Origin of the sequence: Streptomyces sp. NPDC002602, from assembly GCF_042889445.1 — a bacterium.
In the GTDB taxonomy this organism is placed as follows: Bacteria; Actinomycetota; Actinomycetes; order Streptomycetales; family Streptomycetaceae; genus Streptomyces.
This window is the reverse complement of record NZ_JBIAQX010000016.1, coordinates 54943-170285: the sequence shown is the minus strand read 5'-3', so window position 1 is coordinate 170285 and position 115343 is coordinate 54943. Positions and strand designations below refer to the sequence as shown.

The window sequence follows — 115343 nt, the reverse complement described above, 5'->3', positions numbered from 1 at the left end:
TGCTGGCGGGGTACGGGGCGGTCGTCGTCGACGCGGACCGCATCGCCCGCGAGGTCGTCGAGCCCGGGACGCCCGGGCTCGCGGCCGTCGTGGCGGCGTTCGGGGAATCCGTACTGACCCCCGAGGGGACGCTGGACCGGCCGCGACTGGGGTCGCTCGTCTTCAGCGACGCGGAGAAGCTGCGGACGCTGAACGCGATCGTGCACCCGCTCGTCGGGGCACGGTCCGCCGAACTGGAGGGGGCCGCGGGCGCCGACGCGATCGTCGTGCACGACGTACCGCTGCTCACGGAGAACGGCCTGGCTTCCCTCTACGACCTGGTCGTCGTGGTGGACGCGTCGCCCGACACTCAACTGGCCCGGCTCACCGCACGGCGCGGCATGACCGAGGACGAGGCCCGGTCGCGGATGGCGGCGCAGGCCACCCGCGAACAGCGGCTGGCGATCGCCACGCTCGTCATCGACAACGACGGGCCGCTGGAGGCGTTGGAACCGCAGGTGCGCAAGGTGTGGGAAGAACTCACCGCACGGGCCGCCGCCGGGGAGTGAGTGGCGGGCGGTGCGGGAAGGACCCTCCGGCGCGTGTCGGGCGCCCGGGAACAGCGGGCGCGGGCAAGGGCGTTGAACGTGTCCGCAGAGGGAAGGAAAGACATCGTGTCCGACACCACGCCGCCACAGCCGCCGTCCGCCTCGTCCCCCTCGGGCCCTCCCGGCTCGGCGAGCCCGGAGACGCACGTCATCGACTACCGGGCCGCCGAGCAACTGTTGGCCGCCCGCGACCCGCGCGGAGCAGTCCGGCTCCTCGACTCGGTCATAGCCGCCCACCCGGAGAACACGGGCGCCCGGCTGCTGCGGGCGCGGGCCTTCTTCGCGGCGGCGCAATTGCGCGCGGCCACACTCGAATTCGAACTGGTGCTGGAGCGCGAGCCGGACAACGCGTACGCCCACTTCGCGCTCGCCCGGACCCACGAGCGGTCCGGGCGGCGCGAGCAGGCGCGCAAGCACTTCCGGCTGGCCGCGGCCCTCGATCCCCAACCCGAGTACCTGGCCGCGGCCCGCTTCGAGGAGTGAGCGACCCCCGCCGGGGCCGACTCCCACCTGAGCCGACCCCCGCCGGGGCCGACTCTTTCGACCTAGTGCTGTGACCGGGGAGGCTCGTACGGAGGGACGCCCGGGCCCGGCTGGTAGTGGGGGCCCTGGTGGATGTGGTGTACCACCACCGCCAGGTCCACCGCCGCCAGCAGGGCGATCACCCCGCAGGCCGCCGCCCACCCGGGACGACCGACCAGCGAGAACGCGGCCGTCCCGGCGGCGGCCCAGATCAGCCCCCACAGGCTCAGCCAGAACCGCAGCCGCAGCGGGCTGCGGGCGGTCACCGGCTCGTTACCGGAACGCATGGCCATCGCCTCGAATCGTCGCAGGCCTCGCCTCCATGGTCCCACCACCGGCCGGTCAGGGGTTGAGCTTGTTCACCGCCGTGGTGGTCGTCTTCTTGAACGCGGGCACGGGCGCGTCGCCGAGGTCGCCCATCCGGCCCCACTTCACGACGGTCACGGTCACGCCGTCACGGCCGATCCCGTACAGGTGCACGCCGGGCTCGGAGTCCGGGACGGAGGTGTGCACCCCGTAGACGTGCGCGCCCTCCTCGACGGGCAGCTTCCCGTAGTCCTGCCAGGAGGCCGTCCCGCCCGGAGTCGTCCGCAGCCAGTCGGCGGCGCAGGCCGCGACCTTGCGTTCCAGGGCGGTCGCGAGCTTGGTGGCCGCCGCGTTCGAGGCGGTCCGCACGGAGATCTGCGTCGCGCCGGTGTCGTAGTCGGTGCCGAAGTCGCGGTGCCAACTCCCGGCCGCGGGCAGGACCCCCTCCAGGCAGAACGGGGCGAACTCGGGCAGGCCCTTGGTGACCTTGCCGGCGTACCAGGGGGACGAGGGGTGCGGCGGCAGGTCGGCGCCGCCCAGGAAGCCGGGCGTCGTCGCGGCGGCCGCGGTGGCGGTGGCCGAGGTGGCGAGGAGCAGCGCGGCGGCCGCGGTGGCGGTGGTCGCGAAGGCGGTGCTGAAGCGTCGGAGCATGGTGGTCGGATCCCCGTTTCCGGTCGGTGTGGCTGTGTGGTGAAGAGCCTCTACCCGGGGCGGGACGGCACGCGACGGATTGGGGCGGTTTCGGGACGCTGGAACGCCCTTACGGCCTTCCACCTGGGGGAACATGCCAGGGTGGAACGGATTCACGGGACGGGGGGCGTCGTGGGCGAGGCGGAACGGTCGGCGGAGGCGGAGCACTTCGCACGGCTCATGCGGGAACTGAAGGAGCGGGGCGGGCTCAGCTACGGCGTCCTGGCACGCCGGCTGCACACCAGTACCTCGACCCTGCACCGGTACTGCAAGGGGGAGGCCCTCCCCGCCGAGTTCGCGGTGGTGGACCGGTTCGCCCGCGCCTGCCGGGCCGGGCAGGCGGAGGCGCTCGAACTGCACCGGGCGTGGCTGCTGGCCGACGCGCGTCGCCGGGCCCCGGCGCAGGCGGTCACGGTGTCCTCGTCGACGTCGACGCCGACGCCACTGCCCGTGGCCGTCCCCGTGCCGGTGCCTGCGGCGGTCGACGAACGGGAGCCGGAGCCGGTGGGCGGGGCTACGAAGGCGGGGTCGCCCTGGTATCGGAGGCGTGCGGTGGCGGTCGCCGGCGCCGGATTCGCGGTGGGCGCGGTGGCGGTGGCGGTCCTCGCGGCGGCCGGGCCCGAACGGGGCACGGGCACGGCAGGGGCGACGGGGACGGGCGCACCGGCCGCGACCCTGCCGTCGACCCGGCCCTTGTCGTCCTCCTCCTCGAACGCCTCGGGCGGGCCGACCCCGTCGGCGTCCCCCTCCGCCTCGCCCTCGGACCCCGCCGCGGGGTCGCTCCCGTCCTCGGACCCGACCGGCGGCCCGGTCCCGCGGGCCCCCTCCGCGCAGGTACCCCCGGCGGGCGGCAGGGCGCCGGCCGATCCGGCGGCGCCGCTGCGGGCGGCGGTACGGTCCCACGTGTGGGCCGCCGGCTGCGATCACGCCTACCTCTCCCCCCGGGAACCGGCGGCCGTGCCCCCGCCCCCCGTGGAGGCGGACGCCCCCCCCTGGGCCCGGTCCCAGGGGGCGGTGCACGCGGGTGGCCAGATCGTGGAGATCACCCTGCACGGCACGGGGGAGGGGGCCGTGGTCCTCCAGGGCATGGAGGTCCGGGTGGCCGCCCGCCGCACCCCGCCCGCCTGGAACGTCTACCAGATGTCCCAGGGCTGCGGCGGGGGGCTGACCCCGGCCACGTTCGCGGTCAACCTGGACGCCCCGAGGCCGCTGGCCCGGCCCGTCGCCGGCAACGACGCCGGGGAGGCGATCCCCGCGCCGGCGTTCCCCCTGCGGGTCTCGGCCGCGGAACCGGTCGTCCTGCGGGTGGAGACGGCCACCACCGGCTGCGACTGCGACTGGTACCTCGACCTGCGCTGGACCGGACCCTCGGGCTCGGGCACCCTGCGCCTGGACGACGCCGGAAGTCCCTGGCGCACGAGCGCCCACCCGAACCGCCCGGTGTACGGATTCGCCACGGAGCGGTCCCGCTGGTCCCGCTGAGACGGGCACCCGTGCCGGGCCCGCCCCGGCCCGGCCGCCGGCGCCCCGCGCGGGCCGCCGGCCACCGCCCGGCCGGGACCCCGGCGCTGTCAGTGGCCCCACCTAGACTCGACGGCAGACGCGACCGCCGACCAACGGGAAGGGAGGACCCACCGTGACGCCGCCACCGCCGCCATCGGCGGACCCCCTCGTCCCGCTGTTGCGGCACGCCTGCGTGTTCCTCCCCGACGCCGTCCCCCGCCGGGGCCGGCTCGTCTTCTGGGCACCCGACGGCGCGCCCCTCCCCGAGGTCGGGACCCCGCATCAGCTGAGCGTCGTCCGCCCGCACGGCAGCGGGGCGCGCGCCCGGACCGTCCCGGCCGTCGCCCTGCCCGTGATCGACGCGCTGCCCCTGCTGGTCCGGGCGTCCCGCGACCTCGGCGTGGTCTGTACCCCCGCCCCGCGGGCCTGGGCCACCGCCGCCACCCAGGCACTCAGCCTGGTCGCGCGCGGCCGGCTGCTGCCCGGGGTGACCGCCGAAGGCGTCGACGCCTGGCGGGCCGGTCCGCTCGACGCCGAGGACATCGCGTACGTGCGCGCCGTCGCGGCCGCCCTGCCCCACGAGGCGTACGCCGCCCCGCTCGCCGGCCGCCGCCCGGTGACGCTCCCCGAACCGGAGGCCCTGGTCCGGGCGTTCCTGGACGCCGTGGCCGACGGCCTGCCCCGTACCCCGGCCGCCCCGGTGGCCGCCGGGCGGCCGTTCGCCGCGTCGGAGCCCCAGCGGGTCCCCGGGATACGGGAGTGGGCCACCCAGGTCGCGGCCGGCGCCGACACCGGGGTGGGGATCTCGCTGCGGCTCGACCTGTCCTCCTTCCGCCTGTTCGACGAGGCCGAGCCCGAAGACGTGCGTCGCGCCGGGGCCGCCGTGGTCCAGGTCCACAGTCTCGCGGACCCGACGCTCGTCGCCGACGCGGACGCGCTCTGGGCCGGCACGGCCGCCGCCGGGTTCGGTCCGCGGGCGCGGATCGACGCCGTGCTCGCCCTGCGCCGGGCCGCCCGGGTGTGGCCGCCGCTGCTGCGCCTGCTGGACCAGCCGGTGCCCGACGCCCTGGCCCTGTCGGATCCGGATCTGGAGGACCTGCTGGGCGCCGCCGCGACCCGGTTGGCGAGCGCCGGGGTCCTGGTCCACTGGCCGCGCGAGTTGGCCCGTACGTTGTCCGCGTCCGCCGTCGTGCGGTCCACCGCGCCCGGCTCCGCCACCGACGGCACGGCCTTCTTCGACGCGGGGCAGCTCTTCGCCTTCTCGTGGGAACTCGCCCTCGGCGGTGACCGGCTCACCCCCGGGGAGATGGACGCGCTCGCGCAGGCGCACCGGCCCGTGGTGCGGCTGCGCGACCAGTGGGTGCGGGTGGATCCCGAGCTGGTGCGCAAGGCCCGCAAGCGGGAGCTGGGCCTGTTGGACCCGGTGGACGCGCTGGCCGCCGTGCTGACGGGGACGACCGAGGTCGAGGGCGAGTCGGTGGAGGCGGTCCCGGTGGGGGCGCTGGCCGCGCTGCGGGAGCGACTCACGGGCGAGCTCGCTCCGTTGCCGCAGCCCGCCGCGTTGAAGGCCACCCTGCGCGACTACCAGGCGCGCGGTCTGGCCTGGCTGGACCTGATGACCTCGCTCGGACTCGGCGGTTGCCTGGCCGACGACATGGGCCTCGGCAAGACGGTGACGCTGATCGCGCTGCACCTGCACCGGGACCGGGCCGAGCCGACCCTGGTCGTCTGCCCGGCCTCGCTGCTGGGCAACTGGCAGCGCGAGATCGAGCGGTTCGCGCCCGGCACCCCGGTCCGCCGGTTCCACGGCGCCGGCCGCAGCCTCGAAGGGCTGGACGAGACGGGCGGGTTCGTGCTCACCACGTACGGGACGATGCGCGCCGGCGCCGCCCGCCTGGCCGAGCAGCGCTGGGGCATGGTCGTCGCCGACGAGGCCCAGCACGTGAAGAACCCGCATTCGGCCACGGCGAAGGCCCTGCGCACCATCCCCGCGCCGGCCCGGGTGGCGTTGACGGGCACCCCGGTGGAGAACAACCTCTCCGAGTTGTGGGCGCTCCTCGACTGGACCACGCCCGGGCTGCTGGGCCCGCTCACCACCTTCCGGGCCCGCCACGCCCGTCCGGTGGAGCACCAGCAGGAGGAGGACGGCGGCAACGACGAGGCGGTCGCCCGACTCGCCGCGCTGGTACGGCCGTTCCTGCTGCGGCGCAAGAAGTCCGACCCCGGCATCGCCCCCGAACTCCCGCCGAAGACGGAGACCGACCACCCGGTGTCGCTCACCCGGGAACAGGCCTCGCTGTACCAGGCGGCGGTGGACGAGGCGATGGCCGTGATCGAGGCGAGCGAGGGCATCGAACGACGCGGGATGATCATGAAGTTGCTGGCCTCGCTCAAGCAGATCTGCAACCACCCCGCGCAGTACCTCAAGGAGGAACGGCCCCGGATCCCGCACCGCTCGGGCAAGCTCGCGCTGCTGGACGAGCTGCTGGACACGATCCTGGCCGAGGGCGGCTCGGTGCTGATCTTCACGCAGTACGTGACGATGGCCCGCATCATCGAGCGACACCTGGCGAACCGCGGCATCGCGCACCAACTGCTCCACGGAGGCACGCCGGTGGCGCGCCGCGAGGAGCTCGTGGACCGGTTCCAGGCGGGCGAGGTGCCGGTGTTCCTGCTGTCGCTGAAGGCGGCGGGCACCGGCCTGAACCTCACGCGCGCCGGTCACGTCATCCACTTCGACCGCTGGTGGAACCCCGCCGTGGAGGAGCAGGCCACCGACCGCGCGTACCGCATCGGCCAGACCCAGCCCGTGCAGGTGCACCGGATCATCGCGGAGGGCACCGTCGAGGACCGGATCGCCGAGATGCTGGAGGCGAAGCGGGCCCTGGCCGATGCCGTGCTGGGCTCCGGCGAGTCGGCGCTGACCGAGCTGTCCGACCGTGAACTGGCCGACCTGGTGTCCCTGCGGAGGCCCGAATGATCACCGCGCGGGACGATCGCCGGCGCACCTTCGAGACCGTGCCCGCCGGACTGGAGGCGACGACCTGGTGGGGTCGGGCCTGGGTGGTCGCGCTGGAGGAGCGCGCCCCCGACACGGCCCGCCTCGTACGGGGGCGCGCCTATGCCTCCGAGGGCCACGTCGACGCGGTGACGATCACCCCGGGTCGGATCGTGGCGTACGTCCGGGGGAGCAGGCCCCGCCCGTACCGCACCGAACTGACCCTGCCGGCCTTCGCGGACGCCGAGTGGGGCGAGGTCCTGGAGACGGTGGCCGCCGACCCCGCGGCGCTCGCGGCCCTGCTGGAACGAGAGGTCCCGGAATCCCTCGCGGAGACGATCCTGCCGGGACCGGGCGAACTGCTCGCGCGGTGCTCCTGCCCCGACGTGGGGCGTCCGCCGTGCAAGCACGCTGCGGCCCTCTGCTACCGGGCGGCCCGACTGCTGGACGAGGACCCGTTCGTGCTGCTGCTCCTGCGCGGACGCGGGGAGCGGGAACTACTGGAGGAGCTGACCCGGCGCAACGCCGCCCACGCCGCCCGCGAACAGCCCGACACCACACCCGACTTCCCCGGGGTCCCCGCCCACGCGGCGGTGGCCCGCACCACACTGCCCCCGCTGCCGGCGCCGATGCGCGCCCCGGCCACCCCCGGGCTGCCGCCCGCCTACCCGGCCGACCCCGCCGCGCCCGACCCGCTCGCCCTGGACCAGCTCGCGACGGACGCGGGCGCCCGGGCCCTCGCACTGCTCGCGACCGGCGAGGACCCGATCGCCGGCCTCACCCTGTGGCAGGACGCCGTCCGGCTGGCCTCCGCGCACCCGACGGCCGGCCTGACCGGAGTCGCCCGCACCCTCTACCGGGACCTGGCCCGCGCCACCGGCCGGACCACCACCGACCTCGCCCGGGGCGCGGCCGCCTGGCGGCAGGGGGGCCTGCCGGGCCTGTCCGTGCTCGACGAGCCCTGGGACCCGCCGGCCGGCCCCTTCGACCGGGCCCGCCCGGCCCTGCTCGCCGCGGGCCGGGGCCTGTACCGCCCCGACCGCAACCGCCTCACCGCCGGGACCCGTCAGCTCCGGCTCGGCCGTGAGGGCCTCTGGTACCCCTACGAGTCCCGCCTGGACGACGCCGACTGGTGGCCCTCCGGCCGCCCGTCCACGGACCCGGTGACGGCGCTGCAACGCTGAGGGCCCGGAGGCACCGGTGCCGACGGACGGAGCAGGCGCCCTCGGGGGTGGAACCGGTGCCGCCGGGCCCTCGGGCGGAGCAGGCGGCTTCGGGCGCCGTCCGGGGGTGGCCGGCCGACACGGTCCGGCCGCCGCCGTCCGAGCCCGCCGGTGTGGCTCGACGACGTCTTGCCGCGGCGCCGGGGCGTCGGTCCGGGACATCGATCCGAGACGGCGACGGCACATCACGCCATCGGATCGCGAGACGGAGCCGTCCGGCCGGGACGTCGTGTCGCGCGGCGAGGCCGTCAGACCGGGCCGGTCGCGCGGGGTCAGGCCGGGCCCGGTCCGCGCGGCGAGTCAGGCCGGGGCGTCGGTCCGTGGCATCCGGTCGCGGCGCGGCTCGTCCGGGTGGGGCGTCGTGTCGCGCCGCGGTGCCGTCGACCCGGGCGTCGGTCCGGGGCGTCGCATCACGGCGTGGCGCGGTCAGGCCGGGGGGCCGGGTCCGCGCGGGCGGTCGCGGCGCGGCGAGTCAGGCCGGGGAGTCGTGTCGCGCCGCAGGGCCGTCGTCCCGGGGCGTCTGGGCGTCGGACCGGGGCGGCGCATCGCGGCGTGGCGCGGTCAGGCCGGGTCACCGGTTCGTGCCGTCCGGTCGCGCGCGAGGCCGTCGACCCGGGGCGTCGGTCCGTGCCGTCCGGTCGCGGCACCGGGGCGTTGGTCCGGGGTGTCGCATCACGGTGTGGCGCGGTCGGGTCGGGGCGGCGGGACGTGTCGTGAGGCAGTCGAACCGGGCCGGTCCGTGCGGGCGGGTCAGGTCGGGGCGTCGGGCCGTTCGAGGTGCGTCGCCCAGCGGGTGAGCGCGGCGAAGTCGCGGTCGCGGAGCCCGTGGCGCGGATGGACGCGCAACAGCAGGGCCGGGGCGGGGTGATGGGCGGCGACCCAGGCCCGGTCCCGCGGGTTGATCATGTCGTCGACCCAGGCGAACGGGCGGCCCGCGGCCCAGGCGAGGAGCGGTCGGGTCTTCCAGGAAAGGCCGTCGGGATCGTGGGCGAAAAGCTCCGGCCATTCGATCACCGGGAGATCACCGGGCAATCCGATGCGCGGGGCGATCATGGTGTTGGCCTGGTGCATCCAGGTGGTCGCCCAGGCGAGTTCGTAGGGCAGGGCCGACAACCGGGCGCCGTGGGCGGGGTGCAGGCGGACCCGGAGCCCGCGCCGTGCGCTGCGCGAATCGGGGGCGCGGCGGGACATCCAGATCTCGGGACGCATCCGGTGGCTGTCGTACCCGCGCAGCCCGGCGAGCCGTGACCGGAAGGGGTTGAGAGGGCCGTCCACGTCGAGGAGAAGCAGCGGGCTGTTCATCATGAAATAGGCATTACCCCGTACACGATGGGGTGAAATGCCCATCGGCGCTATAACCCGAATGGGGTTACGGCGTTGTTTCCGGTGCGGGTGAGTCGCCCGCGGACTTCTCCGGAAGGCGGGAAACTGATGCGTCACAGTCGTCGCAATGGCTTGATCACGGCGGTGGTTGCGGGAGGTGGACTGGCGGTCGCGGGGGTGAGTGGCCTCGCCTACGCAGATGCGGACGCGGGTGGCAGAGCCGAGGGCTCTCCCGGCCTGCTCGCCGGGAACCTGGTGCAACTGCCGGTGAACACACCGGTGAACGTGTGCGGGAACACCGTGAGCGTGGTCGGGCTCCTCAACCCCGCCGCCGGGAACCGCTGCGCGAACACCTCCCAGGGCGGCGCCCGCTCCGGCCCGGGCGCCTCGGGGCAGGGCCACTCCTCGTCCTCCACGAAGGCCGGCACGGTCAACGGCGGCGGAGCGGTGGCCGACGGACAGACGAAGGGTTCCCCCGGACTGCTGTCCGGCAACGGCATCCAGCTCCCCGTGGACCTCCCGCTGAACGTCAGCGGCAACTCCGTGAACGTGGTCGGAATCGGCAACCCCACCAGCGGCAACACCTCCGTCAACGGCGGCAAGCCCAGCCCCGGCAAGCCGGTCCAGCCGCCCGTCGTCGTCAAGCCCCCGGTCGTCATCCCGCCGGTACCCGTCACGCAGGTGAAGCCGCCGGCGCCGCAGACCCCGCAGACGCCGCCCCGGCACACCGAAGTCCTCGCCCACACCGGGTCCGACGGCCTCGGCTACCTGATCCCCGGCAGTGGCGCGCTGCTGCTCGGCGGAGCGCTGATGTACCGCCGCTTCCGTACCCAGGGCTCCGTCTAGGCCGTCTCTTCCGGATCTTGCCTGACCCGCGCCGCCCGGCACCGCACCTCGCCGCGTTGTCGAGGCACCCGAGGATGTCCAGTCGGGAGCCTCTCCGCCGTGCGATGCACGGCACCGGACGACGCGGGCCTGACCGGCAAGATCCGAAAGAGACGGCCTAGATCGACTCGTCCTGGACCGGCTCCCCGGACGCCGCCCGCCAGCCGTCCAGGATCGCGTCGATCTGCTCCGCCAGCCGGGCCCGGGCGGCGAACCGCGGCACTCCCGCCATGAGCAGGGCGTCGTACTCCGTGTCGAGGTGCCGTACGGCCGCCCGCACCGCCACGGACACCGCCAGTTCGTCCAGGGCCCGGCCGGCGGCGGTTCGACCCACGCGGCCACTGCCGCGCAGCGAGGCGTGCGTCGCGATGGACCGCGCGCGTTCCTCCGGACAACCGGGGAACAGCCGCCGTATCTCGGCGGTGAAGGCCGCGGTGAAGCGGACGTCCTCGGCCGCGCGGCGCAGCCGGTCGCGGTCCCGGCGGCGGGCCCGCACCTCGGCGTCCGCGAGGCAGGCGCGCTCCGCGCGGGCCAGCGCGGCTTCCTCGACCAACAGGCCCTGACGTTCGTGGCGATGGCGACGCTTGTGTCGGCGCACCACGACGGCGGAGAGTGAACTGGCCTCCCGCGCGCGCCGGGTGAGCGCCGCGTCGCCGCGCGGCAGGTAGACCAGATGGCCGAGGTCGACGCAGTCCAGGCAGCGGGGTACTCCCGCCTCGCGGACGAGGAGCCGGAGCGGGCCCTGCCGGCACTCGGCGCAGTGGATCCGCTTGTCCGACTCGAACACGACAAGACTCATGACGGAGTGATACCGCGCTGCGGTCCTCATATCACCTTGTCGGGGTGGGTTGTTGTCCTTTCATCGGTTCTTCCTCGACGTCATGATCTCCTCCTACCGTGAGGCGGCCGGGCCGCGGTGGCCCCGTGGAGGAGGAGCGATGGGCGGACGGCAGGCGACGGCGCGACGGCCGGGAACGAGCGGGGGATCGGACCTCACGGGCCGGGAGATCGTGATCGAGTCGGGGCAGTGCACGGGATGGCACTACCACGACGTGCCGCTGATGGTGGTGGTCACCTCCGGAACGCTGACCCGGATCCTGGACGACGGATCCGTCGCGACGCACCCGGCGGGAGCCACCTTCGTCGAGCCCCCGGGCCATGACCACGTCCACCTCGGCCGCAACCTGGGAAGCGAACCGGTCGTGCTCCACGTGACCTGCGCCCTCGCCGGGGAAGCCTGTTGGTCGGTGCCCACGCCCGCCCCGTCCGGTGCCACGCCGTGCCCGTGCCCGGGGCACGCCCGCTGACTCCGCGACACCGGGCCGGTCGAGCGTGGCGCGCCCCACGGCCGCGGCCCGCTCAGACCAGTCGGCGTATCTCCCCGCGCACCCGGTAGAAGCCGCCGGACGCCGCGTGCAGTCCCTCCACCACGTAGCGGGCGCCGGCCTCCCGGATCCCGCGCGGGAACTGCACGTTCCAGCCGGGCTCGAAGCCGTCGGACACCACCTGCACGCGCGTCCGCCCGCCCTGCTGGACGCACTCCACCACCACACCGCCCGCCGGCGCCGCGGCCACCGAGATCGTCGCCACCGCCGAGGCGGACGCGGCAGGGGTGAACACGGGCAGCGCGGCGGCCGACTTGACGTCCACCGCCGCCGGCACCGAACCCTGCTGCGCGGCCGTGATCGCCTGCTCGCTCGCGTCCACGCAGACCAGCGAACCGTCCGTGGTGACCAGGTACAACCGCCCGTCGAGGTACTGCATGGACAGCGCCGACCCACTGCCCGTGCCCAGCTTCCACAGCCGCCGACCGTCCGCGTCGAAGCAGTACACGGAGGAGGAGAGATCACCCGCGAACACGTGCCGCCCGTCCGGCGAGGTCGCGCACGAGTACACCGCCGCGTCACACCGGTACGAGGCCTCCACCGCGCCCGTCGCCTTCGACAGTCGCTGCACCGTGTTGCGCCCGGTACCCGCGTACACGGCGTCGTCCTCCTGCCAGCCGAACAGCACCGAACCGTCGGTCGCCGTGTGCCACAACTCCCGCCCGCCGTCAGGGGCGTAGGCCGTCACGCCCTTGCTGTGGCCGTGGTACACCGCCCGCTCGTCGGCCCGCACCATCCAGGCGTTGGACCCCGAGGAGCGCCGCGACCACTGGAACTCGTCCTCGTGGTCGATGACGGTCAGGCCGCCGTTGCGGTCGGACACGTTCAGCACGCCCTCGCGGATGTCGAGCCAGAAGATGTCCACGTCCGCGGCGATGTCGTACGCCCCGAACGGCACCTTCGACGACAGGTCGTACACCGTGCCGTCGTCACAGCCCGCGTAGATCCAGAACTCGTCCGCCACCAGGCACTTCACCCCGTCCGGCAGCGAGTACCGGGCCAGCACCTCGCCGCCGTGGCTCAGCGTGTAGACGTCCCCCGCCTGGTTGCCGACCCAGCAGCGGTCCTCGTCCACGTGGATCCCGAACGCCGAGGAGCCCGTGCGGAAACGCCACAGCACCGGAGCCACCGCGCGCGCCGTCGACGGGGCCGAGGTCACCTGCCTACGGGTCACCGACCGCGCGGCGCGGGCACCGCGAACCGCCGGGGCGTAACCCTTGCGGACCTTCTCCCCGACCTTCTTCGCGGCGGCGGCGCGCGCCTTCTCCACCGTCGGGAAGGAGGAGTTCTGCACCTGGCCCTCCGCGCCGATGCGCCCGTACCGGACGGTGACGGCCGTGCCGTCGACCGTCACCTCGTAGAACTTGTGCGCCCCGCCGTCGTCCTGCGACAGCTCCATGTACGTCGTCTCGCCGGCCATGACAGACCCCTCCCCGCGGTCGGGCCGACGACTCCGTTTCGCGCCGGTGATCCCTCGTGGAAAAAGTTAGGACCCGCCACTGACAATGGCCAGGTGCAGTGGGAAGCGATCACATGGCAGCGGATGGCCGAGCGGCTCGCCGGTCGACTGGAGGACCGGTCCGAGGGGCCCGACGGGGGGCCCTGGCAGCGGGTGGGCATCGACGGCGCGCCCGCCGCCGGAACGGACGTGCTCGCGGACCGGCTCGCCGAGGAACTGCGCGGTCGGGGCAGGCCCGTGGTGACGGTCCCGGCCGACGGGTTCCTGCGGCCTGCCTCCCTCCGCTTCGAGTTCGGCCGGCAGGACGTCGACGCGTACCTCGACGGCTGGTACGACACGGCCGCCCTCTGGCGGGAGGTGTTCGGCCCCACCGACCCCGGCGGCACCGGCCGGGTGCTGCCCGATCTCTGGGACCCGGCGACCGACCGGGCCACCCGCAGCCCCTACGTCGAACTCCCGCCGGGCGGCGTGCTGATCGTGCACGGACCGCTGCTGTTCGGCCACTGGTACCCCTTCGACCTCGGGGTGCACATCCGCCTCTCCCCGGGAGCCCTCGCCCGCCGGACCGAGGAGTCCGCGCGCTGGACCCTGCCCGCCTTCGCCCGCTACGAGGCCGAGACCGACCCGGCGGGCCTGGCCGACGCGGTCGTCAGGGCCGACGACCCCCGCCACCCGGCCTGGACGGGACTCGCGGACTGACCCGCCGAGGCATCCACCGCGTCACGGACGTCCGGGATCGGCAACAGCGCGATTCCCGGTCGGTGACGAACGGGAATCGGCCATCGTCGTGGCCGACAGCCGCGGGCTACGTTGTCGCCACGCTTCGACGGCGGCCACCGGGTGGCGCCTTGGCAGAGGGAGACGGCAATGGGTGGACGCGGCGCTGCGGTCGAGGGACCGAGACGGTTGCGGGGGTGGACGCTCACGACGCTCGCCCTGTGCACGGCCCTGACCCTCACCGCCTGCAACGGCGAGGACGGCGGCACGGACGCCGCGGGCACGCCCTCCGGAGCGAGCCCCGCCGGCCCGAGCGCGTCCCCGACCGCGGCCACCACCCCGACCGCGACGCCGACCCCTCCCGCCGGCGCCGGACCGTCGGCGTCCGCCGTGTCCGCGAAGCCGACCGCCCCGACCACCGCCAAGGCGACCCCGGCGGGCACGCCCAAGTCGCCCGCGCCCACCTGCGACCACAAGATGCCGATCTCGCCCGACGAGATCGCCGTCAACCGCTACACGCCCGAGGGCGGCTTCCACAGCCTGATCGTCAAGCACGGCAACTGGGGGTGCGGCGCCCCCGACTCCGACGGCGCCCCCTTCGAGACGGTCGGCAAGGAGACGTTCATCCCGATCCGGGACGACGCGAAGATCACGGCCGTCACCCCGATCGTCGAGAGCACCGAGAACAAGCCGATCACCCTCGACGCCCTCATCGAGTGGCTCGTCGCCCACCCGAACCAGGGCCTGGTGTTCCGCTACCACCTCGGCGACAAGGGCGCCATCGACACCCTGGACCAGGTGTTCACCCCGTGAACCCGCCCCCGGGGCGGCCCTGATCGACCCGCCCAGGGCCCGTCGACACCGGACCGTGCGGGGTGAGGTGACGGCCCTACGGACGTCCGCCCAACCGGGTGACCGCCACCGCGGCCGCCCGGCACCCCGCGCGGGCCGCCTCCACCGGGGTCGCGCCCGCCAGCCGGGCCGCCAGGAAACCCCCGGTGAAGGCGTCCCCCGCGCCCGTGGAATCCACCGCCTCGACGGCTTCGGCGTCGACCTCGGCCGTGATGCGCCCGCCCTCGGCGATCAGCGCCCCGGCCGCGCCCCGAGTGACCACCACCAGCGGCACCCGGCGGCTCAGCGCCACCGCCGCCCGGGCCACCCCGGCCGGCTCCGGCAGCCCCGCCAACAGCCTCGCCTCGTCCTCGTTCGGCAGCAGTATGCAGGCCCCCGCCACCGCCGCCAGGAAGCGCTCCGGGCCCAGCGTGGCCAGGAACCCCGCCGAGGCCGGGTCCACGCTCACCGGCACCCCACGGGTCCGGGCCGCCCTCAACGCCACCCTCGCCAACTCCCTGCTGCTGTCCGCGAAGAACAGGTACCCCGACAGGTGCAGGTGCGCGGCCCCGTCCAGCAGGGCCGGCACCCAGTCCGCCGGGCACAGCCGCAGGGACGCCCCGCTGTCCGTCAGGAAGGTCCGCTCCGCGTCCTTGCCGACCAGCGCCACCACCGTCCCGGTCGGTTCCTCCCTGTCGACGACCAGCTTGGGACGGACCCCCGAGTCGACCAGCGCCCGTTCGTGCCACCGCGCCGCCTCGGCGCCCACCCGCGCCAGGATCCGTACCTCGGGGGCGCCCTCGTGCGCCGCCCAGCAGGCGGCGTTGCCGCCCGCCCCGCCGGGCAGGGTGCGGATCCGGGCGACCGTGTCGGTGGCCGGCGCGAGCGGTTCCGTGTGCACCGCGACCACGTCCGTCACCACGTCCCCGACGACCAACAGCGCGCCCGGCGAGCCCCCCGCCCCGCTCGCGGCCGCTCCCCGCGGGTCCGTCCCCGTCGCGTCCGTTCCCGTCCCCTGTCCCGTCGCGTCCGTCCCCGTCGAGTCCGCGCCGGTCACCCCCCGCCCGGTCATGCGCGGGCCGCCCAGGCCCCCGCGATCCGGGCCCCGAGCCGGACGTTGCCCCGTACCGCCGCCAGGTTCGCCTCCAACGACGCGCCGCCGGTCGCCCGTACCAGGAACCCCAGCAGGAACGGTGTCACCGCCTGCCCGGTGATGCCCCGCTCCCGGCACGCGTCGAGGGCCTCCGCCAGCACCCGGTCGTGCAGCTCCGGATCCAGTTGCTCCGCCTCCGCCACCGGATGGGCCACCAGCAGCGCGGACTCCGGTCCGCCGAGCGCGTCCTGAGCCGCCATCACCGCAGCCACCTCCTCGGGCCGGTGCACGGTCCAGTCCACCGGCTCGCCGGAACTGGACAGGTAGAACCCGGGGAAGCGGTCCGTCCCGTACCCGAGCACCCCGACGCCCAGGGTCTCCAGCCGTTGCAGGGTGGCGGGCACGTCCAGGATCGACTTCACCCCCGCGCAGACCACCGTGATCCGGGTCCGCGCGAGCAGCGACAGGTCCGCCGACTCGTCCTGGGTGTGGGCGAACTCCCGGTGCACCCCGCCCAGCCCGCCCGTGGCGAAGACGCGCAGACCCGCCCGGGCCGCCAGGAAGGCCGTCGCGGAGACCGTCGTCGCCCCGGTCGCACCCGTCGCGAGGGCGGGCGCCAGATCCCGGTGGCCGAGCTTGCGCACGTCCTCGCCGCCCGCGATCCGCTCCAGTTGCCCCTTGTCGAGGCCCGCGTACGCCACTCCGTCCACCACGGCGATCGTCGCCGGAACCGCCCCCTCGGAGCGGACCAGGGCCTCCAGTTCGGTGCCCACCGCCAGATTGCGGGGGCGCGGCAGACCGTGCGCGATGATCGTCGACTCCAGGGCGACGACGGGCCTCCCGGCGGCCAGCGCCTCGCGTACCTCCTCCGACAGGACCGGGACCGAGGTCGGCGCCGGCGCCGGGACAGCGGGTGCGGATGTGGGCGCGGATGCTCTGTGCTGTGGCATGCACCCATCCATGGCACCGGATTCGCGCCCCCAAACGCGCTCCCGTCCCTCCCGCGCCAACCTGTCCGAGTCCCGCGCCCCGCGCGCCGCCCGCCCCACCCTTGAACGCGCCCGCGCGGCACGACGCCCGCGACCCGGACGCGCACCGCGGCGACAGAGGTGCCCACCCGCCGCCCTGGCCGAAACCAGGCGGGCACCGAGCCGGGCGGGGTGGACAGGATGCCTCGTCCGGCGCGTCCGCACTGGACGTTCTGGTCGCCGAGACGCGAGGGACGACCCGATTAGGCTGACGCGCCATGAGCCCCCGTGATCACAGCGCAGCCCCCGCCTCCTTCGCCGTCTCCGTGACGGACTTCCCCGACGCCGAACTGGAGGTGGAGGAGCTCGACCCGGCCCAGATCGTCTCCGGCACGCCCGTCGTCACGGGCAAGGTGCTGTGGGAGGCCGAGGACGGCTCGCAGATCCGGGGGATCTGGCAGATCACCCCCGGCGTGGTCACGGACACCGAGGCCGACGAACTGTTCGTGGTGGTCACCGGCCGCGCCACCATCGAGGTCGAGGGCGGCGACACGCTGGAGGTGGGCCCCGGCTCCGCCTGCGTGCTCAGGGAGGGCGACAAGACCACCTGGACCGTCCACGAGACGCTGCGCAAGGCCTACCACATCAGCTACTAGGCCGTCTCTTTCGGATCTTGCCGGGCGGCGCGGGTCAGGCAAGATCCGGAAGAGACGGCCCAGCCCTGTCGTCCACGAGGCAGCAGGACCCGCGGGCGGCTACGCGCCCGCGTCCGCCTTCGCGCCCGCGTCCGCCTTCGCGCCCGCGTCCGCCTTCGCGCCCGCGTCCGCCTTCGCGGGGGCCGGGTGCCGGCGCGCCGTGAAGAGGGCCAGGGCGGCCATGGGGAGCAGCAGCGAGGCGCCGATCGCGTTGAGCCACCCGTATCCCGCCCGGGCCATGACCAGGCCCGCCGCGGCCCCGCCCAGACCGGCGGCCGCGTTCATCGTGAGGTCGCTCAGGCCCTGGACGGCGGCCCGCGCGGCCTGCGGTACGGAGTCGGTCAGCAGGGCCGACCCCGAGACCATCCCGGCGGACCAGCCGAGACCGAGCAGGAACAGGCCGAGCGCGGACTGCGCGTGGCTCGGGCCGGCGGTACCGGCGAGCAGCGCGGCGACCGACAACAGCCCGGCCGCGAGCCCGATCACGGACAGCCGGCCGATCCGGTCGGCGAGCCATCCCATGACGGGGGAGAAGGCGAACATGCCGGCGATGTGACCGCTGATCACCAACCCGACGAGCTCCAGGTCGGCGCCGTGGTGACCGAGGTCCACCGGGGTCATGACCATGATCGAGACCATGGTGGTGTGCGACACCGCGACGGTCAGCAGGGCGAGCCTGGCGCGCGGCGACTCCCGGACGGCCGTGAAACCGGCGCGCAGCGAGCGCCCGGCCCGGGTCTGCTCCCCGGGCCCGGCCAGCGCCCGGGCCGTCAGCAGCGGATCGGGTCGCAGGAGGACACCGATCAGGGTGCCGGTGAGGACGAAGACGGCGCCGGCCCACACGAAGGGGCCCGCCGTCTCGGGTATGGAGGTGCCGGCGAAGCTGTGGCCGGCCGGTGCGGAGAGGTTCGGGCCGAGCACCGCGCCGATGGTGGACGCCCACACGACGACGGAGATCGCCCGCGCGCGGCGGTCGGGCGCCGCGAGGTCGGCGGCGGCGAACCGGGCCTGGAGGTTGGCGGAGGACGCGGCGCCGAAGGCGGCCATGCCCACCAGCAGGAGCGGGAAGTTCCCGATCGTGGCGGCCAGTACGACCAGCGCCGCGCCGGCGGCTCCGATCGCGTACGCCAGGACCAGACCCGGACGGCGCCCGCGCGCGGTCATCAGGGCGGCGAGCGGCAGCGAGAGCAGCGCGGTGCCGATCACGGAGGCGGTGGACGCGAAGCCCGACATGGCCTCGGTGCCGCTGACGTCGGTGGCGAGGACCGGGGCCAGGGCGATGCTGATGGGCACGCCCAGCCCGCCCAGCATCTGAGCGGCGATCAGCACGGCGGAGGTGCGCCGCTGCAACCGGGGGAGATCCGTCGCCGCGACCGGGGGCGCGGTGCGTTCGGTACCGGGGGAGGCCGTCACCGCCCACACCCCCTCGACGGCCGCGGCGGGCGTGCGGAGGGCGGGGAGCCGGGTGCGGCGGCGGGAGTGTTCACCGCGGCAGTGTGCCACCCCGTACCGCGAGGTGGAACCGGGTATCCGGGCCCCGGAGGAAGCGCGGTCGCGCGCCCCGCGTACACCCGCGCACGCAGGACGTCGCGCCGGGTCACGCCGGGTCGAGCCGGGCCCGGGCGTCGGAACAGCGGCGGACACCCGCCGTCGGAACAGCGGCGGACACTCGCCGTCGGAACAGCGGCGGACACCCGCCGTCGGAACAGCGGTGGAGGCCCGCCGTCAGAACAGCGGCTGTGGAAGCACGCCCTCCAGGGCGAGCAGCAGGCGCTTGGTCTCCACCCCGCCGCCGAATCCGCCGATCCCGCCGTCGTTCTCCACCACCCGGTGGCAGGCCACCACCAGCGGCAGGGGGTTCGAGCCCATGGCGTTGCCCACGGCCTGGGCCGCGCCCGGCTGTCCCACCCGCGCGGCGAGTTCCCCGTACCCGACGACCGACCCGTAGGGCACCGAGCGGTCCAGCTCCAGGAGCACCTGACGGTTGAAGCCGGAACTCAGTCGCCAGTCCAGCGGCAGCTCGAAGCGCCGCAGCGAACCGGCGAAGTAGGCCTTGAGCTGGCGTACGGGTTCGGCGAGCAGGACCTCCTCGCCCGGCGCCGGCCGCCAGGCGTCGGCGCCGAGCCGGGAGACCAGCGAGCCGATCATCCTCTCGACGCGGTCCGGTCCGGCGTGGAACTCGACGCGGACCAGCCCCTCGGGGGTCGCCGCCAGGAGCAGGGGGCCGATGTCGGCGGTGACGACCGTCCATTCGAGGTGCGGCCCGCGGGGCCGCTCGGAACTGTCCACCCGTCCACGGTACGGCGCCCCGCGGACAACGACGACGGGTTCGCCCCGGCCGGGAGCGGGGCTCAGTACCAGCCCACCGCCCTGCGGACGACGTCGGGCGTGTTGGTGATGATGCCGTCCACGCCCATCTCCTGGACCTTCCGCGCCGTGGCCGCGTCGTCCACGGTCCAGGTGTCCACCTCCATGGTCTTGCCGTGGGGACCGCGCAGGGCGTGCACCGCCGCCACCCAGTCCGCCGAGAGGGTGGTGTGCCAGGGGTTGATCCGGTCGGTGAAGGCGGCGTATCGCGGCAGCTCGGCCACGGTGGGCGTGCCCAGGAAGGCCGTCACGAGGTCGGGCCGCAGATCGTGCACGATCCGGATGGCGTCGGCGCTGAAGCTCTGCACCACCAGCCACCGCTCCACGCGGTTCCTGTCGAGCCAGCCGGTGGCGTCCAGCAGGTTCAGGGTCTCCCGCTCGATCCCGGGGTAGATCTCCGGCCTCTTGATCTCCAGCAGCAGCTTCTGCTGGTTGCGCCGCACCCGGGCGAGGTACTCCCGCAGGGTCGGCACCGCGGCACCCGCGTACTGCTTGTCCTTGCCGAACCAGCTCCCCGCGTCCAGCAGGGCGATCTCGTCCGCGGTGAAGTCCTTGACCAGCCAGGGCTTGCGGTCGGGGAACACCTGCTCGACGTCGGTGGTGCGGGCCAGGTTGTCGTCGTGGATCACGACCAGGACGCCGTCCTTCGTGCGCTGGACGTCGTTCTCGACCCAGTCGATGCCCATCCGCATCGCGAGGTCGATCGAGGCCAGCGTGTTCTCCGGGGCGTACGCCGAAGCCCCCCGGTGGGCGTAGACCACCGGCGGGGAGGACACGACCGACCCGGACCCCGAGGCGGGACCGGACGCGGTGGTCGAGGTGATCGTGCCCAGCACGGTGAGGGTGAGGCCCAGGACTGCGGCGGCCACGGCGGCTGGTCGGACGACGTACATGTGCGTTCTCCTCGGGTCGTGAGCCCTGCTCCCCGCCTCAAACGGGCGCGGAGCGGCAGACGTTGCGGCGATGCACTTCACGGAGTTCGCGATCATCATGCGGTTGAAGATCACGGGGCCGCCACCGAACTACGACAAACGGACCAGAATGGAGCAGACCCGCCGGACCCCCGGAAGCCCGTGCCGGGCGTGAGTGTCAGTGGGGGGTCGTACGGTTGAGGCATGCGGCCCGTATCGAAGATCGAACGCACGGTGGCGCCTTTCGAGGTCGTCAGCCCCTACCAGCCCAGCGGCGACCAGCCGGCGGCCATCGCCGAGCTGGAGAAGCGCGTCCGTGCAGGTGAGAAGGACGTCGTACTGCTGGGTGCGACCGGCACCGGCAAATCGGCGACCACTGCCTGGATGATCGAGAAGCTCCAGCGACCGACGCTGGTGATGGCGCCGAACAAAACGCTCGCCGCCCAGTTGGCGAACGAGTTCCGCGAGCTCCTGCCGAACAACGCCGTCGAGTACTTCGTCTCGTACTACGACTACTACCAGCCCGAGGCCTACGTACCCCAGTCGGACACCTACATCGAGAAGGACTCCTCGATCAACGAGGAGGTGGAGCGGCTGCGCCACTCCGCGACCAACTCCCTGCTGACCCGGCGCGACGTCATCGTCGTCGCCTCCGTGTCCTGCATCTACGGCCTCGGCACCCCGCAGGAGTACGTGGACCGGATGGTCTCGCTGAAGGTCGGCGAGGAGTTCGACCGGGACCAGCTGCTGCGCCGGTTCGTCGACATCCAGTACACGCGCAACGACGTGGCCTTCACCCGAGGCACCTTCCGGGTGCGCGGCGACACCATCGAGATCTTCCCGGTCTACGAGGAACTGGCCGTCCGCATCGAGATGTTCGGCGACGAGATCGAGGCGCTGTCCACCCTGCACCCGTTGACCGGCGAGGTCATCAGCGAGGACCGCGAGCTGTACGTCTTCCCCGCCAGCCACTACGTCGCCGGCCCCGAGCGCATGGAGAAGGCCGTCGCCGGCATCGAGGCCGAGCTGACCGATCGGCTGGCCGAGCTGGAGAAGCAGGGCAAGATGCTCGAAGCCCAGCGGCTGCGCATGCGCACCACCTACGACCTGGAGATGATGCGCCAGATCGGGTCCTGTTCCGGCATCGAGAACTACTCGCTGCACATGGACGACCGCGAGCGCGGCTCCGCCCCGAACACCCTCATCGACTACTTCCCCGAGGACTTCCTGCTCGTCATCGACGAGTCGCACGTCACGGTGCCGCAGATCGGCGCGATGTACGAGGGTGACGCCTCCCGCAAGCGGACCCTGGTCGACCACGGCTTCCGGCTGCCGTCCGCCCTGGACAACCGGCCGCTGAAGTGGGAGGAGTTCCAGGAGCGGATCGGCCAGACCGTCTACCTGTCCGCCACCCCCGGCAAGTACGAGCTCTCCCGCGGCGACGGCTTCGTCGAGCAGATCATCCGCCCCACCGGCCTCATCGACCCCGAGGTCGTCGTCAAGCCCACCGAGGGCCAGATCGACGATCTGGTGCACGAGATCCGGCAGCGGGTCGAGAAGGACGAACGCGTTCTGGTCACGACCCTCACCAAGAAGATGTCCGAGGACCTCACGGACTACTTCCTGGAGCTCGGCATCCAGGTCCGCTACCTGCACAGCGACGTGGACACCCTGCGCCGCATCGAGCTGCTGCGCGAGCTGCGCGCCGGCGAGTACGACGTCCTGGTCGGCATCAACCTGCTGCGCGAGGGCCTCGACCTTCCCGAGGTCTCGCTGGTGGCCATCCTCGACGCGGACAAGGAGGGCTTCCTGCGCTCCGGGACCTCCCTGATCCAGACCATCGGCCGCGCGGCGCGCAACGTCTCCGGCCAGGTCCACATGTACGCGGACAAGATGACGCCGGCCATGGAGAAGGCCATCGACGAGACGAACCGGCGCCGCGAGAAGCAGATCGCCTACAACACGGCGAACGGGATCGACCCGCAGCCGCTCCGCAAGAAGATCAACGACATCGTCGCCACGATCGCCCGTGAGGAGCTGGACACCGAGGAACTGCTCGGGACCGGCTACCGGCAGGCGAAGGAGGGCAAGGGGGCCAAGGCCCCGGTGCCCGCGCTGGGCGGCAAGGCCGCCGGGGGCAAGGCGGTCGGAAAGGGAGCGAAGGGGGCCAAGGCCGCCGGTACCCCCACGGACCGTCCCGCCGCCGAACTGGCCGCGCTGATCGAGCAGATGACCGAACGGATGCGGGGCGCGGCGGCGGAGCTCCAGTTCGAGGTCGCGGCCCGGATCCGCGACGAGGTGGGCGAGCTGAAGAAGGAGCTTCGACAGATGAGGGAAGCGGGCCTCGCCTGACGTGGGGGCTGTCAGTAGGGTTGGGCACCAGCCGCAGGCACACGCTGCGACCCGCCGACAACGGGGCGGGCCATGGAGAGGGGACATCACGTGACGGTCAACATGACCAAGGGTCAGGCCATCAGTCTGCAGAAGGCGGACGGAGGCACGCTGACCGCGGTCCGGATGGGGCTCGGCTGGCAGGCGGCGAAGCGTCGGGGGCTGTTCGGGTCGCGGACCCGGGAGATCGACCTCGACGCGTCGGCGGTGCTGTTCGCCGACAAGCAGCCGGTGGACGTCGTGTTCTTCCGGCACCTGCAGAGCGACGACGGCTCGGTCCGCCACACCGGTGACAACCTCGTCGGCGGCGTCGGCCAGGGCGGGGACGACGAGGCGATCCTCGTCGACCTCCAGCGCGTGCCGGTGCACATCGACCAGATCGTCTTCACGGTGAACTCCTTCACCGGCCAGACGTTCCAGGAGGTGCAGAACGCCTTCTGCCGCATCGTCGACGAGACCAACGGGCAGGAACTGGCCCGCTACACCCTCGACGGCGGCGGCGCGTACACCGCGCAGATCATGGCGAAGGTGTCCCGCGTGGGCGCCGGCTGGCAGATGACGGCCCTCGGAAACCCGGCCAACGGCCGGACCTTCCAGGACCTCATGCCGTCGATCCTGCCGCACCTGTAAGCAGCACCGGACAAGAGCAAAGAGAAGAAGGCACGGGGGAGGGCTGCACGATGACGGCCGAACTGGTCCGGGGGCAGAACCACCCCCTGCCCAAGAGCAGGGTGGAGATCAGGGTCTCGGCGGGCACGCCGGTACTGGCCCTGGTCTCGACCGGTGACGACGAGGGCCGGTTGGCCGGACCCGCGTCGCTGGCCCACCCCGGCGCCCGGGCACTGCCGGGCGTGGAGGTGCCGGACACCGTCGCGGGCGGGCACCGCTTCACCGTCGACCTCGACGCCGTCGGCGAAGCCGTCCACCGGCTCCGGGTGCTGCTCGTGCTGCCGCCCGGCGGCCCGGCGCGCTTCGGCGCGGTGCCGGCCTCGTACGTCGCCGTCGCCGAACCGCAGGGCGCCGAACTCGCCGGGTACACCCTGACGGGCCTGGAGTCCGAGACCGCCGTGGTGGCCCTGGAGCTGTACCGGCGCCAGGGTGCCTGGAAGGTCCGGGCGGTGGGTCAGGGGTACGCCGGCGGGCTGAGCGCCCTGCTGGTCGACGCCGGACTGCCCGCGACGGCCGCCGCCGAGCTGGCCGCCGTCGCCACGGGACTCGTGGCCTCGGGCGACATCACGCTCGCGGTCATGCCCACCGGGCCCGCCCCCACCGTCCCCCGCGGCCTGCGGGCCCCGCTGGACGCGCCGCCCCCGGCCATGACCCCGCAGGTCCCCGAGCCGCCGGACCCGATCCCGGTCCCCGACATGCCCCTCGCGACCGGCGCCGGTCCGGCCGGCGACACCGCGGGCGGCCCGCCGACCATCAGCTACGCCCACCCGCGCCGCCGCCGGACCAGCACCGAGGCGCCCGAACCGGCGCCGAGGCCCGCCGAACCGGACGAGCCGGGCCGATCCCCGCGCCCCGTCGCCGGCGACGCCAGTGGCTGGTCCATGGACGAGCGGCTCTACAACCAGGTCTGGGGCATGTTCGAGGACATGGCCCGCACGGTCGCCGCCTACCGCGGCGCCGTCGAGTTCGCCGACTCCCGCATGGACCGGGAGCTCGACGAGGCGCTCTCCGACCCCCGCCACCGCCTCGGCGGCTCCGGCGACGGCGCCCGCGCCACCGCCCGGGCGCGGCGCGAGGAGCTCGTGGCCCAGGCCCGCGCCGTGCTCGACCGGGACCTGGCCCAGCTGGTCGCCGAGTCCGAAGTGGTCGAACCGGCGCTGCCGGCCGCGTACGCCCGCTGGGACAACCCCGTCTGGCACGCCCCCGGCACCCCCCGGGAGAACCCGCTCGCGCTGCGCCTGGGCGACCTGTCGCTGCCCGAGCGACCCGAGCTGCGCATCCCGATGCTCATGCGGGTGCCGCTGGAGCGCGGCCTGTGGATCGACAACGGCCGCACCGGCTCCGAGTCCGCCATGGCCATGGACACCGACCGACTGCGCCGGGCCGCCATGGACATGGCCGTCGCGCACGCCGTTCGGCTGCTCGCCGTCCATCCCGCCGACAAGTACTCAGTGCACGTCATCGACGCCGCCGGGGCGGGCGCCGCCGCACTGGCCCCGCTCGTCCGCACGGGGGTGCTGGCCGCCCCGCCCGCCTCCGGCGCCACCGGGGTCACCCAGACCCTCGCGCGACTGACCCGGCGGGTGGACCTCGTACAGATGGCGCTGCGGGCCGGCGCCCCCGAAGACCTGCCGCCGGACGTGGACACCGCCGAGCAGCTCCTGATCGTCCACGACTTCCCGCACGGCTTCGACGACCGGTCCGTCACCCAATTGCGCTACCTCGCCGACGAGGGGCCGGCGGTCGGGGTACACCTGCTGATGGTCGCCGACCGTGACGAGGCCTCCGCCTACGGGCCACTGCTCGACCCCCTGTGGCGCTCGCTGATGCGACTGTCGCCGGTCCCCGACAACCACCTGGCCGACCCCTGGGTCCATCACGCCTGGACCTTCACCCCGGACCTGCCCCCGCAGGGCAGCCAGGTCCTCGACCAGGCACTGAACCGCATATCGGAGGTCCGACGCAGCACCCGTCCGTGAGTCGGGCAGGCAGGTCACGGACCGTTTCATGGCGTGTGTGTGACCTGTCACTGACCCTTTCTTGGGACTCCCTTTACCTTTCCCCGGTTCGGCGGGTACTGTGGTGCACGCGGAGGGGAGTATTCCTGCTACCTGCTACGGCGTACCCGTCAATACGGACCGCGATCGGTCCCGGGGCGTCGGCCCGAGGCCTCCAGGCCGCTCGGGTGGAAGAGACCTCCGGCAGCGATGACGCTGACGAAGTGCTGAGCCATCCCGCCGGAGGCGTGTAGACAGTGGACGTTTCATTCAACATCTGGCTGCTGACCATTCTCGGTCTGAGCATCCTGATCGGCGCCGATTTCTTCATCGGCCGCAAGCCCCATGACGTATCCATGAAGGAAGCGGGCATCTGGACGGTCGTCTGGATCGCCCTCGCCGGCCTCTTCGGCCTCGGCCTGCTGTTCTTCGGCAACGGCCAGGCGTCCCAGGAGTTCTTCGCCGGCTTCATCACCGAGAAGTCGCTGAGCGTCGACAACCTCTTCGTCTTCGTCCTGATCATGGCGAAGTTCGCGGTGCCCTCGCAGCTCCAGCAGCGCGTCCTGCTGATCGGCGTACTGATCGCCCTGGTGCTCCGCGCGATCTTCATCGCCGCCGGCGCCGCGATCATCACCAACTTCTCGTGGGTCTTCTACATCTTCGGCGCGTTCCTGATCTACACCGCCTGGAAGCTCATCCAGGAGGCGCGCGGGAACGACGAGGAAGAGGAGTTCGAGGAGAACCGCCTCCTCAAGACCATCGAGAAGAAGTTCGGCGTCGCCGACCGGTACCACGGCACGAAGCTCTTCATCCGGAACAACGGCAAGCGCATCATGACCCCGCTGATGGTCGTCATGCTCGCCATCGGCACCACCGACGTGCTGTTCGCCCTGGACTCGATCCCCGCGATCTTCGGCCTCACCCAGGACCCGTACATCGTCTTCACCGCCAACGCCTTCGCCCTGATGGGTCTGCGTCAGCTCTACTTCCTCATCGGCGGCCTGCTCAAGAAGCTGGTCCACCTCAGCTACGGCCTGTCCGTGATCCTCGGCTTCATCGGCATCAAGCTGGTGCTGCACGCCCTGCACGAGTCCGGACTGCACGTCCCGCAGATCTCCATCCCGGTCTCCCTGGGCGTCATCTGCGGCGTGCTGGTGATCACCACCATCACCAGCCTGATCGCCTCGAAGAAGCAGGTGGCGGCCGAGGCCGCCACCGCCGACTCCAAGTCCATCGACGCCTAGTCGGCCCGATCGGGGTCGGGAGTCCGACGACTCACACGGGGGCGGCCGCTTCGGCCGCCCCCGTTCGCGTGCCCCCGGCCGCCCTCGCGCCCCGCTCGGCGAGCACCGTCGGGTTCGTCTCCGGCAACAGCGCGAAGCAGCCCAGACTGACCAGCGCGATCACGGTCAGGTACACGGCGACCCCCCAGGGCGGGCCCGAACCGTCCGCCAGCGCGGTCGCCACGATCGGGGTCAGCGCCCCGCCCAGCACCCCGCCCAGGTTGTACCCGACGGCCGCCCCCGTGCAGCGGATCCGCGGGGCGTACAGCTCGGGCAGGTACGCGCCCACCACGGCGAACATCGTCACCATGCCCAGCAGCGCCACCACACAGCCCAGGGTCATCAACAGCGGATCCGCCGTGCGCAGCAGAGCCACGAAGGGGAACATCCACACCACGCAGAGGGCGCACCCGGCCAGGCACAGCGGGCGGCGCCCCCAGCGGTCGCCGCACAGCGCCACCAGCGGGGTCGCCAGGCCCTTCAGGGCGACCGCCGCCATCACACAGGCCAGCATGACCGTGCGGTCCACCCGCAGGTGCTCGGTGGCGTACGCCAGGGACCAGGTGGTGACCGCGTAGAAGACGGCGTAACCGATCGCCAGCGCCCCGCCGGTCAGCAGGAGCAGCCGCCAGTGACCCCGCACCACCTCGCCGAGCGGGCTGCGCGCACGACGGCCCGTCTCGGCGAGCGCGCGGAACTGTGGGGTCTCCTCGACCGAGTGCCGCAGCCACAGTCCTGCCAGGGCCGGCGCCGCGGCGGCCCAGAACGGGACCCGCCAGCCCCAGGAGGTGAACTGCGCGTCGGTCAGGGTCGCGGACAGGGTCAGCATCAGCCCGTTGGCCAGCAGGAAGCCCACGGCCGGGCCGGCCTGCGGGAAGCTCGCCCACAGCCCGCGCCGGTGCTCGGGCGCGTGCTCGGCCGTCAGCAGCACGGCGCCGCCCCACTCGCCGCCGAGCCCGAGCCCCTGGAGGAAGCGCAGCAGGAGCAGCAGGAGCGGAGCGGCGATGCCGATGGACGCGTACGAGGGCACGCAGCCGACCAGCACCGTGGCGAGGCCGGTCAGCAGCAGGGAACCCAGCAGGACGGGACGGCGGCCGTACCGGTCGCCGATGTGACCGAAGACGGCCGAGCCGAGGGGGCGGGCCAGGAAGCCGATGCCGAAGGTGCCGAAGGCGGCGAGGGTTCCGGCGAGCGGCGAGAGGGACGGGAAGAACAGCGGGCCGAGCACCAGGGCGGCGGCCGTGCCGTACACGAAGAAGTCGTAGAACTCGATGGCGGTGCCGGCGAGGGAGGCCGAGGCGAGCCGCAGCATCGAGGGAGGTTCCGGGGAGGGGGCGGGGGAGGGGTCTTGTCGCATGGTGCGGGAATTACCCCGCCCCACACCCTCGGGACGTGCGTTCGGCCGTCATCGACCGGAAGGAGTGCACCCCTTCACGGTGTTGACGGGGCTCCGACCGGCCGCCGACCGGAGGACCACCATCGACGGCCGGCCGACATCCGACGCCGGCCGGCCGCCGGTGATCGGCCGTCGGTTGTCGCTACCAGCCGCGCTCGCGCCATTCGGCCAGGTGCGGCCGCTCGGTGCCGATCGTGGTGTCGTCGCCGTGCCCCGGGTAGACCCAGGCCTCGTCCGGCAGCCGCTCGAAGAGCTTGTGCTCGACGTCGTCGATCAGCGACGCGAAGGCCTTCGCGTCGCCCGAGGTGTTGCCGACGCCGCCCGGGAAGAGGCAGTCGCCGGTGAACACGTGGGGGTGCCCGTGCGGGTCGTCGTAGACCAGGGCGATCGAGCCGGGGGTGTGACCGACCAGGTGCCGCGCGGTCAGCTCGACGCGCCCCACCCGGATCGTGTCCCCGTCCCGCACCGGCACGTCCGTGGCGACCGGGATGCCCTCGGCGTCGAAGGCGCCCGCGTACGTGCGCGCGCCGGTGGCCTCGACCACCGCCTGGAGCGCGCCCCAGTGGTCGCCGTGCCGGTGGGTGGTGACCACGGACGCGATCCCGCTGTCACCGATCAGCCGCAGGATCGTCTCCGGCTCGGCGGCCGCGTCGATCAGCAACTGCTCGTCGGTCGCCCGGCAGCGCAGCACGTAGGCGTTGTTGTTCATCGGGCCCACCGCGACCTTGGAAATCATCAGGTCCGAGAGTTCATGCACGTCGGCCGGACCGCCGACCTTCACCGCTCCGCTGTACGTCATGTGTCGATCCTAGAGCGGCGGGAGGGCGGGAAGGGAGCCGCCGTCCACGGTCAGGTGCGCGCCGAGGTCGCCGCGCCCGGCCAGCCAGCCCAGCAGCTCGGCGCCGGTGCCGGACACGGTGACCGGGGCGCCCTCGCCGCCGGCGATGTGCCAGGTGCCGCCGGAGCCGCCGGACCCGAGTACGAGGGTCACCGGCGGGACCTCCCGACGGCCGGACCAGCGGTCGGCCAGGAACTCGATCTCACGGGCGGTGAACTCGTCCGGGAGGTCGCCGAGCCCGTACCCGATGCCGAGGTCGACGTGGTGCAGCTCGACCTCCACGAGACGGCGGAAGGGGATCCGGGCGGCGGAGTCGGTGACGCCGCCCCGCAGCTCCACGGTCCGGGACCAGTCCTGCGGGAGCTCGGTCGCCGCCTGGTACCGGTCCGCGGAATTCCGCAGGTCCTCCAACTGTTCCACCAGGGGTCGGCCCGAGTCGCGCTCGATGTCCGCGTCGCGCGCGACGGCGCTCGCGTACATGGGGCGCCCTTCGACGACGTTCACGAGGGCGTCCGCGTTGCGTGCCAGGTGGGCCAGGACGTGGCCGCGGGTCCACCCGGGGAGGAGTGACTCCTCGGCCAGGGCGGCGTTGTCCAGTTTCGCGGCCGCGGTCAGCAACCGATCGGTGGCCTCACGCAGGGATCGCAGGTCGTGCACATGATCAGTCATGGTTCCGAGCCTAGTGCGGACAAGGCCTCCGCCACACGATCGGGTGAACAGGTCTTGCGCGTGCCGTAAATCGAATGTGCGTGCTATACGCTCGGAAGTCCACTCATCAAGCCCATCGCAGAGGCGCCCCCCATACCCTGGGACGGGGGCCCGTGCCCCCGCTCTCTCAAGAAAGGTGCGGACCGGCGTGACCGACCGTCTCATCGTTCGTGGCGCTCGCGAGCACAACCTGAAGAACGTCTCGCTCGACCTGCCCCGCGACTCCCTCATCGTCTTCACCGGACTCTCCGGGTCGGGCAAGTCCTCCTTGGCCTTCGACACGATCTTCGCCGAGGGTCAGCGCCGCTACGTCGAGTCGCTCTCGTCGTACGCCCGCCAGTTCCTCGGCCAGATGGACAAGCCCGACGTCGACTTCATCGAGGGCCTCTCCCCGGCCGTCTCGATCGACCAGAAGTCCACCTCGCGCAACCCGCGCTCGACCGTGGGCACCATCACCGAGGTCTACGACTACCTCCGCCTGCTCTTCGCGCGCATCGGCAAGCCGCACTGTCCCGAGTGCCGACGACCGATCTCGCGGCAGTCGCCGCAGGCGATCGTCGACAAGGTCCTCGCGCTGCCCGAGGGCAGCCGCTTCCAGGTCCTGTCGCCGCTGGTGCGCGAGCGCAAGGGCGAGTTCGTCGACCTCTTCGCCGACCTCCAGACCAAGGGGTACAGCCGGGCGCGGGTGGACGGGGAGACCATCCAGCTCTCCGAGCCGCCCACGCTCAAGAAGCAGGAGAAGCACACGATCGAGGTGGTCATCGACCGCCTCACCGTCAAGGACGGGGCCAAGCGCCGGCTCACCGACTCCGTGGAGACCGCCCTCGGGCTCTCCGGCGGCATGGTCATCCTCGACTTCGTCGACCTCGCCGAGGACGACCCCGAGCGTGAGCGGATGTACTCCGAGCACCTCTACTGCCCGTACGACGACCTGTCCTTCGAGGAGCTGGAGCCCCGCTCCTTCTCCTTCAACTCGCCCTTCGGCGCCTGCCCCGAGTGCACCGGCATCGGTACGCGCATGGAGGTCGACCCGGACCTGATCATCCCGGACGAGGAGAAGTCCCTGGACGAGGGCGCGGTCTCCCCGTGGTCCCTCGGACACACCAAGGACTACTTCCAGCGCCTGATCGGCGCCCTCGCCGGGGAGCTCGGCTTCCGGACCGACATCCCGTGGGCCGGGCTGCCGCTGCGGGCGCGCAAGGCCCTGCTGTACGGCCACAAGACGCAGATCGAGGTCCGCTACCGCAACCGGTACGGGCGCGAGCGGGCGTACACCACCGCCTTCGAGGGCGCCGTGCCGTTCGTCAAGCGGCGGCACGCGGAGTCGGAGAGCGACGCCAGCCGTGAGCGCTTCGAGGGCTACATGCGCGAAGTGCCCTGCCCGACCTGCGAGGGCACCCGCCTCAAGCCGATCGTGCTCGCGGTCACGGTGATGGACAGCTCCATCGCCGACGTCGCCGCGATGTCGATCAGCGAGTGCGCGGACTTCCTGGGCCGGCTGCGGCTCGACGCCCGCGACAAGAAGATCGCCGAGCGGGTCCTCAAGGAGGTCAACGAGCGGCTGCGGTTCCTCGTCGACGTCGGCCTGGACTACCTCTCGCTGAACCGCGCCGCCGGGACCCTGTCGGGCGGCGAGGCCCAGCGCATCCGGCTCGCCACCCAGATCGGCTCCGGTCTGGTGGGCGTGCTGTACGTCCTCGACGAGCCCTCCATCGGCCTCCACCAGCGGGACAACCACCGGCTGATCGAGACGCTGGTGCGGCTGCGCGACATGGGCAACACCCTGATCGTGGTCGAGCACGACGAGGACACCATCAAGGTGGCCGACTGGGTCGTGGACATCGGCCCGGGCGCCGGCGAGCACGGCGGCAAGGTGGTGCACAGCGGTTCGCTCAAGGACCTGTTGAAGAACACCGAGTCGATCACCGGGCAGTACCTGTCGGGCAAGCGGGCCATCCCGCTGCCGGACGTCCGCCGCCCCGTGAACGGGGAGCGCCGGCTGACCGTCCACGGCGCCAAGGAGAACAACCTCCGGGACATCGACGTGTCCTTCCCGCTGGGCGTGCTCACAGCGGTCACGGGCGTCTCGGGCTCCGGCAAGTCCACGCTGGTCAACGACATCCTCTACACCCACCTGGCCCGCGAGCTGAACGGCGCCCGGTCCGTCCCGGGACGACACACCCGGGTGGACGGGGACGACCTCGTCGACAAGGTCGTGCACGTCGACCAGTCGCCGATCGGTCGGACGCCGAGGTCCAACCCGGCGACCTACACCGGTGTCTTCGACCACGTGCGCCGGCTCTTCGCGGAGACGATGGAGGCGAAGGTGCGCGGCTACCTGCCGGGCCGCTTCTCCTTCAACGTCAAGGGCGGCCGCTGCGAGAACTGCTCCGGCGACGGCACGATCAAGATCGAGATGAACTTCCTGCCGGACGTGTACGTCCCGTGCGAGGTCTGCCACGGCGACCGGTACAACCGGGAGACGCTGGAGGTCCACTACAAGGGCAAGTCCATCGCCGAGGTCCTCGACATGCCGATCGAGGAGGCGCTGCACTTCTTCGAGGCGGTGCCGACGATCGCCCGGCACCTGAAGACCCTGAACGAGGTCGGCCTCGGGTACGTCCGGCTCGGTCAGTCCGCGCCGACGCTGTCGGGCGGCGAGGCGCAGCGCGTGAAGCTGGCGTCCGAGCTGCAGAAGCGCTCGACGGGGCGGACGGTGTACGTCCTGGACGAGCCGACGACCGGCCTGCACTTCGAGGACATCTCGAAGCTGATCAAGGTGCTGTCGGGGCTGGTGGACAAGGGCAACTCGGTGATCGTCATCGAGCACAACCTCGACGTCATCAAGACCGCGGACTGGGTCATCGACATGGGCCCCGAAGGCGGCTACGGCGGCGGCCTGGTCGTCGCCGAGGGCACCCCGGAGCAGGTCGCGTCGGTCGGGGCGAGCCACACCGGCAAGTTCCTGCGCGACATCCTTGGCGCGGACCGGGTCTCCGACGCGGGGTCGGCTCCGGCCCGTTCCGCGGCGAAGAAGCCCGCGGCGAAGAAGACCACCGCCAAGAAGGCGGCGGCCCCGGCCAAGAAGACGGCGGCGGCGGCCAAGAAAGCGGCGGCCCCGGCGAAGAAGACGACGAGGGCCCGCAAGGCGTAGCTCCCGTCGAGGCTCTCGCACCCGGGCCGGCGCCTGCGGGCATTGCACGAACAGGGGCGGAAAGGGGCGCCCGCGTCACGACTTCGTACGCGGGCGCCCCTTCGTCATGCCCGGGCATCGGGCATGACGCGGGCGGGCGGGCGGCGGATGGCGGGCCAGGGCGGGCGATCAGGTGGCGATGCCGATCGCGTGCCCGATCGTCTCCGAATCGTTCAGGGTGCTCAGGAGGGCGTCCGCGACGTCCGCGCGGGCGATGGACTTGCCGTCGGGGACGTTGGCGTCGAGGGCCCTGCGGTACGTGCCCGTGCGGGGCCGGTTCAGCAGGCGCGGCGGGCGGACCACCGTCCACCGGACGTCTCCCGCCCCGATCGCCGCCTCCATCACCGCCAGGTCCGCGTACAGGTCCCGCAGCACCCGCCGCAGGATCGGGTAGACCACCGCCCGGGTCATGAAGCCGTCCCCCGGGTTCGGCGGGCCCAGCGGGGCCGCGCTCACCGCCGACAGGCGTCGCACCCCGGCCCGGTCCATCGCCGGGACGATCGACCGCAGGGCCGGGCCGGCGATCGGGGTCAGCCGGGCCTGCTTGTTGTTCGCCGAGCCGAGTGCGGAGACCACGGCGTCCCGACCCGTGAGGAACGGCAGCAGGGCTTCCTGGTCCGTCAGGTCCCGCACCACGGCCACCTGGAGGCGGTCGTGCGCCGGCATGCCCAGCCGGGCCGGGTCGCGCACGACGGCCGTCACCTCGTGACCCGCGTCGAGCGCCTGTCGGACGACTTCACGGCCGACCCCGCCCGTGGCCCCGAACACCGTGAGTCTCATGGCGAGCTCCTGCCCCGTCGATGGTGCGTGAGATGGTGGGTGAGTATTCACTCACCCCCGTTTCCACTAGAGTGAGTGAATGCTCACCCCCACGTCAAGCCGCCCCACCCCGGAGCGTCTGCTGGACGCCGCCGAGACGCTGATGCGCACCAGCGGGCTGGCCAACGCCACCACCAAGGCCATCGCCCGCGAGGCCGGCTGCTCGGAAGCCGCGCTCTACAAGTACTTCGCGAACAAGGAAGAACTCTTCGTCCGCGTGCTCATGGAGCGCAGGCCCAACGCCGCCGCGCTCATGGCCGCGCTGACCACCGACCCGGGGGAGCAGCCCGTCGAGGACCGACTGGCCGACATCGCCCGACACGCCTCGCTCTTCTACGCCGACGCCATGCCCATGGCGGCCTCGCTCTTCGCGGACCCCGCACTGCTCGTGCGGCACCGCGAAGGCGTACGCGAGATCGGCGCCGGACCGCACGTGATGCTCGACGCCCTCACCGGCCACCTGGAGCGCGAGCGCGACCGAGGGCGGCTGCGACCGGACGCAGACCCCGGAGCCGCCGCCGCCCTGCTGCTCGGCGCCTGCTTCCAGCGGGCCTTCTTCCTGCACTTCTCCGGAGCCGACGTGGTACGGCCGGTCGAGGAGTTCGCCCCGGGCCTGGCCCGCACGGTCTGGGCCGCGCTGCGCTGAGGCGGGCCGTGCCGAGGCGTCCCGTGCTGAGCCGGGGCGGGCCGTGCTGAGCCGGGGCGGGCCGTGGCGAGGCGTTCCGTGCTGCGCTCAAGCCCGCCGTGCCGATGCGCCTCCGCATCGCGCCGATACACGCCGCACCGTGCCGAGGCGCCCCGCGCCGCGCCGAGGACCGCCGTGGCGAGCGTTCCGCGCGGCGCCGAACCCCGCGCCCCGGAACCCCGCGCCCCCGGTCCCCCGACCTCGGGCCCCCCGAACTCGCGCCCCGGAACCCCACTCCCCCGCGCCCCCGCGAACCCGCGCCGCCGGGTCAGAGTTCGGTGGCGTACGGCGGCTCCGCGCCCGCGCGGGTGCAGGTCACCGCCGCCGCGCGGGCGGCGTATGCCAGTACCTCCGGCCAGTCCACCGGCCCGGGCCGCCCGGTCAGTCGGTGCAGCAGCGCCGCGTTGACGGTGTCGCCCGCGCCGATCGTGTCCACGACGGGCACCCGCAGCCCGGGCACCGAGTGCTCCGCCCCCTCGCGCGTCCACACCGTCAGGCCCGCCCCGCCCCGGGTGAGCACCACGGCCGACGGTCCGGCCGCCAGCCAGTCGGCGACGCGGCCGCCCAGCCACGCCGCGTCCTCCTCGGAGAGCTTGAGGATCGACACGTGGGGGAGCCGGCGCAGGAAGCGGTCCCGGTAGGCGTCCGCGTCCGGGATCAGCGCCGGGCGGATGTTGGGGTCCATCAGGGTCGTCAGCCCGCGCCCCGACTCGCGGCGCAACAGGGCGTCGTAGGCGCTCGCGCCGGGCTCCAGCACCAGGGAGCAGGTGCCGAGCGCGAGGGCCCGTGCGCCGGGCGGCAGGGCGGGCGGCAGGGTGAACAGCCGGTCGGCGGTGCCCTCGGTGTGGAAGACGTAGGCCGCGGAGCCGTCCGGGGCCAGCGACGGCACCGCCAGAGTGGTCGGTTCGGGGCCGCGCTGGACCAGCGAGAGGTCCACCCCGGCGGCCCGCAGGCCGTCCAGCAGCGAGACGCCGAAGCCGTCCGTCGACACCCGGGAGCAGAAGGCGACGTCGGCGCCGAGCCGGCCCAGCGCGAGCGCCGTGTTGTACGGCCCGCCACCCGCGCGGGGCAGCAGGGCGCCCGGCGGCTCCGCGACGGGCACCAGGTCGATCAGGGCTTCTCCACCGACGACGATCACGCGGGGGAAGGTATCCCATCGGGCGCGGGTATCGTCGGGTGGGCCGCACCCCCCGTCCAACCCCACGCCGCACCCCCCGTCCAACCCCACGCCGCACGCCCCGTCCAACCCCACGCCGAATCCCGGGAGAGTTCCATGTCCGCGTCGCAGTCCGCCGCCCGTCGTACCGTCCTCAAGGGCGCGGCCGCGCTCGCCGGGGCCGCGGGCGCCGGAGTGACCCTGGCGGCCTGTTCCACCGAGAGCAACAGCGGGGGCGGTTCCCCGGCGGTGCCGACGGAGCCGGTCGAACTGGGCGCGGCGAGCGAGGTCCCGGTCGGCGGCTCGAAGCTGTTCCGCGAGCGCAAGCTCGTCGTCAGCTGCCCGGCGGAGGGCCGGTACAAGGCGTTCAGCGCCCAGTGCACCCATGCCGGATGCGTCCTCGACAAGATCGTCGAGGGTGAGGGCAACTGCCCCTGCCACGGCAGCCGCTTCGACGTGGCCACCGGCAAGGTGCTGCAAGGCCCGGCCTCCGCGCCCCTGCCCGAGGTCCCGGTGAAGGTCGAGAACGGCCGGCTCGTCGCCGGCTGATCCCGCCCCGCGACGCACGGGAGCCACGGGGGCCGCGGGGAGCGGCGTACGGGTCTACTCCCAGTCCCAGGCGATGCCCAGGATCCCGCGCCGCACCCCCTCCTCCAGCAGGTGCACCGCCCGGTGCCGGCCGCTCGGCGTCAGGTCCGTCAGGCCGTCGCGGCGCGCCCCCGGGCCGCTCCGGCTGAACCGCCGGCAGCGCACGGGCAGGGCCGCCTCGTCGAAGCGGACCTGGAGCATGTACTGGCCGCCGGTGTAGCTGAAGCCGCGCACGTACTCGGCGCACCGGCCGCCCGTGCCGTCCTCGAAGCCGTAGCCGAAGACGTACGTGTCGCCCGCGCGGAGCCGTGCGTCGAAGAGCAACTCGGCGACCACCACCTCCGCCTCGCGGTGCCACCGCACGCGCCCCGTCCGGCAGTTCTCCTCCGCCCGCACCCGGACCCGGGCGGGGTCGCAGCCGGGATCGCCGTGGTGGACGGCGAGGTACCGGTCGACCCCGTCGCGGTGGGCACGCACCACGTGCTGTGAGACCCGGCCCACCAGCTCGCCGGCGGCGCCGATCCGTACGCGCTCGTGGTGGCCGACCGTGTGCAGACCGCCGTCCGAGGGCAGCTCCATCGCGGCCAGCAGCTCCTCCACCGCGGCTCCCACACTGACCAGGGAGCGGTACGAGCGACCCGGCGGGCGAATCGATTCCGCGGAGGCGCCCTCCGGTGTGTCCAGCAGACGTGACAGGGTTCCCCCGGGAAGTTCCAGGATCTCCTCCAGCGCCCGCACGGCCCTCAGGGACTCGGCGCGGCGGGGGCGGCGCGCGCCCTGCTGCCAGTAACTGAGGCTCGTCACGCCGAGCTTGATGCCCCGTGCGGCGAGCCGGTGCTGGACCCGGTGCAGGGGAAGGCCGCGGGCCGTCAGCGCGGCCCGCAGCGCGAGGTGGAAGGGGCCCGCGCGCAACAGTCGCGGCAGGTCGTGGGCACTGTCCGCGGTCGTTCGCACGGCGGAAACCTCCTGTGAACGTTCACGCGCCACGGGGCGGGAGACCGCCTCCGGGACGCCCGGGATTCAGGTGGGCCCTGGTGAGCGCGGGTGGACGGAGGGCGGCCGTTCACATTCCGGTTGCCCCGTTCACACGGCGATGTCACCGCGTATTGAAGCGTGTTGACCTGATCGCGACAACACCCCGATGCTCCTCCACAGCGTCCGGACGCGCTCCTCCGATCCCCACTCTCCACCACGGGAGGAACGCGATGCGCAAGCCCAACCGGCGGCTGTCCCCGGCCGCCCTCCTCATCGCCCTGCTCTTCGTCCTGTCCACCGGCACCGCCACCGCCGTCGACGCCGGCACGGACTCCGCTCTCGCCTCCAAGCGCCTGAACATCACCATGCAGGCCCAACAGAAGACCAACTGGTGCTGGGCCGCGGGCGGCAACACGATCGCGACCTGGTTCGGCCGCTCCTACAGCCAGAACCAGTTCTGCAACGCCGCCTTCAACCGCCAACAGGGCACCGAATGCCCCAACAAACAGGCCACCCTGGGCAACGTCCAGACCGGTCTGCGCTGGGCCGGCGTCAACTCCGGCTCCTACGTGACCGGCCCGCTCCAGTACTCCACCGTCCAGACCGAGATCAACGCCGGCCGACCCGTGGAGACCCGCATCCAGTGGTCCAACGGCGGCGGCCACATGCACGTGATCCACGGCTACGACACCGCGAACAACTGGGTCTACTGGGGCGACCCGTGGCCCTCCAACGACCGCTACAACTGGGCCTCCCACGCCTGGTACGTCGACAACGACACCTTCTCCTGGACGCACTCCCTCTACCGGATCGGAGCGTGACGCCGTGACCGCCGTACCCCTGCGCGCCGCCACCGTCGCGGTCCTCGCCGGTGCCTGCCTGCTCCTGTCCCCGCAGGCCCAGGCGTCCCCCGTACCGCAGCCCCCGTCCGCCGGGGCCGAGGTCCGGGCGGCCGCCCGACAGGCGGCCGTCGCCCCCGACACCCTGGCCACCCTCGCCCGGTTCTTCGCCCGGGAGGGCAGGGTCGGCCTCGCGGAGGCCAAGCCCCGCATCGAGGGCGAGACGATCCCCGTCCACCACCTCTCCCCGGACTTCGTCGCCGGCAAGGCGGGGGCACCCGTGGCCCGACTGGAGTTCCTCGCGAGCGAGGCCGTCTCCTCCGACGGACAGCGGGCCGCCCTGTGGACCGCCCGGACACCCGCCGGCTGGCAGGTGGTGAACATCGCCACCGGCGACGACGAGTTCCGCTACGCCGGACTCGGGGCGGCGAAACTGCCCGGCGGCACCGTGTTCCGCGAGCCGCAGATCGACGCGTGGTACGTGGCCCTGGGCGACCGGGTGCTGCCGCTCGACGAGGACGCGACACGCGCCGTGGGGGCCGCCGGGACGAGCCTGGCCGGCTACCGGGCACGCGTCGCCAAGGCCTACGGCGACAAACTCCCCGGCTCGGCCTACGCCCGGGACGGCCGCGCCGGGGGCTACGCCCAACCCGCCGCGGCGACGGCGGCCCGCCCCACCGAGCCCTCCCCGCCCCCGGCCCCGCCGGCGATCGGGGCGGCCGGGGCCGCCGGGGTGCTCGTGCCGGCCGGCGCCGGGATCCTGCTCCTGCGCCGCCGCACGGTCCGCCCGTAGGGGAGGCCCGCGGGTCCCGGCCCTCCCGCCAGGGGGCCGGGCCATGTGGGTCCGGGCGGCGCCCCTCCCCGGGCGCCGCCCGGACACCGTCGCACCGGAGGGCCTCGACCGGGCCGGCGCCCGGCAACGGGGGCCGGTGCCGGGGGCCCGTTGTCGGCCGTCGCCAGTAGGGTGGTTGGCATGGCCGACCCTTCCAGCTACCGCCCCAAGCCGGGGCAGATCCCCGACTCCCCGGGGGTCTACAAGTTCCGCGACGAGCACCACCGGGTGATCTACGTCGGGAAGGCCAAGAGCCTGCGGCAACGCCTGGCCAGCTACTTCCAGGACGTCGCGAACCTGCACCCGCGGACCGCCACGATGGTCACGACCGCCGCCTCCGTCGAGTGGACCGTGGTGTCCACCGAGGTCGAGGCGCTCCAGCTCGAGTACTCCTGGATCAAGGAGTACGACCCCCGGTTCAACGTGAAGTACCGGGACGACAAGAGCTACCCCTCCCTCGCCGTCACCATGAACGAGGAGTACCCCCGGGTCCAGGTCATGCGCGGGCCCAAGAAGAAGGGCGTGCGCTACTTCGGCCCGTACGGGCACGCCTGGGCCATCCGCGAGACCGTCGACCTGATGCTGCGCGTCTTCCCCGTGCGCACCTGCTCCGCCGGGGTGTTCAAGCGATCCGCGCAGATCGGCCGACCCTGCCTGCTCGGCTACATCGGCAAGTGCTCCGCACCCTGCGTGGGCCGGGTCACCCCCGACGAGCACCGCGAACTGGCCGAGGACTTCTGCGACTTCATGGCCGGCCGTACCGGCACCCACCTCACCCGCCTCGAACAGCAGATGCACGAGGCCGCCGAGGACATGGAGTACGAGAAGGCCGCCCGACTGCGCGACGACATGGGGGCCCTGCGCCGCGCCATGGAGAAGAACGCCGTCGTGCTCGCCGACGCCACCGACGCCGACCTCGTCGCAGTCGCGGAGGACGAGCTCGAAGCCGCCGTGCAGATCTTCCACGTACGCGGTGGCCGGGTCCGCGGCCAGCGCGGCTGGGTCACCGACAAGGTCGAGGCCGTCGACACCGCCGGCCTCGTCGAGCACGCCCTCCAGCAGCTCTACGGGGAGGAGAAGGGCGAGGCCGTCCCCAAGGAGGTGCTGGTCCCGGCGCTGCCCGAGGACACCGCGGCGCTGACCGAGTGGCTGGCCGAGCGACGCGGCTCCCAGGTGAGCCTGCGCATCCCGCAGCGCGGGGACAAGAAGGCCCTCATGGAGACCGTCCACCGCAACGCCGTGCAGTCCCTCGCCCTGCACAAGACCAAGCGCGCCGGCGACCTGACCACCCGCTCCCGGGCCCTGGAGGAGATCGCCGAGGCGCTGGACCTGGACGGTGCTCCGCTGCGCATCGAGTGCTTCGACATCTCGCACCTCCAGGGTGACGACGTCGTGGCCTCGATGGTGGTCTTCGAGGACGGGCTCGCGCGCAAGAGCGAGTACCGGCGGTTCCAGATCAAATCGTTCGAGGGACAGGACGACGTCCGTTCCATGCACGAGGTGGTCTCGCGGCGCTTCCGCCGCTACCTCCAGGAGAAGCTGAAGACGGGGGAGTGGTCCCCCGAGGACGCCCAGGACGGCGAGGTCCCCGAGGACGACGGCAGGCCGAAGCGGTTCGCCTACCCGCCGCAGCTCGTGGTGGTCGACGGCGGGCAGCCGCAGGTCGCCGCCGCCAAGCGGGCCCTGGAGGAGCTGGGCGTCGACGACGTGGCCGTGTGCGGCCTGGCCAAGCGGCTGGAGGAGGTGTGGCTGCCCGGCGAGGACGACCCCGTCGTGCTGCCCCGCACCAGCGAGGGCCTGTACCTGCTCCAGCGGGTCCGTGACGAAGCCCACCGGTTCGCCATCCAGTACCAGCGCAGCAAGCGCGGCAAGCGTCTGAAATCGAGCCCGTTGGACGACGTGCCCGGACTCGGCGAGAGCCGCAAACAGGCCCTCGTCAAGCACTTCGGTTCGGTGAAGAAGCTGAGACAGGCGACAATCGACCAGATCTGCGAGGTCCCGGGCATAGGTCGCAAGACGGCCGAGACCGTGGCCGCGGCCCTCGCCCACGCGGTTCCCGCCGGTCCTGCCGTCAACACGGCGACAGGAGAGATCATGGAAGACGAGACCCCCGCGCCCGCGGGAGCATCGTCCGAACGGGGGACCGAGCAATGACCGAGCACGAGACCACGCACGACCGAGACGGAGCACAGGTGAGTACGGGCACGACAGTGGAGCCCGGCGAGGCCGCCGAGGCGGCCATCCCCGAGCTGGTGATCATCTCCGGGATGTCCGGAGCCGGCCGCAGCACCGCGGCGAAGTGCCTGGAGGACCTCGGCTGGTTCGTCGTCGACAACCTCCCCCCGGCGCTCATCCCCACCATGGTGGAGCTCGGCGCCCGCTCCCAGGGCAACGTGGCGCGCATCGCCGTCGTCGTCGACGTCCGCGGCCGGCAGTTCTTCGACGCGCTGCGCGAGTCCCTCGCCGACCTCGAAGGCAAGGGCGTCACCCGGCGCATCGTCTTCCTGGAGTCCTCCGACGACGCGCTGGTCCGCCGCTTCGAGTCGGTCCGCCGCCCCCACCCCCTCCAGGGCGACGGCCGCATCACCGACGGCATCGCCGCCGAGCGCGACCTGCTGCGCGAGCTGCGCGGCGACGCCGACCTGGTCATCGACACCTCCAGCCTGAACGTGCACGAACTGCGCGCCAAGATGGACGCCCAGTTCGCGGGCGACGAGGAGCCCGAGCTGCGGGCCACCGTCATGTCCTTCGGCTACAAGTACGGCCTCCCCGTCGACGCCGACCTCGTCGTCGACTGCCGATTCATCCCCAACCCGCACTGGGTCCCGGAACTGCGCCCCTTCACCGGGCTCAACGAGGAGGTGTCGGGGTACGTCTTCAGCCAGCCCGGCGCCAAGGAGTTCCTCGACCGGTACACCGAGCTGCTCCAGCTCATCGCCACCGGCTACCGCCGCGAGGGCAAGCGCTACGTGACCATCGCGGTCGGCTGCACGGGCGGCAAGCACCGCAGCGTGGCCATGTCCGAGAAGCTCGCCGCCCGCCTCGCCTCCGAGGGAGTCGAGACCGTCGTAGTGCACCGGGACATGGGGCGCGAGTGACCGGACGGAGTCTGAGACTGCGCCGCCTGCGCCGTCTCACCCCCGGGCGGGGCGAGGACGGCGCGGGCCGGCGCCGCGGCGCCACGCCGAAGGTGGTCGCGCTGGGCGGCGGCCAGGGCCTGTCGGCCTCCCTCGCCGCCCTGCGACGGATCACCGGTGACCTCACCGCCGTGGTCACCGTCGCCGACGACGGCGGCTCCAGCGGCCGGCTCCGGGAGGAGCTCGGCGTGCTGCCGCCCGGCGACCTGCGCAAGGCGCTGGCCGCGCTGTGCGGCGACGACGAATGGGGCCAGACCTGGGCCCGCGTCATCCAGCACCGGTTCCAGTCCCGCGGCGACCTGCACGAGCACGCCGTCGGCAACCTGCTGATCGTCGCCCTGTGGGAACAGCTCGGCGACCCCGTCCAGGCACTCGACCTGGTCGGCAAGCTGCTGGGCGCCCAGGGTCGGGTACTGCCGATGTCGGCGGTGCCCCTGGAACTCCAGGCACTGGTCAAGGGGCACGATCCGGCCCGCCCGGACGACGTGGACACCGTCCGCGGGCAGGCCACCGTGGCCCTCACCCCGGGCGAGGTGCTCTCCGTGCAGGTCGTGCCCGGCGACCCGCCGGCCGTGCCGGAGGCCGTCGCGGCCGTGCTCGACGCCGACTGGGTGGTGCTCGGACCGGGGTCGTGGTTCTCCTCCGTGATCCCGCACCTGCTGGTGCCCGAACTGCTCGACGCGCTCATCGAGACGAAGGCCCGGAGGGTCCTCTCGCTGAACCTCGCGCCGCAACCCGGGGAAACAGAGGGCTTCTCTCCGCAGCGTCATTTGGAGGTTTTGGCCCGACACGCCCCTAAACTCGCCCTGGACGTGGTGCTGGCCGACGAGGCCGCCGTGCCCGACCGCGAGTCCCTCTCCGATGCCGCGAAACGGTTCGGTGCCGCGGTCGAGCTGGCGCCGGTTGCCAGGCAGGACGGCTCTCCGAAGCACGACCCGGAGCTGCTGGCCGCCGCGTACGACCGTATTTTTCGGATGCATGGAAGGATCGGCCCATGGCGATGACGCCTGCGGTGAAGGACGAGATCTCTCGCCTGCCCGTCACCCGGACCTGCTGCAGGAAGGCCGAGGTCTCGGCGATCCTCCGGTTCGCCGGTGGCCTGCACCTGGTGAGCGGCCGCATCGTCATCGAGGCGGAGCTGGACACGGGGGTCGCCGCCCGGAGACTGCGCAAGGACATCCTGGAGATCTTCGGCCATTCCTCGGACCTCGTCGTGATGGCTCCCGGCGGACTGCGCCGCGGCAGCCGCTTCGTGGTGCGCGTCGTCGCCGGCGGAGACCAGCTGGCACGCCAGACGGGCCTCGTGGACGGCCGGGGGCGCCCCATCCGGGGCCTCCCGCCCCAGGTGGTCTCCGGGGCCACCTGCGATGCGGAGGCGGCCTGGCGCGGTGCCTTCCTGGCCCACGGCTCCCTCACCGAGCCGGGTCGGTCGTCCTCCCTGGAGGTCACCTGCCCCGGTCCGGAGGCCGCCCTGGCCCTGGTGGGCGCCGCCCGCAGGCTCTCCATCGCCGCCAAGGCGCGCGAGGTCCGCGGTGTCGACCGGGTCGTCGTCCGCGACGGCGACGCGATCGGTGCCCTGCTCACCCGACTGGGCGCGCACGACTCGGTACTGGCCTGGGAGGAGCGGCGGATGCGCCGCGAGGTCCGCGCCACCGCCAACCGCCTGGCCAACTTCGACGACGCCAACCTGCGCCGCTCCGCCCGCGCCGCGGTGGCCGCCGGAGCCCGGGTGCAGCGCGCGCTGGAGATCCTCGGCGAGGAGGTCCCCGAGCACCTCGCGGCCGCCGGCCGGCTGCGCATGGAGCACAAGCAGGCCTCCCTGGAGGAGCTGGGCGCGCTCGCCGACCCGCCGCTGACCAAGGACGCCGTCGCCGGCCGGATCCGTCGCCTGCTGGCGATGGCCGACAAGCGTGCCCAGGACCTGGGCATCCCGGGCACCGAGTCGAACCTCGACCTCAGTGAGGAACTGGCCGACAACATGGCCGGCTGACCCGCGCGACGACGCGAGACCCACCGTGGTCCCCGGGTGCCCGCACGAGTGAATCGTGCGGGCACCTTTCGGTACGCCCCATTGACATGCGCATGGGCGGTCGTGAGCCTGTCGTCCGAACGCTTTCGTGGCAGACGACGCCCAGGGGGGCACATGAGGCACCGCGCGAGATCGATCCTCGCCGCAAGCGCACTCGTCTTCGGAACCACACTGGCCGCACTACCCGTCGCGGCCCAGGCGCAGCCCACCGCGGAGGACGGATCCGCCGCCTCCGACGAGGTGCGGGTCTACGACGCGGACATCACCCGCGAACAGGTACCGCTGGTCCTCGCCGCCGGCCAGGACGCCCACGAGCTGACCGAACGGGCCCCCGAGCACGGGACCGCCAAGGTCGAGCTGTTCCTGACCGCCGGCCAGGCGAAGGAACTCGCGGCGCGCGGCGTGAAGCCGGTCGAGCGCAGGACCGCCGCCGGCGCGACGGCCCGCGCGAAGGCCGCCGGCGACGGGGTGTTCCGCCCGTACAGCGGCAAGGGCGGCCTCCAGGAGGAGATCCTGCGCACCGCGCGGGAGAACCCGGCGCTCACCAAGGTCGTCTCCATCGGCAAGACCGTCCAGGGCAAGGACATCCTCGCCCTCAAGGTCACCAAGAACGCCAAGAAGACCAAGGACGGCGACAAGCCCGCCGTCCTGTACATGTCGAACCAGCACGCCCGCGAGTGGATCACCCCCGAGATGACCCGGCGGCTGATGCACCAGACCCTCGACGGCTACGGCAAGGACGCCCGGATCACCAGGCTGGTCGACTCCACCGAACTGTGGTTCCTGCTGTCCGCCAACCCGGACGGCTACGACCACACGTTCACCGCCGACTCCGCCCGCCTGTGGCGCAAGAACCTGCGCGACAACAACGCCGACGGAAAGATCACGGCCGGCGACGGCGTCGACCTCAACCGCAACTTCGCCTACAAGTGGGGCTACGACAACGAGGGTTCCTCGCCGAGCCAGGCGAGCGAGACCTACCGCGGCCCCAAGGCCGGCTCCGAGCCCGAGACCGCGGCGCTCGACCGGTTCGAGAAGCGCATCGGCTTCCAGTACGCCATCAACTACCACTCCGCGTCCGAACTGATCCTCTACGGGGTCGGCTGGCAGGTGGCCACCCCGACCCCCGACGACGTCGCGTACAAGGCGCTCGCCGGGACCCCCGAGAACCCGGCCGTCCCCGGCTACCACCCGCAGCTCTCCTCCGAGCTGTACACCACGAACGGCGAGGCCGACGGACACGCCGCCAACGCCAACGGCATCATGATGTTCACGCCGGAGATGACCACCTGCCAGACGGCCTCCGCGAGCGACCCGAACGACCCGTGGAAGCCCGAGGACTGCGCCTCCGGATTCAACTTCCCGGACGACGAGAAGCTGATCCAGGCCGAGTTCGCCAAGAACGTCCCCTTCGCGCTCGCCGTCGGCGAGAGCGCCGCGCGCCCCGACCAGCCGGCGTCCTCCGTCGGCCTGAAGGCCGCCGACTTCACCGTGGACCCGTTCACCACCTCCTACGCGGCCCGCGGCGAGGACCAGACGGTCGCCGTCACCGCCCGCAAGGCGCTCAAGGACAAGGAACTCAACTTCCGCGTCAACGGCGGTCGCACCCACGACGAGGACCTCAAGGCCTGGAAGGGCGGCGAGACCTACGGCGGCGAGGACAACAACTGGTTCGACGAGTACCGGGCGAAGGTCGACGGCGCCAGAGCCGGCGACAAGGTCGAGGTCTGGTTCACCGGCCGCGACCGCTCCGGCAAGCGGGTCTCCAGCGAGCACTTCACGTACACCGTGGCCGAGCGGCCCCGGGCGGACGTCCTGGTGATCGCCGAGGAGGGCGCCCCGGCACAGCACGCGCGGACGTACGTCGACGCGCTGCGCGCCAACGGACGCTCCGCCGCCGTCTGGGACGTCGCCGTCCAGGGCGCCCCGCACCCCCTCGGAGTCCTCTCGCACTTCCGCACGGCCGTCCACTACACGGGAGCCAAGAGCCCCGGCGGTGACACCCAACTGGCGATCCGCGACTTCCTCAACGAGGGCGGCAAGCTGATCGAGGCCGGCGAACTGGCCGGCGGCAACGCCCAGGTCGGCCCCGCCGTCACCAACGACTTCAGCCAGTACTGGCTCGGTGCCTACGGCCGGGCCGGCGTGAGCGCCCCCACCGGCTTCACCGGGGCCGGCGGCCTCGCCGGGGCCGCGGGCGGCCTCGGGGACGCGGCGGGCAACCCGCTGAACGCGCCCGGCTCCTACACCGTCACCTCGGACACCCTGCCGGCCGCACAGTTCCCGCGGTTCAAGAGCGTCCAGGCGGGCCAGTACGCCGGGGTCGTCAACCCGTACGCCCCCCACGCCGGCGTCGGCATGGCCTCGGCCCTGCACACGGACGACGACTGGAAGCGGCTGACCCGGACCGTGGACCTCACCAAGGTCTCCGCCGCCGACAAGCCGGCCCTGCGCATGGCACTGAACTGGAACACCGAGGAGGGCTACGACCACGCCGCCCTCGAGGCCCGCACGGCCGGCGGGGACGACTGGACGACCCTGCCCGAGGCGAACGGTCTGACCAGCACCGCGGTCCCGACCGAGTGCGAGGGCGGGTTCCTGCTGAACGGCCACCCGTTCCTGCGCCACTACCTGACGCTCGACGGCGGCGGCTGCGCCCCGCAGGGCACCAGCGGCGCGTGGAACAGCTTCACCGGATCCTCCGGCGGCTGGAAGCAGGTCTCCTTCGACCTGAGCGCGTACGCCGGCAAGACCGTCGAGGTCTCGCTGTCGTACGTCACCGACCCGGGTTCGGGCGGCCGCGGCGTCTTCGCGGACGAGGCACGGTTGAACGTGGCCGGAGCCGACCAGGCCGTCGAGGGCTTCGAGACCTCGCTGGGCGCCTGGAGCGCCGGGCCCGCACCTGCCGGAAGTCCCGACGTTCCGGGCGATTGGTCCCGGTCCGGGGAGCTGTTCAAGTCCTACGCGGCGGTGACTACGCGTGACACCGTACTGGTCGGTTTCGGCCTGGAACACCTGCCGACCGCGAAGGACCGAGCCGTACTCGTCGGTAAGGCGCTCCGTTCACTGAACCACTGAGCCGCACCCCTCCCGTCGCTCACTTTGAGTGACGGGGGCCAAGGTCCCGGAGGTCCCGCGCCGGCGCTTGTGGCGCAGGACCTCCCTGGCGGACAAGGGTGTGTCAGTCCCCGGCCGATGTCACTCCGAAGCTCACGGAGAGGTAGGGTCGTAAGCGGTCGGGGACATCCCATACAGCTCGCCGGCGGACAGGCCGGCGCACCAACGAGGAGATCGGTTCGTGACGATCCGCGTAGGCATCAACGGTTTTGGCCGAATTGGCCGCAACTACTTCCGTGCGCTCCTGGAGCAGGGAGCGGACATCGAGATCGTCGGTGTCAACGACCTGACTGACAATGCCACCCTGGTGCACCTGCTCAAGTACGACACCATCCTGGGCCGCCTCAAGCACGAGGTCTCCCACACCGCCGACACCATCACGGTGGGCGGCAACACCTTCAAGACCTTCGCCGAGCGCGACCCCGCGAACCTCCCCTGGGGCGAGCTGGGTGCCGACATCGTCATCGAGTCGACCGGCATCTTCACGAAGAAGGCCGACGCCGCCAAGCACATCGCGGCCGGCGCGAAGAAGGTCCTCATCTCGGCTCCGGCCAAGGACGAGGACATCACGATCGTGATGGGCGTCAACCAGGACAAGTACGACGCGGCCAACCACCACGTCATCTCCAACGCCTCCTGCACCACCAACTGTGTGGCGCCGATGGCCAAGGTCCTCCTGGAGAACTTCGGCATCGTCAAGGGCATGATGACGACGGTCCACGCGTACACGAACGACCAGCGCATCCTGGACTTCCCGCACTCGGACCTGCGTCGCGCCCGCGCCGCCGCCGAGAACATCATCCCGACCACCACCGGTGCCGCCAAGGCCACCGCGCTGGTCATCCCGGAGCTGGCGGGCAAGCTCGACGGCATCGCGATGCGCGTCCCGGTCCCCACCGGTTCCGTGACCGACCTGGTCATCGAGCTGGAGCGCGAGGTCACCAAGGACGAGGTCAACGCCGCGTTCCAGAAGGCCTCCGAGGGTCAGCTCAAGGGCATCCTGGACTACACCGAGGACGCGATCGTCTCCTCCGACATCGTGAACTGGCCGTACTCCTGCACCTTCGACTCCTCCCTGACCATGGTCCAGGGCAAGCAGGTCAAGGTCATCGGCTGGTACGACAACGAGTGGGGCTACTCCAACCGCCTCGTCGACCTGACCGTGTTCGTCGGCGAGCGGCTCTAAAGGTCACCAAGGTTTCAGGGCAAGGCACCACGATGTAGGCACAGGGCTCGGGCAGCGCGATGAAGCGCTGTGCGGGCCCTGTGGCTTGCCTCGTCCCTCTCGCCCCGCACGGGCACAAGGCCCTGCGTGGGGAAAAGGAGCAGAAAGACACATGAAGACGATCGACGAACTTCTCGCCGAGGGCGTCTCCGGCAAGCGGGTCTTCGTCCGGGCCGACCTCAACGTGCCGCTGGCCGAAGGCAAGATCACCGACGACGGCCGCATCCGCGCCGTCCAGCCGACCATCGCGAAGCTCGCCGAAGCCGGCGCCCGCGTGGTCGTGGCCTCGCACCTGGGCCGCCCCAAGGGCGCCCCGGACCCGGCCTTCTCGCTGGCCCCGGCCGCGGTCCGCCTCGGCGAACTGCTCGGCAAGAACGTCGCGTTCGCCACGGACACCGTCGGCGCCTCCGCCAAGGAGACCGTCGCGGCGCTCGCCGACGGCGAGGTCGCCCTCATCGAGAACCTGCGCTTCAACGCCGGCGAGACCTCGAAGGACGACGCCGAGCGCGGCGCCTTCGCGGACGAGCTCGCCGAGCTCGCCGACGTCTACGTCGGCGACGGCTTCGGCGCCGTGCACCGCAAGCACGCCTCGGTCTTCGACCTCCCCGCGCGCCTGCCGCACGCGGTCGGCTACCTCATCGCCACCGAGATCGACGTCCTGAAGAAGCTGACCGCCGAGGTCAAGCGCCCGTACGTGGTCATCCTCGGCGGCGCCAAGGTCTCCGACAAGCTCGCCGTCATCGACGAGCTGCTCGGCAAGGCCGACCGCCTCCTCATCGGCGGCGGCATGGCCTACACCTTCCTCTACGCCAAGGGCTACGAGGTCGGCATCTCCCTGCTCCAGAAGGACCAGGTGGACGTCGTCAAGGAGTACATGGAGCGCGCCGAGGCCAACGGCGTGGAACTGGTCCTCCCCGTCGACATCCTCGCCTCCACGGACTTCCCCGACCTCAAGGGCAAGACCCCCGCGGAGTTCATCACCGTCGCCGCGGACAAGATCCCCGCCGACAAGGAGGGTCTGGACATCGGTCCCAAGACCCGCGAGCTGTACGCGTCGAAGATCGCCGACGCGGAGACCGTCTTCTGGAACGGTCCCGTGGGCGTCTTCGAGCACCCCGACTACGCCGGCGGCACCCGCGCGATCGCGCAGGCCCTCGTCGACAGCGACGCGTTCACCGTGGTCGGCGGCGGGGACTCCGCCGCCGCCGTGCGCACGCTCGGCTTCGACGAGAACGCTTTCGGCCACATCTCGACCGGTGGCGGCGCCTCCCTCGAATACCTCGAGGGCAAGACGCTCCCCGGCATCGCCGCACTGGAGGTCTGAACCAAAGTGACTTCGCGTACCCCGCTGATGGCGGGCAACTGGAAGATGAACCTCAACCACCTCGAGGCCATCGCGCACGTCCAGAAGCTCGCGTTCGCCCTGGCCGACAAGGACTACGACGCCGTCGAGGTCGCGGTGCTGCCGCCCTTCGTCGACCTGCGTTCGGTCCAGACCCTGGTCGACGGCGACAAGCTGAAGATCAAGTACGGCGCCCAGGACATCTCGGCGCACGACTCCGGTGCCTACACCGGCGAGATCTCCGGCCCCATGCTGTCGAAGCTGAAGTGCGCGTTCGTGGCCGTCGGCCACAGCGAGCGCCGCCAGTACCACGGCGAGAACGACGAGATCTGCAACGCCAAGGTCAAGGCCGCCTTCAAGCACGGGATCACGCCGATCCTCTGCGTCGGCGAGGGCCTCGACGTCCGCAAGGCCGGCGAGCAGGTCCCGCACACGCTGGCCCAGGTCGACGGCGGACTGAAGGACGTACCGGCCGAGCAGGTCGAGTCCATCGTCATCGCGTACGAGCCCGTCTGGGCGATCGGCACCGGTGAGGTCGCCACCCCCGAGGACGCGCAGGAGGTCTGCGGGGCGATCCGCGGCCGCCTCGCCGAGCTGTACTCCCAGGAGCTGGCCGACAAGGTCCGCATCCAGTACGGCGGCTCGGTGAAGTCCGGGAACATCGCCGCGATCATGGCGCAGCCCGACGTCGACGGCGCGCTCATCGGCGGCGCCGCGCTGGACGTGGACGAGTTCGTCAAGATCGTCCGGTTCCGCGACCAGTGACCGGTGTGACCATCGCAGCGAGTATGCGGTAGGGCGGATCCGTCGTACCCTTGCGGGGGCCAGGAGGCTGAACCACCAGCCACTGGCCCCCGCGCACATCCCGGAAAAGCCAGAAAGTAGGAATCAGCCGTGATTATGGGGTTCTCGATCGCCCTGATCGTCTTCAGCGCCCTGCTGATGCTGCTCGTGCTGATGCACAAGGGCAAGGGCGGCGGCCTTTCCGACATGTTCGGCGGCGGCATGCAGTCGTCGGTCGGCGGTTCCTCAGTCGCCGAGCGCAACCTGGACCGGATCACCGTCGTGATCGGTCTGCTCTGGTTCGCCTGCATCGTGGCGCTCGGCCTGATGATGAAGTCGACCAGCTGACCGTTCCGGCCATTCCGGCGGTCCGGCGGGTCCTCCCCGGCCTATCATGGGCCTTTGCGGGGGCGGTCCTTCCAGTTCCTGGACGGTCGCCCGGTCTTCCGTAGACTCGGGCGCCCGCGGCAGCGGACCTCCCCTCGCACTCCGCGGCACCATCACGCAGGGAGTTACGACCGTGGCAAGTGGCAACGCGATCCGTGGCAGTCGGGTCGGAGCGGGGCCGATGGGCGAGGCCGAGCGCGGTGAGTCAGCGCCCCGTCTGCGCATCTCCTTCTGGTGCTCGAACGGGCACGAGACACAGCCCAGCTTCGCCAGCGACGCGCAGGTGCCGGACACCTGGGACTGCCCGCGCTGCGGGTTCCCGGCCGGCCAGGACCGGGACAACCCGCCGGCTCCGCCGCGCACCGAACCGTACAAGACGCACCTGGCGTACGTGCGGGAGCGGCGCACCGACGCCGACGGCGAGGCGATCCTCGCCGAAGCCCTCGCCAAGCTCCGCGGCGAGATCTGACACGTCCGAACCTCGGCCTCCGGCCGGTTCGCACTCAAGAGTGACTTGGGGCCCGGCCCCGCGGAAGACACGAACCCGCGGGCCGGGCCCCTTTGTGTGCGTTGGCCCCCTTCACATCCCTTAGGTTGGGGCGTGGCGGGGCACGACAGGACGGAAGAAGTGGGTTGATGTCCGAGATGAACGCAGACACCCGTACGAGGCTGAACCGGACACCCGAGTGGCTCGCACTCGGCAAGCACCGGGAAGAGCTGGGGCAGACGCATCTGCGGGAACTGTTCGCGGCGGATCCGAGCCGGGGCACCGGCTACACCCTGCGGGTCGGCGACCTGCACATCGACTACTCGAAGCACCTCGTGACGGACGAGACGCTCGCGTTGCTCCGCGAACTGGCGTCGGCGACCGGCGTGGCCGAGCTGCGCGACGCGATGTTCCGCGGCGAGAAGATCAACACGACCGAGGACCGGGCGGTCCTGCACACCGCCCTGCGCGCCCCGAGGGACGCGGTGATCGAGGTGGACGGCGAGAACGTCGTCCCCGACGTGCACGCCGTCCTCGACAAGATGGCCGCCTTCTCCGAGCAGGTCAGGTCGGGGAAGTGGACCGGCTTCACCGGCAAGCGCATCAAGAACGTCGTCAACATCGGCATCGGCGGCTCCGACCTGGGCCCGGCGATGGCGTACGAGGCGCTGCGCGCCTTCGCCGACCGCGGCCTGACGCTGCGTTTCGTCTCCAACGTGGACGGCGCCGACCTGCACGAGGCCGTACGGGACTTCGACCCGGCGGAGACGCTGTTCATCATCGCGTCGAAGACCTTCACCACGATCGAGACCATCACCAACGCCACCTCGGCGCGGGAATGGCTGCTCGCGGGGCTGGGCGGTGACCAGAGCGCCGTGGCACGGCACTTCGTGGCGCTGTCCACCAACGCCGAGAAGGTCACCGGGTTCGGCATCGACCCGGCCAACATGTTCGAGTTCTGGGACTGGGTCGGCGGGCGCTACTCCTTCGACTCCGCGATCGGCCTCTCGCTGATGATCGCGATCGGTCCGGACGCCTTCCGGGAGATGCTGGACGGCTTCGCGGCCATGGACCGGCACTTCCGGACCGCCCCGCCGGAGGAGAACGCGCCGCTGCTGATGGGCCTGTTGGGGGTCTGGTACGGCGGGTTCTTCGACGCCCAGTCGCACGCGGTGCTGCCGTACAGCCACTACCTGTCGCGGTTCACGGCCTACCTCCAGCAGTTGGACATGGAGTCCAACGGCAAGTCGGTGGACCGGGACGGCAACCCGGTGGACTGGCAGACCGGACCGGTGGTGTGGGGCACGCCCGGCACGAACGGGCAGCACGCGTACTACCAGTTGATCCACCAGGGGACGAAGCTGATCCCGGCGGACTTCATCGGGTTCGCCCGACCGGTGGCGGAACTCTCCGCGCCGCTGAAGGCCCAACACGACCTGCTGATGGCGAACTTCTTCGCGCAGACGCAGGCCCTGGCCTTCGGCAAGACCGCCGAGGAGGTGCGGGCGGAGGGCGTCGACGAGGCACTGGTCGCCCACAAGACGTTCGCGGGCAACCACCCCACGACGACGATCCTCGCGACCGAGTTGACGCCCGGGGTGCTGGGGCAGCTGATCGCCCTGTACGAGCACAAGGTGTTCGTACAGGGCGCGGTGTGGAACATCGACTCCTTCGACCAGTGGGGAGTCGAGCTCGGCAAGGTGCTCGCCAAGCGGGTGGAACCGGCGCTGACCGAAGGCGCGGACGTGGAGGGCTTCGACCCCTCGACGCGGGCCCTCGTCGCGACGTACCGCTCGCTGCGCGGCCGGTCCTGACCCGGGGCGGGGGTGGGGGGGGGCGGGCCCCCCCCCCCCCCCCCCCCGGGGGCGGGGGGGGGGGGGGGCCCCGGGGGGGGGGGGCGGGGGGGGGGGGGGGGGGGGGCCCCCCCCCCCCCACCCCCGCCGTTCGGGCGCGTGCGGTCAGGCCGAGGCCGGCGGGTACATGTCCGACGGCAGCTTGGCCGCCGCCGCGCGGTCCAGGAGCCACAGGGTGCGGCTGCGACCGTAGGCCGCCGCCGCCGGGGCCTGGACGTCGCCCGCGCCGCCGAGCGCGAGCGCCACCGCGCCCGCCTTGTCCTCGCCCGCCGCCAGCAGCCAGACCTCGCGGGCCGCCCGGATCGCCGGGAGGGTCAGCGAGACCCGGGTCGGCGGCGGCTTCGGGGCGCCGTGCACACCGACCACGGTGCGCTCGGTCTCGCGGGACGCCGGGTGCTCCGGGAACAGCGAGGCCACGTGGGTGTCGGGGCCGACGCCCAGCATCAGCACGTCGAAGCGGGGGACCGGGCCGTGGTCCTCCGGACCCGCCGCCCGCGCGAGTTCCGCCGCGTACGCCGCCGCTGCGGCGTCGACGTCCGCCCCGTACGGGCCGTCCGAGGCCGGCATGACGTGGACGCGCGCCGGATCGACCGGCACGGCGTCCAGGAGCGCCTCGCGGGCCTGGACGTGATTGCGCTCGGGGTCGTCGGCGGGGACGTACCGCTCGTCGCCCCACCACAGGTCCAGACGCGACCAGTCGATCGCGTCCCGGGCCGGAGCGGCCGCCAGCGCCGCGAGCAGACCGTTGCCGTTGCGGCCGCCGGTCAGCACCACGGAGGCGCTGCCGCGGGCCGCCTGCGCGTCCACGATCTTCGTGATGAGCCGGGCCGCCGCGGCCTGGGCCATCAGCTCCTTGTCCCGGTGGACGACGACCTGGGGAGTCGTCATACCCATGTGCGTGCCGCCTTCTTGCTCGTTGCTGCGGGGAAATGGCTCGGCCGCCGGTCGGACCCCCTCGCGGGCGTCCGACCGGCGGCCGTGGTGCGTCACTTCTTGGCCGGTGCCTTCTTGGCCGGGGCCTTGGCCGCCGGCTTCGCGGGCGCCTCGGCCTTGGCCGCGGGGTCCTCCGCCTCGCCGGCGGAAGCCTCGGACTTGCCGGCCGGGGCCGCCTTCTTCGCGTCCAGCCGGTCCACGCCGAACTTCAGCGAGGCCTCGTACGTGTTGTCCGGGTCCAGCCGGCGCAGTTCCTCCGCCAGCAGCTCGGCCGTGTCACGGCGCTTGAGCGCCACCGCGCGGTCGGGCTGACCCGGCATGCACAGCGTCGCCAGGGCCCCGTCCGCCCGGTCCAGGACGATCACGCCGTCCGTGGTCTCCAGCCGTACGGCCGTGAGGCCGGGGCCGGAGGAGTGGGTGCGCTTGACCGGTACGCCCAGGCGGTCCGCCAGCCACATGGCCAGCAGCTCGCAGCTCGGGTTGTCGTCCTCGCCCTCGACGATGGCCGAGACGACGGAGACGCGACTCTGCTGGTCGAGCGCCGCGGCCAGCATCGAACGCCACGGGGTGATCCGGGTCCAGGACAGGTCCGTGTCACCCGGCGCGTACGCCTTGGCCCGGCTGCCGAGTGCGGCGATCGGGCTCTCAGAGGCGTACGTGTCCGTGATCCGGCGCTGTCCCAGCGAGCCCAGCGGGTCGCCCGCCAGGTTCGCGGGAGCGCCCTCCGGCCACCAGACCACCACGGGGGCGTCGGGCAGCAGGAGCGGGAGAACCACCGACTGGGCGTGGTTGACCAGTTCTCCGTGCATGCGGAGCACGACCGTCTCGCCGGAGCCGGCGTCCGCCCCGACACGGACTTCCGCGTCGAGACGGGCGTCGCGGCGACTGCGCGGCGAGCGGCTGATCCGCTTGACCACGACGATGATCCGCGAGGGGTGCTCGTGGGACGCGTCGTTCGCCGACTTGAGCGCGTCGTACGCGTTCTCCTCGTCGGTCACGATCACCAGCGTGAGGACCATGCCGATGGCCGGCGTGCCGATGTCCCGGCGCGCCTGCACCAACGCGGCGTTGATCTTGCTGGAGGTGGTCTCCGTAAGGTCGATCTTCATGGCCGGCGCCAGCTCCGTCCGTCTCGTGCGAGCATCTCGTCCGCCTCGACCGGTCCCCAGGTGCCCGCCGGGTACTGCGCGGGCTTGCCGTGCTTGTCCCAGTACTGCTCGATCGGGTCGAGGATGTTCCAGGAGAGCTCGACCTCCTGGTGACGCGGGAAGAGGTTCGCGTCACCCAGCAGGACATCCAGGATCAGCCGCTCGTACGCCTCGGGGCTGGACTCCGTGAAGGACTCGCCGTAGGCGAAGTCCATCGTGACGTCCCGGACCTCCATGGAGGTGCCGGGCACCTTGGAGCCGAAGCGGACCGTCACGCCCTCGTCCGGCTGAACCCGGATGACCAGGGCGTTCTGTCCCAGCTCCTCGGTCGCGCCCGACTCGAACGGGAGGTACGGGGCCCGCTTGAAGACCACCGCGATCTCGGTCACCCGACGGCCCAGGCGCTTGCCGGTCCGCAGGTAGAACGGGACGCCCGCCCAGCGACGGTTGTTGATCTCCAGACGGATGGCCGCGTAGGTGTCGGTCTTCGACTTGGGGTCGATGCCGTCCTCTTCGAGGTACCCGACGACCTTCTCGCCGCCCTGCCAGGCCGCCGAGTACTGGCCGCGCACGGTGTGCTTGCCCAGGTCCTCGGGCAGCTCCACGGCGGTCAGCACCTTGAGCTTCTCCGCCACCAGCGCCTTCGGGTGGAAGGAGCCGGGCTCCTCCATCGCGGTGAGCGCGAGCAGTTGGAGCAGGTGGTTCTGGATGACGTCGCGGGCGGCGCCGATGCCGTCGTAGTAACCGGCCCGGCCGCCGATGCCGATGTCCTCCGCCATGGTGATCTGCACGTGGTCGACGTACGACCGGTTCCAGATCGGCTCGAACATGGTGTTGGCGAAGCGGAGCGCCAGGATGTTCTGGACGGTCTCCTTGCCGAGGTAGTGGTCGATCCGGAAGACCTCGTCACGGGGGAAGACCTCGTGGACGACCTTGTTGAGCTCTTCCGCGCTCTTCAGGTCGTGGCCGAAGGGCTTCTCGATGACGGCGCGCCGCCAGGAGCCCTCCTTCTGCGCCAGACCGTGGTCCTTGAGCTGCTGGACCACCTTGGGGAAGAACTTCGGCGGGACCGAGAGGTAGAAGGCGAAGTTTCCGCCGGTGCCCTGGGCCTTGTCGAGTTCCTCGATCGTGGCCTTCAGCGTCTCGAAGGCCGCGTCGTCGTCGAAGTCGCCCTGGACGAAGCGGCAGCCCTGGACGAGCTGCTGCCACACCTCCTCACGGAAGGGGGTGCGCGAGTGCTCCTTGACCGCGTCGTGCACCTCCTGGGCGAAGTCCTCGTCCTGCCACTCGCGTCGGGCGAACCCGATGAGCGAGAAGCCCGGCGGGAGCAGGCCGCGGTTGGCGAGGTCGTAGACGGCAGGCATCAGCTTCTTGCGCGACAGGTCACCCGTAACGCCGAAAATGACCAGGCCGGACGGCCCCGCGATGCGCGGGAGCCGCCGGTCCTGTGCGTCACGAAGCGGGTTCGCTCCGTTCACAGACAAAGTGTTCAGGCCTCCGTGGGGGCAAGGCGCACGAGTTCCGCCTCGGTCGACTTCAGCAGGTCGTTCCAGGACACCGCGAACTTCTCGACGCCCTCGTCTTCCAGCAACTGAACGACATCGTCGTACGAGATGCCCAGCTTCGCGATCGCGTCGAGCTCGGCGCGCGACTGCTCGTAGGTGCCGCGGATGGTGTCGCCGGTGACCTCGCCGTGGTCGGCGGTGGCCTCCATGGTGGCTTCCGGCATGGTGTTCACGGTGCCGGGGGCGACCAGGTCCACCACGTACAGGGTGTCCTTGTAGGCCGGGTCCTTGACGCCGGTCGAGGCCCACAGCGGACGCTGCTTGTTCGCGTGCGCCTTGTCCAGGGCGGCCCAGCGCTCACCGGCGAAGACCTCCTCGAAGGCCTCGTAGGCCAAACGGGCGTTGGCGAGGGCCGCCTTGCCCTTCAGGGCCTTCGCCTCGTCGGTGCCGAGGCCGTCGAGGCGCTTGTCGATCTCGGTGTCCACGCGGGACACGAAGAACGAGGCGACCGAGTGGATCTTGGCAAGGTCCAGGCCCGCGGCCTTGGCCTTCTCCAGACCCGCCAGGTAGGCCTCCATGACCTCGCGGTAGCGCTCCAGCGAGAAGATCAGCGTGACGTTGACGCTGATGCCCCGACCGATGACCTCGGTGATCGCCGGCAGGCCGGCCCTGGTCGCCGGGATCTTGATGAGCGTGTTCGGGCGGTCCACCAGCCAGGCGAGCTGCTTGGCCTCGGCGACGGTCGCCCTGGTGTTGTGGGCGAGACGGGGGTCGACCTCGATCGAGACCCGGCCGTCCTGGCCCTCCGTCGCGTCGAACACGGGGCGCAGGATGTCGGCGGCGTCGCGGACGTCCGCCGTCGTGATCATGCGGATCGCCTCTTCGACGGTGACCTTGCGGGCCGCGAGGTCGGCGAGCTGCTGCTCGTAACCGTCGCCGCTGCTGATCGCCTTCTGGAAGATCGACGGGTTGGTGGTGACACCGACCACGTGCTGCTGGTCGATGAGCTCGGCGAGGTTGCCGGACGTGATGCGCTTGCGGGACAGGTCGTCCAGCCAGATCGCCACGCCCTCGTCGGAGAGGCGCTTGAGTGCGTCTGTCATGGGAATTGCATCTCCTACTGTTCGTGTACCGGTGTCAGCGCGCGGCGGCGGTGAGGGATTCCTTGGCGGCGGCGGTGACGGCCTCGGCCGTCAGACCGAACTCGCGGAACAGCAGGGCGCCGTCGGCGGAGGCGCCGAAGTGCTCCAGCGACACGATCCGGCCGGCGTCGCCGACGTAGCGGTGCCAGGTCAGACCGATGCCGGCCTCGACGGCGACGCGCGCCTTGACGGCGGGCGGCAGGACGCTGTCCTTGTACGCCTGGTCCTGCTCCTCGAACCACTCGACGGACGGCATCGAGACCACGCGCGTCGGGATGCCCTCGGCCTGGAGCGCCTCGCGGGCGCCGACGGCGAGCTGGACCTCGGAGCCGGTGCCGATGAGGATCACCTGCGGCTCGCCGCCCTCGGCTTCGAGGAGGACGTACCCGCCCTTGGCGGCGTTCTCGTTCAGCTCGTAGGTGGGCACGCCCTGGCGGGTCAGCGCCAGACCGTGCGGGGCACCCTTGCCGAACACCTTGGTGTGGCGACGGAGGATCTCGCGCCAGGCGATGACGGTCTCGTTCGCGTCCGCCGGGCGGACCACGTTCAGGCCCGGGATGGCGCGCAGCGAGGCGACGTGCTCGACCGGCTGGTGCGTCGGGCCGTCCTCGCCGAGGCCGATGGAGTCGTGCGTCCACACGTAGGTGACCGGCACGTGCATCAGCGCGGAGAGGCGGACCGCGTTGCGCATGTAGTCGGAGAACGTGAGGAACGTGCCGCCGTAGACGCGGGTGTGGCCGTGCAGCGCGATGCCGTTCATGGCCGCGGCCATGGCGTGCTCGCGAATGCCGAAGTGGATGGTGCGGCCGTACGGCTGGGCGCCCGGGAGCGGGTTGCCCACCGGCAGGAACGAGGAGTTCTTGTCGATGGTGGTGTTGTTGGAGCCGGCCAGGTCGGCCGAGCCGCCCCACAGCTCCGGGATGACCGCGCCGAGGGCCTCCAGGACCTTGCCGGACGCGGCGCGGGTGGCGACGCCCTTGCCGGCCTCGAAGACGGGGAGCTTCTCCTCCCAGCCGGCGGGCAGCTCGTTGGCGTTGATGCGGTCGAACTCGGCCGCGCGCTCCGGGTTGGAGGTGCGCCAGGCGGAGAAGTCCTTCTCCCACGCGGCCTTGACCTCGCGGCCCCGGTCGAGCGCCTCGCGCGTGTGGGCGAGGACCTCGTCGGCGACGTCGAAGCTCTTCTCCGGGTCGAAGCCCAGGACGCGCTTGGTGGCCGCGACCTCGTCGGCGCCCAGCGCCGAGCCGTGGGCGGCCTCGGTGTTCTGGGCGTGCGGGGCGGGCCAGGCGATGATCGAGCGCATGGCGATGAAGGACGGACGCTCCGTCTCGGCCTTGGCGGCCTCCAGTGCGTCGAACAGCGCCTTCGGGTCCAGGTCGCCGCTCTCCTGCGGGGCGACGCGCTGGACGTGCCAGCCGTAGGCCTCGTAGCGCGCGAGGGTGTCCTCGGAGACGGCCGTCTCCGTGTCGCCCTCGATGGAGATGTGGTTGTCGTCCCACAGCAGCACGAGGTTGCCGAGCTTCTGGTGGCCGGCCAGCGAGGACGCCTCGTGCGAGATGCCCTCCTGGAGGCAGCCGTCGCCGGCGATCGCGTAGATCATGTGGTCGAACGGGGAGGTGCCCGGGGCCGCCTCCGGGTCGAACAGACCGCGCTCGTAGCGGGCGGCCATGGCCATGCCCACCGCGTTGGCGACGCCCTGGCCCAGCGGGCCGGTGGTCGTCTCGACGCCCTTGGTGTGTCCGTACTCCGGGTGACCGGGGGTCTTGGAGCCCCAGGTGCGGAACGCCTCCAGGTCGGCCAGCTCCAGGCCGAAACCGGCCAGGTAGAGCTGGGTGTAGAGGGTCAGGGACGAGTGCCCTGCGGAGAGCACGAAGCGGTCACGGCCGACCCACTCGGGGTCGGCGGGGTCGTGCCGCATGACCTTCTGGAAAAGCGTGTACGCGGCGGGGGCCAGGCTCATCGCCGTACCGGGGTGGCCGTTCCCGACCTTCTGTACCGCGTCGGCGGCCAGGATGCGGGCGGTGTCGACGGCCCGCTGGTCCAGTTCGGTCCACTCGAGCTCTGTGGTGGTCGGCTTGGTGCTCACCGTTTGTCAGGGCTCCTCTCCACATGTCGGTTTCCCGGTGACGAACGGTGCACCGGCGCGATTCCGAGCCTACCCCCGCCGGGGCGTGCGGCTATTCGAGTGCCGGTAGTGCGTCGCCTGGTTGGCCACTGGTGTTCACCTGGGCTCCCGCCGATCGGCCCAACACGAGACGACCCCCGCGCGGGGCGACACAAGAGCAACGTCTAGAGTGGCGTGGTACGCGCAAGCCTTTACCGGACTTTCACGCCTGAAGAGTGCGAGTCGGAGCTTGCTGGATTCTCTCTCAGGGGTGTGCGTGACGGCCGTCGAATCCCGTCCAGCGGCGGTGCTCGGGACGAGCCCCGGTCACCGGCCGTTCGGGGCCAGGGCCATGGCATTCGTGGCTTTGACCAAGCCTCGGATCATCGAACTTCTGCTGATCACCACAGTGCCGGTGATGTTCCTCGCCGAAGGGGGCGTTCCCTCCCTCTGGCTGGTTCTCGTGACCTGCTTCGGCGGTTACCTCTCGGCCGGTGGCGCGAACGCGCTGAACATGTACATCGACCGCGACATCGACGCGTTGATGGACCGCACGGCGCAGCGGCCCCTGGTGACCGGCATGGTGAGCCCGCGTGAGTGCCTGGCCTTCGGCCTCGGCCTCGCGGTGGTCTCCACCCTCTTCTTCGGGCTCCTCGTCAACTGGCTGTCCGCGGCCCTGTCGCTCGGCGCGCTCCTCTTCTACGTCGTCGTCTACACGATGCTGTTGAAGCGGCGCACCGCGCAGAACATCGTCTGGGGCGGCATCGCCGGTTGCATGCCGGTGCTCATCGGCTGGTCCGCGGTGAAGAACGAGGTCTCCTGGGCCGCGATCATCCTGTTCCTCGTCATCTTCTTCTGGACGCCGCCGCACTACTGGCCGCTGTCCATGAAGGTGAAGGACGACTACGCGCGGGCCGGCGTGCCGATGCTGCCGGTCGTGGCCGGCAACAAGGCCGTGGCGCGCCAGATCGTCCTCTACAGCTGGGTGATGGTGGCGGTCTCGCTGCTGCTGACCCCGCTCGGCTACACCGGCTGGTTCTACACGGCGGTGGCACTGGTGGCCGGAGGTTGGTGGCTGTGGGAGGCGCACGCGCTGAACGCGCGGGCCAAGTCGGGCGTGACGGGTGCGAAGCTCAAGGAGATGCGACTGTTCCACTGGTCGATCACCTATGTGTCGCTGCTCTTCGTCGCCGTCGCCGTGGATCCCTTCCTCAAGTGATTACTCGTCGGTAGCATCGAGTCATGGCAGACACCGCAGACACCCCGGTCACCCCGGCCACGCCGGACAAGAAGCAGGACCGCACCGCCGCGAAGCTGGCCCGGCAGATCGGCGCGTTCGCCAAGCGGCACGGCGGCGCCGAGGGCCAGCTGGCCCACATCGGACAGGCCGGCACCCGGATCGTGCTCGTGGGCACGGACGGGGGCTGGGGCGACCTGGTGGCCCCGACCTACGGCGTGGCCGAGCTGGCCGCCGAGAAGGCCGGGCTGACCCTGCACGAGGAGTTCGACGGCGAGTTCGCCGCGCGCGTGCGCACCGGGCCCTACGAGTGGACCCGGATGGCCGGCATCCAGATGGGCGGACCCGCCAATCCCGGATTCTGAGGGCTCGGTCAACAGCGCGAGCAACACCTCACACCCCGCTCACCCGTTAGGACGTGTGGAAGCCCCTTCCTCACGTCCGCAACGGGATGACCGGATGATCGAAACGCCGCCCCTGGTGGACCAGTACTGCCAAGGAGTGCTCCGCACGGAGCTGGGCCTCGGCACCTTCGAGGCCCACCTGATCAGCTCTGCCGGCCCGCCCGCCGCCGGCACCACCTTCTTCGACACCCAGACCGGCTTCGCCGTACGCCGCTGGTGTCCGCCGTTGCTGGGGCTGGAGCCCCACTGCACGCCCGCCCACTACCTGGCCCGCCGCCGCGAGCTCGGGGTCGTCGAGGCCGGCAAACGCCTGCTGCGCGGCTCCCGCGTCGCCGCGTACCTGGTCGACACGGGGGTGCCCGGGGACCTCACCGGGCCCAAGGAACTCTCCCTCGCCGGTGACGCCGAGACCTTCGAGATCGTACGGCTGGAGCTGCTGGCCGAACAGGTCGCCGACACCTCCGGGACCGTCACCGCCTTCCTCTCCAACCTCGTCGAGGCGCTCCAGCACGCCGCCACCGGGGCCGCGGCCTTCAGTTGCGGGGCCGCCGCCGGATACCCCGCCGTGCTGGCCTTCGCCCCCGAGCCGCCCGGTCCCGGCGAGGTGCACGGGGCGGCCGGGCGGTGGTTGGCAGGCCGGGCCAAGGGCGAGGCCGTACGGGACCCCGTGCTCCTGCGGCACCTGTTGTGGAGCGCGGTGGCGTCCGGGCTGCCGATCCAACTGCACACGGGCGCGGGGGAGCCCGCGGAGTACCCGGGGCGGGCCGATCCGGCCCTGCTGACGGACTTCGTGCGGGCCACCGCGGGCCTCGGGACCCGGCTGGTCCTGCTCGGCGGCTATCCGTACCACCGCCACTCGGCGCGGTTGGCGTCCGCCTTCCCCCACGTGTACGCCGACCTGGGCGCGGTCCTCTCGCAGACCGGGGCGCGGGCGGCGACCGTATTGGCCGAACTGCTGGAGACCGCGCCCTTCGGGAAGCTGATGTTCTCCAGCGGCGGTCGCAGACTGCCCGAGCTGCACGCCGTCGGCGCCCTGGTCTTCCGGCAGGCGCTGCAGGACGTGCTCGGCGGCTGGGTCGCCGACGGGTCATGGTCCCGGCGGGACGCGGACCGGGTCGCGGCCATGATCGCGGCGGGGAACGCCCGGCGCGTCTACCGGCTGGACGAACGCGCCTGAGCGGCCCGGCCCACGAGGGAACGGGCCGCTCGGGCGGATCGGGCGTCTCAGACGGCGGCGAGCAGCGGGTCGCCCTGGGCCGGGACCCCGGCCTCGTCCGCGGGCCGCTCGCGCAGGCTCAGCGCGACGCGGAGCACCGCGATCCACACCAGGCAGGAGCCCAGCATGTGGGCGGCGACCAGGGCCTCGGGCACCTGGGTGAAGAACTGCACGTAGCCGATGGCGCCCTGGGCGAGCAGCACGATCAGCAGGTCCCGGGCGCGCGCCCGGGTGTCGACCGGGGCGTCGACCACGCGCAGCACCAGCCACATCGCGACGGCGAGCGCGCACACCACCCAGGCGGCGATGGCGTGCACGTGCGCGGTGGCCGCCCAGTCGAACGGCATCCGCTTGATCTCGCTGCTGTCACCCGCGTGCGGACCGGACCCGGTCACCACCGTGCCGGCGGCGATCAGGACCAGGGTGGTGGCGATCAGCGTCCAGGAGAGCCTGCGCACGGGGGCGGGCACCCGGGGCCGGGCCGGGGAGTCGCCCTCGGCCGCGCGCTGCCAGGTGATCGTCGTCACCGTGATCAGCGAGGTGGCGAGCAGGAAGTGCCCGGCCACGCTGTACGGGTTGAGTCCCGTCAGGACGGTGATGCCGCCGAGCACGGCGTTGCCCATCACGATGGCGAACTGGAGCCAGCCCAGCCGGGACAGCGAACGCCGCCACGGCTTGGCCGAACGGGCGGCGACGATGGCCCAGCCGACGGCGGCGCAGAGCACGTACGTCAGCATGCGGTTGCCGAACTCGATCGCCCCGTGGAAGCCCTGTTCCCGGGTGACGATCAGGCTTTCGTCGGTGCACTTGGGCCAGGTGTCGCAGCCGAGACCGGATCCGGTCAGTCGCACCGCGCCGCCGGTGACGACGATGACCACGCTCATGACGAGCGCGGCGAGCGCGGCCCGCCGGACGGTCCGGGGTGACGGGGTCCAGCGGCCGGCGATGAAGGAGAGAGGGGTCAACACGGCCCCTATCGTAGGCCGCGCCTTGTGCAAACTTTCACGAGGGGGTGCCGGCGGCCGAGTCGGGCCCTATGACCAGGCGGAACCGTGCTCCGGCCGGGTCTCCCTCCTCGTGCCACCACAGCCGGATCCGCCACAGGCCGGCGTCGCCCGGATAGTCCGGCGATTCCATGAAGCCGCGCACCAGCTCCGCCGCCACGTCCTCCGCGGTGCGGTTGCGCACCTCCGTCGAGCCGTGCCACGGACGCTCCTGTACGGTCCACAGCCCGTCCGCGCCCCGGACCTCCAACCGCCACACCGCGAGCCAGGGCGTGACCTCCAGCATCGTGCCCACCTGCTCGGCGCCCAGGCCCAGCCGGGCCGCGATCTCGGGCTCCGCGAAGCCCTGGATCCGCGCCGCCACCACCGCCTGGGGCAGCAGCCGTTCGGGCAGCAGGCCGCCCGCGCGCAGGCTCACCAGCGAGTCGAAGGACAGGAAGCGCAGGCGCAGTTCCAACTGCCGGCCGATGTGGTCCAGGGCCTCCTCGGCCTCCTGTGCCTCCTCGGTGCCGGGCGCGGCCAGCAGCAGCCGGCGAAACCCCGCCTCCGCGTCGACGGCCCAGGCCACCGCGTCCTCGGCGAACCCCAGCTCCGCGAGCCGGTCGCCGAGGAACACCTTGGCCTGCGCCAGGCCCCGGCGGTTGACCGGGTCGTGCTGGTCGAGGGAGGCCCACACCTCGACGGCGGCGCGGGTCAGGTCCCGGGCGCGCTCGCCGGCCGCGCGTTCCATCGGGGTCGGGCCGCTCTCGGCCACCGTGCCCAGCGGGTGTCGGGGGAGCCGTGCGTCGTCGCTGAGGGGCCAGGCCAGCCAGACCCCCTGGTTGATCAGCCCCCGGGCGTACCAGCGGGCGTACTCCGGGGCGTGCCCGGCGGCCTGCTGCGCGTGCCGCAGGGCCTCCTCGATCGCCGAGAGTGCCCCGGCCCGGTCCCCGGCGGCGAACCGACGGGCCGCGAGGTCGCCCAGCCGCAGCCCCAGCCGGGCCGCGCACTCGGCGTCCGTCCGGGCGGGCTCGCGGAGCGCGCCGATCAGCTCGGCCAGCAGACGGTCGCTCTCGTCGGCCTCCGCGTGCGCGGCTCCCGAGCGGACCCTCGCCCACTGCTCGTCCAGCCGTAGAACGGCCTCCCGCTGTGTCATGCCCGCCCCCCGGCGTCATCGTCGTGCGTCACTCGTGCGTGGAGGTGGTCACCCTCCTGCCATCCCAACGCGCGAGGGAGGGGAATCACTCCCAGCGGAAGAACCGCGCGGCGGCGCCCAGCCCCAGCACCGCCCAGACGGCCAGGATCGCGGCGTCGCCCCAGGGCATCGAGGCCCCGTGTCGGAGCACCTCGCGCAGCCCGTCGGACAGGGCCGAGATCGGCAGCAGTTCGAGTACGGAGCGCACGGCGTCGGGGAACTTGTCCAGCGGCACGATCACCCCGCCGCCGACCAGCAGCAGCAGGAAGACGAGGTTGGCGGCGGCCAGGGTCATCTCGGCCTTGAGGGTGCCCGCCATCAGCAGGCCCAGCCCCGAGAAGGCGGCGGTGCCGAGCAGGATCAGCGCCGCGACCGACAGCGGGTTCCCGTGCGGGGACCAGCCCAGCGCGAGGGCGATCACCGTCAGCAGGGCGACCTGGAGCACCTCGGTCACCAGGACGGACAGGGTCTTGGCCGCCATCAGGGCGCGGCGCGGCAGCGGGGAGGCCCCGAGCCGCTTGAGGACCCCGTAGCGGCGGTCGAAACCGGTGGCGATGGCCTGGCCGGTGAAGGCGGTGGACATCACCGCGAGGGCGAGGACGCCGGGAGCCAGGAAGTCCACGGCCTTGCCCTCGCCGGTGTCCACGACGTCCACGGCGGAGAAGAGCACGAGCAGCAGCGCCGGAATGATCACGGTGAGCAGGAGTTGTTCCCCGTTGCGCAGCAGCATCCGGGTCTCCAGCGCGGTCTGCGCCCGGATCATGCGGGACAGGGGAGCGGCCCCCGGGTCGGGGGTGAACGTACCGGCGCTCATGCGCGCAGCTCCTTGCCCGTGAGTTCGAGGAAGACGTCTTCCAGCGTGTGCCGCTCGACCGAGAGGCTGTCCGGCATCACCCCGTGCTGCGCGCACCAGGACGCGACGGTGGCCAGTAGTTGCGGGTGCACGTCACCGGTGACCCGGTAGACGCCGGCGCTGAGCTCGGCGGCCTCGGTGCCGTCGGGCAGCGCCTTCAGCAGGGAGGCGAGGTCGAGGGAGGGGCGGCCGGTGAAGCGCAGGGTGTTCTCGGCGCCGCCCCGGCAGAGCTGCTCGGGGCTGCCGTGGGCGATGACCCTGCCCGCGTCGACGATGGCGACCTCGTCGGCGAGCTGCTCGGCCTCGTCCATGTGGTGGGTGGTCAGGACGACGGTGACCCCGTCGGCGCGCAGTTCCCGTACGAGGTCCCAGGTCGCGCGGCGGGCCTGCGGGTCGAGACCGGCCGTGGGCTCGTCGAGGAAGACCAGCTCGGGCCGGCCCACGACGGCCATGGCGAGCGACAGGCGCTGCTGCTGGCCGCCGGAGAGCCGGCGGTAGGTGGTGCGGCCGCACCCGCCGAGCCCGAGGCGTTCCACGAGGGTGTCCACGTCGAGCGGGTTCGCGTACAGCCTGGCCATGTGGCGGAGCATCTCGACGGCGCGGGCGCCGGAGTAGACCCCGCCGGACTGGAGCATGACGCCGATCCGCGGACGCAGGGCCCCGGCCTGGGCGATCGGGTCGAGTCCCAGGACACGGACGGTGCCCGCGTCGGGACGCCGGTAGCCCTCGCAGGTCTCCACGGTGGTGGTCTTGCCCGCGCCGTTGGGACCCAGTACCGCGGTGACCGACGCCGTGCGGACGGTGAGGTCCAGTCCGTCCACGGCCGGCCGGTGGGGGAGGGGGCGGTACCGCTTCACCAGTCCGCGGATCTCCACGGCGGGGTCGTTGCTCATGCGGGTGAGTCTACGGAGGGCCGAGGGGGGTCCTCGGGGCCGGGGGCGGCGGGGGCGCGGGCGCGGGCGTTCATGATTCCTCGGTGCGTGGCGCCGGGGTCGAAATCCCCGTTCCACGGTGACCCGCGCGGTTTTTTCCGTCCCCGGATTCGAACACGGCGTCGCGATCACGGCTCTTTTCGGCCCGGTGGGACTGGATGGCCCAGTCGGTTTCCGTGAACTTTTCCGGATCCCGGCGTTTACCGTCCCGGGGGCCGTCTTGGGCGGGGGATTGCTGGTGGGGGCTGTTTCCGGTGCTCCGGAGGTGCCGCCCCAGAGACTGGAATGCAGGCCTCCGAATAACTCTGCGTCGATAAATAAGGTAACCCTTAGTGATGGAGACCACCCGGGGTGGCCTCGGTCACGGCTTGTCGATGCTCGGTTAATTACGCAACAATGGCGTTGTGAAATACGGCGAACGGATGATCGAGACCCCCCAGGGGGAACTCGTGACCGGGGAGCGGTCCACCCGCAACCGGGTCGCGCGCTCCATCCTGGACCACGGTCCGTCCACCGTCGCCGACCTCGCCAAGCGTCTCGGCCTCACCCAGGCCGCCGTCCGTCGTCACCTCGACGCACTCGTCGCCGACGACGTGATCGCACCCCGCGAGCAGCGTGTGTACGGCGCACGCACGCGGGGTCGGCCGGCCAAGGTGTTCGCGCTCACCGACTGCGGCCGCGACGCGTTCGACCAGTCCTACGACTCGCTCGCCGTCGAGGCCCTGCGCTGGATCGCGCAGTCCGCCGGCGGGGGCGAGCAGGGCGAGGCGGCGGTCGCCGCGTTCGCCCGCGCCAGACTGGCCGCACAGGCGGAGACCTACCGGGAATCCGTCGAGGCGGCCGACCCCGCGCAACGGACCGAGGCCCTGGCCAAGGCGTTGACCGCGGACGGGTACGCTGCCACGGCGAAGAGCGCTCCCGGTCCGCACAGTGGTGAACAGCTCTGCCAGCACCACTGCCCGGTCGCCCACGTGGCCGAGCAGTTCCCGCAGCTCTGCGAGGCGGAGACCGAGGTCTTCTCCCGCCTGCTCGGGACACATGTGCAGCGACTCGCCACGATCGCCCACGGCGACGGGGTGTGCACGACGTTCATTCCGCGCAGCGCGGGCGCCGGCGTCAAGGGCGCCGCACAGACCGACACATCAGTATCTGCAAGTACGGCCGGGAGGAACCCCGCATGACCACGGAGACTGCTCACCCTGAGCTCGATGGCCTGGGCACCTACGAATACGGCTGGGCCGACTCCGACGCGGCGGGCGCCACCGCCAAGCGGGGTTTGTCCGAGGATGTCGTCCGCGACATCTCGGCCAAGAAGTCCGAGCCGGAGTGGATGCTGAACCTCCGGCTCAAGGGCCTGAAGCTGTTCGGCAAGAAGCCCATGCCGAACTGGGGCTCGGACCTCTCCGGCATCGACTTCGACAACATCAAGTACTTCGTGCGTTCGACCGAGAAGCAGGCCGCTTCCTGGGAGGACCTGCCCGAGGACATCAAGAACACGTACGACAAGCTCGGCATCCCCGAGGCGGAGAAGCAGCGCCTCGTCGCCGGTGTCGCGGCCCAGTACGAGTCCGAGGTCGTCTACCACCAGATCCGCGAGGACCTGGAGGAGCAGGGCGTCATCTTCCTCGACACGGACACCGCGCTGAAGGAGCACCCCGAGCTCTTCCAGGAGTACTTCGGCACGGTCATCCCGGTCGGCGACAACAAGTTCGCGTCGCTGAACACCGCCGTGTGGTCGGGCGGCTCGTTCATCTACGTGCCCAAGGGCGTCAAGGTCGACATCCCGCTCCAGGCCTACTTCCGCATCAACACGGAGAACATGGGCCAGTTCGAGCGGACGCTGATCATCGTCGACGAGGACGCCTACGTCCACTACGTCGAGGGCTGCACCGCCCCGATCTACTCCTCGGACTCGCTGCACAGCGCCGTGGTCGAGATCATCGTGAAGAAGGGCGGCCGCTGCCGCTACACGACGATCCAGAACTGGTCGAACAACGTCTACAACCTGGTCACCAAGCGCGCCGTGGCGTACGAGGGCGCGACCATGGAGTGGATCGACGGCAACATCGGTTCCAAGGTCACCATGAAGTACCCGGCGGTCTACCTGATGGGCGAGCACGCCAAGGGCGAGACCCTGTCCATCGCCTTCGCGGGCGAGGGCCAGCACCAGGACGCCGGCTCCAAGATGGTCCACATGGCGCCGAACACCTCCTCGAACATCGTCTCCAAGTCGGTGGCGCGAGGCGGCGGCCGCACCTCGTACCGCGGCCTGGTCGAGATCGGCGAGGGCGCGCACGGCTCCAAGTCCAACGTGCTGTGCGACGCGCTCCTGGTCGACACGATCTCCCGCTCGGACACGTACCCCTACGTGGACGTCCGCGAGGACGACGTCTCCATGGGTCACGAGGCCACCGTCTCCAAGGTCTCCGACGACCAGCTCTTCTACCTGATGAGCCGCGGTCTGACCGAGTTCGAGGCCATGGCCATGATCGTGCGCGGGTTCGTCGAGCCCATCGCCCGTGAGCTGCCCATGGAGTACGCGCTGGAGCTGAACCGGCTGATCGAGCTGCAGATGGAGGGCTCGGTCGGTTAGTCCCGACCCGGCCGGATCCACCCGCAGCACATTCACAGACGTAGGAAGAGAGCAAGACGACAGCCATGGCTGAGGCTCAGAACATTCCGGCGGGCTCGACCACCGCCGGCGCGATCGCGGTGGCCGCAGAGTCCACCGTCGCCACCCGGATGAGCGCGCCCCCGTCCTTCGACGTGGCGGACTTCCCGGTTCCCAACGGCCGCGAGGAGGAGTGGCGGTTCACCCCGCTCGCCCGCCTCAAGGGCCTGCACGACGGCACCGCGGTCGCCGACGGCACCCTGAAGGCCCAGATCGACGCGCCCGAGGTCGTCACGATCGAGTCGGTGGAGCGCGGCGACGCGCGCATCGGCAAGGCCGGCACCCCGGTGGACCGGATCGCCGCGCAGGCGTTCTCGTCCTTCGCCAAGGCCACGGTCGTCACCGTGCCCAAGGAGGCCGTCCTCACCGAGCCCGTGCGCGTCACGCTGCACGGCGAGGGAGGCACCACCTTCGGCCACACGGTCTTCGACGTGAAGGCCTTCGCCGAGGCCGTCGTGGTCATCGACCACACCGGTGACGGCGTGCGCGCCGCCAACGTCGACTTCCTCGTCGGCGACGGCGCGAAGCTCACCGTCGTGTCGGTGCAGGACTGGGACGACACCGCCGTCCACGTCTCCCAGCACAACGCCCTGGTGGGCCGCGACGCGACCTTCAAGTCGATCGTCGTCACCTTCGGCGGCGACCTCGTCCGCCTGCACCCGCGCGTGACCTACGCCGGCCCCGGCGGCGAGGCCGAGCTCTTCGGCCTGTACTTCACGGACGCCGGCCAGCACCAGGAGCACCGCCTCCTGGTCGACCACAGCGCGCCGCACTGCAAGTCGAACGTGGTCTACAAGGGCGCCCTCCAGGGCCAGGACGCCCACGCGGTCTGGATCGGTGACGTGCTCATCGAGAAGACCGCCGAGGGCACCGACACCTACGAGATGAACCGCAACCTCGTCCTCACGGACGGCGCGCGGGTCGACTCGGTGCCGAACCTGGAGATCGAGACCGGCGAGATCGTCGGCGCCGGCCACGCCTCCGCGACCGGCCGCTTCGACGACGAGCAGCTCTTCTACCTCCAGGCCCGCGGCATCCCGGCCGACGAGGCCCGCCGGCTGGTCGTGCGCGGCTTCTTCGCCGAGCTGGTCCAGCAGATCGGTGTCGACGACATCGAGGAGCGCCTGCTCTCCAAGATCGAGACCGAGCTCCAGGGTTCCGTCTGATGAATTACGTCAAGGCCTGTGCGCTGAGCGAGCTGGAGGCGGACACCCCCAAGCGGGTGGAACTCGACGGCACGCCGGTGTCCATCGTCTCCACCGAGGGGGAGGTGTTCGCGATCAACGACATCTGCTCGCACGCGAACGTGTCCCTCTCGGAGGGCGAGGTCGAGGACTGCATGATCGAGTGCTGGCTGCACGGCTCGGCGTTCGACCTGCGGACCGGCAAGCCGTCCGGCCTGCCCGCGACGCGCCCCGTACCCGTATACCCCGTAAAGATCGAAGGGGACGACGTGCTCGTCTCCCTCACCCAGGAGTCCTGAGGTATCCATGGCAACGCTTGAAATCCACGACCTGCACGTCTCCGTCGAGGCCGAGAACGGCGCCCGCGAGATCCTCAAGGGCGTCGACCTCACCGTCAAGCAGGGTGAGACGCACGCCATCATGGGTCCGAACGGCTCCGGCAAGTCCACGCTGGCCTACTCGCTGGCCGGTCACCCGAAGTACACGATCACCGGTGGCACCGTCACCCTCGACGGCGAAGACGTCCTGGAGATGTCCGTCGACGAGCGCGCCCGCGCCGGCCTGTTCCTCGCCATGCAGTACCCGGTCGAGGTCCCCGGCGTCTCGGTCTCCAACTTCCTGCGCACCTCGGCCACCGCCATCCGCGGCGAGGCGCCCAAGCTGCGCACCTGGGTGAAGGAGGTCAAGTCCGCCATGGAGCAGCTCCAGATGGACACGGCCTTCGCCGAGCGCAACGTCAACGAGGGCTTCTCCGGCGGTGAGAAGAAGCGCCACGAGATCCTCCAGTTGGAGCTCCTCAAGCCGAAGATCGCGATCCTCGACGAGACCGACTCCGGCCTGGACGTCGACGCCCTGCGCGTCGTCTCCGAGGGCGTCAACCGGGTCCGCGAGAGCGGCGAGGTCGGCACCCTGCTGATCACGCACTACACGCGCATCCTGCGCTACATCAAGCCCGACTTCGTGCACGTGTTCGCGAACGGCCGGATCGCCGAGTCCGGCGGCGCCGAGCTGGCGGACCAGCTGGAGGCCGAGGGTTACGACAAGTACGTGAAGGGTGGCGCGACCGCGTGACACAGCTGCCTGGCCTCCTCGACATCGAGGCGATCCGCAAGGACTTCCCCCTTCTGGATCGTGTGGTCCACGACGGGAAGAAGATCGTTTACCTGGACAACGCGGCGACCTCGCAGAAGCCGCGCCAGGTGCTCGACGCGTTGAACGAGTACTACGAGCAGCACAACGCCAACGTCCACCGCGGCGTGCACGTGCTCGCCGAGGAGGCCACGGCGCTGTACGAGGGCGCCCGCGACAAGGTCGCCGCCTTCATCAACGCACCGAGCCGCGACGAGGTGATCTTCACCAAGAACGCCTCGGAGTCGCTCAACCTGGTCGCGAACATGCTCGGCTGGGCGGACGAGCCCTACCGGGTCGACCGCGAGACCGAGATCGCCATCACGGAGATGGAGCACCACTCCAACATCGTCCCGTGGCAGTTGCTCTCGCAGCGCACGGGCGCGAAGCTGAAGTGGTTCGGCCTCACCGACGACGGCCGGCTCGACCTGTCCAACATCGAAGAGGTCATCACGGAGAAGACGAAGATCGTCTCCTTCACGCTGGTCTCCAACATCATGGGCACGGTCAACCCGACCGAGGCGATCGTCCGGCGCGCGCAGGAGGTCGGCGCGCTGGTGCTGATCGACGCCTCCCAGGCCGCCCCGCACATGCCGCTGGACGTACAGGCGCTCGGCGCCGACTTCGTGGCCTTCACCGGCCACAAGATGTGCGGCCCGACCGGCATCGGCGTCCTGTGGGGCCGGCAGGAGCTCCTGGAGGACCTCCCGCCGTTCCTCGGTGGCGGCGAGATGATCGAGACCGTGTCGATGCACGCCTCGACCTACGCCCCGGCCCCGCACAAGTTCGAGGCGGGTACGCCCCCGATCGCCCAGGCCGTCGGCCTCGGCGCGGCCGTGGACTACCTCAGCGCGATCGGCATGGACAAGATCGCCGCGCACGAGCACGCGATCACGGAGTACGCGGTCAAGCGCCTCCTGGAGGTGCCCGACCTGCGGATCATCGGCCCCACCACGGCCGAGGACCGCGGCGCCGCCATCTCCTTCACGCTGGGTGACATCCACCCGCACGACGTCGGCCAGGTGCTGGACGAGCAGGGCATCGCGGTCCGCGTGGGACACCACTGCGCGCGCCCCGTATGCCTGCGCTACGGAATTCCCGCGACCACGCGGGCGTCGTTCTACCTGTACTCCTCTCCGGCCGAGGTCGACGCGCTGATCGACGGGCTGGAGCACGTACGGAACTTCTTCGGATAGCGACGAAGGCGGACGAGGACGCAGTGAAGCTGGATTCGATGTACCAGGAACTGATCCTGGACCACTACAAGCACCCGCACGGGCGTGGCCTGCGCGACGGCGACGCCGAGGTGCACCACGTCAACCCCACGTGCGGTGACGAGATCACGCTGCGCGTGAAGTACGACGGCGAGACGCTCACCGACGTCTCGTACGAGGGCCAGGGCTGCTCCATCAGCCAGGCCAGTGCGTCCGTGCTGAACGAGCTGCTGGTCGGCAAGGACCTCGCCGACGCGCGTCGGATCCAGGAGACCTTCCTGGAGCTGATGCAGTCCAAGGGCAAGATCGAGCCCGACGAGGCCATGGAAGAGGTACTGGAGGACGCGGTCGCGTTCGCCGGTGTCGCCAAGTTTCCCGCCCGCGTGAAGTGTGCTCTGCTGAGCTGGATGGCGTGGAAGGACGCGACCGCCCAGGCCCTGGGCGACGCGGAGAGGAAGACGGCATGACCGAGAACGCGACGCCCGAGGCGTCGATCAAGCCGGCCAGCGAGGAAGAGGTCCGCGAGGCCCTCTACGACGTGGTCGACCCCGAGCTGGGCATCGACGTCGTGAACCTGGGCCTGATCTACGGCATCCACGTCGACGACGCGAACATCGCCACCCTCGACATGACGCTCACCTCGGCGGCCTGCCCGCTGACGGACGTCATCGAGGACCAGGCGAAGTCGGCGACGGAAGGCATCGTCAACGAACTTCGCATCAACTGGGTCTGGATGCCCCCGTGGGGCCCGGACAAGATCACGGATGACGGCCGTGAGCAGCTGCGCGCACTCGGTTTCAACGTCTGAGTCGACGTGTGTGAGGAGGGGCCCCCGGCGTGATGCCGGGGGCCCCTCCTGCCGTTCGGGCCCTTGCGGGGCCCGGGCGGAGGGGCGCGGGCCCGGCCGGGCGGGAGGCGGCGCGGGCCGTGACGCGCGTCGCGGCGCGGGTAGTGGAGCGCCTCGTGGTGCGCGACACGATGCGCGTAGTGGTGCGCGACACGAGGCGCGTCGTGGTGCGCGTCGGCCTTCAGTCGTCCGTCCTCGCGCTCTCGCGACGTCCGCTCCTCGGCCTGTTCGCCCGGTCGTCGGGCGGTGTGCACCGGAAGTTGGCCGCGGTGGCCGAATCTTCTCCATGGCCGCCATGCTCACGCCGTGGCGCAGCAGTCGAGAGGACCATCCGTGACCGTTCGCCTATCGCCGGTGCGCCGTGCGGGCGCCGTGGGCGTCGCCGGGGCCGCTGCCCTCCTCGTCGCGGGGCTGGGAACGCCCGCGCACGCCGTCGGGTACGCCGATCCGACGATCTCGCTCTCCGCCACGCGCCTCACCGGGGTCGTGGGCGCCCACGACGGCCCCGCCGTGACGGTGGACGTCGAGCAGTCCGGGGTGCCGGCCGGGTTCCTGAGGCTGCGGGTGCTGTCCTCCAGCAACCCGGCGGTGGCCGCGGTGGGCGACGTACGACAGCAGCGGACCCCCTCGGGCGACCGCAGCCTGACGGTGCGCCCCCGGGGGCAGGGGCACACCGACCTGACGCTCCAGGTCACCGGACGCGGCGGGAAGACCGCGACGGCCACCCTGGCGTACGCCGCCTCGGCGGGCAAGGAAGCCAAGGACCTCGACCGCGCGGAGGGGCAGAAGTCCCGCTCCGCACGGATCGCGCTTGGCCCGACGCGTGGGGGACACCGATGAACGCGTGGGGGACACCGATGAACGGGTGGGGGACGCCGATGAACGCGTGGGGGACAGGGATGAAGCAGACGACGGGGTGGACGACGGGACGGGCTACGGGACGGGCGAGGCGGCGGACGCCTCGGCGGCTGGGCGTGGCCGCCCTCGCCGCACTGACGCTCGCCGGGGTGAACTCGCCCGCCCTGGCGGCCGGTTACGGCACACCGACCATCGCGTTCTCCGCCTCCTACCTGTCGGGGGCCGTCGGCGGGGTCGGGGATCCCGTCGTGGACGTGACCGTGGGACAGAGCGGCGCGGACGCGTCCGCGCTGGTCGTCAGCGCCACGGCCTCCAGCAAGGCCTCGGTCGCCGGCACCGGGGACGTCACCGTCACCGGAGCGGGCGCGGTCCGTCAACTGGCCGTCACCGCACGGGGCCGCGGCTACACCAACCTCACCGTCAAGGTGAGCGGGCTGGGCGGCAAGAGCGCCACCAAGACACTGTCGTACGCGGCGTCGGCCGCCGTGGCGAACCCCGCCGACGCCCGCTACCTCGTCGGCGCCTCGGACTCCTCGGCCGCCGTGGACGTCGGCGGTGGCTACGCCATCGTCGCGGACGACGAGTCGAACGTGCTGCGGCTGTACGACCGTTCCCGGTCCGCCGCGCCGCTGAGAACCTGGGACTTCAGCTCACGGCTCGGGGTGAGCAAGGAGGTGGACATCGAGGGGGCGACCCGGATCGGCGACACCGTCTACTGGACCGGCTCGCTCGGCAACAACAAGGACGGCGAGTACAAGGCGCCCCGCAACACGGTGTTCACCACCACGCTCAGCGGCTCCGGGGCGAGCGCGCAACTCGCGTACGGAGGCTCGTACAAGAAGTTCCGCGACGACCTCGTGGCCTGGGACAAGGGCAACGGCAACCGCTACGGCTTCGCGGCCGGCACGGCCGACGGCGAGGCGCCCAAGCAGATCGACGGGTTCAACGTGGAGGGACTGGAGTTCGCGCCGGGCTCCACCACCACCGCCTACCTCGGCTTCCGGGCCCCGCTCGCCCCGGCCGTGCCGGGCGGCAAGGCGCTGGTGGTGCCGGTCACCAACTTCGACAAGGTGCTGTCCACGGGTGCGAAGGCCGGCTTCGGCGCGGGCATCGAACTCGACCTCGGCGGCCTCGCGATCCGCGACATCCGCAAGAACGCGGCGAACCAGTACCTGATCCTGGCCGGCTCCTGGGCCGCCGACGACAACTCGGACCCGTACGCGCTGTACCAGTGGGACGGGGTCGCGGGCCACGCCCCGGTCAAGCGGGCCGACCTGCCGACCACCGATCCCGGTGGCTGGGAGGCCATCGTGGAGGTGCCCGACCTGTCGGTCGCGGGGGCGCGGGTCCAGCTGATCACCGACAGCGGCTCCGCCGACCTGTACGGGGACGGCGCCGAGGCCAAGGACCTGACGCACGCGGAGTGGAAGAAGGCGCGGGCGGCCTGGTTCACGCTGAACTGATCTCCGTTCGCCCCGCGGGAGCGGTCTCCCGGCGGGGCGTGCGCGGGGAGCGCCCGAGCTTGTGTACGGGTGTACGCAACGATGTGTACTCTTGTACGCATGCCCTACATACTGCTTGCCGCGGCCATCGCCGCCGAGGTCGCCGGCACGACCGCCATGAAGTTCAGCGAGGGCTTCACGAAGTTGTGGCCCTCGATCGGCACGGTCCTGGGCTACCTCATCGCCTTCACCCTGCTCGCGCAGACCCTGAAGACGATGTCGGTGGGAACGGCGTACGCGATCTGGGCGGGCGTCGGCACGGCCGCGGTCGCCGCCATCGGCATGCTGTTCCTCGGGGAGGCCGCGACCGCGGTGAAGATCGCCGGAATCGCGCTGATCATCGGCGGGGTCGTCCTGCTGAACCTCGGCGGGGCGGCCCACTGATGCCGGCCGGAGCGGTGCGCCGCCACGACCCGGAACGACGGCAGCGGATCATCGACGCGGCGATCCGGGTGGTGGGCGCCAAGGGCATCGCGGGCCTGAGTCACCGCACCGTGGCGGCGGAGGCGGACGTCCCCCTGGGATCCACGACCTACCACTTCAAAACCCTGGACGACCTCCTCGTGGCGGCCCTGCGCCAGGCGAACGAGCATTTCGTCCTGGTGCCCGACCCCGCGGAGCCGGACCTCGCCACGGCGCTCGCCCGGCTGCTGGGGGAGCTCCTGGAGGCGGGCCGCGACCGGGGACGGGTGGAGCTGGAGTACGAGCTGTACCTGGCGGCCCTGCGCCGCCCCGCGCTGCGGCCGGTGGCCGCCGAGTGGTGCGCGGCCGTGGCGGCGGCGCTGGGCGGGCGGACGGACCCCGTGACGGCGCGGGCGCTGGTGGCGGTGATGGACGGGATCAGTCTCCAGGTCCTGCTGACGGACGCGGAGTACGACCCGGCGTACGCGCGGGACATCCTGGGGCGGGTCCTGGCCGGGGCGTGAAGGGCCGCCGCCCGGGGAAGGCGGGTCGCCTCCGACGGGGCCCCGGCGGGCCCTGGGGCGGCCGGGGTCTCGCGCGTCGCCCGGGGGCGGTGGTCGCCCCCGCCGGGGTCTCGCGCGTCCTCCGGGGCCGCCGGGGTGTCCGGCGTCGGTCAGGGGGTGGCGCGGACCGCCTCCAGGGCGGTTCGGACGCCGGCCTCGATGTCGGTGATCGGGTAGATCACCTCGCGCACCGTCCGGTCCCGGTCCAGGACGAGGGTCAGCCGCTTGAGTCGGCTCACCCCCGCCGCGCGGAAGGTCGGCAGCCGCAGCGCCGAGGTCAGTGCGAGTTCCGCGTCCGAGAGGAGCGGGAAGCGCAGCCGCTCCGCCTCGGCGAACTCCTTCTGCTCGTCCGGGCGTTGGGTGGAGACGCCCTGCACCGTCGCGCCCGCCGCGGTGAACTCGGCCAACTGGTCCCGGAACGTGCAGGATTCCAGGGTGCACCCCTTCGCCCCGGGGATCCCGGCCCACCCCGGCGGATAGGACTCGGCCCGGGCGTAGGCGCCCGGAAAGCAGTACAGGACCGTGAACGCCGTGTCCGCCACCGGGTCGCGGGGCTCCCCGAACCGGTCCGGCAGCAGCAGCTCCGGCACCCGGGTGCCGAGCAGTGCCTGCACCCGCGCCGCCTCCCGCGAGGATTCCTCGGTCGTCGCCGTCATCTCTCCCTCTCCCAGGATCCAGGCGTCCCCCCAGTCCTGGAGGGCCACCAGCACCGGCAGCAGCCCCCGGCCACGCGGGGTCAGCCGGTACTCGTGCCGCACCGGGCGTTCCTGGTACGGCTCGCGCGTCAACACCCCGGCCTCGACCAGCAGTTTCAGCCGCTCGGTCAGTACCTTGCGGGAGACGCCGAGCTCGCGCTGGAACTCCTCGAACCGGTGCACGCCGCGCGCGGCGTCGCGTACGACGAGCAGCGTCCACCAGTCGCCCACGACGTCGAGGGCCTGGGCGATGGAGCAGTCCGCGTCGCCGAGGTGCGTGCGCTGGGCCATGGGAACTCCTTTGTCCGTTGACCCAAGGCTGCCATGCTGACATAGTCCGTTCGCAAAGGGAACTGACCTGCTCGTGGGGGGCGCCGGCATGTTGCGAGGGTTCAAGGACGTGCCGAGGGTGGTGTGGATCCTGGCGGCCGGGGTGTTCGTCAACGCCGTCGTCGGCTTCACCTTCGTGTTCGTCTTCGTGTACCTGGTCGGACCGCGCGGCCTCGGCGCCGCGCAGGCCGGCCTCGCCGTCGGCGTCGGTGGCGTCGGCCTGGTCGCCGGCAACTTCACCGGAGGCTGGTACGGCGACCGCTTCGGCCACCGCCGGGTACTGCTCACCGCCGCCGCGTTCGGCGGCCTCGCCCTGGCCTGCCTTCCGTTCCTGCCCACCCCGCTGCTGTGCGTCCTCCTGCCGGCCGTCCAGTACGCGTCCGGGGTGATCCGCGCCGCCAACTCCGCGCTCGTCGCCGTCACCGTCCCCGAGGGCGCCCGCCGGCAGGCCTACGCCGTCGTACGGTGCGCCTCCAACGGCGGCTTCACCCTCGGCCCGCCACTCGGGGCGCTGGTCGCGGCCGGCCTCTCGTACGACTGGCTGTTCGTCGCCGACGGCGTGGGCACCCTCGTCCTCGCCGTCTGGACCGCCCGGATCGTCCCGGCCCGCGGCGCCGCCCACACACCCGCCGCGGCCCCGGACGGGGGTCTGGGCCGCGGCGTCACGGCCGAGCTGCGGGCCCGCCCCGCCCTGCTGGTCCTGCTCGCCGCCATCCTCGTCGTGGACGTCGTCTACCGGCAGCAGTACTCCACCCTCCCGATCTTCCTCGCCGACCACGGCTTCGACATCCGCGTCTTCGGGCTGGTCATCGCGCTCAACGGCGGGGTCGTCCTGCTGCTGGAACTCCCCGCCGCCGTCGCCCTGCGCGAACGCCCGCCCCTGGCCGTCGTCGGCACCGGGCTCCTCCTCGTCGGAGCGGCCCACGCGGCACTGATCGCCGGGGCGGGCATCGCGAGCGCCGCCGTCATGATGGTGCTGCTCAGCCTGGGGGAGATCCTGTACAAGACCACCGCCACCGCCTACGTGGCCGACCAGGCCCCGGCGCACGCGATCGGCCGCTTCCAGAGCCTGTACGCGGGAGTCTCGGTCAGCGGCGTGGTCCTCGCCGCCCCGCTCGGCGGAGCCCTGTACGCCGCCGCCCCCGGGCTGCTGTGGCCGCTGTGCGCGGCCCTGGCCGCCGGCGCGGGGGTCGCGGTGCTGTGGACCTCCCGCCGCGCACCCCGGCCCGGGAGGTGGGGAACCGGTACCCCCGGGGCGGTAGGCGGCGAGGGAGCCGGGGTCGCGAGTGCGACAGGCGGTGCGGGAGCCGGGGTCGCGAGTGCGACACGCGGCGAGGGAGCCGAGGCCGCGAGTGCGACACGCGGTGCGGGAGCCGGGGCCGCGAGCGCGACACGCGGTGCGACCGTCACATGAGACCGGTTCGCGACCGCGGCCCGTCGCCGGTTAGGTTTCGGGCATGACTGCTACGCGTACCTCCGGCGCCGTCGCCGCCGGCCTTGCCACCCTCACCGCCGACGGCACCGTCCTCGACACCTGGTTCCCCGCCCCCCGCCTCGTCGCCGAGCCCGGCCCGGCCGGCACCGAGCGCCTCACCGCCGAACAGGCCGTGGAACTCCTCGGGGCCACCGCGCCGAAGGCGATCCGCCGGGACGCGGTCCGCGGGGTCGAGGTCGTAGCCGTCCGCACGGTCATCTCCTCGCTCGACGACAAGCCGCTGGACGCCCACGACGCGTACCTGCGCCTGCACCTGCTCAGCCACCGCCTGGTCAAGCCGCACGGCCAGAACCTCGACGGCGTCTTCGGCCTGCTGACCAACGTCGCCTGGACGTCCCTCGGCCCCGTCCCCGTCGACGAGATCGAGACGGTCCGCCTGAACGCCCGCGCCGAGGGCCTGCACCTCCAGGTCACCTCGATCGACAAGTTCCCGCGCATGACCGACTACGTCGCCCCCAAGGGCGTCCGCATCGCCGACGCGGACCGCGTCCGCCTCGGCGCGCACCTCGCCGAGGGCACCACCGTCATGCACGAGGGCTTCGTCAACTTCAACGCCGGCACCCTGGGCACCTCCATGGTCGAGGGCCGCATCTCGGCCGGCGTCGTGGTCGGCGACGGATCCGACATCGGCGGCGGCGCGTCCACCATGGGCACCCTGTCGGGCGGCGGCAAGCAGATCATCTCCATCGGCGAGCGCACCCTGGTCGGCGCCGAGGCGGGCGTCGGCATCGCCCTCGGCGACGAGTGCATCGTCGAGGCCGGCCTGTACGTCACCGCGGGCACCCGCGTCACCCTCCCGGACGGCCAGATCGTCAAGGCCCTGGAGCTCTCGGGCGCCGACAACATCCTCTTCCGCCGCAACTCGGTCACCGGCGCCGTCGAGGCCCGCCCGAACAACGCGGTCTGGGGCGGCCTGAACGAGATCCTGCACAGCCACAACTGACCCCCGATCGGGGCCGGACCGCCGGCGCCGGACGTCACGACGCCCTCCCACCCCGAACGGGTGGGAGGGCGTCGCGCGTCCCCGAGTGGACGCCGGCCGCGGGCGGCCCTCCCGCCCCGAGCGGGGGAGGGGGCCCGACGGGCCGAACCGGTCAGTGCAGGGGGATCGTGCGGACCAGGCCGGCGAAGGCCTGCTCCTCTTCCTCCGTCAGTTCCACCGACTCCATGGGGTGCCCGGCCGGGCCGCGCTGGGTCGGGATCGTCGACAGGCCCTCGAAGGCGTCCTGCCCGGAGTGGTGGAAACGGCCGTCCCGCAGGATGTGGCCGAGGCCGATCATCCAGACGAGGGCGGCCACGAGCAGGACGGCGATGCCGATTTCCTGGACGAGGGTGATGGAGGGGAACACACGGTCCTCCGGGGGTGCGGGATCGAGCGTGCAAGATCGGGCGTGCAGACACTCAACACCAGAACGGCCGAATTGGACAGGGGTGTGGCGAGTGTCACGCCAGGGCCGAAAGTCCCCACCTTGTCCCGAATGGCGCCCTCGACGGGTGACGGAACGGTCCCCTCGAAGGGTGGCAGGGGGCCCGGGCGGGACGGCGCCCCGACCCCCTGCCGATCCGCCCGTGACTACGGGCGGAAGCGCAGCACCTGCGGGTCGTGGTCGCTGTTCTGGTTCGCGAACTCCGCGTTGATGTGCACGCTGTCGTACGTGAAGGTCTTGATCGCCGGGCTGGTCAGGATCTGGTCCAGAACCTGCGCGTTGCCCTGGTACACGTACGAGTAGCGCTCCGCCTTCGGCAGCGACTTGATCGCCGGGTACAGCGCCCCGCCGTCGGCCAGGGCGTCGGCGGTGGCCGAGAACTCGAAGTCGTTGATGTCGCCGAGGGCGATGACGTTCGCCTTCTTGTCGGCCGCCAGGATCTCCTTGACGAAGCCGTTCACGGCCTGCGCCTGGAGCAGCCGCTTGGCCTCCGAGGAGCGCACCGGCGGCTGGTGGTGCGAGGTGAGACCCTCGTCGCCGCCCTTGGAGCCGAAGTGGTTGGCGATGACGAAGACCGTCTTGCCGCGGAAGACGAACTCGCCGGCCAGCGGCTTGCGGCTGTCGGTCCACGCCGCGTTCGCCGGGTCGATCCGGCCGGGGGAGTGGGTCAGTGCGGCCTTGCCGTCGACCGTGGTGACGCCGGTGGCCGTCGCCGCGTCGCCCGCGGCGCGCTCGGTGAAGGAGACCCGCGCGGGGTTGTAGAGGAACACCTGGCGGATGTTGCCGCCGGGCTCGCCGCCGTCCTTGTTGTTCTCGGGGTTGACGGTCCGCCACTGGTACGCGGGACCGCCGGCCGCCGTGATCGCCGCGGTGAACTTCGTCAGCGTCTGCTCGGCCGCGACGGTGCCGTCGTTCTTGGCGCCGTTGTCGTCCTGGATCTCCTCCAGGGCCACGACGTCGGGGGAGGCGAGGTTCTCGACGACGGCCTTGGCCAGCGCGTCGAACTTCTCCTGCGGGTCGCTCGGGTCGAGGTTCTCGACGTTGTACGTGGCCACCGCGAGCTCGTTGGCCGCCTGCGCCTTGGTCTTCTCGGGGGCGAGGGTGCCCGCCTTGACCGTGCCCAGGGTGCGGGCCACCAGGGTGTAGCCGCCGAACTGGTTGAAGTCCAGCGGGCCCTCGGTGGTGCCGGTCAGCTTGTCGCCGACGTTGGCCACGGGGAAGGGCTGCTGCGCGACGGGCGCGAGCTGCTGGATCTGGAGCCGGCCGGTGTTCTGGGACTCGTACGAGCCGTAGATCGTGCCACCGCGCTTGGCGGTGTTCTCCCAGCCCTTGACCGTGACCCACAGCTCCGAGTACGGGTCGGTGGCGCCGACCACGCGCGAGGTGCCGATCTTGACGTTCATGCCCTCGACGGACTCGTAGAAGTCCAGGGCGAAGCGCGAGGGCTCCAGGGTCAGGCCGTTGACGCTGCCGGCGGCGGCCGGGTCGCCGGCCGGGGCGTACGCGGCGGGCACCGTGTACTCGTTGATCGCGGTCGCGGCCGGCAGCGCGTTGCCCGAGGAGACCACGGTCACGACCGGCTTGGCGATCTGGGTGACGGACTGGTTGCCGGAAGAGACGCCGCCCGGGATGTACTCGCCGACCGTACCGGTCACCTTGACGGCGTCGCCGACGGCGACGGTCGGCACCGAGCTGGTGAAGACGAACACGCCCTCGCTGGTGGCGTCGTTGTCGTCGGCGTCGGGGTCCTGGATCCAGAAGCCGCGCGAGCCGTACGTCCGCACGCCGGTGACGATGCCCTCGACGTCGGCGACCTGCTTGCCGTTGAGCGGGGATATGCGGGTGGTGCCCTGGATGTCGTGGATGCGTATCGGATCGGCGGACACGGCGCCTTCGGCCGCGTCGGCGGAGCCCGCGAGCAGGCCGGTGGCCAGCGCGGTGGCGACGAGGGCCGCGACGGCGGCGGAACGGGGATGCGAGGAGCGCATGGGCGGGAACTCCGGTGTGAGGGTGGGGGGGAACGCCGGGAAGTCCGGGGCTCCTGTACTGCTCAGTACATCTACGCGCGTCAATTTCCTGTGTGGACCGCAAAGTTGTCAAGGTCTCCGAGGAAGACGGCAGCTGACTGTGGGATGAACCAAAGCCGATGGCCCCTCGGGCATGCCCGAATTGCGTCTACGCTGGGTCGTCGCCGTACGACCCAACGGCCCCACCGCGACCGCGAGGAGAACCGCCCCATGTCCGCAGAGCCGCACCCCACACTGCCGCCGGTACGGCTGCACTCCGATGCGGAACTGGCCCGCGACGCCCTGGTCACACCGCTGTTCGCGCACGCCGTGCGCCTCGCCCGCTGGGCCGGCCCCCACACCCGCGTGGAGGTCGGCGGCGAACTCGCCACCGAACAGCTCGCCGAGGCGGCGGCCGTACTGGGGTTCGACCCCGAGGGCGAGGAGGGCCCGGTGCTCGCGAGCCAGGCCTGGCGGGTGGCCGTGGACACCGGACTGGTCGACGTGACCGAGCCGGACGAGGACGCGGGCACGGGCACGGGCACGGGCGCGGGCGCGGCGGACGACGAGGCGGGCGAGGGGGACGCGGACGGCGCGGAGCCGCGGTACGGGACCGCCGCCCCCGGCGAGGACCTGGCGCTGATCGCGGGCGGCGCGCCCGGCGACGTGCTCGATCTGTGGCTGGCGGCCCTGGACGCCGTCCTCGCGGACGCGGCGGTGCCCGACCTCGACGACCTCGTCGACGCGTTGGACGCGGGCGGCGAGATCGACTTCGACCGGCTCGACTGGAACCCGCAGCGCGAGGCGGACTTCCTCGACGGTGTGCTCGCCAACCTCTACCTGCTCACCGTCGCCGAAGGAGGCTCCGGCGACAGCCCGGTGCCCCTGCCGGTGCTCGCCGCCTCGATGGTCGTCCCCGACGACATGGGCGATCCCACCGACGCCGTGCTGGAACAGGTCTCGGACGCGATGATGCGCCTCGACGACCAGTTCCGGCAGTTGGAGCCGATCGGGCTGGTCGAGTTCCGCCCGGTGGACGAGGCGCTCATGGCGGAGGCCGACGACGAGGAACTCCTCGCCGGGCAGGGCGACGGCTCCGAGGAGGACGTGGCGCGGTACGGCATGGTCCGGCTGACGGCGCTCGGCCTGTACGGCGTCCGGGCCCGGATGCTGGAGGCCGGCGTCGACGCCCCGGCCATCGGGGAACTCGCCGACAAGGGCGCCGACGCGCTGCTCGACGCGGTCTCCTACTACCCGGAGGGCGCGGCGCAGGCCGAGATCGAGCAGTGGCTGACCGGACGTGAACCGTCGACCGCGGTGGCCGAGCTGCTGGTCGCGGCCCGCGGTGACGACGAGGGCGCCCCGCTGCGCCGGCTGCGCTGCCAGCAGGCCCTCGCCCCGGCCGGCCCGGACGCCGAGCCGGCGGTCCGGGCGGTCCTGGACGACCCGGAACTCGGCGGTCTCGCCCGGGTCTGGCTCGCCGAGCGCGGGGCGACGGACATTCCGGCGCCGGACGGGGCGATGGTGTTCTGGCTGACGGTCGACACGATCGCCGCGCAGCTCGCCGCCGACGGCGAGACGGACGAACTCCCCCTGCTCATGCGGACCCTGACGGAACACCACGCCGGGTTCTTCGAGCAGGCGTGGCGGGTGGAACACCCCGCCACGGCCTACGTCCTGGAGGCGATGGGGCGGCTGCACCCGGACAAGAAGGCGGCGAAGGAAGCCCGCAAGGCGGCCTTCAAGGCCCGCTCCCGACAGGCCTGACGGACGCGGCGGGGCCGAGCCCCGGGCGCGCGGCGATCGTGCGCCTGAGGGCCCGCCGGGCGGCCCGTCGACGAGGTGCGCGGGTGCGCACGTCGGCGAGGTGCGCGGGTGCGTGGAGGACGGCGCTGTCGGCGGGCACGCCCCGGGGCTCGCGGCCGACGGGCTCGTCCGGGGTGCACAACACGCCGATCATGGGCCGGAGTTCGCCATTCCGGGCGGCCGTGAGGGGACGGTTCGCGTTCGTGGGTAGTTCAGCCGCCGTTCACGTGCGGGCGGGAGCGTGTGCGCCGACGACCGCACGACAGGCGCCCCACCTCCCCACCCCAGGAGATCCGATGCCGCTCACCCGTAGAGACTTCACCGCCCGCACCGTGATCGCCGGTGCCGGAGTCGCCCTCACCGGAACCGTCGGCGCCCTCGCCACCGCCCCCGGAGCACTCGCGGCCGACGACGGCACGCGGCACGACGAGCACGGTCGCCCGCACGGCCCCGGATACGGCCCGCTCGTGCCCGACCCGGCCGGAATCCTGGCCCTCCCCGCCGGATTCAGCTACCGCGTGATCACCCACAGCGGGGTCACCACGCTCGACTCGGGAGAGACCACCCCGTCCAACCACGACGGGACGGCCGCGTTCGCGGGACATCGGGGCGTCACCCTCCTCGTCAACAACCACGAGTTGAAGGGCCCGCGCACGGGCTGGCAGCGCCCCGTCCCGCTCGCGGAAGGCCTCGTCTACGACCCGGCCGCCGCCGGTGGCTGCACGGTCGTCGAGGTCCGGCGCGGCGGCGAGGTCGCCGAATGGGTGGGCATCGCCGGCACCTCGACCAACTGCGCGGGCGGAGCCACCCCTTGGGACACCTGGCTGACCTGCGAGGAGAACTCCGACCTCGCCGGCAAGAACGGCATGACCAAGGACCACGGCTACGTCTTCGAGGTGGACCCGCACGACCGGCGGGCCAACCGAGACCCCAGGCCCGTCAAGGCCTTCGGGCGCTATGACCACGAAGCCGTGGTCATCGACCCGCGCCAGGGCCACGCGTACCTGACGGAGGACGCCTCCGGCCCCAACGGGCTGCTCTACCGCTGGACCCCGCCGCACGGCTTCCGGCACGGGCGGGGCAGGCTCCGTACCCTCGCGCCGGACGCGGGCGTGCTCGCCGCGGCCAAGTGCTTCGACCGCAACGGCCGGTTCGTCGACGACCTCTCGCGCGCCACCGCGATCGGCACCGTGTACGGGGTGGACTGGGTGGAGGTGCCCGACCGCGACGCGCGGACGACGCCGGTGCGCAAGCAGTTCGCGGACACCGCGGTGACCCGGGGGCGCAAACTGGAGGGCATGTGGTGGGCCGACGGGGGCGCGTACTTCGTCTCCTCGTTCGCCCGCGCGGAGAGCCCGGGCGCCCCGCACGACGGCCAGGTGTGGTTCTACGACCCCAAGCGGCGCACGATCAGGCTCACCGTGCTGCTCGGTGTGAACGCCGACCCGTCGAAGGACGGCGTCTACGACGGCCCCGACAACATCACCGTGTCCCCGTACGGAGGCCTGGTCATCGCGGAGGACGGGACGGGGCTCCAACACCTGTTCGGCGCGACGGAATCGGGGCGCACCTACCCGCTGGCCCGCAACGAGCTCAACATCGGGACGGACGAGTCGCCCGAGTACTCGGAGTTCACCGGCGTGTGCTTCTCACCGGACGGGCGCACCCTCTACGCGAACATCCAGGACCCGGGCATCATGCTGGCCGTCACCGGGCCGTGGCGGCGCGCCCGCTGAGGCGGGGCGCGGCCACGGCCGACGGCGCGCTACTGGGTCGCCGCGGTCTCCGAGCGGGAGGCGGCGGCCCATTCCTCCAGGAGGAATTCGTACGCGTCGGAAGGCCACTCACCGCCGACCCCGGTCTCTACGAGGTGCCGGATCGCCTCGTTCGCCTCTGCGGCGGACGGGCGGGCCGGACCCGCGGGCTGGAGTGTCTTGTGCATGGCTCAAGGCTACGGGCGGGCACTGACGGGCATCGCCGATTCGGAGGTGCAATCGCTCACCCGAATCGGCCTTTGGTAGCGCCATGTGCCCGCCCACCTGCTCAGAGTGCCTGCGAGGCGGGTTTGACCATGCCGCGCACTGTGCGGGACTTCACAAAGTCCCCGATGGCCGTCATCTCCCACTCACCACTGAACTGCTTGATCAACTTGGCCATCATCACGCCGGTTTGGGGTTCGGCGCCCGTGAGGTCGAAGCGCACGAGCTCCTCCCCGCTCGCCGCGTCGATCAGACGGCAGTAGGCCTTCGCGACCTCGCTGAACTTCTGGCCGGAGAAGGAATTGACCGTGAAGACCAGCCCCGTCGCCTCGGCGGGCAGTCGGCCGAGGTCCACGACGATCACCTCGTCGTCCCCGGCGCCCTCGCCGGTGAGGTTGTCGCCGGAGTGCTTGACGGCGCCGTTCAGGATGGACAGCTTGCCGAAGTAGCAACTGTCGATGTGGTTGCGCTGGGGGCCGTACGCGATGACCGAGGCGTCGAGGTCGATGTCGCGGCCGCGGAACGCGGGCTCCCAGCCGAGGCCCATCTTGACCTGCGAGAGCAGCGGACGGCCGCCCTTGACCAGGGAGACGGTCTGGTTCTTCTGGAGGTTGACCCGCCCCTTGTCGAGGTTGATCTTCCCGGCGCCGGGGGCGGCCGCGGGGGCAGCGGGCGGGGCGGCGGGGGCGGGCGTGGGCGTGGGGGCGCCCCACGCCTGGGCGGGGGCCGGGGCGGCGGGGGTGGGCGTCGAACCCCCGAGCCAGGGGGAGGGCGGGTACTGGGCGGGCGGTGCGGCGGGCGGTGCGGGCGGCGCGGGGGGTGCCGACGGAGCGGCCGCGGCGGGGGGTGGCTCCTCGTCCACGGAGACCCCGAAGTCGGTGGCGATGCCGGCGAGGCCGTTGGCGTAGCCCTGTCCGACGGCGCGCACCTTCCACACGCCGCCGCGCAGGTAGACCTCGACGACGACGAGCGCGGTCTCGGAACCCAACTGGGGCGGGGTGAAGGTGGCGATCACCGCGCCGCCGACCGCGTCCCGCACCGTGGCCGTGGGCTCGATGCCCTGGAAGGTCTGCCCGGCGGCGTCCGGGCTGGCGGTGACCACGATCCGCTCGATGCCCGGCGGGACGGCGCCGGTGTCCACCGTGATCGAGTCGGGCGTCGACCCGCCCCCGGACCGGTGGCTCACACCGGGGCCGGTCGGCTGGTTGTAGAAGATGAAGTCGGCGTCGGAACGCACCTTGCCGTCGGCGGCGAGGAGGAGTCCCGATACGTCGAGCCGCACCGGAGCAGCCACGTCCACCGTCACCCGGACGGTGTTGAGCGGCAGATTGGAACCAGGGGTCATAGCGGTCATGCCCGGAGAACGACCGGAGGGGCTTTGCCGTTCCCTTACCTTCGCGGGATATTTCCGCGGACGGACGGACGGACGGCCGGGCGGGCGGCCGGGCGGACGGGCCGGGCCGGGGCGGTTGTGCCGGGCCGGGGTCCGGTGGGCTCAGCGCTGGTTGCGGGGGTGGTTCCTGGCGGTGCGCTCGTTGCCGAACTTGTAGGCGCCGGTCCAGCGCGCCATCACCAGTTGGGCGTCGCCCGACTCCACCTCCGCCAGGAACTTCTCGGCGCGGCCGCCCCGCAGGGTGCCCGCGGCCCGGCCCCGGTGCGTGATGACGACGGAGTCGCCCTGTCTCTCGTACGTGAATCCGTGCGGTTTCGGCATGACGCGCAGCCTGCCGGGCCGAGGACCGGGCGGGCAACGGAATATGCGGTCGTCGCGTCGTTGGGTGGCCGGGTGGCCGGGTGCGGAGGCGGTTCGTGGGCTCAGCGCTCCGATGTGCGGACCGGCTCCCCGGTGACCCGGCGGGGCAGGCCCAGCGGGTTGGCCGCGCGCAGTTCCACCGGCAGCAGGGCATCCGGTACCGACTGGTAGGCCACCGGCCGCAGCCAGCGCTCGATGGCGGTGCCGCCGACCGACGTGGAGTGCGAGGTCGCCGCCGGGTACGGGCCGCCGTGGTGCTGGGCCGGCGCCACCGTCACCCCGGTCGGCCAGCCGTTGACGACGATCCGTCCCGCCAGGCCGGTGACCTGCTCGATCAGTTCGCCGGCCGGTCCGGGCGCGCCCGCGGTCTCGGCGTCGGAGAGCTGGAGGGTGGCGCTCAGGTTTCCGCCGAGGAGTCCCAGTACCCCGGCCGCCTCGCGCTGATCGGCGTACCGGACCACGACGGTCACCGGGCCGAAGCACTCCTCCAACAGCACCTCGTGGGCGCCGCCCGCCAGGAGACGCCCGGCGTCGACCGTCAGATAGCCCGCACCGACGGTGTGCTCCCCACCGGAGCCGGGGGTCACGGGTGCGGTGACCCCGGGCAGGGCGGCCCGCTCGCCGACCCCGGCGACGAAGTTCTCCCGCATCCGGTGGTCCAGCAGCACGCCGGGTTCGGTCTCGCCGAGCGCCTTGGTGAGGGCGGCGGCCAGCCGGTCGCCGTCCCCGCCCGAGGGGACCAGTACCAGCCCGGGCTTCACGCAGAACTGGCCGACCCCCAGGGTGACGGAAGCGGCGAGTCCGGCGCCGATCTCCTCGGCGCGCTCGGCGGCCGCCGCCGGGGTGACCACGACGGGGTTGAGGGAGCCGAGTTCGCCGTGGAAGGGGATGGGGACGGGCCGCGCGGCGGCCGCGTCGAACAGGGCCCGGCCGCCCCGGATGGAACCGGTGAATCCGGCCGCGGCCACGAGCGGGTGACGCACCAGTTCCAGGCCGGCCTCGAAGCCGTGCACCACCGCGACGACCTCCGCGGGCAGCCCCGCCGAGACCGCCGCCCGGCGCAGCAGGGAGGCGCACAGCTCGGAGGTGGCCGGATGGTCGGGATGGGCCTTGACCACCACCGGGCAGCCCGCGGCCAGCGCGCTCGCGGTGTCCCCGCCGGGTACGGAGAAGGCGAGGGGGAAGTTGGAGGCGGCGTAGACCGCGACCACGCCCAGCGGCACCTTGTAGCGACGCAGGTCGGGGCGTGGCGGGCTCAGCGCCGGGTCGGCGTGGTCGATGCGCACGTCGAGGTACGCGCCCTCGTCCACGGCGTCGGCGAAGGCGCGCAGTTGGCCGGTGGTGCGGGCGAGTTCGCCGGTGAGGCGGCCCGGGCCCAGCGCGGTCTCGGCGTCGGCCGCCTCGATGACGTGGGCGGCGGACTCGTCGAGCAGATCGGCAGCGGCGCGCAGGAACGCGACCCGCGCGGTGCGGTCCGTCAGGGCGCCGCGGGCGGCGTGGGCCGAGCGGACGGCCTCGTCCACCTCCCCGGGTGTGGCCTCCACCGCAACCTGTTCGCGCTGCTTCCCGGTGCGGGGGTCCACACTCCAGACTGGTGTTGCTGCCATGGCGCACTGCCTCCTGGATCTACCCTGACCCGCGCGGCGGCGTTCAGTACTCTGAACGCCGTTCCGATGGATGAATGATCACATCCATCGTGGACTCTATTTCCGCGTCTTCCGGGTTGACAAGAGACAAGAGGGGCACGAAGCCGAATGACCACAGCTGAGTCCGCCGGGTCGGGGGGTGCGGAGCCGGGGGGTTCGGGCGCTCACGCGGCCGTCAAGTCGGCGGTTCGCACGGTGCTGTTGCTGGAGCACTTCGCGGCGCGGCCGGGGCTGCACAGCCTCGCCGACATCCAGAACGACCTCTCCCTGCCGAAGTCCAGTCTCTACATGCTGCTGCGCACCCTGGTGAACCTGGGCTGGGTGGAGACGGACGCGACCGGGACGCGGTACGGCATAGGTGTACGGGCCCTCCTCGTCGGCAGTTCGTACATCGACGGCGACGAGGTGGTGGCGGCGGCCCGGCCCACCCTGGACCGGCTCTCCGACGACACGACGGAGACCATCCACCTGGCCCGGATGGACGGGACGAGCGTGGTGTACCTCGCCACCCGACAGTCCCGGCACCACCTGCGGCCGTTCACCCGGGTCGGGCGGCGGCTGCCGGTCCACTCCACGGCGCTGGGCAAGGCACTGCTGGCCACGCACACCGACGACGAGGTGCGTCGGCTGCTGCCGCGACGGCTGGAGGCGGTCACCGAGCACACCATCACCGACCGCGACCGGCTCGTGGACGAGCTGGCACTGGTGCGGGAACAGGGCTACGCGGTGGACCGGGAGGAGAGCACGCTGGGGCTGCGCTGCTTCGGTGTGGCGGTGCCGTACCGGACGCCGGCGCGGGACGCGGTGAGCTGCTCGGTGCCGGTGGCCCGGCTGACGGACGGGCACGAGCACCTGATCAAGGCGGCGTTGTTCGAGGCGCGGGACCGGCTGTCGGTGGTGACGCGGCGGATGTGACGCGGGGCGGGTGCGCCGGGGGACGTGACGCGGGGCGGGTGGGCCGGTGGGCCGTTCGGCCGGGGCCGGTCGGCGGAATCGATGCGTCCTCCCCCGCGTGGGGGAGGCGGTTCCCCCATGAGGGGGAGGTGTGGCGGGGCGGCGCACGGGACCGTTGAGGCATGACCGGACCAGCAGTTCATCCGAGACCGACGACCTCCGACCCACGACCGTCGTCACCCGCGCCCGCGCCCGAGCCCGCACCCGCGCTGGGGGCCGGGCGGCGGATCCTGCGCGCCGTGGCGATCGCCGCCACCGTGCCGTATCTGACCCTCAAGGCCGCCTGGCTGGGCGGGAGTCACCTGGGCGTACCCGACGGCAGTGTCCTGCTGGGACCGGGGCTGTTCTTTCCCCTGATGAACGCCCTCTCCCTGGTCATGGACTCGGGGGTGGTGCTGCTCGCCCTGGTCCTCACCCGCCCTCGGGGCCTCCGGGTGCCGGCACGCCTGTTGACCGTCCCGGTCTTCATCGCCACCGGACTGCTCACGCCGATCGTCCTCGGATTCCCCGGCCAACTGCTCATGGCGGCGCTGGGAGCGGGCCCGGACACGGCCGAGCGCGCGGCGCGCGAGCCCTTCCTCGACCCCTGGGTGTTCAACGTCGTCTACCCGGGGTTCATGATCCAGGCCGTGGCCCTGGCCGGGCTGTTCGTGCCCTACGCGCGGCAGCGCTGGGGCCGGCGGTGGCAGGGACGCCTGGGCGAGCGGCTCCCGCCGTCCACGGGGGTGGTGGCGGGAGCCGCGGCGGTCATGGCCCTGGCGGTGGCCGCCGCGTACGTGTACTGGGGTTTGGGCGGCACGGTCGGACAGAACCCGACGCAGATCGCGCGGTACTCCTCGGATTCGGGAGTGGTGTCCGTCGCCCACGCGATATGTGCCCTGGCCGCGGGGGCGGGTTCGGTGTGGCTGGCCCGGGGCGGGCGCAGCCGGGCGCGGGGGCCGTTGGCCGTCGCCTGGATCGGCTCCTCCGCGACGCTGAGTTGGGCGATGTGGCTCGCCCTCGCCCTGCTGGGCGCAGGGTCGGGGCCCGGGGAACGACCCACCGCCGGGACGCTTCTGCTCTACGCTGCCCAAGTGATCATCGGACTGCTCGCCACCACGGTCCTCACGCGGTTCCTCGCCGCCCGACGCACGGCCTGAAGGACCGGCGACGACACGCGGGCGGAAGGACCGGTCGGGTCCGGTGCGACGGCCGGATTCCGTGGGGGACCGGTGCCGACGGGTTCGATGGGTCGGGGTCGGGTCCGGTGGGTCGGTCGGGTTCTGTGGGGTGGTGGGGTCCGGTGCGTCGGTGGGGGCCGTGGGGCCGGTGGTTCGGGGCGCGGGCACGGTTGCGCTGGGTGCACCAGATACTCGGCGGAGCCCTGTTGATGCCGTACTTCCTGCTGACCCAGGTGGTGGTCGGGGTGGTCGCGGGCGGGCGCAACGCCCTCACCTCCCTCCCGCTGGCCCTGGCCGCCTACGGGGCGGCCCTGCCCCTCGCCGCCGCGACCGGGACGTTCGGGTTGGTCCGGCCGATGTCGGTCGCCGCGGTGCGCGCCTTGTGCGGGGTACCGGGGGAGGGGCTGGCGGACGGCCCGGCCCGCTCCTGGTCGGCCCGGGTGCGCGGCTCGGCCTGGTGGACCGCGCACCTGGGGGTGGGTGCGCTGGTCAGCGGGATGTGCCTGGCGTTGCCGCCGCTGGCGGTGTTCCTCATCGTGGCACCGTTCACGGGCTCGGTGCGGCACTCCGACCTCGGGCTGTTCTGGCTCGACGGCGAGGCCCGGGCCTACACGACCCCGCTGCTCGGGGTGGCCCTGCTCGTCGGGGTCGGGTGGTGCGTCGCCGGCGCCGGGGCGCTGTTGGCCCGGCTGGCGCCGGTCCTGCTCGGTCCCACCCCGGCGGACCGGCTGGCGGCGGCCGAGGAGAGGGCCACCGACCTGGCGGTGCGCAACAGGCTCGCCCGCGAGCTGCATGATGCGGTCGGGCACGCGCTGAGCGCCGTCACCCTTCAGGCGAGTGCGGCCCGGCGGGTTCTGGACCGTGACCCCGGGTTCGTGCGCGAGGCGCTGACCGCCATCGAGGAGACCACTCGCCGGACGGTCGGTGAGCTGGACGCGGTGCTCGGTCTGCTGCGCGAGGGGGAGGGGCAGAGCGGCCGGGGTGGCCCGTACGGGCCGGGTACGGAACCGGCTCCCACCCTCGCCGGTGACCTCGACGGGCTGCTGGCCCGCTCCCGAGCCGCCGGTACCCCGATCACCGCCCACCTGGACCCCGGGCGGGCCGGTGACTGGGCCCGGCTTCCGGCGATCACCTCCCGCGAGGCCTACCGGATCGTCCAGGAGGGCCTGAGCAACGCCCTGCGTCACGGGGACGGGACCGTGGGACTGCGCATCGTGCTGCGCGATGGCCATGACGGCCCCGGCAGCGTTGACGGCGACAGCGACAGCGACAGCGACGGCGACAGCGACGGCGACGGCGACGGCGGCCGGGTCGGGAACGGCGACGGCGACCACGACCGCCATCAGGGTCCGCAGCCGCAGCCGCAGCCGCAGCATCCGTACCGGCATCCGCCCGGGCACGGGCAAGGGCAGCGGCATCGGGTTCGGCAGCGTGAACTGGAGATCACCATGACCAATCCACTCGCCTCCCCCGGGGCCGGGGAGCGTGACCGCCGGGTCACCGGAGGCCGGGGCCTGCGCGGGATCGGTGAGCGGGCCGCCCTGCTCGGCGGGGCCGTCGAGGCCGGGCCGCACGACGGCCTGTGGCGGTTGCGGGCCGTCCTGCCGCTGGGCGGGGGCGGGAGATGACCCGGCCCGCACTGCGCGTCGTGATCGCCGACGACGAGCGGATGGTGCGTACGGCCCTCCGGGTCATCCTGGAGGCCGAACCGGACATGGACGTGGTCGGCGAGGCCGGCTCCGGGGCCGAGGTCGTACCGCTGGTCCGTTCGCTGGAGCCCGACGTGGTGCTGATGGACGTCCGGATGCCCGAGATCGACGGCATCCGGGCCACGGAGCGGATCCTCGCCACCATGGACGCCCCGCCCCGGATCGTGGTCGTCACCACCTTCGAGAACGACTCCTACGTGTACGAGGCGCTGCGCGCCGGCGCCGCCGGTTTCCTGCTGAAGCGGGCCGACCCCGACGAGCTGATCGGCGCGGTCCGGCTCGTCGGCCGCGGTGACTCGCTGCTCTTCCCGGCGGCCGTCCGATCCCTGGCCGCCGCGTACTCACCCACCGCGTACGCATCCGCCGCGCGGACCGGAACCCCGCAGTCCGGACCCGGGCACTCCGGCACCCCGCACTCGGCCGCCGGCCCGTTCGGCGTGGCCCCGTGGGTGGCCCGGCTCACCGATCGCGAGGCCGACGTACTGCGCCTGATCGCCACCGGACTCTCCAACCACGAGATCGGCGAGCGGCTCGGCGTCGGCCCGCAGACGATCAAGACGCACGTGACCGCCGTCCTCGCGAAGACCGGGTCCCGGGACCGTACACAGGCGGTCATCGCGGCCTACGAGGGAGGCTTCCTCATGAAGAAACACTGAGAACCCCGCCACAATCGGGCCGGAGTGGAACGCTCGGAGCCGTTGACACGTCCTTCTTGAGGATGAACAAAACGATCAGGCGTGCGTCGGTCTTCTGTCTGCTTCTGGTGTTGGCCCTGCTGGTCCGCGTCACCTGGGTGCAGGCATACCAAGGCCAGGCCCTCGCAGACGACAAGAACAACCGACGGAACCTCATCGGGCAGTACGAGAACCCGCTGGGCAACATCATCGTGGGCGGGGAGTCGATCACCGGCTCCGTGAAGACGGGCGGCAAGGACTTCGGGTACAAGCGCACGTACACCGACGGTCCGCTCTACGCGCCGGTCACCGGGTTCAGCTCCCAGGCGTTCGGCACGTCGATGTTGGAGGGTGTCTACAAGAACATCCTCAACGGCTCCGACAACCGTCTCAAGACGATGATGGACACGCTCACGAACAAGCGGGCCGCCCCGGGCAACGTCCTGACCACCATCGACAAGGGCGTCCAGAAGGCCGCCTACGACGCGCTTCAGGGCAAGCAGGGCTCCGCCGTGGCCATCGACCCGGCGACCGGCGAGATCCTCGCCGTCGTGAACAATCCGTCGTTCGACCCCGGTCGCATCGCCGGAGCCAACGACACGAAGGCCTGGGCGGAACTGTCCGCCGGGAACGGCAAGGCCATGGAGAACGGGGCACTGCGCAAGCCGCAGGCCCCCGGATCCACGTTCAAGCTGGTCACCCTCGCGGCGGCGATCGAGAACGGGCTGGTCACGAGCATCGACCAGAACACCTCCGTCCCGGGGAACTACACGATTCCCGGCACCACGACCAAGCTCAAGAGCGAGGTCCCCGACGAGATGTGCAACAACGTCTCGTCGCGCACCGCCCTGAGGCTGTCCTGCAACAACGTGTTCGCGGAGTTCGCGCACAAGCTGGGCCAGGACAAGATGCTGAAGATGGCCGAGAAGCTCGGCTTCAACGCGCAGATCGACACCCCGGTGCGGACGAACCCGCCGAGCAAGTACCCCTCGAAGAAGATGTCGGCCGACCAGGTCGCGCAGACGGGTATCGGCCAGTTCGACGTGCAGGCCACCCCGCTCCAGATGGCGATGGTGACCGCCGCGATCGAGAACGGCGGCAAGCTCGTCGGCCCGCACATGGTCTCCGAGGTCACGGACGCCAACGGCAACGTGCTGGAGAGCCTGAAGGACCCGAAGACCGACGAGGTCATGAGCGCCAAGACGGCCTCCATGCTCCAGGACGCCATGCGGACGGTCGCCACCGAGGGCGGCGGCAGGCCCGCCCAGGTCGCGGGCGCCGAGGTGGGCGGCAAGACGGGTACCGCGCAGCGCGGCGTGAACAACAGCCAGTCCCCGCTCGCCTGGTTCACCTCGTACGGAAAGGCCGGCGACCGGCAGATCGCCGTGGCGGTCGTCATCGAGAACTCGGACACGGACCGTTCCGAGATCGGCGGCGGCCGGCTGGCCGCGCCGATCGCGCAGAAGATGATGTCGGCGTGGCTGAAGAAGTAGCCGCCTCGAACGCGTAGCCGACGCGCCGGGAACCGACACGGTTCCCGGCGCGTTTCCCTTCCCATGATCCGGACCGCGCTCCCCGCCGATCTCGACGCCATCGCCGCCCTCCACACCCGGGCCCGCTCCACCTACTACCGGGGTCGGGTGCCCGAGGCGGTACACGGTGGGGACGCGGGGTTCGCGCGGACCCGCGAGGGCTGGTCGCGGGCCGTCGCCAGGGCCGGCGCCGAGGGCGGGGTGTTCTGCGCGGAGCAGGGCGGGGTGCTCACGGGGGTCGCCGCGTTCCGCACCGCCGAGGGGCAGGCCACGCTCACCCAACTGCACGTCGACCCCGACCACTGGCGGCAAGGCACCGGGGCGGCCCTGCACGCCGCCTGCCTGGACGTCTGGCGTCGGGCGGGCGTCGATCGGGTACGGCTGGAGGTCTTCGAGCACAACCTGCGCGCCCAGGCCTTCTACGCCTCGCGCGGATGGCGCCCGGATCCCGCCGCCGACCGCTCCGGGTCCCACCTCACGCTCTGGTTGCGGGTCGCGGGCGCCGCGGAGCCCCGGTCGACGGCGGCCGGCGCGCGCCCGCTGTCCGGGGAATGAGACGACCCCCCGGTTGGTTGAACCCGAAACCGCCGTGCCGCGAAGGGCGCGGTCCCCGGCCGCGTCCCCGAACCAGGAGACCGGCCGTGTCCACGAACACGGAGAGAAGAAGGAACATGCGCGTCGAGATCTGGAGCGACATCGCCTGCCCCTGGTGCTACATCGGCAAGGCCCGTTTCACGAAGGGTCTGGCCGAGTTCGCGCACCGCGACGAGGTCGAGGTCGTCTTCCGGTCCTTCGAACTCGACCCCGACGGAGCCAAGGGCGTCGTGTCACCCGTCGTGGAGATGCTGGCCAAGAAGTACGGCCGCACCCTCGACGAGGCGCGCGGCATGGAGGAGCACGTCGCGGCGAGCGCACGCGCGGAGGGGCTCACCTACCGGGTCGAGGGGCGCGACCACGGCAACACCTTCGACATCCACCGCCTGCTGCACCTGGCCGCCGCCCGCGGCCGCCAGGAAGAGCTGCTCGACCTCGCCTACCGCGCCAACTTTGCCGAGGAGCGCAGCGTCTTCGACGCCGAGGTGCTGATCGCGCTGGCCGTCGAGGCCGGACTGGACGAGGCGGAGGCCCGTACGGTCCTCGCCGACTCCTCCGCCTACGCCGAGGCGGTACGGGCCGACGAGCGCGAGGCCGCCGAACTGGGCGCCAACGCCGTGCCGTTCTTCGTCTTCGACCGCCGCTACGGAATCTCCGGCGGCCAGCCGGCCGAGGTGTTCACCCAGGCCCTGGAGCAGGCCTGGGCCGGACGCGAGACCCTCGCACCGGTGGCCGCGGCCTCCGACGCGGAGGTCTGCGAACCCGACGGGGCCTGCGCCGTACCGAAGGCGTGATCAAACCGGCATAAGCGGATCTTCGGGCGGGCGCCCGGAACCCGGTGATGGACCGGTGGTGGACTGTGGGGCGTTCGCGGCCCACAGTGACTCCATGGACCTTCCGCTTCCCGAGGCCGTCCGGGCCGAGTTCGCGCACACCACCACCTACCTGAACACCGCCACCTGTTGTGTCCTCCCGCGTTCCGCGGTCGCGGAGGTACGGGCCCTGGCCGAGGCGGCCGGGGCCGGACTCCCCGGCGGATCCGGCGACTTCGACCGGGTGAACCGGGCGCGGGACTCCTTCGCGCGACTGGTGGGGGTGCCGTCAGGGCGGGTGGCCGTCGGCTCGACCGTTGCCGGCCACGTCGGCCTCGTCTCGGCCTCCCTGCCGGCCGGCGCCGAAGTGCTGTGCCCCGAGGGCGACTTCGCCTCGGTGATCAACCCGTTCGTGGTGCGCGCCGACCTCAAGGTCCGGTTCGCCCCGCTGGAGGCGATGGCCGAGGCCGTGGGCCCGGACACCGCACTGGTCGCGTTGAGCGCCGTGCAGTCCTCCGACGGCCGCACGGCCGACCTCGCGGCGGTGCGCGCCGCCGCGGCCGCGCACCGCGCACGGGTCCTGGTGGACGCCACCCAGGCCGCGGGGTGGATGCCCTTCGACGCGTCGCCGTACGCCTACACGGTCACCGCCGGCTTCAAGTGGCTGCTCGGCTCGCGCGGGGTCTCGTACCTGACCGTCTCGCCGGAGGCCCAGGAGGACCTCACCCCCCTGCACGCGGGCTGGGCCGCCGCCGGGGCGCCGGCGGACGCCACCTACGGGCCGATGTCCCGACCGGCCGACGGGGCACGACGCTTCGACGAGTCCCCGGCCTTCCTCGCCTACCACGCCGCCGCACCCTCACTGGCGCTGCTGGAGCGGATCGGCGTCGCCGCCGTGCACGCCCACGACACCGCGCTGGCCGCCCGCTACCGGGCCGGCCTCGCCCGCATCGGCCACGAGCCCGTCCCCGGTGAGTCGCCCATCGTGTCGGTGCCGGGCCTGGCCGACCGGCAGCCCGCGCTCCAGTCGGCCGGCATCGCCGTGGCGGCCCGCGCCGGTTCCCTGCGGGCCTCGTTCCACCTGTACAACACCGAGGCGGACGTCGACAGGCTGCTGGACGTCCTCGCCGGCTGACCCCCACGCGGCGGCCCCGGGGCCCGGCGATTCCAGCCCCGCCCACACCTGCCCCCGGGGCCCGGCGATTCCAGCCCCGCCGGCGTTTGAGGCGCGGGGTCCGGGGCGGAGCCCCGAAAGCCCGGCGCAGCCGGGGCCGCTCCGCGCAACCGCCCCCCCGCCCCGAACCGGCGCCCCGCGCTCAACCGCCCCGCCCCCCGCCAGACGTCACCAGGCCGCGGACGCCGCCGCCACCGCCTCGGCCGGGTCGGCGGACAGCGCCGCGGCCAGGGCCGTCAACGCGCCCCGCACCACGGCCAGGTCGGCCGCCGCACCGTAGTGGTTGACCCGGAGCATCTCCTCGGCCAGCGCCCCGCCACCCGCCGCGAGCGGGGCCGACGGGTCCACCGACAGCGCCTCGGCCACCACCGCCGACGCCCCGGGGACCCGCAGGGTGGTCGCCACCGGCGCGGCCTGCGCGGCCACCGTGACGTACGGGGCCACACCCAGCGCCGCCGCGCCGGCGCGGGTGGCCCGCGCCGCCGCCGCGTGCCGGGCCTCGACCGCGGCCAGGCCCTCGGTCGAGATCCGCTCCAGGCAGGCCTCCAGCGCGAGCATCTCCAACTGCGCCGGCGCGTGCGGCAGCGCCGTGCGACCGCCGTCGATCCAGCGCTCCTTCCAGTCCAGCAGCGACAGGTACGAACGGCGGGGCGCGGCCGGGTTCTCCGCGAACCGGGCCCACGCCCGCTCCGACACCGACACCATCGAGACGCCCGCCGGACCGCCCATCGCCTTCTGTGCGCCGATCACGCACAGGTCCACGCCCCACGCGTCCGGGAGCAGGGGCTCCGCGCCCACCGAGGCCACCGCGTCCAGCATGAACAGCGCGCCGTGGGCCCGTACGACCTCGCCGATCGCCGCGATCGGGTTGGTGTTCCCGGTGGCCGCCTCGGCGTGCACCAGCGAGACGAAGTCGATCTCCGGGTGTGCCCGGAGCGCCTCGGCGACCTGCTCGGCGGTCACCGCGGTGTCGTACGGCACGGCCAGGTCCACCACGCTCGCCCCGCAGTCGCGCAGCCAGTTGCCGAAGGTGGTGCCGTACGGCCCGGTCACGACGTTCAGCGCCGTCGAACCCGGCCTGGCCCCCGAGCGGATGCAGCCCTCCAACGGCAGCAGCGCCTCGCCCTGGGTGATCACCACGTCCTGTCGGGTGTCGAGGAGTTCCGCGACACCCCGCTCGATCGACGCGAAGCGCGCGGCGGTGAGCGGCGGAAGGTCCAGCAGGGGGTGGTTCACGGCGGTGCTCTCTCCTCGTCCGGGGTTACCGGTCGAGCCTACCGAGCACCCGCGTAGGGTGCCGACATGAGCGATGTGAGCGGTCCCGGCGATGTGCTGCACGTGAGGGGACGGGTCCTGGTGGGGCCCGACGACGTACGCGACGAGCTGTGGGTCGTCGCCGGCCGGATCTCGTACGAGCGCCCGCGCGGCGCCCGCGACGTCACCGAGGTGTCCGGCTGGGCGCTGCCGGGCCTGGTCGACGCGCACTGCCACGTGGGGCTGGACGCGCACGGGCCCGTGGACGCCGCCACGGCCGAGGTGCAGGCACTCACCGACCGGGACGCCGGGACCCTCCTGATCCGTGACGCCGGATCCCCCTCCGATACCCGTTGGATCGACGACCGCGAAGACCTCCCGAAGATCATCCGCGCGGGCCGGCACATCGCCCGCACCCGTCGCTACATCCGCAACTACGCCCACGAGATCGAGCCGGCCGACCTCGTCGAGTACGTGGGCCGCGAGGCGTTGCGCGGCGACGGCTGGGTGAAGCTCGTCGGGGACTGGATCGACCGCGACGCCGGTGACCTGACGGCCTGTTGGCCGCGCGCCGAGGTCGAGGCGGCCATCGCGGAGGCCCATCGCCTCGGGGCCCGCGTCACCGCGCACTGTTTCGCGGAGGACTCGTTGCGCGATCTGGTCGAGGCCGGCATCGACTGCGTCGAGCACGCCACCGGTCTGACCGAGGACACGATCCCGCTGTTCGCGGAACGCGGGGTGGCGATCGTGCCGACCCTCGTGAACATCGCGACGTTCCCGAAACTGGCGGCGGGCGGTGACGCCAAGTTCCCGCGCTGGTCCGCGCACATGCGCCGGCTCCACGAGCGCCGCTACGACACCGTCCGGGCCGCCTACGACGCCGGGGTCCCGGTGTACGTGGGCACCGACGCGGGGGGCTCCCTGCCGCACGGCCTGGTCGCCGCCGAGGTGGCGGAGCTGGTGAAGGCCGGAATCCCGCCACTGGAGGCCCTGTCGGCGACGGCCTGGGCGGCCCGGGAGTGGCTCGGCAGGCCCGGTCTGGTCGAGGGTGCGCCGGCGGACCTCGTGGTCTACGCGTCCGACCCGCGCGCCGACGTGCGGGCGTTGGCGCAGCCGCTGCGGGTCGTGGTCGACGGCAGGGTCCGCGCCTGAGCGCCGTGTTGTGGCGCGGTTGACCGGGCGTGACGTCGCGGGGCCGTTCGTCGTTGTGGATGCCTGATCAGGGCGCTCGGACGCGGTGGGAGGGAACTCCCGTTCCTTCCACAGCGCATGGATTCGAATGCGCGTGTGGAAACCACCCTTTGGGGTGAACTCACCCGAGGTGGCCGCCCGTTCACTCACAGTGCGTAAAGATTCCCAGGGTCGAGGCCGTCGGCGCGCGCAATGTCCCCCATTGGCGCCGCGACGGCACCCATCTCCCCGGGGGTTCCACCATCTTGAACAGCAACACCTTCCGCATGCCCGCGGCCGCCCTGCTCGCGACGGGGGCGGTGGCCCTGCTCACCGCACCGCCCGCCTTCGCCACGGGTGGCGGTGGCGCCGGGAGTGAGGGCAAGGCCGGAGCCGTCGTCCTGCGGGCCGGGCTGGACGTGGGTCTGCTCAACAAGAGCGTGCACGTCCCGCTGAAGACCACGCTCAACGAGGTCAGCGCCCCGGCGGCCGCCGAGAAGACCGTGCTCTCCGTGGCCCTCGACGGGGTCGACAAGGGCAAGCCGGTGAACGTGCTGTGGGCCGAGGCCGCCACGTCCAAGGCGACCGCCGACAAGAAGCGCGCCGAGGCCGAGGTCAACCTCGCCAAGGCCAAGGTCCACGTCCCCGGACTGCCGCTCCTCTCCCTCATCCAGGTCGAGAAGGTCACCTCCAAGGCGGTGTGCGAGGCCGGGAAGAAGCCGGTGGCCCGCGCGAACGTCCTGGGCAACGTCTCCGTCCTCGGCAAGAAGGTCACCCTCACCGCCGGCGGCCCCACCAAGGTGGAGGTGCCCAAGGTCGGGCTGGTGAGCCTGGAGCTGTCCGCCGCGGAGACCACCTCCAGCACGGCCGCCGCCGCCGCGCTCCGGCTGAAGGTGTCGGTGAACCCGCTGGACCTGAACGTCGCGCAGGTCGCGGGCGACATCGTGTTGGCGGAGGCGCACTGCGAGTCCCCGTCGGGTCCGGCGCCGAGCGCCTCCGCCCCCGCCCGGCCCGACGTCAAGCCCCAGGCCGGGGCCGGGACGAACGTCGTCACCGGCTCCAACGTCACCGCCTCCGAGCCCGCGGCCACCCCCGCCGGCGCGAGCAACCTCGCCGAGACCGGGGCGGCTTCGGTGACCCCCTGGGTGGCCGGCGGCGCGCTGCTCCTGCTCGGCGTCGGCGCGGGCGCGCTCGTCGTGACCCGGCGCGGCCGGATGACCCCGTAGCGAAGGGCGCCGGCGGGTGACCGCGGTCGGGTTCAGCGGGTGGCGTGCTCCAGTCCCCGGGCATGCGCGCCGCGCGAGGCCACGGCCGCGGTGATCTGCCGGTCGACGGCGGCGTACCGGCTCCGATCGGCCGCGGACAGGGCGGTGTCGTCGGCGGCGCAGGAGGTGCAGACGACCCGGAACGGCGGGGTCATGTCCGAGTACTGCGTCAGGTACTCGGCCTTCACCGCCTCCCAGCGCCCCGGCCGGCCCTTCGCCGGCGAGAAGGTGAAGCGGGGGATCGAGGACATGTCGCCGCGCGCCTTGTCGGCCTCGTGGAAGCCGGCCACCTGGTCGCCCATGCCGAAGACCACCCAGGTGCCGTTGATCTTCCGCTCGGCCCGTGGTCAGCGGCTCGTCAGGGCCAGCGCGTGATCCAGGGCCTGGAGGAGACGGCCCGTCGTGGCCCGGTCCCGCACCGCCAGCCGCAGCCACGACGGGTCCAGCCCGGGGAACGTGTCACCCCGCCGCACGGCGAAGCCCAGGGCGCGCAGCCGGGTCCGTACCTCCGCCGCCCCGGCCACCTTGATCAGGACGAACGGCCCCTGCGCCACCCCCGCCACCGTGACCTCGTCGAACTCCGCGAGCCCGGCCAGCAGGTGCGCCCGGTCCACCGCGATCCGCCGCGCGGCCGCCTCCGCCTCGGCAAGCGCCGCCGGGGCCACGCAGGCCTCCGCCGCCACCAGCGCCGGAGTGGACACCGGCCACAGCGGTTGCGCCGCCGCGAGCTTCGCGATCACCGAGGGCTCCGCCAGTACGTAGCCGATCCGCAGTCCCGCCAGCCCCCAGGTCTTGGTCAGGCTCCGCAGCACCACCAGTCCCGGCACGTCCATCCGCCCGGCCAGCGCCTCCCGTTCACCCGGGACCGCGTCCATGAACGCCTCGTCGACCACCAGGATCCGGCCCGGCCGGGCCAGCGCCGCCAGGTCCGCCGCCGGGTGCAGGACCGACGTCGGGTTGGTCGGGTTGCCCACGATCACCAGATCGGCGTCCTCGGGCACCTCGGCCGGGTCCAGCCGGAACCCGTCCTCCGCGCTCAGCACCACCCGTTCCACCCGGTGCCCGGCGTCCCGCAGGGCCGCCTCGGGCTCGGTGAACTGCGGATGCACCACGACGGGCCGTTCGGCGCCCAGGGCCCGTGCGATCAGCACGAAGGCCTCCGCCGCACCCGCCGTCAGCAGGACGCGCTCCATCGGCAGCCCGTGCCGGTCCGCTACGGCCGCGCGGGCCGCCCGGCCGTCCGGGTACGCGGCGAGGTCCCCGAGACTGTCGGCGATCCGCTGCCTGAGCCACTGCGGGGGCGTGTCCGTCCGTACGTTCACGGCCAGGTCCACCAGCGCCTCACCCGCGTCCAGCACCTCGGCGTCCCCGTGGTGGCGCAGGTCGTGGGCCTGTGCGGTGGCCACGGCGCAGGTCGCGGCCATCGACCGGCGCTTGGGCACCAGGAGTTCCCCGCCTCCCGCGAGGGCGGCGGCCTCGGCCACCGAGGAGGTCCCGGCCGCGTCGCGGACCGCGTCCGAGGGATGCGGCACCACGATGGCGGCCAGCCGTTCGGCGGAGTAGCCGACGAGCGGTACGCCGAAACGTTCCGCCGCCCCGGCGAGACCCGCCTCCGCCGTCTTCGACTCCACCGTGGCCAGCGCCGTCACCGACCCGGTGGCCAACCCCGCACCCCGCAGCGTCTCCTCGACCAGGGCGCAGACCTCCGCCACGGAGACCCCCGCGCGTCCGCCCACCCCCACCACCAGTGGCGTCACGTACTCACCCACGAGGTCCTCCCTCCGTCGTCACTCTCGACATCACATTCGTCAACACGCTGATGCCCGCCACCCGCGAACGGAAATGCGCGAGCCGCCCCCGCCCGGTATCCAGGGGCGCATGGCGGTGATCGTGGCGTTGGGCGCGTTCCTGATGACGCTGGCGGGCGGATGGACGGCGCAACGCGTGACGGACCGCCGCCACCTCGTGCTGGGCCTGGCCGGCGGGCTGATGCTCGGCGTGGTGGGCCTGGACCTGCTCCCGGAGGCGATGCACGCGGCGGGCCGGGAAGTCTTCGGCGTCCCGCTCGCGCTGCTGCTCTTCGTCACCGGCTTCCTCGTCGCGCACGTGGTGGAACGACTGCTGGCCGTGCGGCAGCACGCGCACGGCGCCGCGGACGGGGACGGCGGCGAGCACGGCGGCCGGGTCCCCGAGGTCGGTCTCACCGCCGCCGCCGCGATGGTCGGCCACAGCCTCGCCGACGGGGTGGCCCTCGGCGCGGCCTTCCAGGTCGGCGGCGGCATGGGGGTCGCCGTGGCGCTGGCCGTCATCACCCACGACTTCGCCGACGGATTCAACACGTACACCCTGACCCGGCTCTACGGGAACGACCGCCGCAAGGCGCTGATGATGCTGTTCGCCGACGCGGTCGCGCCCGTCGTGGGCGCCGCGTCCACTCTGCTGTTCACCCTTCCGGAGGAACCTCTCGGAGCGTACCTGGGCTTCTTCGGCGGTGCCTTGCTGTACCTGGCCGCCGCCGAGATCCTCCCCGAGGCGCACCACAAGCACCCCGCCCTGTCCACGCTGATGTGCACGGTGGGCGGGGTGGCCGGCATCTGGCTCGTGGTCGGCCTCGCGGACTGAGACCACCGGCTCGCGGACCGAGGTCACCGGGCCGGCGCCGAGGCTTCCGCGAAGCGCCGGGCGGACTCGGCGAACCGCCGCGCGACGGCCGGGGCCGCCGCCCAGTGCGTGTGCAGATAGCTGGCGTGCACCCCGCCCCGCACGAAGCCCTCGACGCGACGCTCGGGATGCGTGAACCCCCACGCGGGCGAGGACCCGGCGCCCGGCTCGATCACCGTGCGGTGGAACTCGTGCCCGCGCAGCCTGGTCCCCGCCACGGCGAGGGAACTGTCGGACACCGCCACCGCCTCGCGGTAGCCCAGCGTCAGCCGCTCCGACATCCGGGCGTCCGCGTCGAGGACCCCGCACATCGGCTTGCCGTCCAACGACGCCCCGAGGTACAGCAGCCCGGCGCACTCGGCCGCGACCGGCCCGCCGGCCGCGGCGAACGCGGCGACGGCCCCGCGCAGCGGCTCGTTGGCGGACAGCTCGGGCGCGTACACCTCGGGGAACCCGCCGCCGATCACCAGCCCGGCGGTCCCGTCGGGCAGCCGCTCGTCGCGCAGCGGATCGAAGGTGATGACGTCCGCGCCGGCGGCGGTGAGCAACTCCGCGTGCTCGGCGTACGAGAACGTGAACGCGGCCCCGCCCGCCACGGCGACCAGCGGCCGGCCGCCCCGCCCGGCCTCCGCGAGGCCGTCCGCAAGCGCCGCCGCCGGGCCCGCCGCCGACGCGATCGCCGCGCCGGCGTCCCACGCCTCGCCGTCCAGCGGGGGCGCGGTGCGGGCCAGGGCCATCAGCGCGTCCAGGTCACAGCCCGCCCGGACCTGGTCGGCGAGCGCCCCGACCGAGGACACCGCGTCGGCCCGGCGCTCGGCCACCGGTACCAGCCCCAGGTGCCGCGAGGGCGCCGCGACCTGCGGAGCCCGCCGCAGGACACCGAGAACCGGCATCCCGGCCTCCTCCAGGGCCTCCCGGAGCATGACCTCGTGCCGGTCGGAGCCGACCTTGTTGAGGATCACGCCGCCGAGCCGCACCTGCGGGTCGAACGAGGCGAAGCCGTGCACCAGCGCCGCCACCGACCGCGACTGCGAGGAGGCGTCCACGACCAGCACCACCGGCGCCCGCAGCAGCTTGGCGACCTGCGCCGTCGAGGCCAGCTCGCCGCGGCCCGCCGCCCCGTCGTACAGGCCCATCACGCCCTCGATCAGGGCGAGGTCGCACCCGGCCGCCCCGTGCGCGAACAGCGGCGCGACCAGCTCCGGCCCGCACATGAAGGCGTCCAGGTTCCGCCCCGGCCGGCCGGTGGCCAGCGCGTGGTAACCCGGGTCGATGTAGTCGGGGCCGGCCTTGTGCGGGGACACGGCCAGGCCGCGTTCCGAGAAGGCCGCCATCAGGCCCGTCGCGACGGTGGTCTTGCCGCTGCCGGAGGACGGCGCGGCGATGACCAGGCGCGGTATGGGGAGCGACGTCACCACTCGATGCCCTTCTGGCCCTTCTGGCCGGCGTCCATCGGGTGCTTGACCTTGGTCATCTCGGTGACCAGGTCCGCGAACTCCACCAGCTTCTCCGGCGCGTTGCGACCCGTGATCACCACGTGCTGGGTGCCGGGCCGGTTCCGCAGCACCTCGATCACCTCGTCCACGTCGATCCAGCCCCAGTGCATCGGGTACGCGAACTCGTCGAGCACGTACAGCCGGTGCGTCTCGGCGGCCAGATCCCGCTTGACCTGCTCCCAACCTTCCTTGGCCGCCTGCTCGTTGTCGAGCTGCGCGTCACGCTGGACCCAGGACCAGCCCTCGCCCATCTTGTGCCAGACGACGGAACCGCCCTCGCCCGAGGCGCCGAGCACCTTCAGCGCGTTCTCCTCGCCGACCTTCCACTTCGCCGACTTGACGAACTGGAACACCCCGATCGGCCAACCCTGGTTCCAGGCGCGCAGCGCCAACCCGAAGGCCGCCGTCGACTTGCCCTTGCCGGGGCCGGTGTGGACGAAGACGAGCGGGCGGTTGCGACGCTGGCGCGTCGTGAGTCCGTCGTCCGGAACGACGGACGGCTGTCCCTGCGGCATTACGCGGCCCTCCTGTTGCCGGCGCCCTGGGGCGACCGGGCGGATTCCACCGATGTACGAACGTTCTTCACGAGCCCCGCCAGGCTGTCGGCCCGCAGCCCGTCGAGGCTGACCGCCGGGCCGCCCAGATCGGCGGCCAACACCCCGGCCAGGCCCAGCCGGACCGGCCCGCTCTCACAGTCCACGACGACCGAGGTGACCCCCTCGGCGGCCAGCAGCCGCGCCCCGCGCCCGGCCAACTCACGCGGGTCCCCGCCCAGACCGCCGGCCGACGTGGCCCGCCCGTCGGTGACGACCACCAGCAGCGGCCGCCGCGACGGGTCCCGCAGCCGCTCGATCCGCAGCACCTCGCGCGCCTTCAACAGACCGGAGGCCAGCGGAGTGCGGCCACCGGTCGGCAACTGCTCCAGCCGCGCGGCGGCCGCGTCCACCGAGGACGTCGGCGGCAACGCCAGCTCGGCGCCCGCACCCCGGAAGGTGATCAGACCGACCTTGTCCCGGCGCTGGTAGGCGTCCAGCAGCAGCGACAGCACGGCGCCCTTGACCGCGCTCATGCGCTGCCGGGCCGCCATCGAACCGGACGCGTCCACGACGAAGAGCACCAGGTTGCCCTCGCGGCCCTCCCGGGTGGCCTGCCGCAGGTCGTCCTTGCGCACCACCAGCCCGCGCCCGCTGCGCCCGCGCGCCTTCTGGTGCGGGGCGGCGGCGTGCACGGTCGCGGCCAGGTGCAGCTTCGTGAGCTGCCCCCGGGGGCGCTGGGAGCCGGTGGTGCGGCCGTGCGCCGTCCGGGCACGCGAGCGGCGGCCGGCCGCGCCCTCGCCGAGCCCGGGCACGCTCAACATCTTGGTGCGGAACGGCTCGGAGGCCCGTACGGCGGCCTGCTCCGGGGCGCCGCCCCGCGGATCCGGGGACTGCGGTCCCTCGGCGGACTCAGGCGCGTCGGGGGCCTCCCCGGCGTCCGGGGTCTGCCCGGTGTCGGGGGTCTCCGGCACCTCGGGGGAGTCCGGCGCCTCGGGGCCCTCGCCCTGCGGCGCGCCGCCGCCCCCGTCCGGCCCGCGGTCGTCCGGGCCCTCGTCCCCGGGGCCGCGGTCGTCCGGGCCCTCGGGCTCCGGTTCGGGCTCCGGTTCGTCGTCGGGGAACTCGTCCAGGATCCGGTCCAGCTTGTCCTCGTCGAGACCGGGCGCGTCGAACGGGGCCCGCCGGCGGCGGTGGGGGAGCGCCAGCAGCGCGGCCTGCCGCACGTCCTCCTTGAGCACGTCGGTCCGGCCGGCCCAGGCCGCGAGGGCCGTCGCCGTACGGGCCATCACGATGTCGGCGCGCATGCCGTCCACCTCGAAACCGGCGCAGGTGGCGGCGATCCGCAGCAACGAGGTGTCACCGAGCACGACCCGCGGCAGCAGGGCCCGCGCGGCCACCACCCGGGCACGCACATCGTGCTCGTCACCGGCCCAGCGGCTCGCGAACCCGGCGGGATCGTCCTCGTAGGCCAGCCGGCGGCGCACCACCTCGACGCGCTGCGCCGGCTCGCGCGACGCGGCGACCTCGACGGTCAGCCCGAACCGGTCCAGGAGCTGCGGGCGCAGCTCGCCCTCCTCCGGGTTCATCGTCCCGACGAGCAGGAACCGGGCCGCGTGCCGTACGGAGACACCCTCGCGTTCGACGTACGAGGCGCCCATCGCGGCGGCGTCGAGCAGCACGTCCACCAGGTGGTCGTGCAGCAGGTTCACCTCGTCGACGTACAGGATCCCCCGGTGCGCGTCGGCCAACAGGCCGGGCTCGAAGGCCTTCACGCCCTCGGACAGGGCCCGTTCGATGTCGAGGGAGCCGACCAGGCGGTCCTCGGAGGCGCCGACGGGCAACTCGACCATCCGGGCCGGGCGTTCCCCGCCGGGACCCGGCTCGTGGGGTCCGTCGGGGCAGTCCGGGTCGGGCGCGGCGGGCGCGCACGAGAACCGGCAGCCGGGTACGACGTCCACCCGCGGCAGCAGCGCGGACAGCGCGCGCACGGCGGTGGACTTCGCGGTCCCCTTCTCGCCGCGCACGAGCACGCCGCCGACCGCCGGGCTCACGGCGTTGAGGAGCAGGGCCAACCGCAGGTCGTCCTGCCCGACCACGGCCGAGAACGGAAAGTGGGCGCTGCTCATGAGACGGTCACTCCTTCGAGTGGCTTGCGATGGACATCGGAGCCGCCGGATCGGCGGCCCCTCGGATGTACGGCCCGACCGGCGCCCGCGCCCCTCACGGGGCGCCCGGCGGCAGGAAGGGAAGGCCCGCCGGGGCCCCGCCCTCGATCAGCCGCAGCAGCGCGTCGGTGTCGGCGTGTTCCTCGATCAGGTCGCCCAGCAGGTCGAGCTGTTCCTCGCGCAGCACGCCGAACGAGGTGTCCGGCGCCGGGACGAAACGCCGCCCGGCCGCGGCCGCCACCTCCCGCAGGAACGCCCGGCGGAAGCCGTCCGACTCCAGCGAGCCGTGCCAGTGCGTACCCCACACCTCCCCGACCCGGCAGCCGTCCAGGAACGGGGTCCCGCCCAGCACCTCGGCCACGCCGTGGTGGATCTCGTACCCCGAGACCTCCTCGCCCAGCGCCGAGCCCACGGGCCGCGCCAGGGTCTTCTCCCGGGCGAAGCGGACCCGCACCGGCAGCAGGCCGAGACCGTCGACGGCGCCCGCCCGGGACTCCACCTCGTCCTCGATGTGCTCGCCGAGCACCTGGAACCCGCCGCAGATCCCCAGGACCGGCCGCCCCTCGGCCGCCCGCGCGGCCAGCGCGTCGGCGAGACCGCGCTCCCGCAGCCACGCCAACGCCTTCACCGTGCCGCGGGTGCCCGGTACGACGACCAGGTCGGCGTCGACCAGTTCCTCGGCCCGGTCCACGAACCGGACCACCACCCCGGGCTCCGCCGCGAGCGCGTCGACGTCCGTGAAGTTCGACATCAGCGGAACCGCGCACACCGCGACGCGCAGCACGTCCGCGCCCACCGGCGGGGCCACCGCGGACTCGCGCACCGCGCCCCGCAGCGAGACCCGCAGGCCGTCCTCCTCGTCGATGCCCAGCCCGTGCCGGAACGGCAGCACCCCGTAGGTGGCCCGACCGGTCAGCCCGCGCAGCATCTCCATGCCCGGCTCCAGCAACGACACGTCGCCGCGGAACTTGTTCACCAGGTAGCCCGCGATCAGCGACTGGTCCTCGGGCGACAACAGCGCCGTGGTCCCGAAGAACGACGCGAAGACCCCGCCCCGGTCGATGTCGCCGACCACGACCACGGGGAAGCGCGCGGCCCGCGCGATGCCCATGTTCACGATGTCGGTCCGGCGCAGGTTGATCTCGGCCGGACTGCCCGCCCCCTCGCAGATCACGGCGTCATACGTGCCCCGGAGCTGCTCCAGACAGTCCGTGACGACCCCGAGGAGCCGTTCCCGACCGCCCCCGCGCAGCTCCTTGCCGGCCGATGGCCCCCCGGGCTCCCCGAAGAACCCGCGCGCGCTCATCTCGCCCACCGGCTTGCCCAGCAGCACCACCTGGCTGCTCTGGTCGCCGCCGGGCTTGAGCAGCACCGGGTTCATCAGCGCCGTCGGCTCCACGCGGGCGGCCTGGGCCTGCATGGCCTGGGCCCGCCCGATCTCGGCGCCCTCCCGCGTGACGAAGGAGTTCAACGACATGTTCTGGGCCTTGAACGGGGCGACCTTGACGCCCCGGCGGGTCAGCCAGCGACAGATGCCCGCCGTGACCACGCTCTTGCCCGCGTCCGAGGTCGTCCCGGCGACCAACAGACCGCCGCCCCGCCTGGTGCCCGTCACGCGCTTCCCTTCCCGAACCGACGCGACACCGCACACCGCAGTGCCACACACGAGGCCAGCGCCACCCACGTCACCCGACGCGACAGCCGTACGGCACGTTCGATGTCCGCGACCTCCACCGGCCGGCCCGCGGCGCCGTTCAGCACGGCCCGGTGCTCGACCCGGCCCCCGTACGCGAGGGTGCCGCCCAGCCGTACGCCCAGCGCGCCGGCGAAGGAGGCCTCCACCGGGCCCGCGTTCGGGCTCGGGTGCGCGGCGGCGTCGGCGCGCCAGGCCCGTACGGCTCCCCGCCGGTCGGGGCCGGCCAGTACCGCGGCCAGCGCCGTCAGCCGGGCTCCCGGCCAGCCGGCCAGGTCGTCGAGCCGGGCGGAGGCCCAGCCGTAGCGCAGGTGGCGGGGCGATCTGTGGCCCACCATCGCGTCCAGGGTGTTCACGGCGCGGAAGGCCAGCAGTCCGGGCACTCCGGCGACGGCTCCCCAGACCAGGGCCCCGACCACCGCGTCGGAGGTGTTCTCGGCGACGGACTCCACGACCGCGCGGGCCATCTGCTGATCGTCCAGGGCCTGCGGATCGCGCCCGCACAGGTGCGGCAGTCGTTCACGGGCCACCTCGGTGTCCCCGGCGCGGAGCGCCCCGCCGATGGCACGGGCCTCCCGTCCGAGGGAGGTGCCGCCGACGACGGCCCAGGTCGCGACGGCGGTGAGGGCGACACGGGCGGCCGCGGGCCGGGAGCGCACGGCTCGTGAACCCAGCGCGCCGAGCGCGGCCGCGCCCCCCACGCACACCAGGGCGTGCACCACGCCGCGGGCGCGGTCGTCGCGCCACAGGGCGCGTTCGACGGAGGCGGCGGCTCTTCCGAAGGCGGCCACGGGGTGCCCGCGGCGCGGATCCCCGAGGATCCGGTCGCCGATCAGGCCCGCCGTGACGCCGTACGCGAAAACGCGATCGGCACGCATGGTGGCAGGTATGTCCTCACTCAGGGTCCGCGCCCTGGTTCGACGTGTCCGGCGGCGAGAGTTCCTGGCTCCCGGGGCGCACGGGTGGTGTGCGCTCCCCGGTGACAGTGGCGGGACCGCGCCGGATTCGCACCGGACTTCCTCTCCATGCCGCCGTATTGGCTCGGGCAGTCCACCACGGCCCAGGAACGCCCGTCAACTTGCTGTTGACCTGCGGTGAGTGTGGGGCGGCGGCATGCGAAAGCTCCCCCCGGGACGGACCCGGAGGGAGCTTTCGGACGTGCGACGTCAGCTGACGATCAGGTAGATCCCGAAGGTCACGGCCGCCGCGCAGAGCGCGAAGCACGCGTAGGCGCCGCTGCGGGCCAGGGTCGCTGCCCCGCCCTGCTCGGTGGCGGCCTCGTGCTTGGACAGGCCGACCAGACCCAGGGTGAAGAGGGCCACGAGGGCGACGGTGGCGGAGAGGCTGACCCCGAAGACGGAGCCGAGTGCTGCCCAGTCGATCTTCATACTGCGGATTCCTCTGTCGTTCTCGGGGGTCAGACCGCGGCGGCCGGAGCCGACGGGGTCGTCGGGGCCGCGGGGGCGGCGGCGGCCGGGATGGTGGCCCGGAGGTCGTCGTCCGCGGCGATCGAGGCCGCGGCGGCCTGGGTCGGCGGGACGGTGACGGCCGCGATGGCCGTGGTGACCACGCCGGGCTCCTCGATCGCGACCTCGGAGCCGGCGGGCTCCGCGGCGTTGACGTTGTGGTGGTCGACGACCTGGCGGCGCGAGATGACCCAGATGGCGAAGCAGGACGCGACGAGGAAGACCGCGACGGCGGCGACGCCGATGTCACCGGTGCGCATGACCAGCTCGGCGCCCGCGGCGACGAGGCCGGCGGCCGGCAGGGTCAGGCCCCAGGCGATGAACATCCGGGTGGCGGTGGACCAGCGGACCACACCGCCCTTGCGACCCAGCCCCGCGCCCATGACCGCGCCGGAGCACGAGTGGGTGGTGGAGAGGGAGAAGCCGAGGTTCGAGGAGGCCAGGATGACGCTGGCGGCCGAGGTCTGGGCGGCGAAGCCCTGCTGCGGGTGCAGGTCGGTCAGGCCGCTGCCCATGGTGCGGATGATGCGCCAGCCGCCCAGGTAGGTGCCCATCGCGATGGCGAGACCCGCGGAGACGATGACCCAGACCGGCGGGTTGGACCCGGCGGGCAGGGCGTTCCCGGCGACGAGCGCCAGGGTGATGATGCCCATCGTCTTCTGCGCGTCGTTGGTGCCGTGCGCCAGCGAGACGAGACCTGCGGAGGTGATCTGACCGGCCCGGAAGCCCTTGGCCGAGGTCTTCTCGCCGAGGTTCTTGCCGACCTTGTACGAGAGCTTCGTGGCCAGCATCGCGGCGACACCGGCGACCAGCGGCGCGGCGATGGCGGGCAGCAGGACCTTGGTGACGATCACGCCGCCGTTGACGGCGTCGAGACCGGCCGAGGCGACGGCCGCGCCGATCAGGCCGCCCATGAGCGCGTGCGAGGAGCTGGAGGGCAGGCCGACCAGCCAGGTCACCAGGTTCCAGAGGATCGCGCCGACGAGCGCCGCGAAGATCACTTCGGGCTGGATGCCGCTCTCGTTGACGAGTCCGCTGGAGATCGTCTTGGCGACCTCCACCGACAGGAAGGCGCCGACCAGGTTCAGCACGGCGGACATGGCGACCGCGGTCTTGGGCTTGAGGGCGCCGGTCGAGATGGTGGTGGCCATCGCGTTGGCCGTGTCGTGGAAACCGTTCGTGAAGTCGAACACGAGAGCGGTGATGACCACGATCCCGAGGAGAAGCGTTATGTGCTCCATTTACCCAGGCTTCTGTTTGACGTCAGTGGTTCGGCGACCGTAGGCAACCTGAGTGAACGGAAGATGAACTGGATGGGACCGGGTGGTGGATCAAGCCGAGGCTCGATCGGGTCGTATTTCCCGATTCCTTCGTAGATATATCGATTAATGCACGTCAGGGCGGGGTGAACACGCCGTCACGCGCGGGCGCTTCGGCCGGATGGAGGCCCCTCCCGCAGGCCCCGAAGAGACCTACATCACTCCCGCACACGTCCCGGCGGCAGCGTTCCGGTCCCCGTTCCGTTTGCCCCGCCGACGAAGGCGGACGCATCCCCTCCGGTGGCCCGTCCGCCCTCGCGCGCCGAGACTGGAGCGGTGCGAACCGCCACGACGACGGCAGCGGCCGTCACCACGACCCTGATCGGTGCCGGCGCTGCCGCCGTCGCCGCCGGTCGGTACGCCGCCGACGCGGCCCTGCGCCCCGAACCCGGCCGCCCGCTCCCCGGCGGCCCCCGCCTCAGCGTCCACTCCATCACCGCCGACCGGATCACGCTGACCCGCTCGCTCGCCTCCCTGCGCCCCGGCACGTACGGACTGGACGCGCCCGGGGTGCACGCGGTGGTCGGCCCGGTCGTCGCCGATGTCCCGCACGCCCCGGACACCGTCGTCCGGCGGCTCGTCGCCGTCACCCACGGCAGCCTCCACCCCGGAACCCGGGTCACCCTCACCCCCCAGGTGCACCTCGGCAACCCGCGCACCGCCCTCGGGCTCGACCACGCGGACGTGGACGTCCCCGGCGAGCTCGGCCCGCTGCCCGCCTGGTTCGTCCCCGCGGCCCGGGACACCTGGGTGATCACCGTGCACGGTCTCGGCGCCACCCGGGAACACCCGATGGTGGTCATGCCCTTCCTGCACCGCCACCACCTCCCCGTCCTCGACCTCGCCTACCGCGGCGACCTGGGCGCCCCCGCCTCCCCGGACGGCCTCGGCCACCTCGGCGAATCCGAATGGCGGGACCTGGACGCGGCCATCCGCTACGCCCTCCGCTACGGCGCCCGCCGGGTGATCCTGCACGGCTGGTCCACGGGGGCCGCCATGGCCCTGCGCGTCGTCGAGAGGTCCGCGCTGGCCGGTCGGATCTCGGGGGTGGTGCTCGACTCCCCGGTGCTCGACTGGCACGCCACCCTGAGGGGCCTGGCCGCCGCCCGACGCACCCCCGCGCCGCTGATCCCGCTCGCCGTCCGCGCCGCCGAGGGCCGCGCCGGACTGCGGGCCGACCGGCGCGCCCCGGGGGCGGACCCCGCCGCGCTGCGCGTCCCCGTCCTGATCTTCCACGGCCCGGACGACGGGCTCGCCCCGTGGGAGCCGTCCCGCCGGCTCGCCGCCGCCCGACCCGACCTCGTCACCCTGCGCACCGTTCCCGACGCCCCGCACGGTGCGATGTGGAACGCCGACCCCGCCGGC

103 protein-coding genes and 1 riboswitch (2 of these 104 only partly in view) are annotated in these 115343 nt (G+C 72.6%); of the genes, 61 read left to right on the top strand and 42 right to left on the bottom strand.

Annotation, left to right across the window (positions count from 1 at the left end; genetic code table 11):
• Positions 1-548, top strand: partial view of a dephospho-CoA kinase gene (gene coaE, locus ACFYW3_RS31520; protein WP_351757264.1) — the 3' portion only. Its footprint begins 58 nt before the window's first position; the window shows 548 of its 606 coding nt (coding positions 59-606); its start codon lies beyond the left edge, outside the window; it ends in the stop codon at positions 546-548.
• 189 nt (positions 549-737) lie between these two features.
• Positions 738-1070, top strand: coding sequence for a tetratricopeptide repeat protein (locus ACFYW3_RS31515; RefSeq protein WP_329448128.1), 333 nt, complete (start codon positions 738-740; stop codon positions 1068-1070).
• 62 nt (positions 1071-1132) lie between these two features.
• On the opposite strand, the gene ACFYW3_RS31510 is transcribed toward ACFYW3_RS31515, so the two are convergent.
• Both ACFYW3_RS31510 and ACFYW3_RS31505 read right to left on the bottom strand, forming a co-directional pair.
• Positions 1133-1396, bottom strand: a complete 264-nt coding sequence (locus tag ACFYW3_RS31510; RefSeq protein WP_351757267.1) for a DUF6343 family protein — start codon at positions 1394-1396, stop codon at positions 1133-1135.
• Positions 1397-1451: 55 nt separating this feature from the next.
• A complete protein-coding gene (locus ACFYW3_RS31505; protein ID WP_351757269.1) occupies positions 1452-2066 on the bottom strand; it encodes a hypothetical protein in 615 nt (204 codons plus the stop codon).
• A gap of 141 nt (positions 2067-2207) precedes the next feature.
• Here ACFYW3_RS31505 and ACFYW3_RS31500 point away from each other — a divergent pair, with 141 nt between their 5' ends.
• The 3 genes from ACFYW3_RS31500 (at position 2208) to ACFYW3_RS31490 (ending at position 7790) form a co-directional block, all read left to right on the top strand.
• Complete coding sequence (locus ACFYW3_RS31500; protein ID WP_389388027.1) at positions 2208-3587, top strand: helix-turn-helix domain-containing protein; 1380 nt, start codon at positions 2208-2210, stop codon at positions 3585-3587.
• A 154-nt stretch (positions 3588-3741) separates the two neighbouring features.
• A complete protein-coding gene (locus ACFYW3_RS31495) occupies positions 3742-6588 on the top strand; it encodes an SNF2-related protein (RefSeq protein WP_389388026.1) in 2847 nt (948 codons plus the stop codon).
• The gene (locus ACFYW3_RS31490; RefSeq protein WP_389388025.1) at positions 6585-7790 is read left to right on the top strand and encodes an SWIM zinc finger family protein; all 1206 of its coding nucleotides are present in this window, start codon (positions 6585-6587) and stop codon (positions 7788-7790) included. The genes ACFYW3_RS31495 and ACFYW3_RS31490 overlap by 4 nt, the downstream gene beginning before the upstream one ends.
• A 789-nt stretch (positions 7791-8579) precedes the next feature.
• On the opposite strand, the gene ACFYW3_RS31485 is transcribed toward ACFYW3_RS31490, so the two are convergent.
• The gene (locus tag ACFYW3_RS31485; protein ID WP_389388024.1) at positions 8580-9134 is read right to left on the bottom strand and encodes a hypothetical protein; all 555 of its coding nucleotides are present in this window, start codon (positions 9132-9134) and stop codon (positions 8580-8582) included.
• A 195-nt stretch (positions 9135-9329) separates the two neighbouring features.
• Between ACFYW3_RS31485 and ACFYW3_RS31480 the strand changes: the two genes are divergently transcribed.
• Positions 9330-9998, top strand: a complete 669-nt coding sequence (locus ACFYW3_RS31480; RefSeq protein ID WP_389388023.1) for a chaplin — start codon at positions 9330-9332, stop codon at positions 9996-9998.
• Positions 9999-10155: 157 nt separating this feature from the next.
• Here ACFYW3_RS31480 and ACFYW3_RS31475 read toward each other — a convergent pair whose 3' ends face one another.
• Positions 10156-10836, bottom strand: coding sequence for a DUF2293 domain-containing protein (locus ACFYW3_RS31475; RefSeq protein ID WP_351761478.1), 681 nt, complete (start codon positions 10834-10836; stop codon positions 10156-10158).
• Between the two features lie 139 nt (positions 10837-10975).
• Here ACFYW3_RS31475 and ACFYW3_RS31470 point away from each other — a divergent pair, with 139 nt between their 5' ends.
• The gene (locus ACFYW3_RS31470; RefSeq protein ID WP_389388022.1) at positions 10976-11344 is read left to right on the top strand and encodes a cupin domain-containing protein; all 369 of its coding nucleotides are present in this window, start codon (positions 10976-10978) and stop codon (positions 11342-11344) included.
• Between the two features lie 52 nt (positions 11345-11396).
• On the opposite strand, the gene ACFYW3_RS31465 is transcribed toward ACFYW3_RS31470, so the two are convergent.
• Positions 11397-12842, bottom strand: a complete 1446-nt coding sequence (locus ACFYW3_RS31465; RefSeq protein WP_389388021.1) for a WGR domain-containing protein — start codon at positions 12840-12842, stop codon at positions 11397-11399.
• A 93-nt stretch (positions 12843-12935) separates the two neighbouring features.
• Between ACFYW3_RS31465 and ACFYW3_RS31460 the strand changes: the two genes are divergently transcribed.
• A complete protein-coding gene (locus ACFYW3_RS31460; protein ID WP_351761485.1) occupies positions 12936-13580 on the top strand; it encodes a uridine kinase in 645 nt (214 codons plus the stop codon).
• Between the two features lie 168 nt (positions 13581-13748).
• Positions 13749-14411 (top strand): hypothetical protein, encoded by a 663-nt coding sequence (locus tag ACFYW3_RS31455; protein ID WP_389388020.1) that lies wholly within the window; start codon positions 13749-13751, stop codon positions 14409-14411.
• 76 nt (positions 14412-14487) lie between these two features.
• On the opposite strand, the gene ACFYW3_RS31450 is transcribed toward ACFYW3_RS31455, so the two are convergent.
• Positions 14488-15501 (bottom strand): carbohydrate kinase family protein, encoded by a 1014-nt coding sequence (locus ACFYW3_RS31450; protein WP_389388019.1) that lies wholly within the window; start codon positions 15499-15501, stop codon positions 14488-14490.
• Positions 15498-16472, bottom strand: coding sequence for a pseudouridine-5'-phosphate glycosidase (locus tag ACFYW3_RS31445; protein WP_389388018.1), 975 nt, complete (start codon positions 16470-16472; stop codon positions 15498-15500). The genes ACFYW3_RS31450 and ACFYW3_RS31445 overlap by 4 nt, the downstream gene beginning before the upstream one ends.
• Positions 16473-16768: 296 nt before the next feature.
• Between ACFYW3_RS31445 and ACFYW3_RS31440 the strand changes: the two genes are divergently transcribed.
• Positions 16769-17146 carry a cupin domain-containing protein gene (locus ACFYW3_RS31440; RefSeq protein ID WP_389388017.1) on the top strand — a complete coding sequence of 126 codons (378 nt, stop codon included), beginning with the start codon at positions 16769-16771 and terminating at the stop codon, positions 17144-17146.
• Between the two features lie 99 nt (positions 17147-17245).
• Here ACFYW3_RS31440 and ACFYW3_RS31435 read toward each other — a convergent pair whose 3' ends face one another.
• The 3 genes from ACFYW3_RS31435 to ACFYW3_RS31425 form a co-directional block, all read right to left on the bottom strand.
• Positions 17246-18607, bottom strand: coding sequence for an MFS transporter (locus ACFYW3_RS31435; RefSeq protein WP_389388040.1), 1362 nt, complete (start codon positions 18605-18607; stop codon positions 17246-17248).
• Between the two features lie 303 nt (positions 18608-18910).
• Complete coding sequence (locus ACFYW3_RS31430) at positions 18911-19474, bottom strand: methylated-DNA--[protein]-cysteine S-methyltransferase (RefSeq protein ID WP_389388016.1); 564 nt, start codon at positions 19472-19474, stop codon at positions 18911-18913.
• 62 nt (positions 19475-19536) lie between these two features.
• Positions 19537-20445, bottom strand: a complete 909-nt coding sequence (locus tag ACFYW3_RS31425) for a glycerophosphodiester phosphodiesterase (protein WP_389388015.1) — start codon at positions 20443-20445, stop codon at positions 19537-19539.
• A gap of 222 nt (positions 20446-20667) precedes the next feature.
• Between ACFYW3_RS31425 and uvrB the strand changes: the two genes are divergently transcribed.
• The 4 genes from uvrB to ACFYW3_RS31405 all read left to right on the top strand — a co-directional run bounded on the left by uvrB (position 20668) and on the right by ACFYW3_RS31405 (position 26764).
• Positions 20668-22815, top strand: coding sequence for an excinuclease ABC subunit UvrB (gene uvrB, locus ACFYW3_RS31420; protein ID WP_389388014.1), 2148 nt, complete (start codon positions 20668-20670; stop codon positions 22813-22815).
• A 90-nt stretch (positions 22816-22905) separates the two neighbouring features.
• Positions 22906-23484, top strand: coding sequence for a TerD family protein (locus ACFYW3_RS31415; protein ID WP_053681568.1), 579 nt, complete (start codon positions 22906-22908; stop codon positions 23482-23484).
• 50 nt (positions 23485-23534) lie between these two features.
• Positions 23535-25502, top strand: coding sequence for a TerD family protein (locus ACFYW3_RS31410; protein WP_389388013.1), 1968 nt, complete (start codon positions 23535-23537; stop codon positions 25500-25502).
• Positions 25503-25777: 275 nt separating this feature from the next.
• The gene (locus ACFYW3_RS31405; RefSeq protein WP_351761510.1) at positions 25778-26764 is read left to right on the top strand and encodes a TerC/Alx family metal homeostasis membrane protein; all 987 of its coding nucleotides are present in this window, start codon (positions 25778-25780) and stop codon (positions 26762-26764) included.
• A 31-nt stretch (positions 26765-26795) separates the two neighbouring features.
• Here ACFYW3_RS31405 and ACFYW3_RS31400 read toward each other — a convergent pair whose 3' ends face one another.
• The 3 genes from ACFYW3_RS31400 to ACFYW3_RS31390 all read right to left on the bottom strand — a co-directional run bounded on the left by ACFYW3_RS31400 (position 26796) and on the right by ACFYW3_RS31390 (position 29706).
• Positions 26796-28115 carry an MFS transporter gene (locus ACFYW3_RS31400; RefSeq protein WP_351761542.1) on the bottom strand — a complete coding sequence of 440 codons (1320 nt, stop codon included), beginning with the start codon at positions 28113-28115 and terminating at the stop codon, positions 26796-26798.
• Between the two features lie 226 nt (positions 28116-28341).
• Positions 28342-28998, bottom strand: a complete 657-nt coding sequence (locus ACFYW3_RS31395) for an MBL fold metallo-hydrolase (RefSeq protein WP_351761514.1) — start codon at positions 28996-28998, stop codon at positions 28342-28344.
• A gap of 9 nt (positions 28999-29007) precedes the next feature.
• Positions 29008-29706 (bottom strand): maleylpyruvate isomerase family mycothiol-dependent enzyme, encoded by a 699-nt coding sequence (locus ACFYW3_RS31390; protein WP_389388012.1) that lies wholly within the window; start codon positions 29704-29706, stop codon positions 29008-29010.
• A gap of 187 nt (positions 29707-29893) precedes the next feature.
• On the opposite strand from ACFYW3_RS31390, the gene uvrA reads away from it, so the two are divergent.
• Positions 29894-32899 (top strand): excinuclease ABC subunit UvrA, encoded by a 3006-nt coding sequence (uvrA, locus tag ACFYW3_RS31385; RefSeq protein WP_389388011.1) that lies wholly within the window; start codon positions 29894-29896, stop codon positions 32897-32899.
• A gap of 168 nt (positions 32900-33067) precedes the next feature.
• Here the strand turns inward: uvrA and ACFYW3_RS31380 are convergent, their stop codons facing one another.
• A complete protein-coding gene (locus ACFYW3_RS31380) occupies positions 33068-33718 on the bottom strand; it encodes an NAD(P)-dependent oxidoreductase (RefSeq protein WP_389388010.1) in 651 nt (216 codons plus the stop codon).
• Between the two features lie 79 nt (positions 33719-33797).
• Between ACFYW3_RS31380 and ACFYW3_RS31375 the strand changes: the two genes are divergently transcribed.
• Positions 33798-34403: a TetR/AcrR family transcriptional regulator gene (locus tag ACFYW3_RS31375; protein WP_389388009.1), complete on the top strand. Its 606-nt coding sequence runs from the start codon at positions 33798-33800 to the stop codon at positions 34401-34403.
• A gap of 307 nt (positions 34404-34710) precedes the next feature.
• Here ACFYW3_RS31375 and ACFYW3_RS31370 read toward each other — a convergent pair whose 3' ends face one another.
• Complete coding sequence (locus tag ACFYW3_RS31370) at positions 34711-35580, bottom strand: carbohydrate kinase (RefSeq protein ID WP_267796520.1); 870 nt, start codon at positions 35578-35580, stop codon at positions 34711-34713.
• 135 nt (positions 35581-35715) lie between these two features.
• On the opposite strand from ACFYW3_RS31370, the gene ACFYW3_RS31365 reads away from it, so the two are divergent.
• Positions 35716-36147, top strand: a complete 432-nt coding sequence (locus ACFYW3_RS31365; RefSeq protein ID WP_351761530.1) for a Rieske (2Fe-2S) protein — start codon at positions 35716-35718, stop codon at positions 36145-36147.
• A 54-nt stretch (positions 36148-36201) separates the two neighbouring features.
• On the opposite strand, the gene ACFYW3_RS31360 is transcribed toward ACFYW3_RS31365, so the two are convergent.
• A complete protein-coding gene (locus ACFYW3_RS31360) occupies positions 36202-37140 on the bottom strand; it encodes a hypothetical protein (RefSeq protein WP_389388008.1) in 939 nt (312 codons plus the stop codon).
• Between the two features lie 251 nt (positions 37141-37391).
• On the opposite strand from ACFYW3_RS31360, the gene ACFYW3_RS31355 reads away from it, so the two are divergent.
• From ACFYW3_RS31355 to pgi, 13 genes are all read left to right on the top strand, one after another.
• Positions 37392-37982: a papain-like cysteine protease family protein gene (locus ACFYW3_RS31355; protein ID WP_389388007.1), complete on the top strand. Its 591-nt coding sequence runs from the start codon at positions 37392-37394 to the stop codon at positions 37980-37982.
• Between the two features lie 4 nt (positions 37983-37986).
• Positions 37987-38793, top strand: a complete 807-nt coding sequence (locus ACFYW3_RS31350; protein WP_389388006.1) for a hypothetical protein — start codon at positions 37987-37989, stop codon at positions 38791-38793.
• Between the two features lie 180 nt (positions 38794-38973).
• Positions 38974-40986, top strand: a complete 2013-nt coding sequence (gene uvrC, locus ACFYW3_RS31345; RefSeq protein ID WP_389388005.1) for an excinuclease ABC subunit UvrC — start codon at positions 38974-38976, stop codon at positions 40984-40986.
• Positions 40983-41930: an RNase adapter RapZ gene (gene rapZ / locus ACFYW3_RS31340; RefSeq protein WP_053681595.1), complete on the top strand. Its 948-nt coding sequence runs from the start codon at positions 40983-40985 to the stop codon at positions 41928-41930. Before uvrC ends, rapZ begins: the two co-directional genes overlap by 4 nt.
• A complete protein-coding gene (yvcK, locus tag ACFYW3_RS31335) occupies positions 41927-42973 on the top strand; it encodes a uridine diphosphate-N-acetylglucosamine-binding protein YvcK (RefSeq protein WP_053681597.1) in 1047 nt (348 codons plus the stop codon). The genes rapZ and yvcK overlap by 4 nt, the downstream gene beginning before the upstream one ends.
• Positions 42964-43959, top strand: a complete 996-nt coding sequence (whiA, locus tag ACFYW3_RS31330) for a DNA-binding protein WhiA (protein ID WP_053681599.1) — start codon at positions 42964-42966, stop codon at positions 43957-43959. The genes yvcK and whiA overlap by 10 nt, the downstream gene beginning before the upstream one ends.
• 153 nt (positions 43960-44112) lie before the next feature.
• A complete protein-coding gene (locus tag ACFYW3_RS31325; RefSeq protein ID WP_389388004.1) occupies positions 44113-47076 on the top strand; it encodes a M14 family zinc carboxypeptidase in 2964 nt (987 codons plus the stop codon).
• Between the two features lie 220 nt (positions 47077-47296).
• Positions 47297-48301 carry a type I glyceraldehyde-3-phosphate dehydrogenase gene (gap, locus tag ACFYW3_RS31320; RefSeq protein ID WP_351759479.1) on the top strand — a complete coding sequence of 335 codons (1005 nt, stop codon included), beginning with the start codon at positions 47297-47299 and terminating at the stop codon, positions 48299-48301.
• A 151-nt stretch (positions 48302-48452) separates the two neighbouring features.
• Positions 48453-49664 (top strand): phosphoglycerate kinase, encoded by a 1212-nt coding sequence (locus ACFYW3_RS31315; protein ID WP_389388003.1) that lies wholly within the window; start codon positions 48453-48455, stop codon positions 49662-49664.
• Between the two features lie 6 nt (positions 49665-49670).
• Positions 49671-50447 carry a triose-phosphate isomerase gene (tpiA, locus tag ACFYW3_RS31310; RefSeq protein ID WP_053681606.1) on the top strand — a complete coding sequence of 259 codons (777 nt, stop codon included), beginning with the start codon at positions 49671-49673 and terminating at the stop codon, positions 50445-50447.
• A gap of 135 nt (positions 50448-50582) precedes the next feature.
• Positions 50583-50813 carry a preprotein translocase subunit SecG gene (gene secG / locus ACFYW3_RS31305; RefSeq protein ID WP_351759472.1) on the top strand — a complete coding sequence of 77 codons (231 nt, stop codon included), beginning with the start codon at positions 50583-50585 and terminating at the stop codon, positions 50811-50813.
• Between the two features lie 172 nt (positions 50814-50985).
• Complete coding sequence (locus ACFYW3_RS31300) at positions 50986-51321, top strand: RNA polymerase-binding protein RbpA (protein WP_007263454.1); 336 nt, start codon at positions 50986-50988, stop codon at positions 51319-51321.
• A gap of 176 nt (positions 51322-51497) precedes the next feature.
• Complete coding sequence (gene pgi, locus ACFYW3_RS31295; RefSeq protein ID WP_351759489.1) at positions 51498-53153, top strand: glucose-6-phosphate isomerase; 1656 nt, start codon at positions 51498-51500, stop codon at positions 53151-53153.
• Positions 53154-53297: 144 nt separating this feature from the next.
• On the opposite strand, the gene pgl is transcribed toward pgi, so the two are convergent.
• The 5 genes from pgl to tkt all read right to left on the bottom strand — a co-directional run bounded on the left by pgl (position 53298) and on the right by tkt (position 60003).
• Complete coding sequence (pgl, locus tag ACFYW3_RS31290; protein WP_266950931.1) at positions 53298-54080, bottom strand: 6-phosphogluconolactonase; 783 nt, start codon at positions 54078-54080, stop codon at positions 53298-53300.
• A gap of 98 nt (positions 54081-54178) precedes the next feature.
• Entirely contained in the window at positions 54179-55234 is a 1056-nt protein-coding gene (gene opcA / locus ACFYW3_RS31285) for a glucose-6-phosphate dehydrogenase assembly protein OpcA (protein ID WP_351759469.1), read from the bottom strand.
• Positions 55231-56757, bottom strand: coding sequence for a glucose-6-phosphate dehydrogenase (zwf, locus tag ACFYW3_RS31280; protein ID WP_371591348.1), 1527 nt, complete (start codon positions 56755-56757; stop codon positions 55231-55233). The genes opcA and zwf overlap by 4 nt, the downstream gene beginning before the upstream one ends.
• Before the next feature lie 5 nt (positions 56758-56762).
• Entirely contained in the window at positions 56763-57881 is a 1119-nt protein-coding gene (tal, locus tag ACFYW3_RS31275) for a transaldolase (protein WP_351759467.1), read from the bottom strand.
• A gap of 34 nt (positions 57882-57915) precedes the next feature.
• Positions 57916-60003 (bottom strand): transketolase, encoded by a 2088-nt coding sequence (gene tkt / locus ACFYW3_RS31270; protein WP_351759465.1) that lies wholly within the window; start codon positions 60001-60003, stop codon positions 57916-57918.
• A gap of 295 nt (positions 60004-60298) precedes the next feature.
• Between tkt and ACFYW3_RS31265 the strand changes: the two genes are divergently transcribed.
• The 3 genes from ACFYW3_RS31265 (at position 60299) to ACFYW3_RS31255 (ending at position 62839) form a co-directional block, all read left to right on the top strand.
• The gene (locus ACFYW3_RS31265; RefSeq protein ID WP_351759462.1) at positions 60299-61240 is read left to right on the top strand and encodes a heme o synthase; all 942 of its coding nucleotides are present in this window, start codon (positions 60299-60301) and stop codon (positions 61238-61240) included.
• Positions 61241-61263: 23 nt separating this feature from the next.
• Entirely contained in the window at positions 61264-61623 is a 360-nt protein-coding gene (locus tag ACFYW3_RS31260; protein ID WP_053681620.1) for a hypothetical protein, read from the top strand.
• Between the two features lie 94 nt (positions 61624-61717).
• Positions 61718-62839: an amidohydrolase family protein gene (locus tag ACFYW3_RS31255; protein WP_389388002.1), complete on the top strand. Its 1122-nt coding sequence runs from the start codon at positions 61718-61720 to the stop codon at positions 62837-62839.
• Between the two features lie 47 nt (positions 62840-62886).
• Here the strand turns inward: ACFYW3_RS31255 and ACFYW3_RS31250 are convergent, their stop codons facing one another.
• From ACFYW3_RS31250 to ACFYW3_RS31235, 4 genes are all read right to left on the bottom strand, one after another.
• Positions 62887-63876: a COX15/CtaA family protein gene (locus tag ACFYW3_RS31250; protein WP_351759455.1), complete on the bottom strand. Its 990-nt coding sequence runs from the start codon at positions 63874-63876 to the stop codon at positions 62887-62889.
• A 4-nt stretch (positions 63877-63880) separates the two neighbouring features.
• Positions 63881-65017 (bottom strand): hypothetical protein, encoded by a 1137-nt coding sequence (locus ACFYW3_RS31245; RefSeq protein WP_351759452.1) that lies wholly within the window; start codon positions 65015-65017, stop codon positions 63881-63883.
• Between the two features lie 85 nt (positions 65018-65102).
• On the bottom strand, positions 65103-65870 hold the full coding sequence (locus ACFYW3_RS31240) for an ABC transporter permease (RefSeq protein WP_351759449.1): 768 nt from the start codon (positions 65868-65870) through the stop codon (positions 65103-65105).
• Positions 65867-66802 (bottom strand): ABC transporter ATP-binding protein, encoded by a 936-nt coding sequence (locus ACFYW3_RS31235; RefSeq protein ID WP_351759446.1) that lies wholly within the window; start codon positions 66800-66802, stop codon positions 65867-65869. The genes ACFYW3_RS31240 and ACFYW3_RS31235 overlap by 4 nt, the downstream gene beginning before the upstream one ends.
• 461 nt (positions 66803-67263) lie before the next feature.
• On the opposite strand from ACFYW3_RS31235, the gene ACFYW3_RS31230 reads away from it, so the two are divergent.
• From ACFYW3_RS31230 to ACFYW3_RS31175, 12 genes are all read left to right on the top strand, one after another.
• Positions 67264-68022 (top strand): ArsR family transcriptional regulator, encoded by a 759-nt coding sequence (locus ACFYW3_RS31230; RefSeq protein ID WP_351759443.1) that lies wholly within the window; start codon positions 67264-67266, stop codon positions 68020-68022.
• A complete protein-coding gene (sufB, locus tag ACFYW3_RS31225; protein ID WP_053681633.1) occupies positions 68019-69434 on the top strand; it encodes a Fe-S cluster assembly protein SufB in 1416 nt (471 codons plus the stop codon). Before ACFYW3_RS31230 ends, sufB begins: the two co-directional genes overlap by 4 nt.
• A gap of 65 nt (positions 69435-69499) precedes the next feature.
• Positions 69500-70678: a Fe-S cluster assembly protein SufD gene (gene sufD / locus ACFYW3_RS31220; RefSeq protein WP_351759440.1), complete on the top strand. Its 1179-nt coding sequence runs from the start codon at positions 69500-69502 to the stop codon at positions 70676-70678.
• Positions 70678-70995, top strand: a complete 318-nt coding sequence (locus ACFYW3_RS31215; RefSeq protein ID WP_053681636.1) for a bifunctional 3-phenylpropionate/cinnamic acid dioxygenase ferredoxin subunit — start codon at positions 70678-70680, stop codon at positions 70993-70995. The genes sufD and ACFYW3_RS31215 overlap by 1 nt, the downstream gene beginning before the upstream one ends.
• Before the next feature lie 7 nt (positions 70996-71002).
• Positions 71003-71767 (top strand): Fe-S cluster assembly ATPase SufC, encoded by a 765-nt coding sequence (sufC, locus tag ACFYW3_RS31210; RefSeq protein ID WP_150520152.1) that lies wholly within the window; start codon positions 71003-71005, stop codon positions 71765-71767.
• Positions 71764-73020, top strand: a complete 1257-nt coding sequence (locus tag ACFYW3_RS31205; protein WP_053681641.1) for a cysteine desulfurase — start codon at positions 71764-71766, stop codon at positions 73018-73020. Before sufC ends, ACFYW3_RS31205 begins: the two co-directional genes overlap by 4 nt.
• Positions 73021-73043: 23 nt before the next feature.
• Entirely contained in the window at positions 73044-73505 is a 462-nt protein-coding gene (gene sufU / locus ACFYW3_RS31200; RefSeq protein ID WP_053681643.1) for a Fe-S cluster assembly sulfur transfer protein SufU, read from the top strand.
• Entirely contained in the window at positions 73502-73846 is a 345-nt protein-coding gene (locus tag ACFYW3_RS31195) for a metal-sulfur cluster assembly factor (protein ID WP_053681645.1), read from the top strand. The genes sufU and ACFYW3_RS31195 overlap by 4 nt, the downstream gene beginning before the upstream one ends.
• A gap of 372 nt (positions 73847-74218) precedes the next feature.
• On the top strand, positions 74219-74725 hold the full coding sequence (locus ACFYW3_RS31190) for a hypothetical protein (RefSeq protein ID WP_351759437.1): 507 nt from the start codon (positions 74219-74221) through the stop codon (positions 74723-74725).
• 134 nt (positions 74726-74859) lie between these two features.
• Entirely contained in the window at positions 74860-76206 is a 1347-nt protein-coding gene (locus ACFYW3_RS31185; RefSeq protein ID WP_389388001.1) for a hypothetical protein, read from the top strand.
• Between the two features lie 99 nt (positions 76207-76305).
• A complete protein-coding gene (locus ACFYW3_RS31180; RefSeq protein ID WP_351759431.1) occupies positions 76306-76629 on the top strand; it encodes a multidrug efflux SMR transporter in 324 nt (107 codons plus the stop codon).
• A complete protein-coding gene (locus tag ACFYW3_RS31175) occupies positions 76629-77171 on the top strand; it encodes a TetR family transcriptional regulator (protein ID WP_351376349.1) in 543 nt (180 codons plus the stop codon). The genes ACFYW3_RS31180 and ACFYW3_RS31175 overlap by 1 nt, the downstream gene beginning before the upstream one ends.
• A gap of 149 nt (positions 77172-77320) precedes the next feature.
• Here the strand turns inward: ACFYW3_RS31175 and ACFYW3_RS31170 are convergent, their stop codons facing one another.
• Positions 77321-78196, bottom strand: a complete 876-nt coding sequence (locus tag ACFYW3_RS31170; RefSeq protein ID WP_389388000.1) for a winged helix-turn-helix transcriptional regulator — start codon at positions 78194-78196, stop codon at positions 77321-77323.
• Positions 78197-78284: 88 nt separating this feature from the next.
• Between ACFYW3_RS31170 and ACFYW3_RS31165 the strand changes: the two genes are divergently transcribed.
• Both ACFYW3_RS31165 and dapD read left to right on the top strand, forming a co-directional pair.
• The gene (locus ACFYW3_RS31165; RefSeq protein ID WP_389387999.1) at positions 78285-79649 is read left to right on the top strand and encodes an MFS transporter; all 1365 of its coding nucleotides are present in this window, start codon (positions 78285-78287) and stop codon (positions 79647-79649) included.
• Between the two features lie 43 nt (positions 79650-79692).
• Positions 79693-80673, top strand: a complete 981-nt coding sequence (gene dapD / locus ACFYW3_RS31160; protein WP_351376342.1) for a 2,3,4,5-tetrahydropyridine-2,6-dicarboxylate N-succinyltransferase — start codon at positions 79693-79695, stop codon at positions 80671-80673.
• A gap of 151 nt (positions 80674-80824) precedes the next feature.
• On the opposite strand, the gene ACFYW3_RS31155 is transcribed toward dapD, so the two are convergent.
• Together ACFYW3_RS31155 and ACFYW3_RS31150 are read right to left on the bottom strand one after the other, a co-directional pair.
• Positions 80825-81079 carry a hypothetical protein gene (locus ACFYW3_RS31155; RefSeq protein ID WP_351759423.1) on the bottom strand — a complete coding sequence of 85 codons (255 nt, stop codon included), beginning with the start codon at positions 81077-81079 and terminating at the stop codon, positions 80825-80827.
• Between the two features lie 224 nt (positions 81080-81303).
• Complete coding sequence (locus tag ACFYW3_RS31150) at positions 81304-83145, bottom strand: endonuclease/exonuclease/phosphatase family protein (RefSeq protein ID WP_351759420.1); 1842 nt, start codon at positions 83143-83145, stop codon at positions 81304-81306.
• A 249-nt stretch (positions 83146-83394) separates the two neighbouring features.
• On the opposite strand from ACFYW3_RS31150, the gene ACFYW3_RS31145 reads away from it, so the two are divergent.
• Complete coding sequence (locus tag ACFYW3_RS31145; RefSeq protein WP_389387998.1) at positions 83395-84930, top strand: hypothetical protein; 1536 nt, start codon at positions 83395-83397, stop codon at positions 84928-84930.
• Between the two features lie 335 nt (positions 84931-85265).
• Positions 85266-86705 (top strand): alkaline phosphatase PhoX, encoded by a 1440-nt coding sequence (locus ACFYW3_RS31140; RefSeq protein WP_351759414.1) that lies wholly within the window; start codon positions 85266-85268, stop codon positions 86703-86705.
• 29 nt (positions 86706-86734) lie between these two features.
• On the opposite strand, the gene ACFYW3_RS31135 is transcribed toward ACFYW3_RS31140, so the two are convergent.
• The 4 genes from ACFYW3_RS31135 to ACFYW3_RS31120 form a co-directional block, all read right to left on the bottom strand.
• A complete protein-coding gene (locus ACFYW3_RS31135; RefSeq protein WP_199826603.1) occupies positions 86735-86911 on the bottom strand; it encodes a hypothetical protein in 177 nt (58 codons plus the stop codon).
• 101 nt (positions 86912-87012) lie between these two features.
• Positions 87013-88293: a TerD family protein gene (locus ACFYW3_RS31130; RefSeq protein ID WP_389388039.1), complete on the bottom strand. Its 1281-nt coding sequence runs from the start codon at positions 88291-88293 to the stop codon at positions 87013-87015.
• Positions 88294-88443: 150 nt separating this feature from the next.
• Entirely contained in the window at positions 88444-88662 is a 219-nt protein-coding gene (locus tag ACFYW3_RS31125; RefSeq protein ID WP_053678540.1) for a hypothetical protein, read from the bottom strand.
• Positions 88663-88763: 101 nt separating this feature from the next.
• Positions 88764-90308, bottom strand: coding sequence for an aldehyde dehydrogenase (NADP(+)) (locus tag ACFYW3_RS31120; RefSeq protein WP_351761180.1), 1545 nt, complete (start codon positions 90306-90308; stop codon positions 88764-88766).
• A 147-nt stretch (positions 90309-90455) separates the two neighbouring features.
• Between ACFYW3_RS31120 and ACFYW3_RS31115 the strand changes: the two genes are divergently transcribed.
• From ACFYW3_RS31115 to ACFYW3_RS31080, 8 genes are all read left to right on the top strand, one after another.
• Positions 90456-91262 (top strand): IclR family transcriptional regulator, encoded by an 807-nt coding sequence (locus ACFYW3_RS31115; RefSeq protein ID WP_351761177.1) that lies wholly within the window; start codon positions 90456-90458, stop codon positions 91260-91262.
• A 278-nt stretch (positions 91263-91540) separates the two neighbouring features.
• Entirely contained in the window at positions 91541-92440 is a 900-nt protein-coding gene (locus ACFYW3_RS31110; RefSeq protein ID WP_389387997.1) for a hypothetical protein, read from the top strand.
• A 230-nt stretch (positions 92441-92670) separates the two neighbouring features.
• Positions 92671-94089, top strand: coding sequence for a sensor histidine kinase (locus ACFYW3_RS31105; RefSeq protein WP_389388038.1), 1419 nt, complete (start codon positions 92671-92673; stop codon positions 94087-94089).
• Entirely contained in the window at positions 94086-94826 is a 741-nt protein-coding gene (locus tag ACFYW3_RS31100; protein WP_389387996.1) for a response regulator, read from the top strand. The genes ACFYW3_RS31105 and ACFYW3_RS31100 overlap by 4 nt, the downstream gene beginning before the upstream one ends.
• A gap of 62 nt (positions 94827-94888) precedes the next feature.
• Complete coding sequence (locus ACFYW3_RS31095; protein WP_351761164.1) at positions 94889-96337, top strand: penicillin-binding protein 2; 1449 nt, start codon at positions 94889-94891, stop codon at positions 96335-96337.
• A 63-nt stretch (positions 96338-96400) separates the two neighbouring features.
• Positions 96401-96931 (top strand): GNAT family N-acetyltransferase, encoded by a 531-nt coding sequence (locus tag ACFYW3_RS31090; protein WP_351761161.1) that lies wholly within the window; start codon positions 96401-96403, stop codon positions 96929-96931.
• 116 nt (positions 96932-97047) lie between these two features.
• Positions 97048-97764 carry a DsbA family oxidoreductase gene (locus ACFYW3_RS31085; RefSeq protein ID WP_351761186.1) on the top strand — a complete coding sequence of 239 codons (717 nt, stop codon included), beginning with the start codon at positions 97048-97050 and terminating at the stop codon, positions 97762-97764.
• 94 nt (positions 97765-97858) lie between these two features.
• Positions 97859-98917: an aminotransferase class V-fold PLP-dependent enzyme gene (locus ACFYW3_RS31080; RefSeq protein ID WP_351761158.1), complete on the top strand. Its 1059-nt coding sequence runs from the start codon at positions 97859-97861 to the stop codon at positions 98915-98917.
• A 207-nt stretch (positions 98918-99124) separates the two neighbouring features.
• Here the strand turns inward: ACFYW3_RS31080 and ACFYW3_RS31075 are convergent, their stop codons facing one another.
• Positions 99125-100192: an aminotransferase class V-fold PLP-dependent enzyme gene (locus ACFYW3_RS31075; protein ID WP_351761155.1), complete on the bottom strand. Its 1068-nt coding sequence runs from the start codon at positions 100190-100192 to the stop codon at positions 99125-99127.
• Positions 100193-100258: 66 nt separating this feature from the next.
• Between ACFYW3_RS31075 and ACFYW3_RS31070 the strand changes: the two genes are divergently transcribed.
• Entirely contained in the window at positions 100259-101362 is a 1104-nt protein-coding gene (locus ACFYW3_RS31070; protein ID WP_351761152.1) for an amidohydrolase family protein, read from the top strand.
• A gap of 284 nt (positions 101363-101646) precedes the next feature.
• Positions 101647-102606, top strand: coding sequence for an SCO1860 family LAETG-anchored protein (locus ACFYW3_RS31065; RefSeq protein ID WP_351761149.1), 960 nt, complete (start codon positions 101647-101649; stop codon positions 102604-102606).
• A gap of 32 nt (positions 102607-102638) precedes the next feature.
• Here ACFYW3_RS31065 and ACFYW3_RS31060 read toward each other — a convergent pair whose 3' ends face one another.
• On the bottom strand, positions 102639-102947 hold the full coding sequence (locus ACFYW3_RS31060; RefSeq protein WP_389387995.1) for a hypothetical protein: 309 nt from the start codon (positions 102945-102947) through the stop codon (positions 102639-102641).
• A 45-nt stretch (positions 102948-102992) separates the two neighbouring features.
• On the bottom strand, positions 102993-104414 hold the full coding sequence (cobC, locus tag ACFYW3_RS31055) for an Rv2231c family pyridoxal phosphate-dependent protein CobC (RefSeq protein ID WP_389387994.1): 1422 nt from the start codon (positions 104412-104414) through the stop codon (positions 102993-102995).
• Positions 104415-104523: 109 nt separating this feature from the next.
• Here cobC and ACFYW3_RS31050 point away from each other — a divergent pair, with 109 nt between their 5' ends.
• On the top strand, positions 104524-105267 hold the full coding sequence (locus tag ACFYW3_RS31050; RefSeq protein WP_351761140.1) for a ZIP family metal transporter: 744 nt from the start codon (positions 104524-104526) through the stop codon (positions 105265-105267).
• Between the two features lie 23 nt (positions 105268-105290).
• Here the strand turns inward: ACFYW3_RS31050 and ACFYW3_RS31045 are convergent, their stop codons facing one another.
• From ACFYW3_RS31045 to ACFYW3_RS31015, 7 genes are all read right to left on the bottom strand, one after another.
• Positions 105291-106724, bottom strand: coding sequence for a cobyrinate a,c-diamide synthase (locus ACFYW3_RS31045; RefSeq protein ID WP_389387993.1), 1434 nt, complete (start codon positions 106722-106724; stop codon positions 105291-105293).
• Positions 106718-107317: a cob(I)yrinic acid a,c-diamide adenosyltransferase gene (gene cobO / locus ACFYW3_RS31040; protein ID WP_053678569.1), complete on the bottom strand. Its 600-nt coding sequence runs from the start codon at positions 107315-107317 to the stop codon at positions 106718-106720. Before cobO ends, ACFYW3_RS31045 begins: the two co-directional genes overlap by 7 nt.
• The gene (locus tag ACFYW3_RS31035; RefSeq protein WP_389387992.1) at positions 107317-109461 is read right to left on the bottom strand and encodes a putative cobaltochelatase; all 2145 of its coding nucleotides are present in this window, start codon (positions 109459-109461) and stop codon (positions 107317-107319) included. The genes cobO and ACFYW3_RS31035 overlap by 1 nt, the downstream gene beginning before the upstream one ends.
• Before the next feature lie 94 nt (positions 109462-109555).
• Positions 109556-111115 (bottom strand): cobyric acid synthase, encoded by a 1560-nt coding sequence (locus ACFYW3_RS31030; RefSeq protein ID WP_351761130.1) that lies wholly within the window; start codon positions 111113-111115, stop codon positions 109556-109558.
• Complete coding sequence (locus ACFYW3_RS31025; RefSeq protein WP_389387991.1) at positions 111112-112071, bottom strand: cobalamin biosynthesis protein; 960 nt, start codon at positions 112069-112071, stop codon at positions 111112-111114. Before ACFYW3_RS31025 ends, ACFYW3_RS31030 begins: the two co-directional genes overlap by 4 nt.
• 58 nt (positions 112072-112129) lie before the next feature.
• Positions 112130-112216, bottom strand: a riboswitch (cobalamin riboswitch).
• Between the two features lie 143 nt (positions 112217-112359).
• The gene (locus ACFYW3_RS31020) at positions 112360-112581 is read right to left on the bottom strand and encodes a hypothetical protein (protein WP_053678577.1); all 222 of its coding nucleotides are present in this window, start codon (positions 112579-112581) and stop codon (positions 112360-112362) included.
• Between the two features lie 29 nt (positions 112582-112610).
• On the bottom strand, positions 112611-113900 hold the full coding sequence (locus ACFYW3_RS31015) for an inorganic phosphate transporter (RefSeq protein ID WP_351761125.1): 1290 nt from the start codon (positions 113898-113900) through the stop codon (positions 112611-112613).
• A 354-nt stretch (positions 113901-114254) separates the two neighbouring features.
• Between ACFYW3_RS31015 and ACFYW3_RS31010 the strand changes: the two genes are divergently transcribed.
• A protein-coding gene (locus tag ACFYW3_RS31010) for an alpha/beta hydrolase family protein (protein ID WP_389387990.1) crosses the window boundary here: on the top strand, positions 114255-115343 show its 5' portion. 42 nt of this gene lie beyond the right edge of the window; the window shows 1089 of its 1131 coding nt (coding positions 1-1089); its start codon is at positions 114255-114257; its stop codon lies off the right edge, out of view.

Bases quoted from the DNA above. Each gene is read 5' to 3' on its own strand.
- ACFYW3_RS31510 (WP_351757267.1), bottom strand. From the start codon at position 1,396: ATGCGTTCCGGTAACGAGCCGGTGACCGCCCGCAGCCCGCTGCGGCTG.
- ACFYW3_RS31505 (WP_351757269.1), bottom strand. From the start codon at position 2,066: ATGCTCCGACGCTTCAGCACCGCCTTCGCGACCACCGCCACCGCGGCC.
- ACFYW3_RS31490 (WP_389388025.1), top strand. From the start codon at position 6,585: ATGATCACCGCGCGGGACGATCGCCGGCGCACCTTCGAGACCGTGCCC.
- ACFYW3_RS31485 (WP_389388024.1), bottom strand. From the start codon at position 9,134: ATGATGAACAGCCCGCTGCTTCTCCTCGACGTGGACGGCCCTCTCAAC.
- ACFYW3_RS31475 (WP_351761478.1), bottom strand. From the start codon at position 10,836: ATGAGTCTTGTCGTGTTCGAGTCGGACAAGCGGATCCACTGCGCCGAG.
- ACFYW3_RS31470 (WP_389388022.1), top strand. From the start codon at position 10,976: ATGGGCGGACGGCAGGCGACGGCGCGACGGCCGGGAACGAGCGGGGGA.
- ACFYW3_RS31465 (WP_389388021.1), bottom strand. From the start codon at position 12,842: ATGGCCGGCGAGACGACGTACATGGAGCTGTCGCAGGACGACGGCGGG.
- ACFYW3_RS31455 (WP_389388020.1), top strand. From the start codon at position 13,749: ATGGGTGGACGCGGCGCTGCGGTCGAGGGACCGAGACGGTTGCGGGGG.
- ACFYW3_RS31450 (WP_389388019.1), bottom strand. From the start codon at position 15,501: ATGACCGGGCGGGGGGTGACCGGCGCGGACTCGACGGGGACGGACGCG.
- ACFYW3_RS31445 (WP_389388018.1), bottom strand. From the start codon at position 16,472: ATGCCACAGCACAGAGCATCCGCGCCCACATCCGCACCCGCTGTCCCG.
- ACFYW3_RS31440 (WP_389388017.1), top strand. From the start codon at position 16,769: ATGAGCCCCCGTGATCACAGCGCAGCCCCCGCCTCCTTCGCCGTCTCC.
- ACFYW3_RS31425 (WP_389388015.1), bottom strand. From the start codon at position 20,445: ATGTACGTCGTCCGACCAGCCGCCGTGGCCGCCGCAGTCCTGGGCCTC.
- uvrB (WP_389388014.1), top strand. From the start codon at position 20,668: ATGCGGCCCGTATCGAAGATCGAACGCACGGTGGCGCCTTTCGAGGTC.
- ACFYW3_RS31410 (WP_389388013.1), top strand. From the start codon at position 23,535: ATGACGGCCGAACTGGTCCGGGGGCAGAACCACCCCCTGCCCAAGAGC.
- ACFYW3_RS31400 (WP_351761542.1), bottom strand. From the start codon at position 28,115: ATGCTGCGGCTCGCCTCGGCCTCCCTCGCCGGCACCGCCATCGAGTTC.
- ACFYW3_RS31395 (WP_351761514.1), bottom strand. From the start codon at position 28,998: ATGACGTACAGCGGAGCGGTGAAGGTCGGCGGTCCGGCCGACGTGCAT.
- ACFYW3_RS31390 (WP_389388012.1), bottom strand. From the start codon at position 29,706: ATGACTGATCATGTGCACGACCTGCGATCCCTGCGTGAGGCCACCGAT.
- ACFYW3_RS31380 (WP_389388010.1), bottom strand. From the start codon at position 33,718: ATGAGACTCACGGTGTTCGGGGCCACGGGCGGGGTCGGCCGTGAAGTC.
- ACFYW3_RS31375 (WP_389388009.1), top strand. From the start codon at position 33,798: ATGCTCACCCCCACGTCAAGCCGCCCCACCCCGGAGCGTCTGCTGGAC.
- ACFYW3_RS31365 (WP_351761530.1), top strand. From the start codon at position 35,716: ATGTCCGCGTCGCAGTCCGCCGCCCGTCGTACCGTCCTCAAGGGCGCG.
- ACFYW3_RS31355 (WP_389388007.1), top strand. From the start codon at position 37,392: ATGCGCAAGCCCAACCGGCGGCTGTCCCCGGCCGCCCTCCTCATCGCC.
- uvrC (WP_389388005.1), top strand. From the start codon at position 38,974: ATGGCCGACCCTTCCAGCTACCGCCCCAAGCCGGGGCAGATCCCCGAC.
- rapZ (WP_053681595.1), top strand. From the start codon at position 40,983: ATGACCGAGCACGAGACCACGCACGACCGAGACGGAGCACAGGTGAGT.
- whiA (WP_053681599.1), top strand. From the start codon at position 42,964: ATGGCGATGACGCCTGCGGTGAAGGACGAGATCTCTCGCCTGCCCGTC.
- ACFYW3_RS31325 (WP_389388004.1), top strand. From the start codon at position 44,113: ATGAGGCACCGCGCGAGATCGATCCTCGCCGCAAGCGCACTCGTCTTC.
- ACFYW3_RS31315 (WP_389388003.1), top strand. From the start codon at position 48,453: ATGAAGACGATCGACGAACTTCTCGCCGAGGGCGTCTCCGGCAAGCGG.
- secG (WP_351759472.1), top strand. From the start codon at position 50,583: ATGGGGTTCTCGATCGCCCTGATCGTCTTCAGCGCCCTGCTGATGCTG.
- pgi (WP_351759489.1), top strand. From the start codon at position 51,498: ATGAACGCAGACACCCGTACGAGGCTGAACCGGACACCCGAGTGGCTC.
- pgl (WP_266950931.1), bottom strand. From the start codon at position 54,080: ATGACGACTCCCCAGGTCGTCGTCCACCGGGACAAGGAGCTGATGGCC.
- opcA (WP_351759469.1), bottom strand. From the start codon at position 55,234: ATGAAGATCGACCTTACGGAGACCACCTCCAGCAAGATCAACGCCGCG.
- tal (WP_351759467.1), bottom strand. From the start codon at position 57,881: ATGACAGACGCACTCAAGCGCCTCTCCGACGAGGGCGTGGCGATCTGG.
- ACFYW3_RS31260 (WP_053681620.1), top strand. From the start codon at position 61,264: ATGGCAGACACCGCAGACACCCCGGTCACCCCGGCCACGCCGGACAAG.
- ACFYW3_RS31255 (WP_389388002.1), top strand. From the start codon at position 61,718: ATGATCGAAACGCCGCCCCTGGTGGACCAGTACTGCCAAGGAGTGCTC.
- ACFYW3_RS31245 (WP_351759452.1), bottom strand. From the start codon at position 65,017: ATGACACAGCGGGAGGCCGTTCTACGGCTGGACGAGCAGTGGGCGAGG.
- ACFYW3_RS31240 (WP_351759449.1), bottom strand. From the start codon at position 65,870: ATGAGCGCCGGTACGTTCACCCCCGACCCGGGGGCCGCTCCCCTGTCC.
- ACFYW3_RS31235 (WP_351759446.1), bottom strand. From the start codon at position 66,802: ATGAGCAACGACCCCGCCGTGGAGATCCGCGGACTGGTGAAGCGGTAC.
- ACFYW3_RS31230 (WP_351759443.1), top strand. From the start codon at position 67,264: ATGATCGAGACCCCCCAGGGGGAACTCGTGACCGGGGAGCGGTCCACC.
- sufB (WP_053681633.1), top strand. From the start codon at position 68,019: ATGACCACGGAGACTGCTCACCCTGAGCTCGATGGCCTGGGCACCTAC.
- sufD (WP_351759440.1), top strand. From the start codon at position 69,500: ATGGCTGAGGCTCAGAACATTCCGGCGGGCTCGACCACCGCCGGCGCG.
- ACFYW3_RS31215 (WP_053681636.1), top strand. From the start codon at position 70,678: ATGAATTACGTCAAGGCCTGTGCGCTGAGCGAGCTGGAGGCGGACACC.
- sufC (WP_150520152.1), top strand. From the start codon at position 71,003: ATGGCAACGCTTGAAATCCACGACCTGCACGTCTCCGTCGAGGCCGAG.
- ACFYW3_RS31195 (WP_053681645.1), top strand. From the start codon at position 73,502: ATGACCGAGAACGCGACGCCCGAGGCGTCGATCAAGCCGGCCAGCGAG.
- ACFYW3_RS31180 (WP_351759431.1), top strand. From the start codon at position 76,306: ATGCCCTACATACTGCTTGCCGCGGCCATCGCCGCCGAGGTCGCCGGC.
- ACFYW3_RS31175 (WP_351376349.1), top strand. From the start codon at position 76,629: ATGCCGGCCGGAGCGGTGCGCCGCCACGACCCGGAACGACGGCAGCGG.
- ACFYW3_RS31170 (WP_389388000.1), bottom strand. From the start codon at position 78,196: ATGGCCCAGCGCACGCACCTCGGCGACGCGGACTGCTCCATCGCCCAG.
- ACFYW3_RS31165 (WP_389387999.1), top strand. From the start codon at position 78,285: ATGTTGCGAGGGTTCAAGGACGTGCCGAGGGTGGTGTGGATCCTGGCG.
- dapD (WP_351376342.1), top strand. From the start codon at position 79,693: ATGACTGCTACGCGTACCTCCGGCGCCGTCGCCGCCGGCCTTGCCACC.
- ACFYW3_RS31150 (WP_351759420.1), bottom strand. From the start codon at position 83,145: ATGCGCTCCTCGCATCCCCGTTCCGCCGCCGTCGCGGCCCTCGTCGCC.
- ACFYW3_RS31145 (WP_389387998.1), top strand. From the start codon at position 83,395: ATGTCCGCAGAGCCGCACCCCACACTGCCGCCGGTACGGCTGCACTCC.
- ACFYW3_RS31140 (WP_351759414.1), top strand. From the start codon at position 85,266: ATGCCGCTCACCCGTAGAGACTTCACCGCCCGCACCGTGATCGCCGGT.
- ACFYW3_RS31135 (WP_199826603.1), bottom strand. From the start codon at position 86,911: ATGCACAAGACACTCCAGCCCGCGGGTCCGGCCCGCCCGTCCGCCGCA.
- ACFYW3_RS31130 (WP_389388039.1), bottom strand. From the start codon at position 88,293: ATGACCCCTGGTTCCAATCTGCCGCTCAACACCGTCCGGGTGACGGTG.
- ACFYW3_RS31125 (WP_053678540.1), bottom strand. From the start codon at position 88,662: ATGCCGAAACCGCACGGATTCACGTACGAGAGACAGGGCGACTCCGTC.
- ACFYW3_RS31120 (WP_351761180.1), bottom strand. From the start codon at position 90,308: ATGGCAGCAACACCAGTCTGGAGTGTGGACCCCCGCACCGGGAAGCAG.
- ACFYW3_RS31115 (WP_351761177.1), top strand. From the start codon at position 90,456: ATGACCACAGCTGAGTCCGCCGGGTCGGGGGGTGCGGAGCCGGGGGGT.
- ACFYW3_RS31105 (WP_389388038.1), top strand. From the start codon at position 92,671: ATGCCGTACTTCCTGCTGACCCAGGTGGTGGTCGGGGTGGTCGCGGGC.
- ACFYW3_RS31100 (WP_389387996.1), top strand. From the start codon at position 94,086: ATGACCCGGCCCGCACTGCGCGTCGTGATCGCCGACGACGAGCGGATG.
- ACFYW3_RS31095 (WP_351761164.1), top strand. From the start codon at position 94,889: ATGAACAAAACGATCAGGCGTGCGTCGGTCTTCTGTCTGCTTCTGGTG.
- ACFYW3_RS31090 (WP_351761161.1), top strand. From the start codon at position 96,401: ATGATCCGGACCGCGCTCCCCGCCGATCTCGACGCCATCGCCGCCCTC.
- ACFYW3_RS31085 (WP_351761186.1), top strand. From the start codon at position 97,048: ATGCGCGTCGAGATCTGGAGCGACATCGCCTGCCCCTGGTGCTACATC.
- ACFYW3_RS31080 (WP_351761158.1), top strand. From the start codon at position 97,859: ATGGACCTTCCGCTTCCCGAGGCCGTCCGGGCCGAGTTCGCGCACACC.
- ACFYW3_RS31070 (WP_351761152.1), top strand. From the start codon at position 100,259: ATGAGCGATGTGAGCGGTCCCGGCGATGTGCTGCACGTGAGGGGACGG.
- ACFYW3_RS31060 (WP_389387995.1), bottom strand. From the start codon at position 102,947: ATGGGCGACCAGGTGGCCGGCTTCCACGAGGCCGACAAGGCGCGCGGC.
- ACFYW3_RS31050 (WP_351761140.1), top strand. From the start codon at position 104,524: ATGGCGGTGATCGTGGCGTTGGGCGCGTTCCTGATGACGCTGGCGGGC.
- cobO (WP_053678569.1), bottom strand. From the start codon at position 107,317: ATGCCGCAGGGACAGCCGTCCGTCGTTCCGGACGACGGACTCACGACG.
- ACFYW3_RS31035 (WP_389387992.1), bottom strand. From the start codon at position 109,461: ATGAGCAGCGCCCACTTTCCGTTCTCGGCCGTGGTCGGGCAGGACGAC.
- ACFYW3_RS31025 (WP_389387991.1), bottom strand. From the start codon at position 112,071: ATGCGTGCCGATCGCGTTTTCGCGTACGGCGTCACGGCGGGCCTGATC.
- ACFYW3_RS31020 (WP_053678577.1), bottom strand. From the start codon at position 112,581: ATGAAGATCGACTGGGCAGCACTCGGCTCCGTCTTCGGGGTCAGCCTC.
- ACFYW3_RS31015 (WP_351761125.1), bottom strand. From the start codon at position 113,900: ATGGAGCACATAACGCTTCTCCTCGGGATCGTGGTCATCACCGCTCTC.